The organism is [Bacteroides] pectinophilus, assembly GCA_025146925.1.
Taxonomy (GTDB): domain Bacteria; phylum Bacillota; class Clostridia; order Lachnospirales; family Lachnospiraceae; genus Bacteroides_F; species Bacteroides_F pectinophilus.
Window position 1 is genome coordinate 15,001 of the sequence record CP102260.1, and the last position, 115,343, is coordinate 130,343.

The window sequence follows — 115,343 nt, forward strand, 5'->3', positions numbered from 1 at the left end:
AGTATGGTTGGTAGAGGAGCATTGATGACGCGGCGAAGCGGTACCGGCAAGGAGCCGTGGAGTGTCATGAAGAGAGAATGCCGGAATGAGTAGCGAGATTAAAGTGAGAATCTTTAAGGCCGAATATCCAAGGTTTCCGGGGTAAAGCTGATCTGCCCCGGGTAAGTCGGGGCCTAAGGCGAGGCGGAGACGCGTAGCCGATGGACAACAGGTTGAGATTCCTGTACTGCAATGGATCAGAACTGTGGGGACACGGGAGGTAAAGGAAAGCCGGGAAAGGAAAGCCCGGTGAAAGCCGAGGAGGCGTATGCGAGGCAAAACCCGCATGCAAGCCAGAGCGGTGAGAGGAGCGAAACAAAAGTAGCGAAGTTCCGGAGCCTGCCGTCAAGAAAAGCCGCTATAGTGTCCATTGTACCCGTACCGTAAACCGACACAGGTAGATGAGGAGAGAATCCTAAGGCCGGCGGGAGAAGCATTGTCAAGGAACTCGGCAAAATGACCCCGTAACTTCGGGAGAAGGGGTGCCACAGCAATGTGGCCGCAGAGAATAGGCCCAAGCAACTGTTTAGCAAAAACACAGGTCTATGCAAAACCGAAAGGTGAAGTATATGGGCTGACGCCTGCCCGGTGCTGGAAGGTTAAGGGGAGATGTCAGGAAACGAAGCATCGAACTTAAGCCCCAGTAAACGGCGGCCGTAACTATAACGGTCCTAAGGTAGCGAAATTCCTTGTCGGGTAAGTTCCGACCCGCACGAAAGGCGTAATGATTTGGGCGCTGTCTCGACAATGCACCCGGTGAAATTGAAGTGCCAGTGAAGATGCTGGCTACCCGCGCCAGGACGGAAAGACCCCATGGAGCTTTACTCTAGTTTGGCACTGGGATCTGGCATTGCACGTACAGGATAGGTGGGAGGCTGAGAAATGATGACGCCAGTTGTCATGGAGCCGGCGTTGGGATACCACCCCTGCATTGCTAGGTTTCTAACCAGCCGCCGTGATCCGGCGGTGGGACAATGCCAGGCGGGGAGTTTGACTGGGGCGGTCGCCTCCGAAAGGGTATCGGAGGCGCTCAAAGGTTCACTCAGAATGGACGGAAACCATTCGCAGAGCGCAAAGGCAGAAGTGAGCTTGACTGTGACACCGACGGGTGGAACAGGTACGAAAGTAGGACTTAGTGATCCGGTGGCATAAAGTGGGATTGCCATCGCTCAACGGATAAAAGCTACCCTGGGGATAACAGGCTTATCACTCCCAAGAGTTCACATCGACGGAGTGGTTTGGCACCTCGATGTCGGCTCATCGCATCCTGGGGCTGGAGTAGGTCCCAAGGGTTGGGCTGTTCGCCCATTAAAGCGGTACGCGAGCTGGGTTCAGAACGTCGTGAGACAGTTCGGTCCCTATCCGGCGCGGGCGCAGGATATCTGAGAGGAGCCGTCCTTAGTACGAGAGGACCGGGACGGACTGACCTCTGGTGTACCGGCTGGCATGCCAATGCCACGGCCGGGTAGCCAAGTCGGGCAGGGATAAACGCTGAAGGCATCTAAGCGTGAAGCCCCCCTCAAGATGGGATATCCCACTGAGTAATCAGGTAAGACCCCTTGAAGACGACAAGGTTGATAGGCTGGAGATGTAAGTACAGCAATGTATTCAGTTGACCAGTACTAATAGGTCGAGGGCTTAACCGAAGAAAGAAACGGATAGAAAGAGAGTGCCTGAGGAGTTATCCGAAGGTAAGGGATGTAAGAGATAATTTAATGTGCAGTTTTGAAGGAACAATGATTAGCATGGCCTGGTGGCTCAGCTGGTTAGAGCGCCGCCCTGTCACGGCGGAGGTCGTGGGTTCGATCCCCATCCGGGTCGCTACACTGATGTGTTAATTGCATTATGATAAATAAATATGGGGTCTTAGCTCAGCTGGGAGAGCATCTGCCTTACAAGCAGAGGGTCATAGGTTCGAGCCCTATAGGCCCCACTTTTATACTTTCTAAAGATTATGCAGTTACGTTGCATTAATTGGTTGAAAGGTATGCCGACATGGCTCAATTGGCAGAGCAGCTGATTTGTAATCAGCAGGTTATCGGTTCAAGTCCGATTGTCGGCTCTATGGATGGATTCCCGAGTGGCCAAAGGGGGCAGACTGTAAATCTGTTGACTTCGTCTTCGAAGGTTCGAATCCTTCTCCATCCATTGCTTTTAGATAAAGCGTTATAAAAGATAATACTAATGCCGCGGGGTGGAGCAGCCCGGAAGCTCGTTGGGCTCATAACCCAAAGGTCGCAGGTTCAAATCCTGTCCCCGCTACTATGCCTGGATAGCTCAGATGGTAGAGCAGAGGACTGAAAATCCTCGTGTCACTGGTTCGATTCCTGTTCCAGGCACTTTTTATTAGCAGACACTACATAGTAGTGTCTTTTTTATTTGTAAATAAGTTTAATAATAAGCTGAATAATATGTAAAAGCGGGAGTCGGTTGTATAAAGGTATATAACATTTGTTAAATATGCACAATAAATACTGCAAAATAACCAGAATTAAAAAGCCAAAGATTATATAATATTATGAAATCACACAGTTTGTAGTGAATTTGCATAAAAAATATTAAAAATATGATTGCTATTTGTGAGAATTAATACTATACTTAAATTATTGCAAACTACAACAGTAGGGAGGTTGCACATTATAATAATAGGAGGGATTCTTACGATGAAGAACGGCTTAAAAAAGAAAGCTGGAAAAGTCGGAGCACTTATGCTTGCGTTATCGATGATAGTTGGATTAATGACATCGATTCCGGGAGGCGTATTTGCAATTCAGGCAAAAGCAGAATCGTACATTAGTGAAGATACAACAATTGTATATGGCACTAATGGCGGTGACACAACTGTACTGAAAGGCACATATGCTGCACAGGGTGATGCACTGACGGCTGAAGACAGTACAGCGGCTGATGGTGCTGTAAAGTGGACAAACGCACAATATCACAGTACCAATTATGGTGTGGTTGTGAAAAATGGTTCATCAGTAGCAATTAATGTTAAAGGCAATACAAAAATATCAATTGTAACTTCACAGTATAATACAGCGGGTAAGATGATTACGGCTGAGAGTACTGACAATAGTGGTAAATTGGAAGTACCGGATGAATGCAAGGTAGCAGCAGACAAGGATAAACTTACTGTTAATTATACGGCAGGAAGTGAGGAAACTGCGACAGTTACCTTAAATTTCGGTGGAACAGTTTATGTATCAGCACTTATAATTGAACCGGTTAAGGAGCCGACATATCTTGAAGCCGGAACTACAACAAAAGTAACATTTACAGGAAGTATTGATACTTCTAAGGCTGGAGATTATTCAGATGATTTAAATGATCTTACGGATTCAGCATATCAGCCACAGGCAAGTTACCTGAATGCAAAAGATCTTAAGCAGGCGAATGATGCAATTGTACTTTCAGGTGCAAAGTATCATGGAACCGGTTATGGAATTTATGTTTCTGCTAATACAACACTTGACGTTAATGTGGCAGGAAGTGCAACAGTAACGATGATTGGTTCTGTATACAGTGATGCTGCCGATATTACAGCTGTTTCGACAGACAGCAAAGGCAGATTTGAAAATAGCACTGTGTCAGGAAAGACAGATACAGACAAGACAGCTATAACATTCAAATACACAGGAAGAGATAATGCAACACTGACATTTACATTTGGTGGCAATACATATGTAGGTAATATAGTTGTAGCTGTAGATGAAGCAAAGGAGGAGCCATCAACCGGTCTTGATACATCTAAGATAGATGTATGGGATTTCGGTGCAGAAGCTCTTGATACGACTAAGTATAATAATAACTTTACTGCAGATGTAATTAATTCTTTTTATTCAGTACCTGGTGGTACGGCCAAAGTAAACATAGCATCATTTACTGCAAAGGATGCAGCAGGTAAGGATGCAGTTAAGTTCAATGATGGCGGTTTCAGTACAACGCACAGATGGAGAACAACTAACACAGCGCTTACAAGATATGATGCCAAATCACTTACAGATAAAAACGGCACTACATATACGGGATACCTTTACGCTAACAAGAGTTCAACAGATGCAGTTAACCTTCAGGTTTATCTGTATACCGGAGATATCTTTAAGGCATATCTTGGCTCAAATGGTAATGCAGCACTCTATAAGCTTTTAGCTCCAAGCGGTGATGCAGCAGAGTTCCAGTACACAGCAGCTAATAAGGCGGAAGAGGCTACATTCTACGCAGCAGAAGAGGGCTGGTATACATTATGGTGTACTAATGAGAAGCTTGTATGCGGACGTCTTACACGTGAACATGTTCCTACGGTAACTGTAAGTGGAAGTGTAACAGCGCCGGCATCAATTCCGTCAGGATACAAGCTTGTATTTACTAATACAACGACTAAAGGCGTAACTGAGGCAGATGTTAATGGCGGAAGTTATTCAGTAAGCCTTGCGGGTAAGTATTCATATGATGTGTCACTTAAGGATGCTAACGGATTTGTCGTAAGTGCGTCATGCAATAATATTGCTCTTGATGCATCAGATATGGCAAAGGATATTAATATCGAAGGTGTAAGTCTTGTTACAATATCAGGTAACGTAACAGGCATTGATGCAGATAAGCTTGGCAATATGAAGCTTACATTCAAGTCTGACAATGTATTTGTTCCTGAGTTAAATATTGACTCAACAGGTGCTTATACACTTAAGGTCGAGGGAGGAGTCACATATACTGTTTCAGCAGAAGGAGTTAATGATTTCACTCTGGATACAACATCAATATCAGCAACATCAGATACAACAAAGAATATTGAATTTACAAAGAAGCAGGTTTATCCTGTAACTGTTAAGGTTCAGGGTGTAGCAGATACAACAGGCGCTAACGTAACATTTACAAATATTAACGAGGACGGTTATTCATACACATTTGACATTAATTCTTCAATAGAATTAAGAGACGGACAGTATTCGGTTAAGATTGGCGGAATCGCAAGTGTACCTGTAGTTCAGGGCGCAACAGCCGATGTGGTTGTTAACGGAGCGGGCGCTGAAGTAACAATTCCAATGAATGAAGTATCAGCATGGGATTTTGCAAAGCTTAACAGTTCTAATGAAATAACAGCAATTAATGGAGTTAATTATTATGTAGGTCTTACACTTACATCTAATATTGTTGTTAATAAGACATATCTTCTTGCAAATGGTTCTTCATCAGATGCGGTTATAACAGTACCTAATGTAAAGAAGGGCAGTGAGGTAACAATCCAATATTGCTACAGTGCGTCATTTACAGCAGGTGATGTTACAGTTGATGAGAAGTCAGGAAGTACATCAAGAATTGATTCAGTTAAGATTACTGCACCTGAAGATGGTGATTTTGTTATTACAACAAAGACCGGAAGCAATGCAAGCCAGACATATTTCTGCTCTATAACAGTTAAGGAGCAGGCTGAGTATAAGTCAGTTCTCTATGTAGGTACTGATAAGGAATTTGCAACAGTTGGCGATGCTCTTGATGCAGCACGCAAGATGATAAGAACTCCTGATCAGGAAGTCACAATTATGATTGATCCGGGCAATTATGAGGAAATGCTTGTAATTGATATTCCTAATATTAAGCTGCAGAATGCAAGCAAGAACCCAAGTATAGCACTTAATAATAAGGGTGTTGGAATTGATGAGAATGCAGTTCGTATTACATGGTATTATGGACACGGATATACATACTACAGCATGGGAAGTGACTGTAAGTATGATGCAGCACTTCTTGCAGCTAACAAGGCCAACGGTTACGCAAGCTTTACAAATCCTGGCGCAGGAACAACTAACGGAAGCTATTGGAATGCAACAGTTGTAATTAATGCGGACGGATTCTCTGCAGACGGAATTATATTTGAGAATTCATTTAACCAGTATGTATCAGCTAAGTCTGTAGAGGATGTTATTGAGAAGCAGGCAGGTGCCAAGGAAGGTTCATCTGCACGTTCTACAATGAAGACTGTAGGTGATACAAAGGTTCAGGAGAAGGAGTATGTTGAGAGAGCTGCGGCTCTTGCAATCGGTAATGATGTAAGTCAGACGTACTTCAATAATTGTAAGTTCATCGGACGTCAGGATACACTTTATGGCGGAACAGGAGCTACAGCAGCATTTAATAAGTGTGATGTACTTGGTGGTACAGATTACATTTTCGGTGGAATGACAGCGGTATTTAAGTCATGCAACCTTGTATTCAATACTAATGACCAGACAGATAATGGTAAGAAGAATGATGTCGGATATATAACAGCACCTCAGCAGAAGTCAGGCAGAGGATACCTTATGTATGAATGCCGCGTAACTTCTACAACACCTGGTGTAGATACTGCCTCAACAAAGACATCTAAGCCGGGATACTTAGGAAGACCATGGCAGCCTGGTACAGGAGAAGCTGTATTTTATAAGACAACTGTTGATGCAGCAGACAGCTATTGGAATACAGATTACAGCTATGGCGAATCAATGATATCAGCAGCAGGATGGCTTACATCACTTGGAGGTGAGTCAGCACTCTGCGGTGAGTATGGTACAATTGAGACAGCAGGCGTTGATAACTCAGCTAAAAGAGCTTCATGGGCTAAGGTATTTACAAAGCCTGAGCTTGCAGATGGAAGCGCAATTTCGGTAGATACATTCCTTGGTTCATGGAATCCGTTTGGAGATGATAGTGGCGAAGAGCCTGAAAAGCCAACAAAGCCTGAGAAGCCTACGGAGAAGCCAACCGAAAAACCTACAAATCCGACACAGCCAACAACAGGCGGTCAGCAGCCATCAACACAGGCACCTACAACATCAGATAATGTAAAGGTTGTTCCTGATGAGAACGGCGAGGTTCCTGTTAAGGGTGTAGAGATATCATCAGATGTGAAGTTTACTGATAAGGACGGCAAGGAGATTGCATCAGGCACAGTAAGCATTAAGGCAGGTGCAATTGCAGATACAGACAAGTCAGAGCTTCAGAATAAGATTAACAATCTTATCAGTTCAGATGATGTTAAGGGAATGAAGTTTGTTGATATCAATGCACTTGTAAATAATGTTAAGGTTACTGTAAGTAACGGAACTCTTACAATTTCAATCAGAATTGATGACAGCATTGATTACAATTCAGGCAGTGATATCATAAGAGTATTCCATAAGACGGATGCAGGAATTGTTGAGCATGCAGTTACTAAGGGCGATGATAGAAATATCAGCTTCAAGGTTAATTCACTCAGCCCATTTGCTATCGTAGTAAGCAAGGGTGCTGAAGGTGGTAATAATGATGACTCTGACGATGGCAATGATGAGAAGGAGACAACAGCTCAGATAGTTGCAGTTAATCCGGCTCAGACAGTTACACAGCCTGCACAGACAGAGCAGACAACAGAAGCATCAGCTGAGGCAGCTTCAGACCAGAATGTAACATCTGCAAAGACAGGAGATACTGCTCCAATAGCACTTCTTGCAATTATTGCAGGTGTATGTGCATGCGCAATAGCATTCAGCACTAAAAAGAGAGCAAGATAATATCTGCTTATAAATGAGTTTTCAGGCTATGTTGCCGCATGGCAGGCATAGTCGTGGGAGACCCCGGAGAAATCATTAATCCGGGGTCTCTTTATTTCTTTACGGATAAACTTATTTGAGATATTCATAGTTGGTCTTGCGTTGACCTGTATCAGCATTCGTGATATTATTATTCAGACAAGGCTTAATAAAGTTAATTATATGATGCAGACAGATGCGGTATTAGACAGATATACGCAGGAATGGAGATAAATATGAGTCGTGGCAATATAAACAGAAAGTATCTTAGAAGACGTAAGAACTGGTTTCAGAGAAACTGGGGATATCTTGTGGCACTTCTTGTAATCGCGGCAGCAGTTACAGGCGGAATATTCGGAGTGAAGGCAACCATAAGCAGCCATAATGCCGGTGGAGCCGGGAATAATCAGAAGGATAAAGTGCAGGCTGAGCAGCAGACGCAGGAACAGACAAGACAGGTTACATGGATTGAGGCAACGGAGCCACAGAAAACTCAGGAAGTGGTATATACTCCACCGGCAGATGTAAGATATCCATATTTTGTAAAGGTAAACAGAGCGATGGGATGTGTAACCGTATACGGAATTGATTCTGAAGGAAAGTATACGATACCGGTAAAGGCATTTACATGCTCAGTGGGCCGTGAGGGCGAAGAGACCATAGTTGGTGAGGGTTACAGGACAAGCGATAAGTATGAGTGGAGACTTATGGTGGATTACACATATGGTATGTATGCATACAGAATAAGCGGAGGCTATCTGTTTCATTCAGTACCTTATTATACTGCCAACAACGGATCTCTTGAGACAGAAGAGTTTAATAAGCTCGGTTCTCCCGCATCACTTGGATGCGTAAGAATGTGCGTAAGAGATGTTAAGTGGATATTTGATAATTGTCCACAGGGAACACAGGTAACAATATATGATGACACAACAACACCGGGACCGCTCGGCAAGCCTGAGATGATTAAGATTCCGGTAAACAGTCCTAATGCAGGCTGGGACCCTACGGATCCTAATCCTCAGAACCCTTGGAAGAATTGTAAGGCTGAGATTAAGGGAGCTAAGGATATTACTGTCAAGGTTGGTGAAAAGGCGGATCTTATGAGCGGTGTTACGGCAGCCGATACATGCGGTAATGATATAACAGATGATATCGCACTTGTCGGAAGATATACGTTTGACCAGGCCGGAGATTATGACATAAAGTATGTTGTGACCGACCTGATTGACAGCAGGGCAGAGGTTTCGGTGAAGTTGCATGTTACCAACTAATAGCGGGCAGAAGTCTTTTGAAAAGACTTTTGATAATGAAGACGATTTATTTGACAGATTAGAGAATTATTGCAGCTCAGGGTATATTCCGATGCATATGCCGGGGCATAAGCGCAATACACAACTTATTGATACAGGCAATCCATATGGAATAGATATTACAGAGATAGACGGATTTGATAATCTGCACCATCCGGACGGATTTCTTAAAGAAGCGCAGGAAAGAGCTGCGCAATATTATGATGCAGCAAAGACATGGTATCTTGTAAGTGGCAGCAGTATAGGCCTTATGTCGGCAATACTTGGTGTGACATCAAGACATGATACGGTATTAGTTGCACGTAATTGTCATATCTCGGTTTATAATGCTATTTATGAAAATGAACTCAATCCGCAGTACATTTATCCAAAATTTGTGGATAACTTGTGGATAAGTAGTGGAATCCTGTCAAATGATGTGGAAAAAGCGCTTAAAAATTGTGTAAAAAATGAAAAAGGCAGTGGAAAAGTCGGTGCAGTTATAATCACTTCTCCTACATATGAGGGGAATGTATCTGATATAAGAGCAATTGCAGATGTTGTGCATAAGTATGGAGTGCCGCTTATTGTTGATGAGGCACATGGCGCGCATTTTAAATATTCCGAAAAGTTTCCGCAATCGGCACTTGGGCTTGGAGCGGATGTTGTTGTGCAGAGTCTGCATAAGACGCTTCCGTCACTCACACAGACCGCTCTGCTTCATGTAGGCAGAGAGGCAGTTAACAAAAAGAGGCTGATTGCTGATATAGACAGATATCTTAATATGTTCCAGAGTACAAGTCCGTCATATATACTTATGGGCTCGATTAACAGATGTATAAGGCTGATGAACAGTGAGCGTGGGCGTGCTGTCATGGATAATTATACGAAGGAGCTTGAGAAGCTGAGAAGAAGGCTTGAGAAGCTGCGTGTGATAAAGCTTGCAAAGTCAGACGATATATCAAAGCTTGTGATATATACGGAAGACGGCTGTTTGCAGGGAAAACAATTGTATGATATATTATTAAAAAGATACAGGATTCAGCTTGAGATGGCATCTCTTAGGTATGTTATCGCAATGACGGGACCGGGAGACACTAAAGAATATTATGACAGGTTCTATGATGCACTGTGTGAGATTGATAATGAGCTTGCAGGGCGCAGCGGTACTTCTGATATCGGCAGCAGTGAGACTGTGAATATATCAAGACCGGTAATTAAGATGAATCTGTACGATGCGGTTAACTGCGAAGACAAAGAGTCAGTAGAGTATCATGATGCCTGTGGAAGGGTAAGCGCTTCCACTGTATGTATATATCCGCCGGGAATACCGCTTGTGTGTCCGGGAGAAGTTATCAACAGGAATATGATTGACACAGTAGACAATGCGTTCAGGGACGGGCTTGATGTCATGGGACTTGAGGGGCTTGAGGCAGGACTGTGCGGGGCAGCACCGGATGAAAGGAAGATAGTGAAGATATTATGCCTGAGATAGCATTTATAATGGGGAAAAGTTCATCCGGCAAAGACAGCATTTTCCGCATGCTTGCAGATGATAAGGAGCTTGGGCTGTGTAAGGTTGTACCATATACGACAAGACCGATGAGAAGCGGTGAGACGCAGGGCGTTGAATATAATTTTGTTGATGATGCGCAGGCAGACAGGATGGCAGCAGAAGGCAGGATTATAGAACTGCGAAGCTACAATACGGTACATGGCATATGGCGCTATTTTACGGCTGATGACGGACAGATAGAGCTTGGCAATGGCAGCAGATATATTATAATAGGCACCCTTGAGGCATATAAGAAGTTTCTCAGGTACTTTGGAGAAGAGCATATTATGCCGATATATATAGAAGTGGATGACGGAATAAGGCTTGAGAGAGCGCTTGAGAGGGAGCGCCGGCAGCAGGCTCCTGATTATGAGGAGATGTGCAGAAGGTTTATTGCTGACTGCCATGATTTTTCAGAAGAGAATATTGCTGAGTGCAATATTAATAAGAGATATAGCAACAATGCAGCGATAGAGCAATGTCTGTCTGAGATAAGACGGGATATCGGTAATATGATGATTAACTGATGGGAGGTGTGATGCGGTGGATATAAGAGTTAATGAGACAACCAGGGCGCAGAGTGTTGATAATACTTCTAAGGTAAGCAGCGGTGATGATTCATTTAAGTTTACGCTTATAAGCAACATTGAGGAAAAGGACCTCCAGCAGAAGCTCAGAACCATGATGGAGGATATCAATGAGCAGGGTGAGAAGATAGCCAGACACATGGATATTAAGGATATGCGCAGGTACAGGGAGCTGGTTAAGGGCTTTCTTAATGAGGTAGTAAGCCGCTCACATGAATTTTCAAGGGAGAACTTCCTTGACAGACGCGGAAGGCACAGGGTGTACGGAATAGTAAAGCTCGTGGATAAGAATCTTGATGACCTTGCGGGTGAGCTGGTTAAGGATGAAAAGGATCATATTGCAATCGTGAGCAGGATAGATGACATAAGAGGTCTGCTGCTCGATGTTACAACGTAGCCGGACAGGCGTGACAGGCACTTTGTGCCTGCAGAATGGAGTTGATATGAACAGTTTTGATGAGATAATCGGACATGACAGGATTAAGGAACATCTGCAGAATGCAATCAGGCTGGATAAAATCTCACACGCATATATCATTAACGGTGAGCAGGGCAGCGGCAAGAATATGATTGCCAGTATATTTGCAAAGACTCTGCAATGTGAGAAACATGGAACAAGTCCATGTAATGAGTGTCATTCCTGTATTCAGGCAGATTCAGGCAATCAGCCTGATATTATAAGGGTTACGCATGAAAAGCCTGCGAGCATAGGAGTTGAGGATGTCAGGGGGCAGCTTGTAGGTGATATCCAGATAAGACCTTATTCGAGCAAATACAAGATTTATATTATAGATGATGCGGATAAGATGACGGTTCAGGCACAGAATGCGATACTTAAGACTATAGAGGAGCCGCCGGAATACGGAATAATCATGCTGCTCACAGAGAATGCCGACGGTCTGCTTCAGACAATTCTTTCAAGGTGCGTTAAGCTTGATCTCGGACCGGTTGAAGATTCACTTATTCAGAAGCATCTTATTGAGAAGTTCAGCATACCCGATTATGAGGCGAGATTTGCTGTGGCATTTGCACAGGGCTGCATCGGACGCGCAGAGTCGATAATCGTGTCAGATACATTTGTGCAGATGAAGGATAATGCAATGCATATTCTTAAGTATGTGCAGGATATGACGGTAAGTGAGCTTATTGATGCAGCAAAGAGCGTGTCGGGATATAAGAATGATATCAATGATTATCTTGATTTGCTTGCAATGTGGTATCGTGATGTGTTACTGTTTAAAAGTACGAATGATGCCAACCTTCTTATATTCAAGGAGGAGCTTAAGACGATACGCAGTCAGGCATCGGTTTCTTCTTATGAAGGTTTACAGAATATACTGAATGCGATAGATAAGGCGAAGAGAAGACTTCGTGCCAATGTTAATTTTGACCTTACAATGGAGCTTATGTTCCTTACGATGAAGGAGAATTAATGGCAGTAATAACAGCAGTACAGAAAGGTTTATATATATCATGACAAATGTAGTAGGAGTCAGATTCAGAAATGCCGGCAAGATATATTTTTTCTCACCGGGAAAGCTTGAGATCAGCACGGGACAGCATGTAATAGTTGAGACAGCAAGAGGCGTTGAGTACGGAAGTGTAGTGCTCGGACCGCGTGATGTCGAGGATGATAAGGTTGTAGCTCCGCTTAAGACGGTAATCAGAATCGCAACACCTGAGGATGATGAGACGGAAGCTAAGAACCGCGATAAGGAGAAGGAAGCATTCAGGATATGTCTTGAGAAGATTGCCAAGCATAATCTTGATATGAAGCTTATAGGAACAGAGTATACATTTGATAATAACAAGGTTCTGTTCTACTTCACGGCTGACGGAAGAATTGATTTCAGGGAGCTTGTAAAGGATCTTGCATCCGTATTCAAGACGAGAATTGAACTGCGCCAGATAGGTGTAAGGGATGAGACAAAGATTCTCGGAGGAATAGGTGTATGCGGACGTCCGCTGTGCTGCAGCTCATATATGGCTGATTTTATTCCGGTTTCAATTAAGATGGCAAAGGAACAGAATCTTTCACTTAATCCAAGCAAGATATCGGGAGTATGCGGGAGACTTATGTGCTGCCTTAAGTATGAGGAGGATACATATGAGTATCTTAACAGCAGACTGCCGAATGTAGGCGATTTTGTTACAACACCGGAAGGACTTAAAGGCGAGGTTCACAGCGTTAACGTACTCAGACAGCTTGTCAAGGTAATCGTTACGGTTGACGGCGATGACAAGGATGTAAGGGAATATGCCGTAAAAGAGCTTAAGTTCAAACCTAAGCGCAGGAATGAGAAGCTTAATATCAATGATGATGAGCTTAAGGCGCTTGAGGATATGGAAAAAAAGAGAGAAAACCATATCAATTAATTCAGGATTATGAGGCCGAAGGTGTTCAGAGATGATACCTCCGGCTTTTGTACAATATGGGATGGAGTTTAATGGAACTTAAAGAGAATGAGAGAATTGATGACCTTCAATGCCATGGGCGAATGCTGATACAGAACAAATCAATGTTCTGTTTTGGCATAGATGCAGTACTGCTTGCCAACTATGCGGTTGTGAACGAAGGCGATGTATGCATGGATCTGTGTACGGGTAACGGTATAATTCCGGTGCTGATGGAGGCGAAGACAAAAGGAAAGCATTATACGGGACTGGAGATACAGAAGGAGAGTGCAGAGCTTGCAAGGAAAAGCGTTGAACTTAATAATACCGCTGACAGAATCGATATTGTAAATGATGACCTTAAGAATGCGGTTGCACTCTATAAGCGCGGAAGATTTGATGTTGTTACGGTTAATCCGCCATATATGAATGAGAATCACGGAATTGTCAATCCGTCTTCACCTAAGGCAATCGCAAGGCATGAGATATGCTGTACGCTTGAGGATATTATCAGCACATCTTCAGCACTTCTAAGGGATAAGGGCAGATTCTACATGGTTCACAGACCGCAGAGGCTTGTACAGATATTTGAGCTGTGCCACAGCTACAGGCTTGAACCCAAAAGAATGCGGATGGTATATCCGTCATATGGGAAGAATGCCAATATGGTGCTTATTGAGGCTGTAAGGGGCGGCAATTCGCAGCTTACGACAGAACCACCGCTTATTGTGTATAATGAAGATGGCGGTTATACTGAGGATGTGCTCAGATACTACAGGGAAGGAGGAGAAGATGAGCGATAATATTACGGGACAGGGAATGCTTTATCTGTGTGCAACGCCGATAGGCAATCTTGAAGATATTACTTTCAGGGTTATAAGGACATTGAAGGAAGTGGATCTTATTGCTGCGGAGGATACGCGCAACAGTATAAAGCTTCTGAATCATTTTGAGATAAAGACACCGATGACGAGCTATCATGAGCATAATAAGGTTGAGAAGGCAAAGGTTCTTGTTGACAAAATGCGTGCAGGAACTAATATTGCACTTATAACTGACGCGGGAACTCCGGGAATCTCAGACCCCGGCGAGGAGCTTGTAAGACAGTGCCATGAAGCGGGTATACAGGTTACGTCACTTCCCGGGGCGGCAGCCTGCATCACAGCGCTCACCATGTCGGGACAGCCGACACGAAGATTCGTGTTTGAAGCATTTCTCCCATTCGACAAGAAAGAGAGGGCGGATGTTCTTGAAGAGCTTAAAAATGAGACAAGAACGATAATTATACATGAAGCGCCGCACCATCTTGCCGCACTTATAGACGAGCTTACAGGCGTGCTTGGCGGTGACAGGAGTGTAAGTATCTGCAAGGAGCTTACAAAACGCTATGAGAAGGTCTGGAAGACAACTCTTGAAGAGGCATCACAATTCTATAAGAGCCAGCAGCCGAGAGGCGAGTATGTGCTTGTGATAGCCGGAAGGGACAGACAGGAGCTTAAGCTTGAAAAGCAGAAGTCATGGGATGCAATGAGCATTCAGGAGCACGTGTCAATGTATGAAAATCAGGGTATTGACCGCAAGGAGGCTATGAGAATGGCAGCTAAGGACAGGGGAATATCCAAGAGGGATGTATATCAGCAGTTGTTATCATAAATGAAACGGAGGCAGAATATGTTTAAGATTGGGTGTCATTTGTCAACATCTAAGGGATATGCCAATATGGCAAAGGAGATACACAGGCTGGGCGGCAACACATTTCAGTTCTTTACACGTAATCCAAGAGGTGGAAGTGCCAAGGCGATTGACCCGGCAGATATAGCAGAATTTCACGAATTGTGTGGCGAATACGGGATTGATGTAATACTTGCACATGCCCCATATACGCTTAACGCATGCTCCAAGGATGAGTCTACGAGAGATTTTGCCAAAAGGACGATGGCGGATGACCTGGTAAGAATGGAGCAGACACCGGGCAATCTGTATAATTTTCATCCGGGAAGCCATGTGTCACAGGGCGTAGAGGCCGGAACGGAATATATTATACAAATGCTTAACGAGGTGCTCAGTGAGAACCAGTCAACAACAGTACTTCTGGAGACTATGGCGGGCAAGGGCAGTGAGATAGGAAGAACATTTGAGGAACTTAAGACGATACTTGACGGTGTAAAGCTTTCATCACATATGGGCGTGTGCCTTGACACATGTCATGTATATGATGCCGGATATGATATCGTGAATGACCTTGATGGTGTGCTTGCTGAGTTTGACAGGGTAATCGGGCTTGACAGACTTAAGGCGGTACACATTAATGATGATAAGAATCCGTTTGCAAGCCACAAGGACAGACATGAGAAGATTGGCGAGGGTTCAATAGGCACGGAGGCATTTGAAAGAATAATAAACCATCCTTCACTGAGGGAGCTTCCGTTCTATCTTGAGACACCGAATGAAGCGGAAGGATATGCAAAGGAGATTGCGCTGCTTAAGGGGCTTTACAGATAATTATGAAGATAACATATGTACATCACAGCTCATTTGCAATAGAATTCCCGGAATCAAAGAAGGTCCTTTTGTTTGATTATTTTAACGGGGAACTGCCGCAATGGGATAAAGACTACAGAATCTATGTGTTTGCAAGTCACAAGCACTATGACCATTTCAGCAAGAAAATATTCAACTTTGCATTGGAATATCCGGATATAACGTACATTCTTGCCAAAGAAACACGGATGAATGAAAAATACATGGACAGATGGAATATTCCCATTGTGGCGCGTGACAGAATTAATTATGTCGGCAAGGACCGGGAATATGATTTTGACGATATTCATGTGACAACGCTTACGTCAACCGATTCGGGTGTTGCATTCATTATACGGACGGAAGGTAAGACGCTTTACCACGCAGGGGATCTTAACTGGTGGTGGTGGGATCAGTATACACCGCAGCAGGCGCTGCAGATGGAGAAGGATTTTAAGGCACAGATAGACAAATTTGACAAAAACCTGCATATTGATGCTGCGTTCCTGCCGCTTGATATCAGGCTTAAGGAAGAGGGATTTTTCCGTGGCTTTGATTACTATATGCGACGCTGGGATATTAAGATGGCTTTTCCTATGCACTGCTGGGGAAGATTTGATGCGATAGAGAAGCTTAAGGCTATGCCGGTATCAGCTGAATACAGGGATCGTGTGGTGATGATCCATAACGATGGTGAGAGCTGGGAAGTTTGACAATATGTGGTGTTAGTGGTAATTTTATGGTATATATAAGTGAATGGAGGGCGTGCTATGAGAAGATTTGACAGAATATTAGGTATGGCGTTTGTGACACTGGCAGCAGCATTTTTCATAGGTATCAGTCCTGTAAGTGCAAAGGCTGAAGAAGTGGGGATAAGTTCAGACACAGAAGGTATGGCATATATTGACAGTGCCATTGCCAACATGGATAATGACGTTGAATTAGCATTCAGTCCGGAGGAAGTTAACGTATATGCGCTTATTACTTATCTGAATCTTTCGGTGCATCCGATAACAGGAATTAATACATATCAGCAGATGCAGTATGCAGGGTATGGATGCTGGTATTCAGACGATTATCTTAATATACAGTTTGACTGGAAGCTGACAATGGAGCAGGAGCAGATTTTTGACGCTACTGTAGGTATGCTTGCACCGTACCTTGTCGGACCGACTGAGTACGATACAATTAAAAATGTTCACGATTGGATATGTCTTACAACAGATTATGACGATGCTACGGTATATGGATTTGCGAGCAGACATTCGGGGTATAATGCACTGTTCGAGCATCTTGCGGTATGCGACGGTTACGCAACGCTCTTTCAGAAATTTATGGATAAATTAGGAATTCCGTGTTACTGTGCAACAGGCAATAATCATGCATGGAACATAGTCTGGTATAATGGGGCATGGTACAAGGTGGACTGCACATGGGATGACCAGGATTACGGAATCATTTACAAGTATTTTATGACAGGCATATAAGACTAGTTATTGAGGCATGGAACAGGTAACGGAATGAATCAGGATTATAATAAAGTTATAAACAGACATATAGATTTGGATGACAACGATATCGAAACACTCAGACAGAAGGTATCGCAGATAACGGTGCCTGAGACGGTTGCGGACGATATGCGGGAGATTATAGAAGGACCGCTTAACCGGTGCGGTATTTATCACAGAATTTTTTACCGCGTCAAGAGTGAAGACTCTATAGTAACAAAGCTTACGAATGTAAGTAAGAATTACAATGCATATCATAAAATGCAGGATCTTATAGGACTCAGAATAGTACTGTATTATGTGGATGATATCAAGATATGCAAGGATCTTATCGAGAGAGAGTTCCCTGAGTGCGAGTGGGCTGTAAGCAGCCAGACAACATCGGAATTCAAATCCATGAAGACTAATGGTGTAATGTCACTGCCGAAGTATATTGCTGACAGAATATCTCCGCAGACATGGGAACTTCCGATTGACAAGACATTTGAAGTGCAGATAAGAACAATGGCTTTCGAGGGATGGCATGAGATTGAGCATGACATGCGCTACAAATATACCAAGATGTGGGAGCATGACGAGTCACGTCATTATGCGCGTAAGCTGAACAGTGTTCTTGCAACTCTTGAGCTTTGTGATGACTCAATAATATCAATGCTTGAAGAGATGGGTCATACCTATTACAAGGAAAAAGACTGGAACTCTATGATAAGGTGTCATTATCATCTGAGAATTACTCCGGATGACCTGCATCCTCAGCTTCAGGAGATTCTTGACGGGAATATATCGATTGGTAAGTTTATATATAAGCTTGAGAGAGCGGATTTTATAATGACGCTTATGGATTGCTACAAGGATATTGAGCTTAGCTCCAACAGCATAATAGCAATAATCAATGAACATTTTCTCCATAATAAAGAGATATCTGAGGCAGTTTCAAAGCTTGGGCTTCTCAAGGAAAAGTCTTACGAGCAGCCGAATCGTGAAAAGGCACTTCCTACGCTTACAAGATTCAACGTGTTCAGATCTCTTACGTATCTTAAGGAAAGCGATATTGATTCAGAACTTATATTTATGGCGGCAAGTGAGATAATACATAAGTGGATTATTGAAAAGTATGAGAATATTTTTCCGGGTATTCCGCAGGCACCGGATACATTTGTCCTTGATACGGTGGGATATAAGGTAAGCGAAAGTATTGACTGGGATGAACAGCTCATGTCAATAGAGGTTACGCAGCCTGATTCCAAGGAAGCCTGCAAGATGTGGTCTACTAAAGCGAAGATATATCCGTCAGGCAACAGGCTTGCACTCTGGGTACAGAATGATTTTTATGAGATAAAGTCCAACCATGGGCTTATCAACAGTTCATCATTCTCAAGACCTTCATTTTATGGCCGGATTGCCGGTAAGATTGGTCTCGTGGACGGTGAAGAACTTCGTGGACAGGTGATTAAGAAGACTGAAAAGCATTTTGACAGTCTTATGAAGCTCATTAATAATAATCAGAGGCGGTTCCCTATTGTGCTTATATCAGCGGCTAATACGGAATGGCTCAAGGAATTCAAAGAAGAGCTTTTTTCAAAGAAGGTAAGTTACTATGCGCATGTATTCATGGCAGATGAACCGCTTGCAGAGCTTGTCTCACGCCAGTATTCGGAGAATTATGAGACTATGAAGGATTCGATAAGGGTATTCTGGCCTCATGATACAATTAGGAACTCAAGATATCAGGCATATCCGCTTGAATATATTGAACACTGTTCATTTGAGATGCACAGCCTTAAGGATAATGCAGATACGAGATACCGTAACATATCAGGAGCAGGAGCGTTCAGATTCCAGCTTGTGGCAGCAATAAGAGAGGAAAATGTGTCAGAATAGAATGCAGGATAATTATAATATACTCAATTCAATACTTGTTAATCTCTTTAACGATATAATGGGGATTGAGGAGAAGGCACTTATTGTTGGTGAGTTCTCCGATATTTCGGTTACGGATATGCATATTATAGAGGCAGTCGGAATCGGTGAACCGAGGACAATGTCCCAGATATCAAAGCTCCTTGATGTTACAATGGGAACGCTTACGATTGGAATTAACGGTCTTGTGAAAAAGGGCTATGTAGAGCGCAGGCGCGGCGAGAAGGATAAGAGAGTGGTATATGCCACACTTACTGATAAGGGGCACAGGGCGTATGCACACCATATGCATTTCCACAGGAACATGGTTGAAGCGGTGATGCGGGACTTGAGTGATGATGAGGCAGAGATTCTTGTAAGGACACTTAAGAAGCTGGATGGCTTCTTTGAAGAGATAAAAAGATGAAAAAGCAGCAGGCTGCGATTGCGGTTATCGTATAGATAATCATTTATAATCGTATTCTGCTGCTTTTTATCAGTACTTAAAGTTATTGCTTTATATTAATTGGCAACATTCTGTGTATCAGGGAAAATTACACTTCTATAGCGGCTGAGCGCAAACAGAAGAATCATTCCGAGAATTCCGCATGAAATTACTTCTCCTGCACCGACAGTAATCATAAGATACCATATGGTTCCGGGAGCTTCGTAAACAAGTCTTAATACCCATGGGACAATGATTGTGTTGGCAACAATCGGAGGAACAGGCGCGAGCCACTTAAAACGGCGGAGCAGGTATGTTCCGACAGCACCGATAAGTGTTGCGATTGTACCGAAGATGATGTCGTAGAGAGCACATCCTGTGAGTACATTGCTTAAGAAGCATCCGATTGCAAGACCCGGAATGGCAGCAGGTGTGAAGAACGGAAGGATTGTAAGTGCCTCCGAAAAACGGACCTGAATTGCTCCGTTAGCGAGTCCGAGCATGTTGGCAAACTGTGTCAGCACAACATAAAGAGCAGCTATAACGGCTGCCTGAGTGATGAAAAGTACCTTTTTGTTTCTCATATTTAGTTGTCTCCTTTAGTTTTGTTTTACGAGTGGAAGGTCTCGAACACTCGATTCATTTTACGCCGGGAATCGGCGGGAAGCCAAATCAGACCTTGGTTTTGCGGCTTCACATGAAAAACAGAGGTTAGTATATCATGGAAATGCGGGCGTGGCAAGAGGAAAGTGGGGGAAATTTTGATGAAATAGTTGATACAAAAATATGCATAGGTTATAATTAATATAAACGTAATATCAAGAACTTATTAAAGGTTATTTGTTGCGAGGTGACTTATATATGACAGTAAAATGTACTGAAAAAAATCAAAGTGTAAAAAATGTAATAGCCACTATGGCTGTTGAAGATATGTATCTTAGCAAAGAATTTGTATCAAAACTGATAGAGGTTGCAAGTGGCAAGAGGTCATCTGAGGAATTGCGGCAAGAGGTAATCAGAAAGTATGCAAGATAGCCAATATTGTTATCCTGCTTCAGAAGTGCTTATAAACAAATTGAATATTAAATATGAAAAAGATTTGTTTAATGCCGAAAAAGAGCTTACGGCCATACGGCTTCGTGAATTGCAGGAAAAGCCGATTAAAGGAAAATATGATTTCGCGCATTTAAAGGCAATTCACAAATATATCTTTCAGGATATATATTCGTGGGCTGGAAAAGTGCGCACAGTCGAAATAGGTAAAGGAAATCTTTTCTGCACCACTACATGCATTAACGATTATGCACAGTCGGTTTTTAACAAATATTTTCCACAATGCTTTGAAGCACGGGAATCATTTGATGATTTTGTAAAAGTGTTTGCTGATAATTACGGAGATTTAAATGCATTGCATCCATTTAGAGAAGGTAATGGAAGAGCGCAAAGAGAATTTGCAAGAATTGTATGCCTTAAATGTGGTTATGAATTCAGTCTGGCGTGTACCACGCATAGAGAAATGCTTGAAGCAAGTAAACTGTCATTTGATAAGGCAGACAGCACCCTGTTTATAAAGATTTTTTCACAAGCAATAACACCGTTGGAACATAATAGCAGCAACAATATGACAGAGCTTAACATACTTACGTCTGATGATCTTACCGTCAATACAAACAGCGGTTATGATTATTATGGGTATGGCGAATATGTTAATCTGGAAGGCTATAATGAAAAATATAGATTAAAGATAGTTAAAATGGAATCGGAATCAGGTGTGGACAGCTGACCTGATAAAAATCACTACAGGCAGGAATTTTAATTCCTGCCTGTAGTGATTCATTCATGCTTATCCTTCAAATCCCTGTAATACCTCACACTCTCGCCGGGGTCATATTCCATCTTATCACTTATCGAGTCATAGAACACATCAGCCTTGGTCAGTGTACCATTGGCAAGTGCAGTCTCGGTCTGCATGAACTGGCGCGTAAAGTTAGCGGCACCTGTATCATTAAGGTGCTCCTTGTCGGAATAATCGCTTATCTTCATCAGGCAGTACCGGCTTCTGGCGAGATTATAGTTGTGATATTCGATATTATTCTCATCAGCAAAAGCCTGAACTGCGTCTATATAGACCTGAACGTTATCCGTGCGGCGTACCATCTCAGATGCAACAGGCACGGTCATCAGAACAAGTCTTATGTTATTCTCGCGGCAAAGATCCGCAATCCGCTTAAGATTATACCTTGAGAATTCAGTCAGCGGTTCGGAAGGGTCTATATCCCATATTGACTCATAATTGTCATCATCTTTCATAACACCATCTTTAATAACGTATCCCAGACCGGCATACTCTTCATCATCAAGATTAACATAGCGGTAATTCCCCGGCTTATATCCGTCTGTCAGCTTTGCCTTGATAATTGGGATGAAATTAAGCTTTTTCCTTATAAGAAACGGAAATGCATTCTTCAAAAGTGCTTCACCGCCGCCGCTTTCATATACAAAGCGGTATTTGTCAAGGGAGGGTTTCATATATACTGAAATAATGGAATTAGCACCGTAATTGACAGATTTGAACTGCGACATGATTACATTGTTACAGTCTATATATACAGTGCTGACCTTGTGGTGCTTAATGATTTCCTTAAGCATATAATAAGAGCCGTCAGGTGCCTGAAGCTTAGTTGCAGCGTTGTATGTGTGTGCGCCTGAGACTTCATCTGCAATCTTGGGATTAAAGCCATGCACTACATATGAGGAGCCTAGCACAACGGTATCGATATTGCCATTATAGTTATACATCTCTGACATCGTAAGGCGTGAGAGGGCGTGGATATCATCCCAGAATATAAAGTTGATTGTGTACATTAATATAATGAACGTGAGGCAGAATGCTGCCGCACGCAGAATCTTTCTTATGAGCATCTTAGATATTATCCTGTTCTTTTTGTTATCGGGTTAAAAATTTTATCAATATGATGATTTTGTAAGAATTTTTCTTAATAAATGTATCTTATCATACAGTTATATATTAAAATTGCACAAAAAAACGGAGAGCATTTTGTCTATTTAGGCAAATTACACAAAACGGCTTGAAAATACTGTGAATTAGGGCTATTATGGGAATAAGTAGTCGATTGACTACAACTTTTTTAAAGTTTAGAGGAGGTTTTTATGAAAGGAAGAAGAAAGAAGGGCATTGCCGCAGTATTTATGGCAGCGCTCATGCTGATCGGATTAGTCCCATCAGACTTCACTCTTGTTGCTGCTAAGGCTGGTGACGGCGTACAGGTTACCAAGCATATTGATGCAGTACAGAGCGATGATGGACTCAAAGCCGGAACAAAGTACGGCGATGAGAAAGAAGTTTCCATAGAGGTTCTCTGTGATATGCCACAGAAGAGTCCAGCAGGAGACGAGGTGGAAGGAACAACCTATACAAAGGCTGTACAGGGCGGATCTAATGCATCACCTAAGGGTGGTCAGATTCCTACATCAGGTGCGGCAGTTAAGGTTACAGCAGCAATTAATGCCAAGGTATCATTTGTACTTAAGAAAGCAGCAAAGACATGGCATTTTGTACAGGATAAGAACGGAACAGCTAACGAGATTAAAACAGGTTCATCAGTGCCTACAGGCACAACATCATTTGATGTTGAGCAGGGTGGAACATATTATTTCTATCTTGATGGCTCTAAGGCATACATATATGATATTGCTTACTCATATGAGAAGGAGAGCGACTACAAGAAAGTATCCATAGATGCAATCCAGAGCGATGACGGTCTTAAGGCAGGGACTGTATATGGCGATGATACAGTAGCTAATCTCGAAGTTCTCTGTGATATGCCACAGAAGAATCCGGCAGGAGATGAAGTAGAAGGAACAACCTATACAAAGGCTGTACAGGGCGTATCTAACGCATCACCTAAGGGTGGTCAGATTCCTACATCAGGTGCTGCCTTCAAGCTTACAGCTAAGGAAGATTCAAGAGTATCATTCGTATGTAAGAAAGCGGCAAAGACATGGCATTTTGTGCAGGATAAGAGTGGAACGGCTAACGAGATTAAAACAGATTCGTCAGTGCCATCAGGAACAATGACATTCGAGATGGAGAAGGGTGGAACATACTACTTCTATCTGGACGGTTCTAAGGCATATGTATATGCAATTACTCTTGAGAAGGGTACACCTGCTCTTGACTGGTCAACAGTTAAGGCTCCTGAGCTTGCAACTCCAACAGTAGACGGAGATACAGTTAAGGTTCCATATACAGCAGTAATCGGTTCTAACGGCGGCGAGAAGCTTACAGTCGAGATGAAGGACGCAAGCGGCAAGGTCGTAGATACAAAGGTAACAAAGGTTGAGGGTACATCAGGAGCAGTTGAGTTCAAGCCTTCAGCTACAGGAGCTTACTCATTCTCAGCTACGTTATCAAGAGATGGTAAGGAAGATAAGGCAAGTAATTCAGTTAATGTTAACTTTACACTTCCACTTGCAAAGCCTGTTATTGAGACAGCAGCAAGTGCAGGCAACGGTTCAATCAAGGTTGAGTGGAAAGCAGTTCCTGAGGCTGAAAGCTATGAAGTATACTGCAATGGAGCACTTGCAGGAACAACAACCGGAGTAGAGTATACAGTATCAGGACTTGCAATTGGCACAGAGTATTCATTTACCGTTGTAGCTGTTAAGGGTGCAACAAAGAGTGAGACATCAGCAGCAGTTAAGGCAACAGCTACAGATAAGGCGGAGACAGCATGGCAGTTCTCAGCTTATGGTTCAAGCACAGGTTCAAAGAACAAGTACAGCGGAGATGCTAAGAATGGTTCAGTAACAGTATCTGCTATGGGCAATGCAGGTAAGATTGTTCCTAACTCAACAGATGGTGTATCATTCTATTATACAAAGATACCTACAACATCTAACTTCACACTCAGAGCTAAGGTTCATGTTAATCAGTGGACACTCAGTAACGGTCAGGAAGGTTATGGCTTAATGGTAGCTGACCGTGTAGGTGATAACGGAGATGCTACTGCATTCTGGAATAACCAGTATCAGGCTATTGCATCAAAGGTTGAGTATTATGTTGATGAAGAGACTGGCGAGATTAGTGATGCCGGCAAGAAGATTTCTATGAAGCTTGGTCTTGGTGTTATTGCTAAGACTGGCGTTAACAAGGGTAACCTTGATAAGTTTGTAGCAAGTGATACAGCTACAATCAACAGTGATTTCAAGACAGAGACAGTAACTCTTGAGACATCAGCAATGAATCTTGATGCAGGAACATACAATGTTATCGGCAACAGTAATAACACAGCAGTTTCTGAAGGACTTACAGCACTTACAGATTACTATCTTACAATTCAGAGAAATAACACAGGTTACTTTGTAACATATTCTGATGCAGACGGTAAGGAGATTAAGACTCAGAAGTATTATGACAGAGATGCACTCAGCCAGCTTGATGAAGATTATGTATATGCAGGCTTCTTTGCATCAAGAAATGCTGAGGCTACATTCTCAGACATCTCACTTGAGCTTACAGATCCTGCTACAGATGCACCGGCAGAGTCAAAGCCTCTTAAGCTTGTAACACCAAGCTACACAGTAACATCAGCAACAACAACCGGTGTTGAGGATTACGAGCTTCAGTTCGTATCAACTGCAGACGGTAAGATTTCAATCGAAGGATATGGAATTGATGATGTTCCTGTTAAGGCTAACGAGACATACAAGAAGACAATTAAGCTTCATGGTGGTGCAAACTACTTTGTAATTACATTTACACCGGATCCTAACTTTAAGCCACTTAAGGGTGATGCGTTAACATCATATGAGCCATATACATTTGAGCATGTGGTTACATATAAGGCAATAGGTGAGGCTGGAGAAGCAATCTGGGTAGCTCCTGACGGAACTTCACAGGGAAGCGGTTATGAGTCAAATCCTGTAGATATCTACACAGCTGTTAAGTATGCACAGCCTGGACAGCAGATTATTCTTAAGGGTGGTAAGTACAGCCTTTCATCAACAATCAAGACTGAGAGAGGTCATAGCGGAACAGCAGACAGCAATATCGTAATGATGGCTGATCCTAATGCAACAGAGCGTCCGGTACTTGATTTCAACTGGACATGTGCAGGTATGGTTCTTGCAGGTGATTACTGGTACTTCAAGGGCTTTGATGTAACACATTCAGCAGATGCCCTTAAGGGTGTTCAGGTGTCAGGAAGCCACAACGTACTTGATCAGATTAATACTTATCATAATGGTAACACAGGTATCCAGATAAGCAGATATCTCTCATCAGATACATGGGATAACTGGCCATCATATAACCTTATTCTTAATTGTACATCATATGGCAATGCAGATAAGGGTTACGAGGATGCAGATGGATTCGCTGCTAAGCTTACTGTAGCAGACGGTAATGTGTTCGATGGATGTATCTCATATAATAATGCCGATGATGGATGGGATCTTTTTGCTAAGGTAGAGACAGGATCAATTGGATCAGTAACGCTTCAGAATTGCGTAGCCTATGGAAATGGTTACCTTGAGGATGGAACTAATGCCGGTAACGGTAACGGATTTAAGATGGGTGGTGACAGCCTCTCAGGTTATCACAGACTTATTAACTCAGTAGCTTACAACAATAAGGCTAAGGGTATTGATTCAAACAGCTGCCCTGATATTCAGGTAACAAGCAGCACAACATTTAACAACGAGAGCTATAATGTAGCATTCTACACAAATACAGCAGCTAACACAGACTTTGGCGCTAATGGAATTCTTTCATACAGAAAGGATACTAATGTGTCAGAGCAGTTTAAGGCAAAGGGTACACAGGATGAGAGCAAGATTTATGGTGACAGTAACTATTACTGGGATACTACTGCTCAGAAGTCATCTAACAAGTCAGGTGCAACTGTAACAGATGACTGGTTTGTATCAACAGATACATCAATTGTTCCTACAAGAAATGCAGACGGAACAATCAACATGAATGGACTTCTTGTTCTTACTGATAAGGCACCTGCAGGTGTTGGTGCAAGACTTAATGGTACAGCATCATCAGTGATTACACCTATGCCATCAGTTGAACCTGATGCAGATGATTCTGAGGACGATACAACAACAGAGGAAACAGTTATCACAAATCCTGATGTTAAGGGCACAGTTAATGTGATCGGTCAGAATGTAGTTGTTGCTGCTTCAGCAGGAACAGTTATCAAGAATGCAGCAGGTGCAACTGTAACAGCAGGTGATGTATATGTTAAGGCAGTTCCTAAGGCAGCAGATGATTCAACAGCAGCATCAATTCTTGAGGCAGCTAAGAATCAGGGACTTAAGATTGCTGACAATGCAGGCGTAGCTTACTATGAAGTTGAGCTTGTTGATGCAGCAGGCAACCCACTTACATTCGAGGGAACTCTTACAATAGCATTTGCTTATCCTGACGGAACTAATGCGGATGGATATACATTCTCAGTACTTCATCTTCTTAAGAGCGGAACACTTGATGTTATTGATCCGGCAGTTAATCAGGCAGGACTTAGTGTTAACGTAACAGAGCTCAGCCCATTTGCAGTAGTATATCTGCAGAAGGCAGCTAACGGCGAGGCTGGTCAGACAATTGAATCAGCTAAGACAGGTGACAGCACACCAATCATGCCAATAGTAGTTATTCTTCTTGCAAGTGCAGCAGTTATCTGTGCAGGTATTGTTGTATCAAAGAAGAAGAGAGCTTAATTATAAGTTCATAACAACCTCTTAAATATAAAAGCTCCGGCGGTCAGAGATGACTGCCGGAGTTTTTTGTACTTTTTGCGCTAAAAGCCCTGTTTCGTTGACAAAGCAGAAGCAGTTTGCTATTATGTAGATAATAATGTACAAATATGGGTATCTCTGCCCTTTTGCAGAAGTACACAGGATAATGGAGGTTCAGAATGAAAGGAATAATATTGGCTGGAGGCAGCGGTACAAGACTGTATCCGCTTACGATGGTAACAAGCAAGCAGCTTCTTCCGGTGTATGATAAACCAATGATATATTATCCGATGTCAGTTCTTATGATGGCGGGAATCAGGGATATTCTTATTATATCTACACCTAACGATTTGCCTAATTTTGAAAGGCTGTTTGGCGATGGGAGCAGTCTTGGAATTAATCTGAGTTATAAGGTACAGCCGTCACCTGACGGACTTGCACAGGCATTCATACTTGGAGAGGAGTTTATTGATGGGGATTCATGTGCAATGGTTCTCGGAGATAACATCTTCTATGGAGACGGACTTGGAAAGCATCTTAAGGAAGCTGCAGCAAGACAGGATGGGGCAACTGTATTCGGATATTATGTTAATGATCCGGAGAGATTCGGAATTGTAGAATTTGATGGGAATGGCAAGGCAATATCTATTGAAGAGAAACCGGAACATCCAAAGTCTAATTATTGCGTGACCGGTCTGTATTTTTATGATAAGAATGTATGTGAATATGCCAAGTCAATTAAGCCGTCAGCAAGAGGTGAGCTTGAGATAACAGACCTTAACAGAATCTATCTTGAGAAAGGCAATCTCAATGTCGTAACACTTGGGCGCGGATATGCGTGGCTTGATACAGGAACAATGGATGCACTTTCAGAGGCCACAGAATTCATTAAGGTTGTCGAGAACCGCCAGGGAATCCAGATTTCGGCAATTGAAGAGATTGCATACCGTAATAAGTGGATAACAAAGGAGCAGCTTCTTGAGCATGCTGCAAGATATGGCAAGTCGCCATACGGAGCGCATCTTAAGCAGGTAGCGGATGGAAGGATTCTGTACTAAAGCATATAACGATAAAAGCGTTCTATGTTATATGAATGAATAATATATTTTTGAGAGGATACATAGATTATGAAGATTATTGTAACTGGTGGAGCCGGATTTATTGGTGGTAATTTTGTTCATTATATGTTAAAGGAGCATCCTGAATATCAGATTATATGTCTTGACAAGCTGACATATGCAGGTAATATGGAGACACTTGAGCCTGTTATGGACAACCCTAACTTTACATTTGTGAAGGCTGATATTGCGGACAGAGATGCGGTATATGCACTTTTTGAGAAGGAGAAGCCGGATGTAGTCGTTAACTTTGCGGCAGAAAGCCATGTTGACCGTTCAATCACTGACCCGGGAATATTCCTTCAGACTAATATTATCGGAACAGGCGTGCTTCTTGATGCATGTCGTATCTACGGAATTAAGAGATATCATCAGGTATCAACGGATGAGGTATATGGAGATCTTCCTCTTGACAGGCCGGATCTGTTCTTTACAGAAGAGACTCCGCTTCATACATCAAGTCCTTATTCAGCATCTAAGGCAAGTGCGGATCTGCTTGTAATGGCATATCACAGAACGTATGGACTGCCTACTACGATTTCAAGATGCTCTAACAATTACGGACCATACCATTTTCCGGAGAAGCTTATACCTCTTATGATTGCCAACGCACTTAACGATAAGCCACTTCCGGTATATGGCAAGGGTGAGAATGTAAGAGACTGGCTGTATGTTGAGGATCACTGCCGTGCAATAGATATGATTATTCACAAGGGACGCGTAGGAGAAGTATACAACATTGGCGGTCATAACGAGAGAACTAATCTTCAGGTTGTTAAGACTGTACTTAAGGAGCTTGGCAAGAGCGAAGACCTTATAACATATGTAACAGACAGACCGGGACATGACAGACGTTATGCAATCGACCCTGCAAAGATTCATGCAGAACTTGGCTGGGAGCCGCTTACACTGTTTGATGAAGGCATCAAGAAGACAGTTAAGTGGTATCTTGAGAACCGCGAGTGGTGGGAGCATATCATCAGCGGTGATTATCAGCAGTATTATGAGAAGATGTATAAGAACAGATAAGGAGCTGCTATGAAGGTATTGGTAACAGGTGCTGACGGACAGCTGGGACATGATCTTGTAATAGAGCTTGAGAAGAGAGGTCATACAGCTATTCCGACAGACAGGAATGAGATGGACATTACAGATGCAGAGGTGGTTGAGCGTGTTATCACGGATGCTGCGCCTGATGCAGTGATTCATTGCGCAGCATATACGGCAGTTGATAAGGCTGAAGAAGATGTTGAAGTGTGCAGAAACATTAACGCACAGGGAACACGCAACATTGCAGCAAGCTGCGACAGACTTGGCTGTAAGATGATGTATATAAGCACGGATTATGTATTTGACGGCGAGGGTACAAGACCGTGGGAGCCTGACGATGAAGTTACAACTCCGCTTAACGTATATGGTGAGACTAAGTATGAAGGAGAGCAGGCTGTAAGGGAGCTTGTTGAAAAGTTCTTTATTGTAAGAATTGCATGGGTATTCGGAGTCAACGGCAATAATTTTGTCAAGACAATGTTAAGGCTTGGAAAGCAGAATGGGGCGGTTAAGGTTGTTGATGACCAGATAGGTTCACCAACCTATACACCGGATCTTTCGGTACTTCTGTGCGACATGATTGAGAGTGACAGATACGGAACATACCATGCAACCAACGAAGGGCTTTGCAGCTGGTATGAATTTGCATGTGAGATATTCAGGGCAGCAGGCATGAATGATGTTAAGGTTACGCCTGTAAGTTCAGGTGAATTCCCGGTTAAGGCAAAGAGACCTCATAACAGCAGACTGAACAAGGATAAGCTTACAGCTAACGGATTCAACAGATTGCCTGCATGGCAGGATGCGGTTGCAAGATATGTAAAGATTCTTGAGTCACAGGAATAGAACAATATATATAATTAGCATATTGATTCATAAAAGGAGATATAATGGGTAAAATTAAAGTTACAACATGCGGAATAGAAGGTCTTAAGGTTATTGAGCCGGCAGTGTTCGGTGATAACCGCGGATATTTTATGGAGACATATAATTACAATGATTTTGCAGAGGCAGGAATTGACTGTAAGTTCGTTCAGGATAACCAGTCAGCATCTAAGAAGGGCGTATTGCGCGGACTGCATTTTCAGATTAATTATCCGCAGGACAAGCTTGTAAGAGTTGTAAATGGCGAGGTATTTGATGTAGCGGTAGATATCAGAAAGGGTTCTCCGACATATGGACAGTGGTTTGGTGTTGTTCTGTCAGCTGAGAATAAGAAGCAGTTCTTTATTCCGAAGGATTTTGCCCATGGGTTCCTTGTATTATCAGATTATGCAGAATTCTGTTATAAGGTAACGGATTTTTACCATCCTAACGATGAGGGCGGAATTATATGGGATGATAAGGATATAGGAATTGAGTGGCCTGTTCCTGAAGGAATGGAACTGATATTCTCAGAGAAGGATACTAAGTGGCCGGGTATCAAATCACTTAACAGATAATTGTGAAGAATTGGAGTAGGCAGTGAAGATAGCAATAGATGCAAGGTCGATGGGCAGCAGACCCAGCGGCGTGGGGATGTATCTTTTTGATTTTTTAAAACAACTGATACAGTATGATGAATTGGAATTTGTCCTCTTATCGGATGTGGCGACAAGTGAATATATAAAGTATTTTCAGGAAAAAGGAATAGAGGTGAGAACGTCTGACCGGCACGTATACAAGAGCGCAGGGGTGTATGCGTATTTTGCATTTATTAAGAAGCAGCTGGAAGACATTAAGCCGGATGTATTCTGGGAAGTTAATTCGCTTATTCCGGTGAATCTTAAAGGCTCGTTCAGGACAATGATAACAATACATGACATGTTCCCGATAACACATGTAAAGTATTTCGGAAGAGTGTACAGTATTTACTTCAGGCACAGCCTTTCAAAGACCCTTAAGAATACAGACATGATTCTCTATAATTCGCATCAGACGAAGCTTACAACAGAGGCAATATTCCCTGAAGCGAAGAATATTAAGAATGAGACGGCGTATATTATCACGAATCCGCTCACAAAGGAATATGAGAACACAGATGACGGGTATTTTCTGTATATAGGCAATATGGAGAAACGCAAGGGGGTTGACATACTCCTTAACGGATACAGGGAATACCGTTACCGCAAAGGAACAAAGAAGCTTGTTGTGGCAGGCAAGATGCTTGAAGATGATATTGAGCAGCTTCTGCATGAGGTTCAGGCTGAATGTGGCGGTGTCGAATATCTTGATTATGTCACGGATGATAAGAAGCACGAATTATATGCACACTGTTCATGCTTTTTATTCCCATCAAGGGCTGAGGGCTTTGGAATGCCTATACTTGAGGCTATGAAGCATGGTAAGCCTGTTATTACCGGTGACCTCGATATTTATAAGGAGATTGCCGGCGACTGTCTCAATACATTTGAGATGCAGGGATTCAACAAGGTTAATTTCCAGATTGACAGTTTCGTTAAGAAAATGTTTGATTATAATACACAGATAGATGAAAAGGCATATCGGGATGCTATTAACAAATATTCTCCGGAACATCTTGGAGGCATTGTAAGAAAGTTTATTGAGGACAACTAATGGGACTATCCAAATTAGCGCTGGACACAGCAGAAAAGTTAAGGCCGGTTCTTCTGAAAATTGTTCCGCAGAGTGTGCTGAGCTCTGTCAAAGAATCAATAGTAAGACGTAATACGGACAGGTTAAAGAATGCCAATATAATACCGTATGACAGAACATACCGGGAAGGGATTAATCTTATCGGTAATATCCGCGCAGAGACCGGGCTGGGACAGAGTACAAGACTGATTGCCGATATACTTGAGGCAAGCGGAGAGGAATATGTACTGCATGATTTCTTCGTGCCGCCGGGACCAAGCATGAATGACCATACGCATGATGATAAGATAACGGATGAATTACCGTATGATATCAACATTTTTCATATTAATGCAAGTGAATTCACTCTTGCATTCATGAATATGGGACAGAATGTGTGGGATCACAGGTATAATATAGCTTACTGGCTGTGGGAACTTGAAGAATTTCCGGAAGAATGGCTTGGATGCATAGATCTTGTTGACGAGATATGGACACCGGCCGATTTTATTACCAATACACTCAAAAAGTATACGGATAAGCCGGTAATGACTCTTCCGTACTGCGTTGAAGCACCAGTGTCAGAAGAATTTGACAGGGCATACTTCGGCCTGCCGGATGATAAGTTTCTGTTCCTTATGATGTTCGCAAGCGGAAGCATAATGGAGCGCAAGAATCCTGACAGTGTATTTGAAGCGTATAAGAGGGCGTTCGGAACCGATAATGACAATGTTGGAATCGTTGTCAAGATTAACGAATATTCAGATGAGGATATAACTTATGTAAGAAAGGCTCTTTCGGGATACAGGAATGTGTATATCCTTTCAGATACACTTACAAAAGTACAGGTTAACAGTCTTATCAAAGCGGTCGATGTGTTTGTGTCGCTTCACAGGGCAGAAGGCTTCGGACTTGTACTTGCAGAGGCGATGCTCAACGGCACGCCTACAATTGCAACCAACTGGTCTGCCAACACAGAATTCGCATGTTCCGAAGCAGCTTGCATGGTAGGCTATAAGATGATTGAGATAGAAAAAGACATTCCTCCGTACAAGAAGGGATACCACTGGGCTGACGCTGATGTTGATGAGGCGGCAGGCTTCATGGAACGTCTATATAGCGACAGGGATTTTTATGACAGCATAGCAGAGAATGGTGCCCGTTATGTCAGAGAATCGCTGAATATGGAGCGTTCTACAAAGATAGTGAAGGAGAGGGTGGAAAACATCCGCAGGAAGTTATGTTAAAAGAATTTAAAGAAATCTATGCTTACAGGCAGATGATATTCAGCCTGGTAAAAAAGGATTTGAGAGGACGTTATAAAGGTTCTGTGCTTGGATTCATGTGGACATTTGTCAATCCGCTGCTCCAGCTGTGTGTATACACGCTTGTATTCTCGATAATCATGAGACAGGATATAGAGAAATATTATCTTTTCCTGTTTGTTGCGCTTATACCGTGGATGTTTTTCTCTGCGGCACTTACAAGTGGTTCAATAAGTATTCTGAATCAGAAGGATATGGTTAAAAAGATATACTTCCCAAGAGAGGTAATGCCGATAGCAGATACGACAAGTAACTTCGTGAATATGCTGTTCTGTTTTATAGTTATATTTGCAGTGCTTCTTGTATCAGGATGGGGAATAAGCCTCTATGCGTGTCTTGCACTGCCTGTGATAATGGTAGTTGAATATATAATATGTCTTGGAATAGCACTGCTTACGTCAGCGCTTACAGTCTATTTCAGGGATCTGCAGTACATACTCGGGATTATTGCAATGGCATGGCAGTATATTACTCCGGTAATGTACTCATCAGAACGTGTGCCGGAAGAGCTTCTTCCCCTTTGGAATCTTAACCCTATGACACCTGTAATTGAAGCATACCGTTCGGTGCTTTATTATAAGACATTTCCTGAACTTGACACTCTTCTCTCAGCATTTGTTCTGGGAGTTATAGTACTGGTTCTTGGTATCTTTGTATTTAACAGGCTCGAGAAGGGCTTTGCGGAGGAATTTTAAGCAATGATGGATAGTAATAATGCAATTGAAGTAAGGAATGTGTCAAAGCATTTTAAGGTCTATTATGACAAGGGAAGCCAGCTCAAGGAGCGTGTGCTTTTCCGCAAACGTAATGCCTATGAGAACAGGGTTGTTCTTGATAATATTTCATTTTCAATTAAAAAAGGTGAGGCAGTCGGTCTTGTTGGTAAGAATGGCTGTGGTAAGAGTACAACGCTTAAGCTTCTTACGAAGATAATTTATCCTAATTCGGGAACAATAGAGATGTGCGGAAGAGTATCAAGCCTTATCGAGCTTGGGGCAGGCTTCCACCCTGATATGAGCGGCAGGGAGAATATCTATACTAATGCTGCGATATTTGGACTTACCAAGAAAGAGATAGATGAAAGACTTAATGATATTATTGCATTTTCAGAGCTGGAACAGTTTATAGATAATCCGGTGCGTACATATTCATCGGGTATGTATATGAGACTTGCATTTTCGGTAGCAATTAATGTTAATGCTGATATTCTGCTTATTGATGAGATTCTTGCAGTCGGCGATGCGAATTTTCAGGCCAAATGTTTTAATAAGTTAAGAGAGATTAAAGCTGAAGGAACAACGATTGTTATTGTGTCGCATTCTCTCGGACAGATAGAACAGATATGTGACCGTTCAATCTGGATTAAGAATGGAAAGATTCAGATGGAAGGTTCACCTAAGGATGTGCATCTTGAGTATCTCGATTACATGAATACAGAACGTATGGAGATGGCCGAGAAGGAACGCGCCCGTCAGGAGGCCGAGGAACAGGCTAATCCGGAGAAGGCAGACGGGAAGGAAGCAGCCAAAAAGAAGAAACGTTACGGTTCAATGGACTGTATGTTCACAAAGATTAATATTCTTGATGCTGACGGTAATCCTCAGAAGACTTTCAGGACAGGTGAGGAGATGGTTCTTGACCTTCATTATGAATGCAAGAAGAAGGTTACGGATGCCGTATTCGGCTTTGGTATATTCAGAAGTGACGGACTGTGGTGCTACGGCACTAATACAAGGATAGACCACAAGGATAATTTTGATATAGAGCGTGATGGAAGTTACAGAGTTGACCTTAAGGAGCTCATGCTTATTCCTGCCGAGTACTGGGTTGATGTAACGATAGAATACGGCGAGGGTAATCCGGTTGATTATTATAAAGAGGCCCTGAGATTTGAAGTAGTTTCCAAGGTGTCTGACGTAGGTGTTCTCAGAATACCGCATGAATGGACGCTGAATATATAGGAGGATGCAGGTAATGGAGAACATTAATATCGAGGATATCATGGCTGAAATCCGTGAGGATATACGTAATAAAGGCTATAAGGACGATGAGATCCAGTTCAGTGACATAATACTTTCATCTGTAGCAACACCTTATAATATGCAGGCATACAAGGAAGAGCTTGAGAAGATGGCAGGCGACAGAATGGTGCTTTCATATAGGGATATTGCATCAGACCGTCCGGGAATCGGACCTGTAGTCACATTCTTTAAGAAAATCTTTAGAAGAATGACTGCATTTTATGTTGAGCCTATCGTTGATGACCAGAATAAGTTCAATGAAGAAGCAACCAATCTCTTTGCTCAGGCACTTAACAAATTCGCAGAAGACGATGAGAGAATATCTGAACTTGAGAGAGAGCTTTATGATTGTAAGAAGCGCTGTATGGCATTGGAAGAAATGTTAAAGGAGAAAAAATAGTCAGTGGTCGTATATCAGCTTTTGGCAACAATTTCATTCGGTGATGCGGTAAGTAATGATACGCTTGCATTGCAGGAAATCATTAAAAAGATGGGGTATAAAACTGCAATTTTCGCTGAGAATATCGATTCGAGAATACCGAAAGGTACAGCGAAGAATTACTCCAAGCTTGGAAGAGTCGATAAGAATGATATAATAATATATCATCTTTCGACCGGAAGTAAGATAAGCCGTGATTTTGATAAGTTCAAATGCCGCAAGATAATAATATATCACAATATAACACCTCCGGATTATTTTAAGGATTACAATGACGGCTCATACCGTATCTGCAAGAAAGGGTATGAAGAGGTGAAGTCGCTTGCGGATAAGACAGATTACTGCATTGCAGTTTCTGAATATAACAAGCAGAATCTTCGTGAGATGGGATTTACATGTCCGATAGATGTGCTTCCGATTCTCATACCTTTTGAAGATTACGATAAGAAACCTAATGAAGAGGTCATCAGAAAGTATTCGGACGATGGCTGGGTTAATGTGCTTTTTACGGGAAGAATTGCACCTAATAAGAAGCAGGAGGATGTAATAAGGGCGTTTGCTTACTACAAAAAATATTACAATCCAAAGTCAAGACTGTTTCTTGTGGGTTCGTCAGGAGGAATGGAACGTTATCACAGAAGGCTGATAAGTTATATTAATGCACTTGGCGTAAGAGATGTAATATTCCCCGGACATATAAAGTTTGATGAGATACTTGCCTACTACAGAGTAGCGGACGTATTCCTCTGCCAGAGCGAGCATGAGGGATTCTGTGTACCGCTTGTGGAGGCCATGAAGTTCGCAGTTCCGATAGTTGCTTATGACAGCTCTGCAATAGCAGGCACACTTGGCGGCAGCGGAATACTTATGAAAGAGAAGAATCCTGTACTTACGGCAGGAGTTATAGACAGAGTTGTTAAGGATGAAGAACTTCGTAACAGCATAATTGCGGGCGAGAAGAAGAGACTTGAAGATTTTGATAATGAAAAAATAGCCGGCAGATTCGAGAAACTGCTTGCTGATTTTATTGCTAAGAGGTAGAACAATGGAGACAGTGTCACAAAAACGTAAAATTGCGCTTGTGGTGCAAAGATACGGGCTTGAAGTCAATGGTGGTGCAGAGATGCTTGCAAGAACTATGGCAGAGCATCTGAAAGACAGATATGATATCGAGGTCCTTACAAGTAAGGCTGTTGATTATGTAACGTGGAAAGATGAGTACACGGCAGATGAAGAAGTAATCAATGGAATAAAGGTTCGCAGATTTGGTGTAACTCAGCCGCGTAATCCTAAAAAGTTTGATGCATTTTCCGGTAAGGTAATCGGAAGACCGCATTCAATGGAGGATGAGGAGCAGTGGTTCGACCTGCAGGGACCGCTTGTTTCGGGACTGATAGATTATATAAGAGACCACGCAGATGACTATGATGCATTTGTGTTTATGACATATCTTTATTATACGACGGTTAAGGGACTTCCGCTTGTTAAGGATAAGGCGGTTCTTATATCGACAGCGCATGATGAGCCTCCTATATATCTTCAGACATTTGAAAAGCTGTTCCTTATGCCGAAGGGGATGTTCTATCTTACATTTGAAGAAAAAAAGTTTGTTGAAAGAAAGTTCGGCAACGGACATATAATTAATAATGACGGCTACGGCGGCTCAGGAGTCGAGATTCCGGGCGAGGTGGATAAGACAAGGCTTAAGAGGGAAAAAGGCGTTGAACACTATATGCTTTATGCCGGAAGAATAGATGAAGCCAAGGGATGTAAGGAGTTATTTGAATTCTTCAGAAGGTATAAGAAGAACAATCCGTCAGACCTTAAGCTTGTTATGATTGGTAAGCCGGCTATGCCTATTCCGAAAGATGATGACATAATGGCACTCGGATTTGTAAGCGAGCAGGAAAAGTATGATTACATGGCAGGAGCAGATTTCCTTATAATGTCGTCACCATTTGAGAGCCTTTCGATTGTTGTACTTGAGTCAATGACACTTAACAGACCGGTCCTCTGCAACGGAAGATGCGATGTCCTTAAGGGACATTGTGTTAGAAGCAATGGTGGTCTGTATTACAAGGATTATTATGAATTTGAAGGCTGTGTCAACTATCTTCTCAGTCATCCCGATATTGCAGATGGCATGGGACGTAACGGACATGAATATGTTGAGCAGAACTTCAGGTGGGATAAGATTTGTGACCGATTTGAGGATGTTGTTGAGCGCGTGTGCGCTTCCGGTTCAGGTGAACAGAGGTAGGATATGAAGACGATAGCATTTGTTTGCCCATGGTATGGGGATAATATTCCGGGTGGAGCTGAGGCTGCACTGAGAGGAATTACAAGCCATCTGCATGATGCGGGGCTTCCGGTTGAGATTCTTACAACGACAGTTGAGCAGTTTACGGCAGACTGGAACAAAGATTTTTATCCGGAGGGTGTTACGAAGAATGCTTTTGGCGTTGACGTAAGACGTTTTAAGATCCGTAAGCGTGACGTTAAGGCATTTGACTCAGTTAATTACAAGCTTATGAATGGCATACGCCTTACGGATAAGGATGAAGAAGTATTTAACCGTGAGATGATAAACAGCCCGGCTATGTATGATTATATCCGTGATAATAAGGATAACTACCAGTGCTTTGTATATATTCCGTATCTTTTCGGAACAACATATAACGGAGTTGCAGCATGTCCTGAGAAGTCGGTACTTATACCATGCTTCCATGATGAGGGGTATGCACATATGCACAGCTTTGCCAGGATGTATTCCAGGGCAGCCGGAATGCTGTTCAACGCACAGCCGGAGCTTATACTTACCAAGTCACTTATGGATCTCAGCAATGTGAGAACGGAAGTCATGGGACTTGGCGTGGACACTGCAATTAGGGGCAGTGCGGAAGATTTTCATAAGAAGTTTGGTATTAGTGAACCATTTATCCTGTATGCCGGACGCAAGGATGCAGGCAAGAATGTGGACACACTGCTTGATTATTTTGCAAGATATAAAGCTAACGCCAAAGAATATGTTAATGTGTATGGCGTGCATGTTGAGGATTACCTCAAAGAAAGACAGGAATCTGAACCGGAAGTACGTTACGTTGACGATGTTGATTACAAAGAACACAACAATGAAGGCGGACGCTATGATATCGACAATATACTGGGAATACCGGTAGAAACAGCAAAAGCGGATGCTAACTATTATGTATTCTTCCCTAAATATCGCAATGAAGATAATCTTAAGCTTGTGCTTATCGGTGGCGGCAGCATAGATATACCGGAATCGGTTAAGGACGATGTATATGACCTCGGATTTGTCGACATACAGGACAAGTACAATGCCTATGCGGCAGCACAGCTTCTGTGCCAGCCGTCGAAGAATGAGAGTTTTTCATTTGTTATTATGGAGAGCTGGCTCTGCCGCAGACCGGTGCTTGTGCATAACGGCTGCGAGGTAACCAGACACTTTGTACAGGAGTCCAATGGCGGTCTTTACTTTGATAATTATTATGAATTCCAGGAGACCATAAATTTCATACTCCATAATGAAGATGCAGCAGAAGCAATGGCTGAGAATGGCAACAGATATGTCATGGAGCATTTTGCCTGGGATGTTATTGTTAAGAAGTATACGGAATTTTTCAAAATGTTTGACTGATTATAAGGAGAAACAATTGAAGGGGAACAAAATATTTCTGATAGACGGACGGTTCCTTGAATCAATGGCAACCGGCGTTGACAGATATGCGTTTGAGACAATTAAAGAACTCGACAGGATATGTGGTGATGCCGGATTTGAGGTGCGGCTTCTTGTTCCGGATACGGTTAAGTCTGAACATGCCGATACGGCAGCAGTTGTTGATGCATTCAGCAATATCAGAGTGTACTACGTAAAGCGTGGCAGCAGATGGACGCAGGTTACATTTGCACTGCATGCATGGAAGATGGGAGCTGTTCCGGTTAATCTGTGCAATGAAGTATCAGTTATGGCACCAAAGGGAATTGTGTGCCTGCACGATACATGTTATGCTGATTGCCCTGAATTCTTCCCTGAAGACGAAGTTAAGTGGTTCCTTGGTATATACAGGAGAATTGCCAAAAAAGCGGCGGTTATTCTGACGGTATCTGAGTTCTCAAAAAAGAGAATAGAGGAGGTGCTTGGAGTATCCGCAGACCGTATTGTGGTAGCCGGTAACGGCTGGCAGCATTTTGAAAAGATTCAGCCTAATGAATATATATTTGACAGGTTAAAAGGTGTTGAGAAGGGGAATTATTATTTTACCCTGTCATCGGCCAATAAAAATAAAAATGCCGAATGGATTATATCGGCGTCACAGTGTAACCCGGATGCGGAGTTCGTTATGGCGGGCAGAAAGCTTGACCGGGTAATTGAGTTCAGCAAGTATCCGAACGTGCATTATGCGGGGGCGGTAACTGATGAGGAGGCCAAAGCACTGATGATGCATTGCAGGGCATTTGTATTTCCATCATGGTATGAGGGATTCGGAATACCACCTCTTGAGGCCATGAGTGCCGGAGCGAGAGTGATTGTGTCAGACAGGGCAAGTCTTCCGGAGGTGTTTGGCAGATCGGCACATTATATACAGCCGGATAATCCGGTGGTGCATTTTGAAAGTCTTCTCAATGAACCGGTACAGAGTTCAGATGAGATTTTGAAGAAATACAGCTGGGTCAGAACTGCGCAGACAGTTATGCAGACACTGGCGTCATTTTAAAAATATGTTGGAGGGTACCTGAAATGTCATTTATTAATCTGGAGTATTTCCTGTTTGTGGCTGTGGGACTTGTGGTGTATTACATAATGCCTAAGAAGATTCAGTGGGTTGTTCTTCTGCTTATGAGTTATGTATACTATCTGTCATTCAAGGTAGAGGCAGTTGTGTACATTATATTTACAACACTTGTTACATTTGCGGCAGGACTGCTTATCGAGAAGGCAGAGACAAAGGGCAAGGAATGGCTTGCGGCTAACAAGGAGACAATTGACCGCGACCAGAAGAAAGCTTTTAAGGCAAAGCTTAAGAAAAAGAAGAAGGCACTTATGCTTGCAGCAGTTGTTCTTGATTTTGGACTGCTTGCATTTGTAAAGTATACGAATTTCTTTATCGAGAATATCAATGGTATAATCGGTAACAGAATTAATGCAATTGACATACTTGTTCCGCTGGGAATATCATTCTACACATTCCAGTCAGTAAGCTATGTTATAGACGTGTACTGGGGCAAAGTAAAGGCTGAGCGCAATCCGTTTAAGTTTGCACTGTTTGTATCGTTCTTCCCACAGATAATGCAGGGACCTATCGGACGATTTGATAAGCTTGCACCACAGTTCTTTGCACCGCATAAGTTTGACCTTACAAGAATTGAGTACGGACTTCAGCGTATATTCTGGGGATTTTTCAAGAAGCTGATTCTTGCAGACAGGACAGCGGGATATGTTAATAATGTATTTGTTAATAACTACCAGGCATTCAACGGATTCTATGTAATAGTTGCAGTGCTTATGTATTGCGTTGAGCTTTATGCGGATTTCTCAGGTGGAATGGATATCGTAATCGGTACTGCTGAGATGTTCGGAATTACGATGGATGAGAACTTCAAACGTCCATTCTTCTCCAAGTCGATTGGTGAGTTCTGGCGCAGATGGCATGTTACGCTCGGAGAGTGGATGAAGGATTATATATTCTACCCATTCTCACTGTCCAAGGCATTCAATAAGATTGGCAAATTTACAAAAAAACACTTTAAGAATAAGCATGTTGCGCAGACAATACCTATATGTATATCAAACCTTCTGATATTCTTTATTGTTGGTGTATGGCATGGAGCTGCATGGAAATATATCATGTACGGTATGTATAATGGTGTTATCATTGCATTCAGTAATCTGTGCAAGCCGCTTTACAAGAAGGGACTGGAGAAATGCCATATCAATGCGGATGGCAGGGTTTGGACAGTTGTACAGATACTCAGGACATTTATACTTGTTAATATAGGCTGGTATTTTGATATGGCGCTTTCGTTCAGGGCGGCAATCGAGATGATGATTAATACTGTATATCAGATAAGTTTCAAACCATTTACGGACGGATCAATATTCACACTCGGAATGGCAAGGAGCGATTTCCTGATTGTTGCCATTGGCTGTGTTATATGGTTTGTTGTAAGCTATATGCAGGAGAAGGGCATCAGGATAAGGGATGCCGTATCAAAGCAGATACTTCCGGTAAGATGGGCACTGTATCTTGCACTCGTATTCTCAATAATAATATTCGGATACATAGGACAGACACAGGGATTTATCTATGCACAATTCTAGGATTGTGCTATGCGCAGGAGCTAAATTGCTGATTTGACATTATCAGATGTAGCTTGTATAATTCAATTTGTGCGAGCAGACGCACGAGAATAGAAATGAGGTAGAATAATGAAAAGAACAGCGCTTATCATGGCAGGTGGCAAAGGAGAGAGATTCTGGCCGAAGAGCAGAGTCACACTTCCAAAGCAGTTTTTATCATTTACAGATGACGGCAGAACAATGATTCAGCTTACGGTTGAGAGAATCAGCCCGCTTGTTGATATTAAGGACGTCTATATCGCAACTAACAGGAATTATAAGGAACTCGTTATGCAGCAGCTTCCGGGAATACCTGAGAAGAATATTCTGTGTGAGCCTGTAGGACGTAACACAGCTCCATGTATAGGACTTGGCGCCGTGCATGTCATGAAGCAGTGCGAAGCAGATGGAGAGCAGGATGCACTCATGATAGTACTCGCTTCAGATCATCTGATTAAGCATAATGACATTTTTATAGATACTCTGAAAGCAGGATGCGATGTTGCTGCCAAGCAGGAGAACCTTGTAACGATAGGTATAACACCTAATTATCCTGAGACAGGATATGGTTACATTAAGTATAACAGGGATGCAAAGAACGGTGAGAGTTATGCCGTAGACGCGTTCGTTGAGAAACCTGACCTTGATACAGCAAGGAAGTACCTTGCATCAGGCGATTATCTGTGGAATAGCGGCATGTTCATATGGAAGGTGTCAACAATTCTTGATAATTTTAAGAAGTTTATGCCATCAACATATGATGGTCTTATGAAGATTAAGGCATCAGTCGGAACGGCTGAAGAGGACAAGGTTCTTGCAGATGAATTTCCTAATCTTGAATCACAGTCAGTTGATTACGGAATTATGGAGAAAGCATCTGATATATATATACTTCCGGGCACATTCGGATGGGATGATGTAGGTTCATGGCTTGCAGTCGGAAGAATTAAGAAGAACGATGAGAACGGTAATGTTGTCAATGGCAATGTTGTGACAGTCAATACACAGAACTGTGTACTTGAAGGCCGTGACAAGCTTATTGCAACAGTTGGCTTAAGAGATATGGTTGTAGTTGATACAGAGGATGCCATACTTATAAGCACCAAGGAGAATGCCGGCGAGATTAAGCAGGTACTTGCGAAGCTGCGTGAGCAGAATAAGAATGAATATTTATAAAGATTTATAAAGGAGAATAACTATGAAGAACGCGTTAATTACAGGTATTACAGGACAGGATGGATCATACCTTGCAGAGCTTCTGCTTGAGAAGGGATATAATGTATACGGAATTATGAGAAGAAAGAGCGTTGTAGATTACGGCAACGTGGATCATATTAAGGATAAGATTAACTTTATCTACGCAGATATGACAGACGTAGTATCACTTATCCAGGCTATGAAGATATCACAGGCTGATGAAGTTTACAACCTTGCAGCGCAGTCATTTGTTGCTACTTCATGGGATACACCGCTCGGAACAGCAGATATCGATGCCCTTGGTGTTACTAACATGCTTGAAGCAATCCGCACAGTTAAGCCTGAGGCACATTTCTATCAGGCATCAACATCAGAGATGTTCGGTAAGGTTCAGGCAATTCCACAGGATGAGACAACTCCATTCTACCCAAGAAGCCCATATGGTGTTGCAAAGCTCTACGGACACTGGATTACAAAGAACTATCGTGAGAGCTACAATATGTTTGCCTGCAGCGGTATCCTTTTCAATCATGAGAGTGAGAGACGTGGTAAGGAGTTCGTTACACGTAAGATTACAGATGCAGTAGCAAGAATCAAGCTTGGCGTTCAGGATCATGTTGAACTTGGCAACATGGATGCAAAGCGTGACTGGGGTCACTCAAAGGATTATGTTAAGGCTATGTGGCTTATGCTTCAGCAGGATGCTCCTGATGATTATGTAATTGCTACTAATGAGACAAGAACAGTAAGAGAGTTCGTTGAGACTGCTTTCAGGGTAGCGGGAATTGATGTTGTATGGGAAGGCACAGGAGTTGACGAAGTAGGTAAGGATAAGGCTACAGGTAAGGTTATCGTTAAGGTTAATCCTAAGTTCTTCCGTCCTGCAGAGGTTGAGCTTCTTATCGGTAATCCTGCAAAGGCTGATTCAAAGCTTGGATGGGAGAGACAGATTAAGTTCCCGGAACTCGTAGAGAGAATGGTTAAGAATGACCTTGCTCTTGTAGAAAAAGAGATTAAGGCGGCTAATATCTAATAGTGATTGTGAAACGGGGATTGACATGAAGGCACTTGTAATAGGTGGAGGCGGCTTCGTAGGCACATATCTTGTTAATCATCTCCATGATGATCTGGGATATGAGGTTGCAGTAACTAAGACGTCCAAAGAAAATCTTAAAATGGCTGATGCGCAGACATATAATCTCGATGTCCTTAATAAGGATCAGATAAGAGAAGTTCTCACTGAGGTGCATCCTGATTATATAATTCATCTTGCTGCACAAAGTTCTGTTGCATTTGCGTGGAAGAATCCTACGCTGACAATTGATGTTAACATTAAGGGAAGTGTAAATGTACTTGATGTGGTAAGAGAGCTTGACTATAAGCCGAGAGTCCTTCTTATAGGGTCCGGAGAAGAGTACGGACATATAAGAGAAGGTGAGACACCTATTGTAGAGGATAATAATACAAGACCCGGCAATATATATGCGGCGACAAAAGCATGTCAGAATATGATAGGTAAGATATATGCTGATGCTTATGAGATGGATGTAATGATGGTAAGGGCATTCAATCACATCGGACCTAATCAGGCACCTATGTTTGTCGTTGCGGATTTTTGCAGACAGGTTGCACAGATAGAAGCCGGACTCCAAAAACCGGTCATATATGTTGGTAACTTAAGCGCACGCCGTGATTTCACGGATGTAAGAGATGTTGTAAAGGCATATGCGCTCCTTGTCAGACTTGGCAAGAGAGGCGAGACATATAATGTCGGCAGCGGCAGGGCAGTATCGATTCAGGAGATTCTTGAAGAGATACTCGAACTGTCGGATGTTGATATAGAGGTAGCTATTGACCAGGATAAGATTCGTCCTGTTGATGTCCCGATAATTGAAGCAGATATACAGAAGATATATAACTGTACCGGTTGGGAGCCTCAGATAAGTCTTAAACAGACTTTAAAAGAAACACTTGATTATTGGAGATGTAACAGCAATGCTTGAGTCAGTGTTATTCCTTAGCACCGGAATAGTATTTATAATGATTGCAGTGGCCTTTATGGGTAAAAAGGTAGATGCCGTACGCTGTTTTGCAATAGCGGCATCTGTCTTTTTAGTCATGTATACTATTGTGGCATCAGGGCTTATAATGCTGAATATGTTCTCGGTAAACCGCAGCCTTATGCTGATAGTGGGAATTACAGCTATAGGTGCGGCAGTAATCGTATTTAAAAACAGAAAATCAAAGCCGTCATGGATATTCCGTCTTAAGAGGCATATGATACCGTTTATTATTTGTGCGGTATTTGCCGTAGCAGGGGCAGGAGTGACCAATGATGGCTTTTTTGGCATGGATACAACAATAGGCGTCAGCCAGGCAAAGGCAATGAACCTTGCTTCAAAGAATGAGACAAGTCCGTTTGAAGCGGATTATCTTGCGCAGGTGGAAGATGGAAGCGACAGGATAGCGGCTGTCAATACGCCTCTTCAGGAAAAGTATGAGCATTACAATGTACCGCTTACGGCGCTTCTGGCGCTGGGGGTATATTTCCTTGGATATAGCAATATGTCATTTATATTTATAGTAATCGGAATGATTATTCTGTATGTATTCTGGGCGTTTCTTGGCAATGTTCCATTCTCTACGGTAAGGCGCAGACGTATAATTAAGCTGGGGGCTGAATCCGCTGCCGCGCTTGTGATGATATTCATATCAATGGCAATGTTTGGACGTGGAAATGACAGGGTAAAGCTTGAATGGAATGAACTTAAGGAAATCAGCAATATTGTGTCAGATTATGACATAGTTGTACTTGATGAAGACATTATGGATAAGTACTATGTTCCGGTTGCAAGTGTTACCGGTGCAAAGGTATATCCGGAATATGCCCAGATTGATGAGGTAATACCCGCCGTGTCTGATAAGGGCGAGAGACTTTACTATATGAGCAGCGGTGTGATGTCATCGGATAAGATAGATTCCATGGGGCTGTATCTTAAGAATGTACATCGTAACGGCAATGATGTGCTTTACCGCAATCTTAACTTTTATAAGACACACAGCAGTGTTGATTATAACGTGATAAAGTCCCGCATTATGACAGGTGCAATGGCTGCAATGGCAATATTTGCACTTATGATGTTCTTTGCGGGCGTGTTCAGAAAGTTTGATGCAGGGCTTAATCTGCTGTTTTCAACGTCAGTGTTCCTTGGCATGTATTCGGTTGTATCATGGATTATGATTGCATGTGGAATATATACGATAGAATATGCAGTTGCGGTGACGATGGCGTTTGCGTTTATTGCGTGGGCTGTCATGATATATACGGGAGCGCGAATGGAATTTACATTTACCGCACGTAAGAATATAGTGCTGATTGTTCTTTGTGTGGCAGTTATAATGATTGCAGGAAGCAGGATAGACTGCAATCTTTATGCTCTTTACAGGACGCTTGGAAGAAGCCAGACATGGGCGCTTAAATATATATATGGGAGTGATATTGCACTTGTGGCTGTTAAACAGCTTCCGTGGCTGACTGCGCTTATGGCGCTGTTCGGCAGGCTGTTCGGCGTGCAAAGTATGATGCTGGTGCTTCCGGCTGGAATTGCAGGGGCGGCATCGGTTATATTCGTACTTGCGGAAAGAATTGCAATCGCATTTGGCGTGAGTGAGACTCCCGGACGCAGGAATGTTCTGACATATGCCGTAATTAATCTGACAGTGGCAGTTGTTACTTTGGTATCAACGGCAGCCATTGTTAAAAATATGGACTCCAAAGAATGTGTCGCACAATGGAAGAATATAAGCAGCTATGCAGAGCAGATAGAGCCGGATGATTCAATAGCAATCCAACGCTCAATGTATGAAAAATACAGATATCCGCTTCAGATAATGACCGGTGTAAGCACATGCCTAAGCGGTCTTGAATATGAGGATTCAATGACTAAGCTTGGCAATACGGGCAAGAATACATACTATCTGACAACAGAGGTTAAAGATCCTTCATTTGAGAGAGTGAGAATAGTGGCACACAAAGATTCGGCGTTTCTTTATGAGACGTTTGAATATCTTACGGACAGAGGGATATACAGTGTTGCAGACAGCGTTACACAGGGCTTTTATGATACGGATCTTTCTGGAATGGCATGGACAAAGGATCAGAATGCATTTATCCAGTGCGACATACCATATCAGAAATATGATACTGTAAGACTGTATCTTGGCAGTAAGATTAAGCTGGATGAAATCAACCTTGAATATATCGACCTTGAGTTCAGAGAGAACTGGTATTATGTAGGCAAAGCGAAGATTAATGCTGATAATAACGGTGCGTATATTGATTTCAGGCTTAACTGGTCATATATGATAGACGGATATAATGTAATATATTTTCATAGCGGTGCCATGTGGAGTCCGCTTATATACGGGGATAAGGATACACGTACGATGGGATTCCCGTTCCATTATATACAGTTTTTGACACTTGGCGATGATGCACCGCCGCTTGTTAACGAAGATGATACACTGGAAAGTCCTGAAGATGAGGCGGCAGTGGATGATTCAGATGAGACAGATGAAGGTGTGGATTACACTGATGACACAGATGGTTCGGAATCAGGACAATCAGAAAATACTCAGAATGGAGCAGATTATTAGATTATGACAGCAGTACTTGTAATTGCGGGAATAGCCGTAATGATGGCAGCCTTCTCAATTGCATATTATAAGCGTGACATTGTTGAGCTTTTTGTTATGGGGCTTACGGGATTTTTCTGCGCATATGTTCTCGCTTCAGGAATATTATTCTGGATGGATAAGTTTGGGATACATGCGGCTCTTAAGATAACGCTTGTTGCGGGAATAGTATTCATGGCACTTGTGACTGCGGTGATAAAGAGACGGCCGACAGCAGTATTTCACTATAAAGAGAGTATGATACCGCTGGCAGTATTTGTACTTATGCTGATAGTAATGCACTCGAAGTTCGGATATTTCGGAATGGGGCAGGATCAGGGCGTGTATCAGGTAAAAGCACTTGCCCTGATATATGATGAAAACAGCAATATATATTCATTTGATGAGTATGGCAGGCTGGAAGAAAAGACCGATATAGAATCATATGAGTATGAAGCAGTTCACTCTCTTGTAGGCTTCTACGGATATGACTCCAAAGTGCCTGTGCTTGACAAGGCTGATTTTCCTGATAAGCTGACGGGAGTGCTGCATGGCATACCTACATACTCTGCGATGCTTGCGCTTTACGGAAGCCTGTTTGGGTATGCCAATATGGCGGATCTTCAGACGGTTCTTATGTTCATGGGGCTGTTTCTTATGTATTATGTGATGCGTAATCTGAGGGTTAATAAAAAGCTGAGGCTTGCCGGACTTCTTATATTCGGATGTTCACCGATTGTCCTGTGGACAGCCAAGGCAACACTTACAGAGATATTTATATTTGTGCTTATAATGCTGTATCTGTATCTTATGGCAGACAGGAAATATCCCCAGTATGCATGTATGTCATTTGTTCCGATTGTTGTATTTGCATTTTTCCATGCCACGATATATACGATTATGCCCATGATAGTAATTGCGTATTTTATACTTTACTATATGACAAGGGACAAGCAGTATATGTGGGCTGATGTGGGCGCACTTGCCGGATATCTTGCAGGGTTTTATATGATGCGGGCATGTGCATCGGTATACACATATGGCAACTATAAGAAAATATTTATTCTCGGAATAAATGCAGATAATCTTGCAGCAGTTGTAACGGCTGTAGTAGTTGTATGTATGGCGCTTGCTTTTGCACTTTTATATGTGCCTATGGAAAAGCAGGAGAAGTTCAGGGAATTCTTCACGCGCGGTATAAGAAAGCATATGAGACTTGTGGTTAGGATACTGCTTGTGGCATCAATTGCGGTTCTTATTCTTACCTTTATGCATACAAAAATGAGATTCAGTTATTCGACATTCTATGCATATGTGATAAGCTCGGGAATTGTGCCGGTGATATTTCTGTTTGCGGCATTTATATACAGACCACAGTTCATTACGGCACATAAAGATCATCTGCTGCTTACTATAATGTTTGTGTATATGGTAATTATGTATTCATGCGTATTTAAACCGAGCATTGCATATTATTACTATTACGCACGGTATATAGTTCCATATCTGCCTGTTATAATAATTCTTACGATGTTAAGGATAAGCAGGATAGATGCAAAAGCCGGTGCAAAAAAATTCGTGATAACTCTGGCTGTTGCCGGGATATATGCAGTGCTTATGCTGCCTAATAATATAGCGCTTGCAACACAGAAGGACATAACCAATATGAGCTGGGATATAGTTGAGGATCTTTCAGCTAAGTTCTCTGAGGGGGATGCGGTGATTATAGACTCAGCACTTGCATCAACGCTCAAATTTCCGGTCAAAATAATGACACATGCGGATGTGTACCCGGTTACAGACAACTTAAAAGAGCAGATAGGAAGACTTGAGCAGGACCATAACAGGGTATACTACATAACAACAACTGACTGGTTCTTATTCAAAGATTACGGTATAGATAATATTTATTCCAATGTAAATGATATATGTTATGATGAGTCTGAGACTCAGAGTTCAGTTAAAAAGTCAGGAATTAATCCGTTTCCGACTAAGTTCAGCGTGCAAAAGCAGCTTGTTAATGTATATCGCTGCAGTTATACGCTGGAATAGCGTGATGCAGGAAATACTCGTTTGGAGGGTGCAATGAAGTTTGATGGAAAATTGTCCGTGGTTATGCCGGCTTACAATGAAGGCGAACGGATATATAACAATATATTGGCGACAGAAAAGATTATTGCCCCATTTGCGCCTGATTATGAGATAGTTGTGGTTAATGACGGGAGCCGTGACAACACCCGTCAGGAGATAGAACGTGCAAAGGCACATGATGACAGGATTGTTATGGTATCCTCTGAGACAAATCATGGTAAGGGGAGTGCCATACTCGCAGGTATAGCAGAGTCAGCCGGAGAGTATATAGCTTTTCTTGATGCAGATCTTGAACTCAATCCGTCGCAGCTTGAGGGGTATTATGATAAAATGACAGAGACAGGCTGCGACGCAGTCATAGGCTGCAAACTCCATAAAGATTCGCAGCTTGTATATCCGCTCAGGAGAAAGATAATGAGTGTTGGATATTATATGATGCTGAGGCTTTTGTTTCATCTGAAGATAAGAGACACGCAGACAGGACTCAAGCTTTTTCGTGCGAAGGCTGTAAAACCGGTGGCACATCTTGTCAGGACATCGGGCTTTGCATATGATATAGAGCTTCTCGTTGCCGTAAGCAGACGGGGAGGAAGAATAGAAGAAATGCCGGTTAAGGTCGTGTATGTGCGCGAACGTAACTGCAGAAGAATAAAATTTGATGACGTGTGGAAAGCATTCAGGGATACTCTTGCAATATGGAAAAGAGCGAATGTGCTTCACTATTATGATGATGGGGAAAAGGTATAATTTATGTACACGCTTGCGCTCGGATAAAAGCGCAGCGGTACTAAATTCGCACGCCCGGCATGTGCCTGCACATGCCGGGCGTACTCATTAAGTGCCGGCGCTTTTATACGGTACAAAAATTATACCTTCCCCCACTGTAGGGACGGCACGGCTTCTTTGAAGCGTGCCGGGGAAGTGGAAAAAGGAGTAAAAAATGAAACGTGAATTTACGACACTGTGTTATCTGCAAAAAGATGGCAAATGGCTTATGTTATACAGAAATAAGAAAAAGAATGACATTAATGCCGGCAAGTACATTGGGGTTGGCGGGCATGTTGAGGATGGCGAGTCACCGGATGAATGTATTGTAAGAGAGGTTTTTGAGGAGACCGGGTACAGGCTTACGGACTACAGGGCACGTGGGCTGATTACATTTGTTATGAATGACGTTGTTGAATATACGGTGCTGTATACAGCTGATGACTTTGAGGGTGAGGAGAAGATATGTGATGAAGGAGACCTGGTGTGGGTAGAGGCTGACCGTGTGTTGGAGCTCCCTTTGTGGGAAGGGGACAGAGCGTTCCTTTGCAGGCTGCGCAATGCAACGGATTTTTTTACTTTAAAGCTTATATACAAAAATGATAAATTGATAGAAATTGTGTAAACGAAGATTGTGTAAACAGAGATTGACTTGCGCCACTTGTATAATCCGGCATGGAATGCTATAATCTACTTACATATGCATACATGTAACGCATGCAGACAAGGGGATACAGGTCATAATGAAACTTATTATACAGATACCATGTTACAACGAGGCTGAGACACTTGAGGTAACACTTAATGATTTGCCAAAACACATTGATGGCATAGACGAGATAGAATATCTCATAATTGATGATGGAAGTACGGATAATACAGCTGAAGTAGCTAAGAAGTGGGGCGTGCATTATGTCGTAAGATTCCGCCGCAACAAGGGACTTGCCAAGGGCTTTATGGCAGGACTTGATGCATGTCTTCGTAATGGTGCAGACATTATTGTTAACACTGATGCGGACAACCAGTATTGCGGAGCGGATATCGAGCGTCTTGTGCGCCCTATTTTGGATGGAGAAGCACATGTGGTCATCGGTGAGCGTCCTATTGATGAGACAGAGCATTTTTCGCCGCTTAAGAAGAAGCTGCAGCATCTTGGAAGCTGGGTCGTAAGAGTTGCGTCTAAGACGGATATACCTGACGCTCCCAGTGGATTCAGGGCATACAGCCGTGATGCGGCATTGAGAATTAATGTTATCAATGATTACACATATACTCTTGAGACTATCGTTCAGGCAGGACGTGACAAGATGGCTATTAAGTCGGTTCCTATAAGAACCAATCCTGAACTTCGTAAATCAAGGCTTTTCCACAGCATGTGGGGATACGTTAAGAAGTCCGTGCTTACAATAATGAGAGCATATCTTATGTACAGACCGTTGTATTTCTTTATGCTGCTTGGGGGAATTATATCAGCGGTCGGAGCTGCATTTTTTATAAGATTCTTTGTATTCGTGCTGATGGGTGACAGCAGCGGACATGTGCAGTCACTTATCTTTGCAAGTATGATGATGATTATAGGTTTCCAGACAATAGTTGTAGGTCTGCTGGGAGACATTATCTCAGCTAACCGTAAGATACTTCAGGATGTGCAGTATCATCTGCGCAAGATGGATTATGACCATGACAGCAACAAGGAGCCTGTGTACGAGACATCAGATCTGATGGCTGTTACAGAGGAAGATGAGAAGGCAGATTATGAAATTATTCATAACAACAAAAAATCTTGACTATATCCGTAACACTCAGGAGATAGAACTTCTTACAAAAGAATGCGGCGGGTGCAGGCCTGATATTATCGCAAGCAGCGCCGGGAAGTATCCTGCAAGAATGGCACATGTCATAAGGAAGCTTATAACATGCAGGTTCAGTGATTATGATGAGATATTTGTAGGATTTGCGCCACAGCTTATAATCCCGTTTTTTGAAGGAAAGTTCAGACGATACCGCAATGACGGCGGCAAGGTAACGATTGATTTCTTTATATCGGTATATGACACTCTTGTTAATGACCGTAAGAAGATAAAAAAAGGTTCCGTTCCGGCATCAGTGGCTGCGTGGCTTGATAAAAGGACCATCAGCCTGGCAGATAATGTTGTAGTTGATACAAAGGCACATGGGGAATATTTTACAGAGAACTTCGGACTTAGCAGGGATAAGATGCAGGTATTGTATCTTGAAGCGGACAAGTCCGTATATTATCCTCACACTGTTAAGCGCGCAGAGGAAGATGCAGATAAGAGAATAATCCTTTATTTTGCATCAATGCTTCCGCTGCAGGGAGTTGAGACTGTGCTTGAAGCTGCTAAGCTTATGAAAGACGATAAGAATATAATTTTTAAGATAATCGGACCGGTTAAGAACAAAGTTATACAGGATAATATCAGATATATTGACTGGCTGCCGCAGGACAGGCTTTCAGATGCAATAGCAGATGCCAATCTGTGCCTTGCAGGGCATTTTAACGGGGAGATAGGCAAGGCCTGCAGGACAATTCCCGGCAAGGCATATATATACCGTGCCATGCATAAGCCTGTGATACTGGGTGATAATCCGGCTAACAGAGAACTTTTCGATGAATCAATGGATGGCATAGGCTTCTGCAGGATGTCTGATGCAAAGAGCCTTAAGGCTGCCATAGAAGATATGCTTGCAAAACAGGCTGTATGAGAAGGCAGACATAATGATAAGACAGTGGCCTGAAGAATCAGGTCAGCATCTTAGTGAATTGAGGATTGGAGCAGATATGAACAGTGATACCATCGGAGCAGGGATTGTTACTTTTAACCCTGATATTGGGAGGCTGAAAGAGAATATAGACGCGATTCTTCCACAGGTTTCGGAGCTTGTTATTGTTGATAACGGCTCGGCCAATGTTGATGAAGTGTGTGATATGATAGAGAGCTACGGCAGCATCTATATGGTCTGGAATGAGGAGAATCAGGGGATTGCAAAGGCGCTCAACCAGATAGTTGAGTTCGCTGACAGCCATAAGTGGCAGTGGGTTCTCACGCTTGACCAGGATTCGGTTGTCATGGCGGGGCTTATTGATAATTACAGAAAATACATGGACTTCGACAAAACAGCAATGATAACGTGCCTGTTTCTTGACCGTAATTACGGAATACAGCAGGAATACGAGTTTTCGGAAGAATACAGATATGCGGAGCGCTGCATAACGTCGGGATGCCTTACCAAGGTTGCTGCATGCCTTGAGACGGGCGGTTTTGATGAAAACATGTTTATCGATTATGTTGATTTTGACATGTGCTACATGCTTAAGGAGAGAGGCTATAAGATACTGCAGAGCAGTTTCCGCGGAGTACTGCATGAGCTGGGCAATTCAGAGCGTAAGGTATTCTTAGGAAGAGAAGTTATAGTTACCAATCATTCGCCGGCGAGAAGGTATTATTATTCACGCAATCTCGTGTATTTTATCAGAAAGCACAGAGGGCATGTGAATGCACTAAGGTATTACATAAAGCTTTACGGAAGGCTTGGAGTTGTGCTTCTGTATGAGAAGAACAAATGGCAGAAGTTAAAATACGGTTTTAAGGGAATAGCGGACGGATATAAGATGCCGCTTCCAAAGGAGAGTAATGAGTAACCACACCTTTGTTGTATGTGCATACAAGGAAAGTGAATATCTTAAGGAATGCATAGAATCACTGCTTGCGCAGACAGTAAAGAGCAGGATAGTAATTGCAACATCGACGCCTAATGAGCATATCCGCAGTATTGCCGGCAGATACGGACTTGATGTCTGTGTTAATTACGGAGAGACCGGAATTGCAGGGGACTGGAACTTTGCACTGAGCTGTGCGGATACAAAGTATGTGACAATTGCGCATCAGGATGACATATATCTTAAGGATTATACAAAGACAGTCGTACATGCAATGGAATCACAGAAGAAGCCTGTTATTGCATTTACGGATTACTGCGAGATACGTGGCGCTAATAAGGTTACGGACACGAAGCTTCTCAGGATAAAGAGGATAATGCTGTTTCCGCTCAGAAGCAGGCTGCTGCAGAGGTCGATATGGGTAAGACGCAGAAGTCTGTCACTTGGAAGTGCAATATGCTGTCCCTCGGTGTGCTACTGTATGCCTGCCATGCCATCACCTGTGTTTTATAAGCATTTCAGGGCGTCGATAGACTGGGAGACATGGGAAAGGCTGTCACGTATCAGAGGCAGCTTCGTATATTGTCCGCGCGTACTTATGGGGCACAGGATTCATGAAGGATCTGAGACAAGTGCCGCAATACATGACCATGTAAGGACAAAGGAAGATTATGAGATGTTCTGCAAATTCTGGCCGGTGCCGATAGCACGTCTGATAGCCGGACAATATGCAAAAAGTGAGGATTCTAATGAAACTGATTAAAAATCTGTTATCGAGCAGAAAGTTAATATGGAGCCTGTCAAAGAACGATTTTAAGACAAAGTATGCGGGCTCGTATCTTGGAATTATATGGGCGTTTGTACAGCCGGTAATTACAATACTTGTATACTGGTTTGTATTCCAGGTGGGCTTCCGTTCGTCACAGCCTGCACAGTATCCGTATGTGCTTGTGCTTGTCTGCGGAATCATACCATGGTTTTTCTTCGCAGATGCCCTTAACGGGGGAAGCAATGCACTGCTTGAGTACAACTATCTTGTTAAGAAAATCGTATTTAACATAGACATACTTCCGGTTATCAAAGTATTGTCAGCTATGTTTGTGCATGTGTTCTTCGTTGTATTTACGCTTATACTGGCGGCATGCTACGGATATTATCCGACTATCTATACGCTGCAGATAATTTATTATTCATTCTGCACATTTGCATTTGTGCTGGGGCTTGTATATCTTACAAGTGCGGTTACGGTATTCTTCAGGGATATAACGCAGATAATAAGCATAATACTTCAGGTCGGTATCTGGATGACGCCTATCATGTGGGATATAGCGATTATACCGGCAAGGCTTCAGTGGATATTCAGGATTAATCCGATATATTACATTGTCAACGGCTACAGGGAAGCTATTCTTGTCGGAAGAGGCTTCTGGCATAACGGGCTGTGGACGCTGTATTTCTGGGCTGTTACAATTATCATGTTTGCACTCGGAAGCGGAGTGTTCAGACGCCTGAAGATACATTTTGCAGACGTTTTATAATGATTCTGTGAGGCAGAGCCGGACCGCAAAAGCATTGGGAGAATGGAGATTCTATGTCAGATATAGCAATTAATGTAGAAAATGTTACCAAGATTTATAAAATATATGACAATAAGACGGACCGCATGAAGGATGCGCTCGGAATGTCACGTGGGAAGAAGCTTTACAAGGAGCATTATGCGCTGCGGGATGTGTCGATGCAGATTAAGAAAGGCGAGACGCTCGGCATCATAGGAACCAACGGCTCGGGAAAGTCTACAATTCTTAAGATAATTACAGGGCTTCTTAATCCAACGTCAGGAAGTGTGGCAATTGACGGAAGAATCTCAGCCCTGCTTGAACTGGGTGCGGGATTCAATATGGAATATACGGGAATTGAGAATGTATACCTTAACGGAACAATGATGGGTTTCACTAAGGAAGAGGTTGATGAGAGACTCCGGAATATTCTTGATTTTGCAGATATCGGCGACTTTGTTAATCAGCCGGTTAAGACATATTCAAGCGGTATGTTTGTAAGACTTGCATTTGCGGTTGCAATAAATATTGACCCTGAGATACTTATTGTTGATGAAGCACTTTCCGTAGGCGACGTATTTTTCCAGGCCAAGTGTTATCACAAGTTTGAGGAGTTCAAGAAGCTCGGTAAGACAATTCTGTTTGTAAGCCATGACCTGAGCAGCATAGCACAGTACTGCGATAAGGTAGTGCTTCTTAACAGAGGTGTCAAGGTTGACGAGGGTACACCAAGGGATATGATTAATCTCTATAAGAAGATTCTTGTCGGACAGACACCGGCACTTCCGTCAGAGCTTAAGGACGGCGGCAGTGATGCCGCTACAGCCCCGGAGCAGGTGCAGACGGAAGCTGGTGACAATGCATCATGGAGTTCACATTTTGAACTTAACCCTGATGTCAATGAATATGGCAATAAGAAGGCAGAGATAGTTGATTTTGGCATACTTGATGAGAATGGAATGTGGTCAGGCAACATAGAGAAGGGAACGAACTTTACAATTAAGTACAAAGTACATTTCAATGAAAATGTTTCCGATCCGATACTTACATATACGATTAAGGATCTCAAGGGTAATTCCATAACAGGAAGCAACACCATGTACGAGAAGGTCAATTTTGGAAATGTTATGGCGGGAGAAGAGCGCACTGTTGCATTTACACAGCTCATGAATCTGCAGGGTGGGGAATATCTGCTGTCGATAAGCTGCACGGGCTACAGCGGCGGAGATTTTGTTGTTTATCACAGGTTATATGATGTGCTTAATTTTACTGTTGTTTCAGATAAGAATACAGTCGGATATTACGATATGTTTTCAAAGGTGACTGTAAGCTAGGATAATATGGTGTTATCTGTGGTAACGTATAAATTGTTTGAATTCAGAGGAAATGGCAGGTAGCGGTATGTCTGTTGAGGATTATAGGGACAATTTCAGATATATGCATGGTAATCTTACGGAATGGCTTCCTGACGGCTGCAGAGCTGTTGCGGCTGATAACAGATATTCTCTTGCAAGATGGGCAGGAGCATATTGGAAGGTGTCTGCCGGGATGCTGCTGAGAGCATATGCGGAAGAATATGCAGCACCGGGAGAAGAGGATGGTGAGGTATCACGAATCCACATATCTTATGAGGAACCATGCACAAAAAGGCAGCTTATTGAAAAAGCAGCACGCGGTGCAGACGAATCAGGTCTTAATCCTGAAGACGGTGATATACATATGTATTATCCGTATCCTGATATGCACCTGCCACTTGCAATATATTCAGATAAGTGGCTTCCCCGCAGAGGTGAGCTTACCAATAACTACCGGAATTTTGCCACAGACAGGCTTGAGATGTTTGATGAAGCACAGACATGGGATGAATTAATTGCAGACGGAATGTTTGCGGAATATTCCAATTCGTATCTTGCGGTAATGTCACCCGGAACATCCGATAAGCTTCCGGTATTCATAAAATACTCTAATGACAGGGCACCTCAGTACAGAATATGTACAGAGATATATGATGATGCAGACGGCAGAAGGATTGTAAAGCGTCCGATGACTGATGCGGCCGCAGAGCATATAGCAGCACTTGCCGGAAACGGCAGTAAGCTGGATGAAAGATATAAAAATTATTTTGCTGAAAAAGGTGTAAAGGTCAGTGCCAATTCATGCCATATGGAAGGCAGCAATGCAGTGATTGAATTCCTTGAATATGGCACGCTTGAATCAAAACTTGCTGATTTCCTGGCAAAAGGTAATATTCAGGCGGCAATGGATACTGTCAGGACATTTGCAGATATAGTAAGATATAATTCATCATACAATGTATGGGATATCGACATGATATTCAAGAATATATTTGTAAATGATAATCTTGACGAGTGGATAATCACTGACTATGAATGGACATGGCAGATTGACAATGCCGATGTACGGGATATAGCTGATTATATTATACAGCGCGCAGTGTATTATTTTATTGCGGATAATCAGGGAATACAAGACGGCACAGATGAACTGTATGAGGCGGCAGGAGTAACAAAGCCTCAGCTTGCGTCGCACTGCTATGAAAGAGATAATGAATTTGAGAGAAAGTTCCAGGAGCATGTTAAGAGCGGTCATATCGGACTTAATGATATATATTCAAGAGAACACGGAATAGTGTTCAATGCGGGAGGTCTTGCCGAAGAGAAGATTCACAGGATTAAGCAGGACAGTATTGATGCGGGAGCAGACCCGTGTGATATCAGAATTACCGGCGAGCTTAAGGAACTTAATATAAAGACAGAAGGCAGAAAGGCTGTCACGGTACACCCGGCGCATTGCTGCTGCTTTGTATATATAAAGGGTACATCGGTACCATGCAGGATAAGTACAAACGGAATGAAGATAAACAACCGTCTGTATGCTTTTACAGGAACACAGCCTGAGATTACATTTACAATGAAAGACAGGACGGATGAGCTTGACATACAGATGTATGTAAGCAATCAGGGAAGCGGTGACAGTCCGGCGTTTGTGGCGGCAGTCAGGGCATATACCTGGAAGAGATTATTTGTATAAATGCATTATGCAGGACTATGTGTCATATTCCTGCTTCTGCGGAATGGAGATTGAGATGAGCAGACATGTTTTTCGTAAAGGAATGGCGTATTTTCGTAAAAACGGATTCAAAAAGGCGGTAAAGCGTACAATATATTTCTTTACAGAAAAAAGATCATATGAGAAGCTTCTTGCGTATACGAATCCTACACCGGAGGAACTTAACAGGCAGCGCGAAGAAAAGTTTATACATGAACCGAAGGTAAGTATTCTGATTCCAATGTACAATACACCGCTGCAGTTCTTCAAGGAACTTATTGACTGCGTTCAGGCACAGACGTATTCTAACTGGGAATTATGCCTCGCAGACGGTACGGGCAGTGTAAGTGAGGCTGGTGAGTATGCCGTACAGTGCATGGCAAAGGATTCAAGAATTGTATACAAAATGCTTGATTCTAATGACGGAATATCAGAGAATACAAACAGGGCACTTGAGATGGCAACAGGTGAATTCATTGCACTTATGGATCATGATGACGTAATAACTCCGGATGCGCTGTATCATCTTGTTAAGGCGGTTAATGAAGATGCAATGGCTGACAGTGTCTACTCAGATGAGGATAAGATGGATATGGATGGCCGGAAGCTCTTTGAGCCACATTTTAAGCCGGATTTTAATATTGATTATCTCAGAAGCTGTAATTACATATGTCATATGTTCATGACGAGAACATCAATAGCCAGAGAGGTCGGAGGATTCAGGAAACCTTTTGACGGAGCACAGGATTTTGACTTTATATTCAGATGCACAGAGAAATCACGCCATGTTGCGCATGTGCCAAGAGTAATATATCATTGGAGATGCCATGTTAATTCAACGGCGGCCGTTCCGGAGAGTAAGATGTATGCATATCATGCAGGCGTGAAATCAATTAATGAGCATTGTCAGAGAGCAGGAATCCCGATGACAGGAGAACTCGGTACGTCATACGGTTATTACAGGGATGTTCCGGTACTTGACCGTAAGCCGTCAGTTGATATAATAATTCATGGTGATGCGGCTAAGGCTGAACAGTGCATTCAGTGTACAAAGAAACTTACATATAGCAATCTCAGTGTGATGATGTGTGGCGGCGATGCGGCGTCAGTTAACAGGGCTGTGGCATCAGCGGCAGCGGATTATGTTCTGCTTCTTGATTCAAGAATTACATCACTGAGCGAAGACCTTGTTGAACAGCTTATGGGATATGTACAGAGAAAAGATGTTGCAATGGCAGCGGCACGTACAAGCAATCTTGAAGATAAGATATATCACGCATTTCTTGTGATGGGAATTGACAAGTCGTTCGGATATGCATTCCATCAGCTAGATAAGGGCAACAATGGTTATTTCATGCGCATTAATGCACCTCAGGATGTAAGCGGTGTTGATATTACATGTACGCTTATCAGGAGAGCTGACTATATGGCGGCAGGACAGCTTGATGAGAGCATGCCGGCAGAATATGCAGCGGCAGACCTGTGTCTTAAGGTTGCGCAGCTTAACGATGAAGGCAGCAGGGATTCCCGGGCTGATGAGGAGGAAGATGCGAAGACACCTCAGATGTGGCGTGACATGCATAAGATTGTATATGTGCCATATGCAGAGGCTGTAATCAATGCTTCGGTAGAGCCTGAGTGGCATATAGATGAAGAAGATGAGAAGTTTAATAAAAAATGGAGCTCAGTACTCAGACAGACGGACAGATACTATAACAGAAATCTTACAAAAAGAGATACCAACTTCACAATACTCAGTTCAATGGAACTGAAAAATGAAGATTTGTAGTGGAATAGATATGCGCAGCAGCGCAGGAATGGAGAAGACAATGAGCAGTATACTTTATGTAGTAGTACCATGTTATAACGAGGAGGAGGTACTTCCGGAGACATCTAAACGTCTTAAAGAGAAGATGACATCACTTATAGCCGGTAATGTTATATCAGACCGAAGCCGTGTTATATTTGTAAATGATGGTTCAAAGGATTCAACGTGGAGTATCATACAGAAGCTTCATCAGGAGAATGCGCTTTTTGGCGGAATTAATCTCAGCCGTAACAGAGGGCATCAGAATGCACTGCTTGCAGGTCTTATGACTGTAAAGGACTGTGCTGATGTGGCTATATCAATGGATGCAGATCTTCAGGATGACATTAATGCAATGGATGAGATGCTTCAGAAGTTCCACAACGGATGTGATATTGTATATGGTGTAAGAAGTAAGCGTGCAACAGACACACCGTTTAAGAGAATAACTGCAGAAGGCTTCTACAAAGTTATGAACTGGATGGGGGCCAATACGGTATATAATCATGCAGACTACCGTCTTATGAGTAAGAGGGCGCTTGAAGGGCTCGCACAGTTTAAGGAAGTCAACCTGTTCTTAAGAGGTATTGTCCCAATGATAGGCTATCCTACAGATGTTGTTTACTATGAGAGAAGCGAAAGATTCGCGGGGGAGAGTAAGTATCCTCTCAAGAAGATGCTCGCATTTGCAATGGAGGGAATTACATCATTAAGCAACAAACCGATTAAGATGATAACTAACCTCGGCATATTTGTATTTCTTATGAGCTTTGTGATTCTTATCTACAGCCTTGTAAGACATTTTATGGGAGCAACGATAACGGGATGGACAACAATTATTGCGTCAATCTGGGCGATAGGCGGACTTATCCTGCTGTCACTCGGAGTTATCGGTGAATATATAGGTAAGATATACATGGAGACAAAGGAACGTCCGCGTTATATAATAGAGCAGTTCCTTAATGAGAAGTAATCTGTTAAGACAATTAAGATATAAGAGTGGAAGGGAACAATGAATCAGTCCAGAGAAAAGATACAGAATATTTGTATAATGGCAATAGATCTTATATGCCTGCTTCTCAGTTATGTGATGGCGGGATATCTGTGGCTCGGGATTATCAAAGGCGCGGCGTATGAGGCACTCAGAAGGGACCTTTATGGGGATATAAGTGCCATGATAATTGCATATGCCGTCACGGTACTCCTGTTTAATTTTAATCAGGAATTCATCAAAAGGGGAAAGCTGATTGAGATTATCCAGGTGATTAAGTCCAATATTATCATTGCGGCAGTTATGGCAGTTGTAATATTCCTGAAGCATGAGAATTCAGACCTGTCACGTGGCGTGTATATGGTGATGATATGTCTTAATGTAGTAGTTACATATGGCGTGCACAGACTGTTTAAGACATATCTTCTTAAGTATTATAAGAACAGCCGTGCCAATACACAGCTTTTTGTTGTCACGACATTGGACAGGGCCTCAAAGGTCATCAAAGAGATGGACAGCAATTCAGTGTGGGGCAACAGGATATGCAGCATTGCCATAATAGACCGGGACATGGTTGGACAGAAGATAGACGGAGTTGAAGTCACAGCTACATTTGACAGCATGGTAACATATGCCAAGGAGCAGATTGTAGATGAGGTTTTTATAGATGTTCCGTATGATTCAGGCAAGTCACTTACGGATATAGTAACCAAGTTCGAGGGCATGGGCGCGACAGTGCATCTTAATATAGAGGTGCTTGAGCAGTTCTCGAACTTCTCTAAGTCAGTTAACCAGCTTGGAAGTATTCCTGTCATAACATTTGCCAATAATGTGTATGATTACAGACAGCTTTTTATAAAGCGCCTGATGGACATTGTGGGTTCGATAGTAGGACTTGCAATAACAGGAGTTATCATGATATTCCTCGCACCAATACTTAAGCTTGAATCTCCGGGGCCTCTGTTTTTCAAGCAGAAGAGAGTCGGCAAGAACGGAAGATATTTTTATATATATAAGTTCCGTTCGATGTATGTTGATGCAGAAGAGCGCAAGAAAGAGCTCATGGATAAAAATAAGATGGACGGGCTTATGTTCAAGATGGACAATGATCCGAGAATAACAAAGGTTGGCCGGTTCATCCGTAAGACAAGCATAGACGAACTTCCACAGTTTTTTAATGTACTTAAGGGTGATATGAGCCTCGTCGGAACAAGACCGCCTACAGTGGACGAGTTCAAGCAGTATGAGACTTATCATAAGAGAAGATTAAGCGTTAAGCCAGGAATCACCGGATTATGGCAGGTCAGCGGAAGAAACCGCATAACCAACTTTGAAGACGTAGTAAAACTTGATCTCAAATATATAGACAACTGGAGCATAGCTCTGGATATCAAGATTTTATTTAAAACAGTCGCCGTAGTATTTAAGGGCGAGTAATTGTGAAAGGAGCTTTATGTCAGAGCAGGAATATGTTAGAAAATATATGCTTAAAGATATATTTAAGCGCAATATGAGATTCTGGTGGCTGATAGTTATATGCGTTGCAGTATTTGCAGGCGGTCTTGGTTATAAAAAATACAATGAGTATCAGAAGAGATTTGCCAAGATAGAGTTGAAGGGCACTGTAAAGCAGTACTCGGTGGATTACTATTCGGGCAATGTTAAGGGCGAGTCACTTCTTATGCGTACACAGACGCTTATTGCCGTTATGACAAGCCGCGAGACATATTCGGAACTTGTTAAGCTGTCAGGATATCCTCTGACATATGATACATTTGTAGAGCTTGTCATATGTGATAATGACGGAACTAAGGACAGTGTTACGGCAAGAATGCAGTATCCGTTTGGCAGCGACGAATATTCAATAGTTGAAGATTCCGATGCTGAGAGTTTTATGGGGTATTATGTACAGGCGGTTAAGAATACATGTGACAGAATACTCGGAGAGAATGTTGTGTATGAACTTGGAAGAAGCGACCGTTCATCAGTGACATATACTGCAAGCGACGAGCAGAAGCAGGCAGCCAATAAGGCGGTAATTAAGAATGCGTTTATCGGTGGAGTAATAGGACTTATCATACCTGTTGTAATCATAACGCTTATATATCTTCTTGGCGGTAAGTTAAGGACTGCGGCGGAGATAGCATTCTGTGCAGGGCTTAAGCTTCTTGCGGATGTTAAGGAGGATGACTGTTCACAGCTTGAGCAGGCGGAACTGTATCTGGAGCACAGATACGGATTGAACGGAATAAATATCAATCTCATACACATAGGTGATGGTGGGGAATATATATCGGATAAGCTGAAGGAAAGCTTTAAGAATGCCGGATACAAGGCAGACGTAACGCTGACGGATACCAATGCTGCAGACGTTAATGCAGGTGCGTACAGAGCAGCAATGAAGGCTGATGCCAGCATACTTGTTGCAGGCGCAGGCAGACTGCGTGAGCAGGATATAGAAAATGTAGTCAGAACAATGGCACTTTATGATATTGAAGGCAGCGGAGTGATTGTATATGAGCCTCACAGGTAAGATATTAACCGGGATTTTATTTGTAGTGCTTCCCGTAATTGCGGGAGGCATATACAGCCCGTTCCTTGTAAAAAGAATAAAACTGCATTTTGCGGATATATGTAAGCTGCTAATACAGACATGGATATACGGTATTATAACCATGTTTGCTGTTATGCAGCTTATTGCCGTTCCTATGATTGCCGTAAGGACTACATTTACGATGCTTGTAAATGTATGGTGCGCACTGCTGGCTGTTCTTGCAGCTGCCGGAATTGTGGGATATATCGCAGCTGTTTTGCGTATAAAGAAGCATGGAGGCCCCGCAGTGGATAATGCCGGTACGGACAATGACAGGATGCGGGAGCTTAATAAGCCGGAGACGGTGCCGGGACGCAGAAGCTGTGTATGCTGGATTGCGCTGCTGGCGGCGGTATTTGTCATACTTACAGGCTATCAGGCAAGAATTGCATCAAAGTACCAGCATACGGATGATGACGATGCGCGGTTTGTTGCGCTTGAACTTCTGGCAGTTGATGAGGACAGAATGCTTACGCATAATCCGATTGACGGATACCCGATGTACTGGAATACCGGAGAGGTTAAGAAAGATTACACGTCTCCATGGACAATGTATGTTGCAGCATGCAGCAGAATAAGCGGTGTCCATCCTGCAATACTTTCACACAGGCTGATGCCGATGTACCTTGTAACATTGTGCTGTCTTGCATACCTGCTTCTTGGACTTAACCTGTTCAGGGATGACTGGGAGAAGACACTGATATTTGCAATTATAGTATCGGCTGTTAATATATTTGGGTACACTTCAACGCATACGGTGCCGTCATTGCTGCTGTTAAGGATATGGCAGGGAAAGGCTGTGTTTGCAGGCCTGATGGTGCCTGTAATCCTCGACCTGCTCTACAGGCTTTATGAGGATTGCACACTGGTTCCTGAAAAGGTACTGCTGTTTGTCTCATGTATGGCGTCATCACTTATGTCAGGCGGCGGAATTGTTATAGCCGCACTTGCTGTTGGGTTCTATGGACTTGTTGTGCTGGCAAAATACAGGAATATTAAGAATACGCTGTATATATGGCTGACATGCTCGCCATGTGTTGTATACGCATTATGCAATGTATTCTGGTATCAGGTGTTCAGATTATCTTAGGATATATTATCATAGGAGTACGGATTTTATGGTTGGATGGTTTACTGATATCTGTGATATGTTTATAAAATTTGTCGGTACGGGATGGTTTCACTGGCTTATTGCAGCAATAATACTTGTGGCAGGAAGTGTTAAAAACACTCATTTCCGTCATAAGTTCCTGTATCCTGCCGCCATGATACTTATAGTATTTTTCTGCCCTTTGGTCTATGGAACGATAGGCATACGGTTCCTTAACGGAATGTACTGGAGGATACTCTGGCTGGTTCCCGTTTCTGTTATAATTGCCATTGGCGGTACATGGCTTGTAATGAGATTTAATAATTATATTCTGAAGGCCGTTACGCTTGCTCTGACAGTCTGCGTAATTGCAATGTCAGGCAGACCGATGTTTTCAAAAGATAACTATGTGCCGGCACAGAATGAATATCAGCTTCCACAGGTAACAATAGATATTGCTGACGCAATAATATCTGACAGTCTTGCGGCAGACACCGGCGCATATCCGACGGTTGTTGTTCCTGATGAGATGCTGTGTTCAATGAGACAGTATACAACTAAGATACGGCTTCTGTACGGACGTGATGCATATGCATATATTTTTAATGAACTTGAAGAAATGAAGGCTGTGGTGCATAATGAGATGATACGGCAGACACCGGATATCGGGAAGCTGGCGGTATATGCCAAGGCAAAGAATGTTGACTATATCGTTTTCTCAAGTGTGAATCATAAGGGGTATCAGGATATAAATATGCATGGATATGAATTCGTTAAAAATGTTGACGGATATGATATATACATGAGGCAGGAGGACTAGTGTGAAAAATAAGATTTTTCACACGCAAGATTTGTGCTTTCGCACAAACTTGATATGCGCAAAAGGCAGCGCAGGAATGGAGGACTAGTGTGAAAAATAACAGAGTATGTAACATCCTTGGTGTTAATATAAATATTATGAGCATGCAGCAGGTTAAAGATTATATATGCAATAACATAGATGCGCTGAGGGGCAGATATATATGTGTGTCCAATGTGCACACAACAGTGATGTCACATGATGATGAAAGCTACTGCAATGTTCAGAACTCGGCGGCGTTGAGACTGCCTGACGGCAAGCCGTTGTCAATAGTTGCAAAACATAGAGGCTTTGAGGATGCGGTAAGGGTTACCGGTCCGGACCTTATGGGAGAGCTTTTTGCAGATGCGGGTAAGAATAAGCTCAGACATTACTTTTACGGAAGTACACAGGAGACTCTTGATACGCTTGAGAAAAAGCTGAAAGAAAAGTATCCGGACATTATTATTGCAGGCATGTTCTCACCTCCGTTTGGTGCGGTAAGTGACGAAGATGATGCAGAATTTGTTAAGATGATTAATGATGCCGGCCCGGATGTGGTATGGGTGGGTCTTGGCGCTCCTAAGCAGGAACGCTGGATGTACTATCACAGAGACAGGGTAAATGCGGTTATGATAGGCGTAGGGGCAGGCTTTGACTACTATGCGGATAATATAAAGAGAGCACCGAAGTGGATGCAGAAATGTTCGCTTGAGTGGCTGTACAGACTTATGCAGGATCCTAAGAGGCTTGCCAGAAGATATATGGATACGAATTACAGATTTATCAGACTTGTTAAGAAAGAGAACAGCAGACAGTGACAGAGAATATATTGCATGACGGTAAAAACAGAATAACGGCAGGTCAGTACGGAGTTATAAGCATGACTATGTATTATGGAGTTATGACGGCATCCAAGGCACTTGGAATGGACAGCTCCAATTCGCTGTATTACGTGATGTTTGGGATTGCCTGCATAATGCTTTTATTCAAATACTGCGTAACTCAGTATACAGTGCGCCAGATTGCGCTGGATGTACTGCTGGGATGCATTGGCATTGTCTGCTTTGTAATATCGCATGACATGACACTGCTTCTGCTCGCAATGACAGTTGCGGGGCTTAAAGACTGTGATTTCAGGGAGCTTGCATGCACGGCGTTCTATGTGAGGCTTGCAATAACTTCGTTCATGGTAGTTGCGTCATTCCTGGGAATATTTGATCAGGGTGAGACAGCGCAGACTACAACAAGCTTTCAGGATATAACCGTATATAACTTCGGTTACTCAACTGCCAATAATGCATATATAAATATATTTGTACTTATGGCACTTTTCCTCTATATCAGATATGACAGGATTAATTGGAAATATTTTATCGGTACATCAGTTATTGCAATGCTGATGTATACATTTACAAACAGCAGGACAGGAACACTTCTGTTCTTTGCAGTCTGGTTCTTCATATTCTGCGAGAAGTTTCTTCTCGCACGAAAGGGAAGATATGTGTTCTTTTGGCTGATGGCGGCATCCACATTGATATGTGCCGTATTCAGTTATGCTGCGACTTCAATGTTTAATCCAGACGGCGGTTACTGGTCGGAATATATTAACAGGATATTCAGCGGAAGACTTAACATTACACACAAATATCATGAAGCGCTGTCTGTGTCACTGATTCCTAGGACAAGTGCCGTAATGGATGCACACAGGGGCTTCGGCTTTATTGATAATTCATATATGAGTGTGTATTTTCACGATGGACTTATAGTTGCGCTTATAGTGCTGGTGCTTATATGCATATCCAATTACAGTCTGTTTAAAAAGCACTGTTATAAGGAGCTTGTGTTTATAGCGTCATTTTCAGTGTATGCGATGATGGAAGAATTCCCGCTTAATCCGGTAGTCAATCCGTTTATCATGCTGACTGCCGTTGTTATATACAAAGCTTCATTCAGCATAGAGAGGCCGGGAAACGGTACAGAAAAGACAAAGGTTCCACAGACAAAGGTTCCACAGACAAAGGTTCCGCAGACAGTGCTTATCATCCATAATGAATACAGGATTGCCGGTGGGGAAGACACGGTAGCTGCCAATGAAGAGAAGCTTCTTGCGGAACATGGCCACAGGGTAATTGTATATAAGAGAAGCAATAAGGAGCTTGATAATTATACAGGTATTAAAAAGCTTCTGCTTCCGTTTACAAGTGTATTTTCACTGCGCTCATACCGTGAAGTTAAGAAACTTATAGAGGATAATTATGTTGACGTTGTGCATGTGCATAACACGCTGACGCTTGTAAGCCCTTCAGTATATTATGCGGCGTTCAGATGCAATGTTCCGGTTGTCCAGACTATGCATAATTTTCGGCTGCTTTGTCCCGGAGGCTCATTCTTCATGGAGGATGAGGGTAACGGACATATATGCGAACAGTGTGTGAGCAAAGGACTTTCCTGCGCTGTGCGCAATTCGTGCTACAGGCACAGCAAAGCACAGACAATAGTCAGTGCGGCTGTTCTTAAGATTCACAGAATGCTGGGAACATATAAGAAAATCAATTTTATCTGCCTGACTGAGTTCAACAGATATAAGCTTCTGATGCTTAACAACGGAAGGAAGAAGATAATAAATCCTGCCAGGGTATATGTGAAGCCTAACTTTACATATGATCTGGCTGAGACGATGGGGAAATTGTCTGATACGCATGGCAGCATATCAGGCCGGTATTACGTATATGTCGGAAGACTTGAGAAGCTTAAGGGTACAGAGCTGCTTGTTGATGCATTTGCAAAGCTTCCGGACAGAAAGCTTGTCATCATGGGAAACGGCCCGCTTGAGGAGATACTGAAAAAGCGCATTGCAGACAACGGCTATAAAAATATAGTCATGGCGGGCAGAGTAACGGGTGAGGATTACGTTAAGTTCCTTGGCGGTGCGCAGGCGGTTATCTCGTCATCACAGTGCTATGAGACATTTGGAATGAGCATAGCGGAGAGTTATTCTCTTTCGGTTCCTGCGATTGCGGGGGATATAGGCAATATTGGAGACATTGTAAAAGAGGGAGTTACAGGAATACATTTCCAATATGATTCCCCGGATGCATTAATCGGGGCGGTTAAGCGCTTTGAGACAATGAACCGTGACGGGCTTGCAGCCAATGCACGTCGTTATTATGAGGATAATCTTACTCCACAGAGTAATTATGGCAGATTAAAAGAGATTTATGATGATATATGCGCCGGATATGGTGCGGAAAAGAGGCAGTGATGGAAGAAAAAAGCGTACAGGCATCAGTTGATAAAGTATATAAAAAGATACCGGCTTATGTGAAGCTTGCGATTGCTGCAACATTTATAATGGGTATACTTTTTAACCTGTTTATATTTACCAACAAAGCTGTCAATCATGACGACATAATGGCAGAGTTCATATATAACAAGCAGCTCGATATTGTGTCGGGACGTTACATGTGGCTGCTTATAAGAAGGATTACATCTTATTATGACATGCCGATGCTGTTCGGAATTATCGGAATGGCGGGACTTGCAGTCTCGGCAGGAATCATAGTATACATGCTTAAGATTAAGGACAGATTCTTCGTAATTCTTCTCAGTGCGATTATGGCTTCATTTCCGATAAATGCATGTTACTATTCATACCTCAGCATCTCGCCGGTATACTATTTTGCTATACTTACGGCGGTGCTTGGTGTATTTTTTGTTGAACGGTTCGGCAGATGGGCAGGAATAATACCTGCGGGTGTGTGCATTATGATGTCACTCGGCACATACCAGTCATTTCTTGCACTTACCATAGGACTGGCATTTACGATGGCATTTCTCGACCTGTTCCGCAATGATTATGATATTAAGAAATGGTTCCGCAGATATATAAAATATGTCTTTGCAGCAGGACTTGGATTTGTTCTGTACTTTATATGTACAAAGATATCACTTGCAATTACGGGTGAGGAGCTCAGGCAGTACGCAGGGACGGATAAGATGTTCAGCCTTGAGCTGGGGGAGATTCTCAGAAGCCTTAAGACAACGTGGAATAACCAGAAGGATTTTTATTTTTCAACACAGGCAATATCTTCAAGAGGCTTTATATGGATTAACAGAGTTGTGCTTGCGGTCATTGTGATTATGACAGCCGTACAGCTTATAAAGCTTATTAAAAAGCGCAGATATGCCCAGACGGCGGCACTTGCGGTTATGCTTACGGCATCACCGTTTTTCCTTAACTTTATCTATATTATGATGAATGGTAAGTCATCCGTCCACATGCTTATGAAGTATGCGCTTATCGTTCCGTATTTTCTTGTAATTGGACTTGTGTGTGCGACGGATATACGGATAAAGCTTAAGAAGCTGGATATAGGCTACATCCTCTCATGGGCTGCGGCACTTGGATGCGTGGGAGTTATATATTACGGCGTGCTTACCTCCAATCAGTTATATCAGAGGATGTATTACAATACGCAGGCGATAGATTCCCTTTGTACACAGATACTTGCAGACCTCAATGTAAATGAGGATTTTGCCGTAAGCAAGCCGGTATATTTTGCTAATTTTTCTACATTTTTTGATGAGAATTATGTGACAACGGCAACATTTACACAGGATCTTAATCCATATGTATGGATGGGAACCGATGTGTATCTTGACTGGTATTCAAGCAACCATCTGATAAGATACATGGATTTCAATCATCATATAAGGCTGATTGCAAGCAACAACAAGTCAAAAGAGGATGCGGTTAAGGCAACGGAAGAATTTAAAAATATGCCTTGTTATCCTGACGGAGGTTCGATTAAGACAATAAACGGACTGGTGACAATTAAGTTCGCACAATAATGAGGTCTGCCATGAAAAATACCATCAGTAATGTGATAAATGCAATAATTAAAAAAGAAAAACTCATAGCAGTAATTGTGCTTGTTGTTATGGCAGCTGCCGGGCTTGCGGTGACGGATGGATATGGGGTACATCTTGACGAGGCTATAGAGCTGAGTATCCTTAACTCCAATATCAAAGAGTATTCGTGCTACATTCCCGGTAAGCTTGGAGATAAGATAGCCAATGCAGCCAGAGGAGTTGAGCGGATCTCGGAGAGTGATGAGAAGGATCACGGTATAGCTGCGTATTATGGATATGTTTTCGTAAGAAAATTAGCTCAAAGAGAGCCGTATCAGACATTGGCATTCCATATGTACACATTCTGTATATTCATGCTCGGAGTACTGGCTTTATATGGAATAGTTAAGCTGCTTACCAATTCTGTGTGGCAGTCGCTGTTTGCATCATTAATGCTCTATCTGTCGCCGAGGATGTTTGGGGAAGGTCATTATAATAACAAGGATATCGTTGTCATGGCGTTTGTGCTGATAACGATATATTTCGGACTTAAGATGGCTCTGGAACGCAGATACAGATATGCGATTCTGTTTGCGATGGCAGCAGCGGTTGCAACCAATACCAAGATAGCCGGAGCGTGGTTTTACGGAATTATAGGAATTGGCTATCTTATTACACTTATCAGGAAAAAAGAACTTACAAAAAGGAATGTCAGTATAGGACTTGTGGCAATAGTTGTGTATGTGATATCCTATGTACTGGTTACACCGGCGATGTGGCGGGACCCATTTGGATTTATCATGTATCTGGTTAAGTATGCCAATGATTTTGACAGATGGGACAATAATCTTTTATTTGAAGGCGTATTATACAGATATTCAGTCAATCCGCCGCCGGCATATTATCTTCCTAAGATGATTCTTATAACGACACCATTATACATACTTGTACTCATAATATATGGCGTTGTAATGACTGCCGCCAATGCATTAAAAGATTGCAGGTCAGATGGCGTACAGAATCATAAAATGACACGGAATACAATCTTATCCGCAGTTAATATTTTATTGTGGATGTTCCCTCTGGTATTTGCGGTGGTATGCAGAACGAGGGTATATAACGGCTGGAGACATTTTTATTTTATATATGGTCCTATGGTGATTACCGCAGCATATGGCTGTAACTGCCTTTGTAAAAATACGGCACCACAGCTTAAGAAGCTTCTGGTTGTTACCGGATGTGCAATTACGTTAATAAGCCAGGCAGGTATTTTGATTAATAATCCATATCAGTATGCTTATTTTAATGTACTTGCAGGAAAAGATGCACAGAACCGTTATGAGATGGATTACTGGATGGTTTCTACTAAGCAGGCATTACTTGATCTGTACAGGCTTCATGGCAATGACGGCAGTGATGCGGGAAAGATAAAACTGGCATCCAGAGGGCGGATGAGTGCCAATGCAGTTAACAAAGCAATGCGTGTACTGCCTGAGGATGTTGCGGGCAGATTTGAAATATGCGGACAGGCTGAGGCGGATTATCTGTTTGTCAACAGTTACGGTTTTGTGCTGGAGCCGGATGAGCGTTTTGATGGAAGCGGTTATGTAAAAGAAGTGGAATTAAAATCATATGGACATGAAGTCTGCTGTATATACAGACTGAACTGACCGATACAGGAAATGAGGCAATATGAAGAAAAAAGAACTCCGTTTTAACTTAATACTGATGCTGATACTGGCAGCTGAGATTGCGCTGTCCATGTACTTTACATATAAGTATGGCATGAATAATGTTGATGCGGACAATTCTTCTGAGATGGTTCTGTCAAGGCTTCTGGCTGACGAAGGAACTTTCTTCAGCAGAAACTGGTTCTATTCTACAGAACTGAGAGTGCTGAATACACAGATTGTATTATCACTGCTGTTCAGACTTACGGATAACTGGCTTCTGGTGAGAACGCTTGGCAGCGGAATACTCATGGCAATAATGGTCTGTGCGTACCTGTATATGATTCGTGAGACAGGGCTTGGAAGGTGCGGCAAAGCGGCGGCCTGTGTGCTTGTGCTTCCGTTCTGCCAGTGTTATCAGCAGTTTGCGTTATTCGGGCTTTACTATATTCCGCATGTGACAATTTCCTTTGTTACGGCAGGGCTTTTTGCCGGAATAATAAAGCGGCACAAGGGCTGGCAGATAAAGGCAGTTCTCGCTGTGGCTCTTGCAGCTGCGGCAGGACTTGGCGGCATAAGGATGCTTGTGGTTCTGTACTGTCCGCTTGTTATTGCTGCATTTCTTCTGAATTACAGGATGCCGGCGTGTATACAGGATATATGGAGGAACATCCCGGCAGCGGTTAAGACAAGGGCGTTTGTGTATTCCTTTATACTTGCAGCAGCATCGGGAATAGGTTTTATTATTAATACGGCAGTGCTTTCGGATATATTTACATTCAAGAGCTTCAATGGAACAGAGTTCTCGGATGCAGATATCTTTGGCAGAAGTGATGCAATACTGAATGGACTGATGCAGTTCTTTGGTTATAAGGCAGGACGCCGTGTCATGGGACCGGGACTTGTTGCAAATATGCTCGCGGTTGCAGGAATTGTCATTGCTGTATATGTTATGTGGACGCTCATAAAAAAGGCGGAACTTACATCTGTATATGACAGATTTATAGTGCTTTTCTTTGCGGCAGACTTTTGTGTGAATATGTTTACATTCTATTTTGCCGATATGTGGGAGGCAAACGGTAACTATCTTATTCCTTTTATGATGTGGCTGATTCCCGTGTTTGTCATATATATAAATTATAAGGGAATCATGACGGCATGCGGACGGGTTGTTGCAGGACTTCTTGCCGCAATGGTTGTCATTAATTCCGGTATGGAGTATTATGAATGGAAGAACACAGATATTAATCCGGGGAAAGAAGGAATTGTAAAATTCCTTGTAAATAATGGTTACGAAAGAGGGTATGCTGACTTCTGGGATGCCAACGTATTCACGGAGTACTCACAGGGACAGCTCAAAATGTGCAATATCAGGACATTTGATGAGTCATTTGCGGCACTTGAATGGCTGATGGATAAGAGTTATACTGAATGGAATGGGGACAGTAAGGTATTTATAGTGGTTGATAATGCATTTTCATGGGAGAACAGAGATACATTATCATATCTTGACCGCAGGTATATGGTAGCATCTAACAACGAATATTGTGTATTCGCATTTGATAACGATGCACAGCTTGCGCAGATTGTGGAGAGAGGTAAGCATAGGCAATGAAGATTTCGGTAATAACATTGGGAATGATGCAGCCGCATCAGGGGCAATTCTACAATGCACAGGATATCGGCCTGGGGAGAGCACTTGCAGCGATTGGCAACGATGTCGATGTGTTTAACTTTGTTCCGCTCGGTTCTGGGGAAGATACAGAAGACCTTGGAGATAATCTGAGATTTCATCAGATACCGACTAAGGCAACAGGAATACATTCTATGTATAAGAAGGATTTTATACCGCAGGGTACGGAAGGGGTAGTATGCTTTTCGGATAACCAGATGAATTTTGAGAGAATCCTTAATTACTGTAAGAAAAATGGAATCAAGTGCATTCCATATGTAGGAGTGCTTGGAAGTAATAATGATAATAAGCTCAAAGGCATGTTAATGAACATGCTTTCAGACAATATGAAGCACTATAAGATGATGACGGTGCTTGCCAAGACGCCGGAGGTAATGAAAGAGATGAAGGAACAGGGAGTTAATTCTGTAATCCTTGCACCGGTATGTCTTGATGAGACACTCCTTAACAAAGATTATAAGTCGTCAGATGTGCAGGAACTTAAGACAACACTTGGCAGGCTTCACGGAAGAGACCTGTCGGGGCATGTTGTACTCTTTGTGGGCAGGCTTCAGGAAGAGAAACACCCGGTAGAGATGGTTGATGTATTTGCTGACATTAAGAAGATGATTCACTCAAGCCAGATGATAATGATAGGCAAGGGACATCTTGAGGGAAGTGTCAAGGCTGAGATTGGACGTAAGGGGCTGTTTGACAGTGTTACACTTGTTGAGAGGGTAGAGAACAGCCAGATGTGGAAATATTACAGCATTGCGGATGTGGTTGTTAATCTTAATGACCATGAGATATTTGGAATGTCTATACTTGAAGCAATGTATTATGGCAAACATGTTGTTGCGGTCAGCGCACCGGGACCTGACTATATAATCCAGAACAAAGCACAGGGAACATTATGCGAGAGCGAAGAGGATGTTGCGCAGGCTGTTTATAAGCCGGGAAAAGAATTTGACAGTGAGGCGGCGCATGAGCGCGTTGAGAATAACTTTTTGTGGAATGTCACTGCAAGGACAATAATGCAGCAGCTGACGTAATGTAACTTGTAATGTAACTTATATACGGAGGAGCATATGAGAGCACCGGTAGTAGTATTTGCATATAACAGAAAAGAGCATCTTAAGAGAACGCTTGAAGCACTTGCAGCTAATGAGGGAGCAGATGAGACTTCCCTGTATATATATATTGATGCACCAAAGGAGGGCCTGCCAAAGGATAGTGAGCAGGTTAAGGCTAATGAGGCAGTGAAGAAGTACGTTGAGGAGTTCACTGCATCCGGCTGCGGAAAAGTATTTGCAGACATCACAACTGAAGCTGCACAGATCCACAAAGGTCTCGCTGATGCTGTTATAGGTGGCGTGTCGGACGTTATAGACAGACATGGAACGGCTATAGTTGTTGAGGATGATATTGTTACATCACCGTATTTCCTTAATTATATGAATGATGCGCTCGAATACTACAAAGATAATGATAAAGTATGGTCAATAAGCGGATATACACTTCCGCTTCCGGCGCTTAAAGGCTATGATAAAGATGTGTACGCTTTCTACAGATGCTGCAGCTGGGGCTGGGCAACGTGGAAAGACAGATGGGTTATGAATGACTGGAATGTAAGAAGCTTTAAGTCATTTGACAGGAATTATTTTAAGAGAAGACGCTTCAACCGGGGAGGTCGTGACCTGTCATTCCAGCTTGACAGACAGATGCTGGACCTCATAGATTCGTGGGCGATACGCTGGGGATATAATGAGAGCATTCATGATATGGTTACGATATATCCATCGGCTTCTTATGTCGATAATGAAGGGTTTGACGGATCAGGAACCCATTTTGGAAGCGTAAGCACTAACTACAACACTACAATACAGGGAAAGAAGAATTATACATTTACGGAACCCTTTGTGGACAGGAAGATTGCAAAGCAGTTCCGTGACAGGTATTCGGAGAATGCACTTAAGGCATTTATCAAGGAAGTGCTGTATTGCCTGCATCTTTACGAGGTAAAATAACAGGCAGAAATGGAGATAAATATGAACAAGAAAGAGATGATTATTCAGAATATCAGTGACAGCATTGATACAAAGAAAAAGATTCTTCAGGATGAGGAGTTTATAGAGAAAATCGAAAAGGTGGCGGATGTGTGTGTTGACGCATATCTTTCGGGCAATAAGCTTCTTATGTGCGGCAACGGAGGAAGTGCATCCGATGCGCAGCACATGGCAGGTGAGCTTGTCGGCAGGTATATGATGGAGCGTAAAGGAATTCCGGCAGTTGCGCTCAATGCCAACACTACGATACTTACGGCACTTGGTAATGATTACGATTATGATTCTGTATATGAGAAGCAGGTGACAGCGCTTGGAAGAGAAGGGGATGTAATTTTTGCAATATCAACAAGCGGCAATTCGGCTAATTGTGTAAAAGCCTGCGAGAGAGCGAAGAATATGGGGATAACTACTGTAGCGCTTACGGGAGAGTCCGGAGGGAAGCTCAGAAAAGTATGTGATTATACTTTTAACGTGCCATGCACAATGACGCCGCATATACAGGAAGCGCATATCATGCTGATTCATATAATCTGTGGCATAATTGAGGAACGCCTTATGGAGGCAGGTTACTTTGAAGATTAAGGATTTGTGAGGGCTTGCATATAAATGTGTGGAATATTTGGAACGATTAATTACAGAATAAGTGAAGAAAAAGCACTGGACTGCCTTAACAGGATGATACACCGCGGACCTGACGGATATGGGATATGGCAGGAAGATGGTGTTACACTTGGGCACAGAAGACTTTCGATTCTTGATCTGTCAGAGAATGGCAGGCAGCCGATGTCATATGCTGATGGGAGATATGAGATAACATTCAACGGAGAAGTATATAATTTTATAGAAATCCGCAGGGAACTCATGTCAAAGGGTTATACATTTAAGAGTGACACGGACACAGAGGTCATTATTGCTGCGTTTATCGAGTGGGGTGAGAAGTGCCTCGATATGTTTAACGGAATGTGGACATTTGCAATATGGGACAGGCTTGAGAAGAAGATGTTCATAAGCCGTGACCGGTTTGGAATTAAGCCTTTGTATATTGCCAATCAGGGTGGAAGAATAGCATTTGCATCAGAGATGAAGGCAATAATGCCACTGCTTGATAAGACCGATATTAATCGTTCTCTTATTGAAAGATATCTTAAGAACCCACATTATGAGATGCAGGATGAATGTCTCGTTGAGGAGATTAAGAGATTTCCTGCAGGCTTCTGCGCATGGATTGATGCGTCCGGTAATATTGAGATGAAGCGCTGGTGGAATACTCTTGATCATATAGTTGATGTCCCTGCAGCTTATGAGGAGCAGGTTGAAAAGTTCCGTGAACTGTTCCTTGATTCATGCAGAATAAGAATGAGAAGTGATGTTACATTGGGAACAGCACTTTCAGGAGGGCTTGATTCAAGTGCAACCATATGCGCAATGGCGCACATTATGAACGGTGCGGATAATGACAGGGTTAACAATGACTGGCAGCATGCATTTGTTGCAACATTTGCAGGAACGCCGTTTGACGAGACAAGATATGCCAGGCAGGTAACAGACCATCTTGGAATAAACAGTACATTTCTCAATATAGATGAGAGCGTGTCATATGACGAGCTGCTCAATAAGACTTATCTGTTTGAAGACCTGTGGGTGAATACACAGATTCCGATGATGAAGATATATGAGCAGGAGAGGAAGCACGGCACACTGGTTTCTCTTGACGGACATGGTGCTGATGAGCTTTACTGCGGTTATAATTTTGACGCCTTAAGAGCGCTTCCGGATGCACATTTTAAGATGCACGATGTTGATAATATCATAAGGGCCTATGTTGATCAGTTAAGCGATAAGGAAGCGGATGTTAATTCATCTGAGTTTAAGAAAAAGCGTAACAGAATATATGTGGATAATCTTATACACTACTATGGACGCAGGATTCTAGGAAAGCCTGCAGTGGACAGCTCATATACCGGACATCCGGCATGGAAGGAGCTTGATAATCTTAATAAGGCACTGTTTGTGTCTACGCATGAGACAGTACTTCCGACACTGCTCCGTAATTATGACAGGGACAGCATGGCAGCGAGTGTTGAGATAAGAATGCCATTTATGGATTACAGACTTGTACAGTATGCATTCTCTATCGGATGGAAGTCAAAGCTTCATGACGGATACACCAAGTCGATAATCCGTGATGCAATGGCACCGTTTATGCCAAAAGATATAGCTTACAGAAGAACAAAAGTAGGATTCAACGCACCTATCAATAACTGGATGAAGACCTGCTACAGAGAGATGTTTGCTGATATCATGAACTCGGCAGATTTTATGAACTGTGACCTTATAGATAATCCGGCACAGGTTAAGGCTGACTTTGAAAAGGTGCTTAATGATGACAGTGTATCTTTCAGCTTTGCATGTTACCATGTATGGAATAAGCTGCAGCTGTTTTTGTGGGAGCAGGCATTCATCAAGGAGAAAGGAAGACGCTGATGAATATTCTTGTGGCAATGAATGATGCATTTGTCAAATGTTATCAGGTTATGCTGACATCACTGATTAAGAATAATCCGGATGAGAATATAACAGTGCATGTACCATACACTGACGGACTAAGCCGCAAAGGACTTGATTCAATTAAGGAATTGGTCAGGAACCAGAGCCATGGCAGTGCATCGGTAAGAGAATATTATTTTGGAAAAGACAGACTTGGCAGTCTGGATAAGCTGCCTCTCGGTATGTGGTCGGTTGAGATGTTTTTCCGGATATTTGCACAGGAATTCATACCTGAGAGTGAGGACAGAATACTGTGGCTTGATGGCGATATAATTGTTAACGGCAGTATAAAGGATTTTTATAATACGGATTTTGACAGCATGTATTATGCAGCATGTGAAGATATTGCAATAAGCCACGGCAAGATAAAGGAAGAATACGATAATCTTGGATGGAGCAGCGAAGAGATATATGTTAATTCAGGAGTGCTTCTGATTAATCTTAAAGCATTGCGCAATAATGGCATTACAAGAGATGCGGCTGTGGAATATGCGCTTGAGAATATGGATAAGCTGCATTATCCCGACCAGTATATGCTCAATGCAATGTTTCACGATAAGATAAAGTTCGCTGATGCATTCAGGTACAACTGTCAGGTGTCCGGATATTCATATAAGCTTGCAGACATGATATTATCAGAATCGGCAATACTGCATTTTCCGGGATACAGGCCATGGCAGACTGATTATCAGAAACATTATTCTTCTGCAATACCGGGGGATATATGGTGGCATTATGCAAAACTGTGCGGACAGGCTGATGGGTACATGAGGTGGAAGATACTTAATACGCTTAAGGTAAAACCGTGGCAGATATTATATAGATTGAAGAAGCGCACTTAAAAGGAGGCAATATGGGAACGTTTGTATCTAAAGAGGAGATGAAGGAACTCCGTGCAAAGTTTAAAAGAGAGGGAAAGACGGTTGTTCTGTGTCATGGCGTATTTGACCTTGTTCATCCGGGACATATCATATATTTCCAGCAGGCCAAGGCTATGGGAGATGTCCTTGTTGTTTCGTATACGGCAGCCAGGTATGTAAGAAAAGGCCCGGGACGTCCGTATTTTGATGATGAGATGCGTAAGACAATGCTTTCGGCAATCGGATGCATAGATTATGTTATGATGTCAGACGGATATACGGCTGATGATATGATAGAGACTGTGGAGCCTGACTTGTATGTAAAGGGTCAGGAATATGCCAAGGCTGAGGATGATATAACAGGCAAGATTGGAGAGGAAGTCGCACTTGTCCGTAAGCACGGCGGTGATGTGCGTTACACCTCAGGTCAGGTATTCAGCTCAACAAAACTTATTAATACTGCATTTCCGGCACTTACAGAGGAAGTAAAGGAGTATATGCAGGATTTCAAGCAGCGTTACACAATGGATGATATTAAGGCATATACTGAGAAGATGCAGGATCTCAAGGTTCTGGTTGTCGGTGATGTAATCATTGATGAGTATGTATTCTGCGAGGTTCAGGGCCTTATGTCTAAGAATGTTGCATATTCTGCAAGACTTCACAGAGACGAGAAGTATCTCGGAGGTTCAATCGCAATCGCAAGACATATCGCATCATTCTGCAATAATGTAAAGCTTATGGCAGTTGTAGGCAAGGAGCCGGAGTTCGAGCCGACCTTCAAGAGAGTTCTCCCTGAGGAGATAGCGGTTGATTTTGTATATTCAGATGAATACCCGACTATAGTAAAGAAGCGTTATGTATCTGAGGATGTCAAGAAGGATGAGGTAGACAAGGTATTTGTTATCAATAACATTCCGCTTGATATGTCGATTGATAAGCCTGCCAAGACTGCATTCAGAGAGAAGCTTGAGCGCAATCTCAAGGAATATGACCTTGTGGTTCTGTGTGATTTCGGACACGGGCTTATTGACAGAAAGACAAGAGAGATAATTGAAAAGCAGGCTAAGACGCTTGTAATTAACTGTCAGACTAATTCTTCCAATTACGGAACTAATCTTATAACAAAATATACACGTGCTGATGCATTTTCACTTGATGACAAGGAGCTTAAGCTCGCATTCTCCGATTATAACAGCGCAAGCCATCAGGAGAAGCTTGCAATGCTGTCTAATCATCTTCACAGCTGCGGCTGGCATACTATGGGTGGTCAGGGTGCAGAGGTCATTGATGAGAATGAGAACATAATGAGATGTCCTGCGCTTACTAATAAGACAAAGGATACAATAGGCGCGGGAGATGCATTTTTCTCACTTGCTGCTCTCTGCACAGGAGTTGAGGCACCATGGGAGATCGGAACTTTCATGGGTAATATTGCGGCAGCGCTTGCGGCTAACATTGTTGGTAACAAGAAGCCTGTTGAGAAGGTTAATGTCCTCAAATATGCGAGCACACTTATGAATGTGTAGAACGCACAGGGTGCAGGCTGAATAACGGATAGGATTATAATCAGATGATAGAGAAAAGGAAAACCGTAATTAAAAACAGAATAAAGAAGGCACTGATACCCGGTGCAATACGTGAAAAAAAAGCAGCACAGCGTCTGCTCGTCAGTGTTAAGGCACAGATTGCCGATACGGGAGTGCTTGACAGGGAGACTCTTTTTGTAAATTGTGCTGATACAGATAGGGAGATACAGGCGCTTGAGCAGCAGTATCAGGAGCTTATGGAGGGAAAAGACGGCATTCAGGTGCATTTTCTCTTTAATCTTGCGCTGGGGGCGTTTGTGCAGACATTTCTTATTGCAAAGCATAATAAGGCAGACTGTGACAATAAGCTGCATATTATGGTGCCGGCAAAGATTGACCCTGAGACGGGGGATGTGAAGCTTCCCAACCCGGAGGTGCCGAAGTTCTTTGATTTCCTGTTTGTGCCGGATAAGAGCAACATAAGACTTTATCTGTATATACTGAATTATCATTTTGATGAGATAGATCTGACAACATGGAGCAGCTTTGCACCGGGAAGCCTTGAGGCGGACGGCTCTAAGGACGCGTATGCGGATTACCGTGGTTTTAAGGCAATTGAATACAGTGAAGAAGAGAAGCGTCATGGTGATGAATACCTTAAGAAAATCGGTGTAACGGGGCGTTATGTAAGCTTCAGGAACCGTGTTGCCAAGGGGGGAAGTCTCGGAGGAGTGCGTAACGGTGATACCTCAACGTATTACAAGGCCGTGGATTATCTTCAGAATAACGGAATTCAATGTGTATATGTCGGACTCAATGAGAATGCAGATGAACTCGGCAACGGAATTATAGACGCATCCAAGCAGTACGATGCAATGATGGATCTGTATATCCACTCCAAAGCAGATTTCTTCATGGGTGACCATTCGGGAATAATATCATTTGCACAGCTTTTTGACAGACCGATGATTCTGCTCAATCTGCCGTACTTTACAATGAGCGGAGATGCGTATGGTCCGACATTTGTTGAGCGTGACCTGCTTCTTCCCGAGAAGATATTTGACACTAAGAATAAAAAGTATCTCACAATCAGGCAGATGCTTGAGTATGAGATGACATATCCTGAATATAAAGATCTTGTTGAATACTATGTTAATAATGGTTTTGTATTTGAAAAAAATACCGAAGACGAGATATTATCTGTTGTAAAAGAGATGCTTGCAAGAATTGAAGGTACATTTGCATACAGCGCTGAAGAGCAGAAGCTTATGGACAGATATTTTGGAATTATGCAGAATAATGCTGACAGATACGAAGCAAAGTGGTGCCGTGCATCTATAGGAATAGAATTCCTTAAGAATAATCAGTGGCTTCTTGATTAATCCGGCTGATAGGTTGATGAATTATATATATGAATTACATATATGGTGGAATGGAGAACAATGGGAAAGTTAAATCAGATTGCGGGAGATATCCTTGGCAGGGTTAATCCTGAAGCTGCACAGCAGCTTATTACCGCAAGGCATATTAAGAGAGAGCTTGGCAATAAAAAGCTTATACTGTGCGGAAGTGACGATACGGCAGTTAATCTTGATAAAAGGCTTGTATCAATGGGATGTGCCGGCGCAGCATATTATATTGATACGGAGAATTCTGGCGTTAAGGTTAACGGCAGGGATGTAAGGACTGTTGAGAGTGTTATGTATGAGAATACTGATGATATATACATTGCACTTATTGCGTCTAACCGAATGCACAGAATTCTTGGTGCGCTTCTTGAACTGGGATTTGAGCCGGAACAGCTTCATGTGTTCTGCAATGCCAATATCCCGGGCGGCAGCAGGCTGCTCGACGTGTATGATGTTAATCTTGGATTTACAAGAATAGATGACATACCGGGATTCACAATATTTGACAGTAATACGGATGATTCCAGACCGAAGAAGATTATTGTTACACTTGGTGGAAGTACGACGGATGCAACATTTGCCAATGTTATGAGCTGGTCGGAGATTATGCAGCACAGACTTACGGACCGCGGAATTAATGCTGTTGTGTATTGTGGAGGAATTGCTGCGGCTAATTCAACGCAGGAGCTTATAAAGTGCATAAGGGATGTTATTCCGATGAATCCGGATGCAGTTATATCATACAGCGGGATTAATGATATTAAGATGCTGGAGAGCAGCACGCCATTTGTTCTTGACTACCAGAAAGAGATAGCGGACAGGAGCGTTGATGCCGGGCTTGTTGTGAATAATAAGGCTTACCGCAATACCGGCAGTGACTCAAAGCTGACACTTAAAGCGGTTACGGCCGGTCTTGAGAATAAAAAGCCATATTCCCGTTACTGGGTTGACAATATAAGAATGATGCATGCAGTATGTGAAGAGTTCGGAATACCGTTTCATGCATTTCTGCAGCCTAACGCGTATGCAGGTAAGGGCGGGCAGATATCATTTCACAGGGAGCTTCTGGAAGATGCTGCGGCACAGCATTACAGACAGCTTACGGAAGAGATGAAAGAACTCATAAAAGATATTGATTATATTACTGATATCACAGATGCCATGGATGGCAATATGAAGTGGTACATGGATGACTGCCATCTTCTTGAACCGGGCAATCGTATTATAGCAGACAGGATTCTGCCGGTGACGATTGAACTTGTAGGATGAGTATGTTATAATAAAACGTGGTTTTTACATCAAGAAAGGATTAAGAGAACATGCATATTTTAGGAATTTCCGCTTTATATCATGATTCTGCGGCGGCGATAATTGAAGACGGCAGAATTATTGCGGCTGTTCAGGAAGAGCGTTTCAGCCGTAAGAAGCATGACAACCGAGTACCTGAGAATGCTATAATATATTGCCTTAAGGCAGCAGGTAAGAAGATGGAGGAGCTTGATGCGGTTGTATATTACGATAATCCGCTGCTTACTCTTGACCGCTTTGTTAAGAATGCAGAAGCACTCGGAAGTGAGTCTGATGGTCTTATAGAGCGTACACATGACGGAATGTTTGCTGAGAGACTCTGGATAGCAGAGCATCTTCGTAAGCGTTTTGGCAGACTTGGTAAGGAAGACAGGCTTCAGGTATGTGAGCATCATATGTCGCACGCAGCGTCAGCTTTCTACCCTTCGCCATTCGAGAGTGCCGCAATACTTACAATTGACGGTGTCGGTGAGTGGGCTACAACAACAATAGCTCATGGCAGGGGCGGACACATTGAGATGCTTGAGGAATTAAGATATCCTCATTCACTTGGACTTATATACAGTGCATTTACAGCATTCTGCGGTTTCAAGGTTAACTCAGGCGATTATAAGTTTATGGGACTTGCACCATATGGTGAGCCTGTATACTATGACATAATCAAGGAGAAGCTGATTGACCTTAAGGAAGACGGTTCTTTCAGAATTAATCTTGAATATTTTGACTATTACAAGAATGAATATATGACTAATGATAAGTTTGCTGAGTTATTCGGCGGGCCTAAGCGTGAGATGGAGAGTACGATAACAAAGCGCGAGATGGATATCGCAGCCTCAGCACAGAAGGTTACAGAGGAGATAGTTATTGCACTTGCAAAGCATGCACAGAAGATTACGGGAGAGAAGAATCTGTGTATGGCAGGTGGTGTTGCACTTAACTGCGTTGCTAACGGCAAGGTGCTTAACACAGGTGTGTTTGATAACATCTGGATCCAGCCGGCAGCAGGCGATGCAGGCGGAGCACTTGGATGCGCACTCTATGCAGCATATGAAAAGTATGGAGTAAAGAGAACTGCTGACCCTGACGACTCACAGCAGGGAAGCTACCTCGGACCTGAATATTCACATGATTATATCAAGAAGTTCCTTGATGACAACGGATATAAGTATCATGATTATGGTGCAGATGTTAACAGGGAGGTCGCAAAGCTTCTCGCAGACGAGAACATAATCGGAAGATGCTCAGGAAGAATGGAGTTCGGACCGAGAGCACTCGGCAACAGAAGTATCATTGCAGACCCGAGAAGCGAAAAGATGCAGTCCAAGCTTAATCTTAAGATTAAGTACAGAGAGTCATTTAGACCATTTGCACCTTCAGTACTTGAAGAGGATATATCAGACTATTTTGAGATTGACTGCCCAAGTCCTTACATGCTTCTTGTTGAGAATGTAAGAAAAGAGCGTCAGATACCGTTTGACAGGGATGCAATGCTTAAGGCTACGGATTTTGATATGCTTCCGATAGTTAATTCAAAGCGTTCAGACATTCCTGCGGTTACACATATTGATTACAGTGCGAGAATCCAGTCAGTTAATGAGAAGCGCAATCCGGGCTACTATGACCTTATAAAGGAATTTAAGAAGCTTACGGGATGCAGTGTTATCGTTAATACTTCATTCAATGTTCGTGGTGAGCCTATTGTGTGCACACCTCAGGACGCATATAAGTGTTTTATGAGAACTGAGATGGATGTCCTTGTACTTGATGATTTTGTTCTCCTTAAGGATGAGCAGCCTAAGTTCGAGGATAAGCAGGACTGGAGGTCAGAATATGAGCTTGATTAATAAACTGTTCAAGGGAAAGAATACTGAGAACAATGCCGGTACACAGGCACAGCAGGTCCCTGAGGCTTCATCACAGGCTGCTGCGGATGCCGGATGTACAACGACAGAAGAATCGGCAAGAATTTATGCATTTGCTAAGGCCAATGCATCACAGGCTAACACCGAGAAGATATTCGGAACTAAGGAAGCTGATTCATACTATACTGATTCAGCCAGGGTTCAGGTATTCCCTGAGAGAATCATGGACTTCGGATTTGATAATCCGGTACAGCTGGAGGCATATCTTAAGGAGCTCTGGAAGGATGATCTTAAGATGCAGGAGCTTATTCCTGTAATTAAGGTTGCAACATTTGCCAACCGTGATAAGTATGACAGTAAGTATCAGGATTTAAGCCTTTATAACTACACTCTGTAAAAGAGTGCTGATAATACAAAATATTTTTCAAAAGGAGAAATGTTATGGTTTCATTAGTAACAGGCGGATGCGGCTTCATCGGTTCGCATATTGTAGACAGACTGCTGGCAGAAGGTCATACAGTCCGTGTTATTGATAACTTTTCAACAGGACGTCCTGCTAATCTGGATCATCAGAAGGGCAACCCTAATCTGACAATCTACGAGATGGACATTCGTAATAAGGAGCAGATTGAGCCGGTATTTGAAGGCGTTGACTATATTTTCCATATGGCAGCTCTTGCTGATATTGTTCCATCAATCCAGAGACCTTGGGATTACTTTTCATCTAACGTACTCGGTACTTACAATGTATGTGAGTGCGCAAGAGCAGCAGGCATCAGGAAGCTTGTATATGCAGCTTCATCATCATGCTATGGTATTCCTGATGAGTATCCTACCAAGGAGACGGCAGAGATCCGTCCTCAGTACCCATATGCTCTTACTAAGAGACTTGGCGAGGAGACAGTTCTCCATTGGGGCCAGTGCTACGGTCTTCCTGTAGTTACTCTCAGACTTTTCAATGTATATGGCACACGTTCAAGAACATCGGGAACATATGGTGCGGTATTCGGAGTATTCCTTGCACAGAAGCTTGCAGGTGAACCTTTCACGGTAGTAGGTACAGGCGAGCAGACAAGAGACTTTACATATGTAACTGACGTAGCTGATGCATTCTATACAGCAGCAATGTCAGATATCGTTAACGATACATTTAACGTAGGAAGCGGCGGAACATATTCAGTAAACAGGCTCTGCGAGCTTCTTGGCGGTGAGATTATCCATATACCTAAGAGACCGGGCGAGCCGGACTGCACATTTGCAGACACAACTAAGATTGAGAAGGCTCTTAACTGGCATGCACATGTTACACTTGAGGAAGGCGTACAGAAGATTCTTGATAACATCGATTACTGGCGTGAAGCTCCTGTATGGAGACCTGACACAATTAGTGAGGCAACTAAGGACTGGTTCAAGTACCTTGGAAAGGAAAACAACTAGATGCACACCGAATACCTTAATCAGTTCATAGACGCATTAAAGAACTGTGAATTCTATAAAGGCAGTGAGCAGCTTAACGGATACAGCGAGGGCATTCAGGCTATGCTTGATGCCTTCACTGAAGTTAAGAAATCAGGCAGAACGGCATATTTTGTCGGCAACGGCGGAAGTGCTGCCATTGCAAGCCATATGACAAGTGATTTCAAGAAGAACGGTAATATGAAGACGGGAGCCCTTCTTGATGCATCGGTTGTCACATGTTTTGGCAATGACTTTGGATATGAATATATGTATTCCAAGCAGCTTGAGCAGATAGGCAGCGAAGGAGATCTCCTGATTGCAATAAGTTCATCCGGCAATTCAATGAATATTGTCAATGCAATAGCTGAGGCACGTAATAAGAAGATGAACGTAATAACATTATCAGGCTTTAAGCCGGATAACAAGATAAAAGGCATGGGCGATATTAATGTTTATGTCGCTCTTGAGCAATATGGAATTGTTGAGTCAGTTCATGTCACTATTCTACAGCAGGTAGTTGACGCAATTCTTGAAAGGGACGGCGCATTTAGATAAATGCGCCTTATTATCTACTATGGAAAATAAAAAACCGGCAATATTTCTTGACAGGGACGGCTGTGTAACAGTTGAAAAAAGCTATGTGAAGACAGCAGAGGATATGGAGATATATCCCTTTGCAAAGAAATGCGTGGACAGAATACATGAACTCGGTTACTGGGCAATCGTTATTACCAACCAGTCCGGAGTAGGCAGGGGCATGTTCACGGAAGAAGAGCTTGGAAGAATGAATGACCGCCTCATAAGAGAGACCGGAGTGGATGCAGTGTACTACTGCCCTCACTGGCATAATGAGAATAGTACGCTGCCGCAGTATAATATTGAATGTGACTGCAGAAAGCCTAATACGGGGATGATAGAAAAGGCTAAAAAAGATTTTGATATAGATATTGAAGATTCATATTTTGTGGGCGATAGGGCAACAGACCTTCTTACGGGGAAGAAGGCAGGAACAAAGGCTATACTTGTCCGGACGGGATATGGTTCGGGGCCGCTTGAAAAGCCGGTTACACCGGACGGAATATATGACAGCCTTGAGGCTTTTGTCAGGGACCTTACTTGAAAGGAAAAGGATTTATCGGATGAATTTATATAAGAAAGCTATACATGTTCTCGGAAAAGAAAAGGCGTGGGGGCTTCTGGGAATACTGATATTAACGATACTTGGAGCAGGTGCGGAGCTGTGCGGCGTATCAATGATACTTCCGTTTGTCAATGCGATTATGGATCCTGAGTTTATAAGCGGCAGCTCACTGCTGTCATCATTCCAGAATGCAACGGGAATGTCAACAAACGGCATGATATCACTTCTGGCAATGTCACTTGTTGTTGTATATCTTGTAAAAAATATATATCTTGTTGCAATGAATAACCAGATATATAAGTACACGTACAGAAGCCAGAGAGACCTCGCATGCAGAATGATGCAGTACTACATGGGACTTCCGTATATAAGGCTGCGTGAGCAGAACAGCTCAGACCTTATCCGTAACATTACGGCAGATTCCAACAGGTGCTTTGTTGTAATCCTTAATCTTCTGCAGATGACATCAGAACTGCTTATAAGCGGTGTACTGGTTGTATATCTTGTAATAACTGACCCTGTCATAACAATACTTGTTGTTGTGATTATGTGCATAAGTATGTTCCTTGTGCTTAAGTTTGTTAAGAAAAAGGTATCAGTGCTTGGACAGAAGGACAGATATTTTGAGGCACAGATGAACAAATGTGTTCTTGAGGCATTTGGCGGTGTTAAGGAAGTAAAGATAACGCACAGCGAGAAGTTCTTTATGGATGATTATTATTATAAGAGCACGAGATATGCTGAGCTTCACCGCAAGTGTGACGTGCTTGGAATTATTCCTAAGCAGGTAATGGAGGTTGTGACAATCGGAAGCCTTATGGTCAGTCTCACAATAAGACTGCTTATGGGAGCTGACCCAAGTACATTTATTCCAATTGTATCTGTGTTTGCCGTTGCAGCATTCAGACTGCTTCCTTCAGTTAATAAGATTGCAAGCTATATCAACTCAATAGCATTTCACCTTGCTTCATTTAATGCTATATATGAGAGCATTGACGAGATGCGTGAAGGTAATGAGGAATATATTGAGAATACGGAGAATAAGCCGGCAGTTACGCTTAATGACAGATTTGAACTTAAGAACCTGTCGTTCCATTATCCTGATTCGGACAAGAATGTAATAGACGGAATTGATCTTATACTTAAGAAGAATGAGTCAATAGCATTTATCGGTCCATCAGGAGCAGGTAAGACTACTCTTGCAGATATAATCCTTGGAGTGCTTGCACCGCAGGGAGGACAGATGCTTGTTGACGGAGAGAGTATCAACGACAATATATATAACTGGCAGAAGCGGCTTGGATATATTCCACAGAGTATATTCCTGTTTGATGATAATATCAGAAAGAATATTGCATTTGGTATTCCTGAGGATGAGATTGATGACGGGATGGTATGGAAGGCACTTGAGGAAGCACAGTTAAAGAGCTTTGTAGAGGAACTTCCCGAAGGCCTTGAGACAAGAATCGGTGAACGCGGAGCAAGACTGTCAGGTGGTCAGAAGCAGCGTATTGGAATTGCGAGAGCACTTTACTATAATCCGGATATTCTTGTATTGGACGAGGCAACATCAGCCCTCGATAATGAGACAGAGAAGGCTGTTATGGAATCTATAGAGAAGCTTCAGGGAAGCAAGACCATGATTATAATCGCACACAGACTTACAACCGTACAGCACTGCGATAATATCTATGAGGTTAAGGATGGCAAGGTCATCCACAAGGATAAGGAAGAGATATTCGGTAAGAAGGCATAATTTTGAATTGAGGATTAGTCATATGTCACAGAAAGTAATATATTCGGAGCCTACAGGCGGCTTGTGTAACAGAATGGGTGCACTTAATTATGCATACCTGTTTGCAAAAGAATATAATTGCAGACTCGTTATCCTGTGGAAGGATAATTTTGAGGCTGCATGCCATTATGAGGATATATTTAAGCCATTTGAGGATGATAATGTAAAGGTAGTCAATCTGGATTATTATAAGGAGACACCAAAGGAGCTTCTTAAGTCAGGACGCATATTCAGTCTTGTTGCAAGAGGAATAAAACATTGTGCATTTAATCTTTATTTCAGATACAGGCGAAGTAATGAAACAGAACTGACATATGAGACAGATGGCGTTTCACGCGTTGAAGCGGATGCAGTTAACCACAATCTTATTGAAAAGTTTATCAACTCCGATAAGAGATGGTGTCTGATAAGCTCATACCAATGTGCGGATCTTGCACATGATTATTCGGCACTTCAGTTTCAGGACAGATTTGAAGATGCTGTAAGAGAACTTTATGAGAAGCAGTTCGGAGCATTTGCAACAGAGGAAGAGTACAAATCGTATATCAGATGTAATGTAATCGGTGTACATGTGCGCCGGGGCGACCATAAGTATGCGATTGCCAATAATCCTCTTGATATGTTTGTCGGAAAGATGCAAAAGAGGATTGATGCGAATCCGGAGGTTAAGTTCTACCTTGCATCTGATGGCGCTGATGTAATTGAATATATGCAGAAGCATTTTCCGGGAAGAGTTATAATTAATGAAGGCGCAGAGCTTTCAAGAAAGTCCAAATCAGGAATGGAGAATGCAATAATAGATCTGCTTGCATTATCAAAGACAGGCGGAATTATCGGAAGCTTCGGCAGCACATTCAGCGATATGGCCTCATATATAGGCAGAACAGACCTGGAATATTCCAATTCAAAGGGAAAGGATTGATAGACAGTTATGAAGATAGCAGTAGCAGGAACAGGATATGTTGGACTTTCCAACGCAATATTACTTGCACAGCACAACGAAGTACATGCTGTAGACATTATTCAGGAAAAAGTGGACCTTATTAACCGGAAGAAGTCTCCTATCGTTGACAAGGAGATTGAGGAATATCTTTCAACTAAGGCTCTTAATCTTACGGCGACAACAGATGCAAAATCTGCTTATGCTGACGCTGATTTTGTAATTATATCTACACCTACCAATTATGATTCAAAGAAGAATTATTTTGACACATCATCAGTAGAAGCAGTCATTAAGCTTGTCATGGAATATAATCCGGATGCTGTAATGGTAATAAAATCAACTGTTCCGGTCGGCTATACACAGTCGGTAAGCGAGCGCATGAACTGTCACAATATTATATTTTCACCGGAGTTTTTGCGTGAGGGACGTGCTCTTTACGACAATCTTTATCCTTCAAGAATTATTGTAGGAGCGCCTAAGGATGATGAGAGACTTAACAAGGCTGCGCATACATTTGCAGGCCTTCTTGCAGAGGGTGCGATTAAGGAAGATATTCCTGTATTATACACGGGATTTACTGAGGCAGAGGCCGTAAAACTTTTTGCCAACACATATCTTGCACTCCGTGTTGCATATTTCAATGAGCTTGATACATATGCGGACATGAAGGGACTTAACACAAAGGATATTATAGAGGGTGTATGTCTTGACCCAAGAATAGGCAATCACTACAATAACCCGTCATTCGGATATGGCGGATACTGTCTGCCAAAGGATACCAAGCAGCTGAGAGCCAATTACAGTGATGTCCCTAATGAACTTATGGGGGCAATTGTAGAATCCAACAGAACACGTAAAGACTTTATTGCAGAGCAGATACTTGAGCTTAATCCTAAGATTGTCGGACTGTACAGACTTGCAATGAAGGCTAATTCGGATAATTTCAGACAGAGTGCAATCCTTGGAATAATGGAAAGAATAAAGGCTAAGGGTGTTGAGGTTGTAATATATGATCCGGCACTTAAGGATGACAGTTTCTGTAACTCCAGGGTAATTAAGGACTTTGACGAGTTCAAGAAAACTTCGGATGTTATTGTGGCAAACAGACTTGACGATATGCTTAAGGATGTTAAGGACAAGGTATATACGAGAGATATATACTTCAGAGATTAAAGAGGTTGTTGCATGTCAGATTTTATACGCACGCACAAAAGAATATTGTACATATTGGGGCTGGTTTTTCTTTCAGCCCTTTTTGTGGTATTAGGGAAGAAAAGTATTAAGACTGATAAGATAGAGAACCGGGTATATTCCATCCATGCACACAATGATAAAGAGACCGACAATATTTATTATCAGAAGCTTGTAAAAGGTGACAGAGTGAGCCAGACGTTTACTCCCGATACAAAAGTTGACGGAGTGTCATTTGAATTCCACCGCGGACAGGGTTCGGAGCTTTCAGGTAGAACATATATGACAATCACCGACAAAAAGAGCGGAGCCGTCGTGTATGAGGATGCATATGATAACAATGCATTTCCGATGGATACACTTGTCGATTTTAAGCTGTATGATACTAATCTGACGGTTGGTCATGAATATGAGATAGCATTTACAAGTGATGTTGAAAATGAATCCAATGCACCGATGCTGTATCTGCAGGATGCAGGGCGATACAAGGGGACATTTACAGTCAACGGACAGGAGGATACATCCAGGGCGTTATGCCTTGGGGTGTTCAGACATTCGCAGCTTCCGTCAAAAATATTCGATGCGATGATGATGCTTGTCATATTAGTTGTCATGTTAATACTTATAGCGATGTTTGTTAAAAGTATGCCTGTACACAGAATATGCATGCTTTCCTGCATAGGACTTGGAATTATATATATGCTTATTGTTGCACCGGGTAAGGGCTGCGATTCGGCATATCATTATGAGGTTGCATATTCATATGCAAATAATGTCCTTTTTAAAGGCAATCCGGGAGGAAAGCTTGCAATGAGGGCGGATGATTATGAATTTTATAAAAAGAATTTCAGGATAAATGACAGCTACTATGGACTTATGTCTGCAGATGCATATATGGATCTCAACGATACGGCATCACTTTTTGTAAAAGACAGTTCAATGGTAATGACACTTATTGAAACGGGCAATGAGAATTTTGTCCCGTATATTCCTTATATAGCGGGAATTGCTATAGGACGGCTGCTCCACCTCGGGGCGCTGCCTACGGTATATCTTGCCAGACTGTTTGGAATTATTGTATTTGCACTGATCATAGGACTTGCGGTTAAGATTATTCCGGCTGGAAAAGAAGCGCTCATGCTTCTGGCGCTTATGCCAATGACACTTCAGGAGTATTCGGCATTCTCATACGACGGCATGTGTATTGCGGCTGCATTTCTGTTCGTCGCATGCTGGCTTGCATTCATGCATGACAGGGCAGACAGACGTACCCTTATAATGTGGATTGTGGCTGCGGTGCTGCTTGGTGCATGCAAGAAGGGCACATATATATTCTTCCTGCTTCTGCTTGTGCCTGTTACGCGTGCACATATGACACGGAAGGAAAAGGCTGCTGTTGGTGGAAGCATGATTGCGTCGGCAGTTGTGTTTAACATAATTTCATATGCAGTTGTTGCAGCTGAGGCATTTGGACTTAGGATAATGGCAGCTGACGGAGGTTATCTGCCGGGAAGCAGTTATACGCTGTCTTATGCGGTAGAGCATCCGTTTAAGTTTATCCTTATGTGCATAGGTTCGATAATTGAAAAAGCCGACTATTATTTTGGAAGCATTATCGGTACACATCTTAGTGCCAACATACAGACAGTTCCGATTGCAGTAGTTGTGCCATTCTTCGTATTGATAATAATTGCGGCGATGGAGACTTTTGAAGATAGAACTTCTGATAACCGCATTATAATAAATACATCGGAAAGACTTGCAATGCTTGTATCTTTCTTTATGTCAAGCCTTGTGATGTTCTTCATGATGCAGGTTTCAACACCTGTAGGGTGGAACATAGACGGAGTGACAGGAAGATATTTCCTTCCGGTACTTCCGCTGGTTGTCCTGTGTCTGTATAATTGTGGTGTTACAGTAACAAAGAACACCAAAGAAAAGGTTGTTGCGGCATTTGTCTGCTGGCATATTGCAGAGGTGTTTTATGCGGTGTGGGCCGAGCTGGTGCGGTGAGGTGCGGTGATGCATGCTTTTACGGAGCCGCTTGCGCTGCATGCACCTCGCAGCGGTGCGTAAGCGGCTAAAGGACAGCCGCTAAGCACCGGCGGCTGCATAAGCCTCCGAAAAAGCATACATCACCGCGCGGAGGGATGCGCGGGGGACGCCGTGGGGTTCCCCCACGAGCTGTGCTTTTGCGGATGGCTCATACGAATGATTTTATTGCGAGTTTGTGAGTTTATGTTAGCAATGTTTGGCAGATGTAAGTGGTATAAGTGTGTGGAGGTGGGAGAGTCAGCCTGCATGGATGGTGCAGGGAATAAGCAGGCGTTTTAGAGCGGCCGGTGCTTTGGCGGCGTCTTGTGCCGCCTTACGCACCGCTGCCAGCTCTAACAAGCGCAAGCGCGCCTGTGTTGCCCTGTATCATCCATGCAGGTGCCCTGTCCCCAAACACTGTACAATTACTTTAGGTAAAGGAGCAAAAGGAGCAATCCCATGAAGAAGCTGATTATCATACCGGCATATAATGAGGCGGAGAGCATTGAAGCTACTGTCCGCGGAATACAGTCTAAGATGCATGGATTTGACTATGTTGTGATTAATGACTGTTCAACGGATGAGACGCCGGACATATGCAGGAAGAATAATTTTAATATGGTAAGTCTGCCGGTTAATCTCGGAATAGGCGGTGCGGTACAGACCGGATATATATATGCACGCGATAACGGATATGAGATTGCAGTCCAGATGGATGGTGACGGCCAGCATGATGTTGAATTTGTGCAGCGCATGGCAGAGCATCTTGAAAAGAATAAGCTTGATATGGTGATAGGCTCAAGATTTATTACACATGAGGGGTTTCAGTCATCCAGGCTCAGGCGTGTAGGAATATCGTATTTTACATGGCTGATAAAGCTGTGCACCGGCAAGACGATAACAGACCCGACATCGGGCTACAGAATGGCTGGGAGAAGAGTTATAGAGCTGTTTGCACAGGACTATCCAAAGGATTATCCGGAGCCTGAGACGGCCGTGAAGATTCTCCGGCGCGGCATGAATGTTGAAGAAATTCCGGTAGTGATGAGAGAGCGACAGGGCGGCGTATCCTCAATATCAATGACAAAATCCATCTATTATATGATAAAAGTAACCCTCGCAATACTGATAGAGCGCCTGCGATAATATATTTTTATTGTATGATGCCAGGGTCACAAGGTCAAACCCACATGAGCTCGCTCATAGGTGGGTGAAAGACCTTGGGATCCGCCCCGATATGAGCATAAAAGTGGGATGATAATCCCACGATATGCGAATATTGGGTAGGATTGTGGGAGTGCAAAGCACGGAGCAGTCCGTAGGCATCAAAGTCGGGGCTTTTGACCCCGACGTCATTGTATTGATGAATAAATAATAAATGTATATAATCCGACACACAGCAGCTTCAACCGGCAAAAGCATAAGCAGGCATTTTAGAGCGGCCGGTACTTAGGCGGTGTCTTGTGCCGCCTTATGTACCGCTGCCAGCTCTAATCAAGCGCAAGCGAGCCTGCGTTGATTTGCCGGTTAAAGCTGCGTCAATGGTGATAATAATATAAAATGGGAGATCAAATGTATGATGACCTTAAAGTTCCGCCTGATAATGGCAGCCATCCTTCTGATAGGATTTGTTATAATAATAAATATGGTCCGCAAGAAAAGCCTGGACCTGAGATACGCCCTTATATGGCTTGCGCTTATAGCAATGATTCTGGTTATTGTTATTGTGCCGGGACTTTTGGGAGTTATAACACATTTTCTTGGTATATATGACGCAATGAACATGGTTTTCTTCATGGGATTTGTGTTCCTTATAGTAGTAACATTTTTTCTTACGGCGGCGCTGTCGCGCAATTCAAACAGGATTAAAGCGCTTACACAGCAGGTAGCGCTGCTTGAGAAGCAGGTAAGGGATGAATCTGTAAAAGTATCTTTAAAAGATGAAGCATCTTCAGAAGATGCAGAGAGGAGACTGTAATGGCAGCTGTATCAATTATTATTCCGGTTTACAATGTTGAAAAATACTTAAGAAGATGTCTTCGCAGTGTATTTGCACAGACATATCAGGATTTTGAAGTAATATGTGTCGAGGATGCGGGAGTTGACAGTTCGCTTGACATACTGGAAGAATTCGCTGATAAGTATCCGGACAGAATGCATGTTATATGTAATGAGGAGAATATCGGTCCGGGCAGAAGCCGTGATAAGGCGCTTGCTAATGCAAAGGGAACGTACATCTGTTATGTGGATGCGGATGACTATATCCTGCCGGATTTCCTTGCACAGTATGTAAAAAAGATTGAAGAGACAGCTGCGGATGTTGTTATCGGAGGTTATCGTCAGGATAGCGGCAATGCCGGATCAGAGCTTATAACACACCTCGTAAAGGATAACGAATGGGCGTGCGTGACATATGTTACTGCATGGGCAAGGCTTTACAGAAAAGAATTTGTAGTTAATAACCATATGAGATTTGAGAGATTTACATGCCTTGAGGATATGTATTTTAATCTCATGGGATATGTAAATAAGATAAAATATGTTGTTATATCTGACTATGCAGGCTATATCCATTCTGTGAATGATCAGTCAGTTACGGCAAGAAGCCGTGATGATAAGACGGAAGATGCAACCGGATATGTGATTGACGTATTCGATAAGCTTGGCCAGGTCAAGGATTTCAGAAAATTAAGCCAGAATATGCGCTGGATGCTTCAGTATGCATATGTGGCTAATATGGTTAATGCGCTTGCGGTATATTCCAAAGGAATAAGTGAGGCAGAGATGAAGTCAAGGCTGGATGCAGCAATGGATGATTTTGAAAAGAGATTTCCGGATTACAGACGCAATCCATATCTCGGCGTGGCGGGACCTAAGGGACAGACAGCAAAGATAAGACTTGGTGTAAGTGCATTTATGAGCCTCAGAAAGCTTGGACTTGATAAGAAAATATTTGCCCTGCTTGCACGTCTTAATGATATAGACAGTGATAAAAACAGAAATAATGATAATTATAGTGATGGGGAGCAGGAATGATTTCAATAATCACAGTTGCGTATAATGATGCGGATGGACTTGCGAGAACACTCAATTCGGTGCTTTCCCAAAAGAACATATCTCAGACGGAATATGAGAGTATCGTTGTCGACGGCGGTTCAACAGACGGAACTGATAAGGTACTTGAGGAATACAGGGCTAAGTTTGAAGAAGCCGGAATCAGGCTTGATGCGGGAAGTGAGAAGGACGGCGGAATATATGACGGCATGAACAAAGGTATCGGAAGGGCATCAGGCGGATGGGTGTATTTCCTTAATGCCGGAGATGTCTTTTATGATGAAAATGTGCTTGCCAAAGTAAATGATATTCTTAACAAAGAAAAGAGCGATGTTGTATATGGTGATGTGTGCAGTGTCGAGAATGCAGGTGTGAAGCACATCATGAAGTCAGGCGATGATATCAATGTGATAAGAACGAACCTTCCGTTCTGCCATCAGGCGGTATTCACAAGGCGCGGGCTTCACGACAGGTATATGTATTCTACAGAGTACCGGCTTGCAGCAGATTATGAGCTGTTTCTGCATGCATATCTTGACGGGGCCGCATTTGTACATGTTCCGTTAGTTATTGCATCATTTATGCTTGACGGGGCATCAAACCGCAACAGGAAGAAGCTTTTTCTTGAGTATGAGAAGATTCACAAGCAATATGGTCTTGCTGCGACAGGCATTAAGGGCGCACTTGCACATGCATGGGGGCTTTTCAAGATAAATGCAGCCAATGTAATGCCACAGAGACTTGTATACTGGATTATGGAGAAGAGGATTAATGGGTAAGGAGCAGGGAATGAATACGCCATACAAAGATCTTATTTCAGTAATAGTTCCTGTATATAAGGTTGAAAGATATCTTTGCCGCTGCGTGGATTCCATTATTGCGCAGACATATACCAATCTTCAGATAATACTTGTGGATGATGGTTCGCCGGACGGAAGCGGTGCAATATGTGATGATTATGCTGCCAAAGATTCAAGAATAACAGTAATACATAAGAAGAACGGAGGCCTCTCAGACGCACGTAATGCAGGACTTGTGGCTGCATGCGGCAGCTACATAGGTTTTGTGGACAGTGATGACTATATAGCGGTGGATATGTATGAAAAGCTGTATAAGGCAATTGTGGCATGTAATGCTGATATGTCGGTCTGCAATTTCAGATATGTTGATGAGAATGGCAATAACATAGAAGAACGTAACAATGCACTGCCTGTTAAGGATGAAGTGATTGATGGAATAACGGCACTTACACGGACTCTTGATGATAAGGGCTGGTACTATGTCACGGCGTGGAACAGGTTATATAGCAGAAAGCTGCTGCAGAGTATATATTTTCCTGACGGAAAGCTCCATGAGGACGAATTCACAGTGCACAGAATATATTCAAAGGCAGATAAGGTTGCATGTGTCGCGGACGCCTGCTATATGTATGTGCAGCGTGGTGGAAGTATAATGCAGACCGGGTACGGAATACGCAATCTTGATGCAGTGGAAGCACTTGAGCAGAGATTTGAATTCTGCGTGAATCTGCCGGAGATGAGTGATTATATATTAAGGCTGTCACAGAGAATATACTCAATGCTTGTTGAGGCGGGCATTAAGCTTGATATGCATAATGCCGGATGCAGGCAGAGATATAAAGAGCTTAAAAAGACATATATAAAGCAGTGCAGGCAGATTAAGAAGCTTTTTACGCTAAGGCAGTGGATTATAGATGTGGCGGTGTTTGAGATATTTCCTGCCATTAATATGGCAGTATTTAAAAGATTATAAGGTGAAGGACAGTGAGTAATAAGGCAAACAGACAGCTTGCGGTTAACTTAATAGCGCAGATAGCATCATTTCTTGTATCATTCGGGATAAGCTTCTTTGTAACTCCGTATGTGACCAATAAGCTTGGAAGTGATGCGTATGGGTTCATAACTCTGGCGGATAATTTTGTAAATTATGCATCGCTTATTACGATAGCGCTTAACTCAATGGCAAGCCGTTTTATTACGATTAAGATATACGAGAATAAGATGGATGAGGCCAATGTGTATTTTAATTCAGTACTTATCGGCAATACGATACTTACAATAATTGCAGGAATATTGTCGGTAGTATGCGTTATCAATCTTGAGAAATGGATTAATATACCTGATGGGCTTGTTACAGATGTCAAACTGACATTCCTTATCGTGTTCCTTAATTTCATGGTCGGAATAATGACATCCGTATTCTCGATAGCATTTTTCTCGACAAACAGACTTGATATAAGTTCAAGAAGGTCTATAGAGGCCAATCTGATAAGGGCCGGAATAGTGCTCGGCGGATATGTATTCTTTTCACCGAGAATAATTTATGTTGCAATAGCTTCCATAACTGCAAGCATATTTATACTTGTGGCAGATATACATTACAGCAGAAAGCTGCTGCCTGAGATAAAGATTAACTTTCATATATTTGAGATACGCAAAGTTATCGAACTTATCGAAGCCGGAATATGGAATGTTGTTATCAAATTAAGCCAGATTCTTACCAATGGTCTGGATCTGCTTATAAGCAATCTGTTCATAAGCAGCAGCGCAATGGGTATTCTTGCCATAGCGCAGACAGTCCCGAATGTCATGTCTAATCTTATAGGGAGCATAGCTAATGTATTCTCGCCGGAGATGACGATATATTATGCACAGAAAGATAAGGAAATGCTTGTAAAGTCTATCAGCCGCGGAATGAGGATGATGACGGTGTTTACCATTATACCCGATGCGCTGCTTATAGCATTTGGAACGCAGTTCTTCAGGCTGTGGATGCCGGGACAGAATGCACAGCAGTTATGCGTGCTTGCGGTTATGTGTGTGATTAATACGGTTGTGTCAGGACCTATACAGCCGCTATATCAGGTATTTACAATAACCAATAAGGTAAGGCAGAATGCGGTGGCAATGATAATATACGGAATTATATCATTCCTGCTTACACTTGCCGTCCTCGAAGTGACGGATCTCGGAATATATGCGATTGTGGGGGTAAGTACGATATGTTCGCTGCTTGTTAATTTTATATTTACGATTCCGTTCTCAGCAAGGTATCTTGATCTGAGGTGGAATATATTTTTTAAAGATGTATTCAAAAGTATTCTGCTGACTGTAATACTTGTAGCTGTTAACGCAATTGTAAGCCATATGATTCTGTGCGATACATGGCTGAAGCTTATATTGACCGGCGGGGTATGCGCAGTTATTGACTTTATAATAAATATATATATCCTGCTCGAAAAGACAGAACGGGTAAGGCTTATAAATATGATGCTAAGAAGAAAATCATAATAATAAAAGATATAAAGAAAAGGAGATTATGTATGAAAAAGTATGACATTTTACTTGTGGGAGGCGGACTTTACAACGGGGTTATTGCGTATTATGCGGCTAAGGCAGGAAAAAAGTGCCTTGTAGTTGAGAAGAGGGAGCACCTTGGCGGCAATATCTACTGTGAGGATATGGAGGGCATACATGTACATAAGTACGGCGCACACATTTTCCATACAAGCAATAAGGAAGTATGGGATTTTGTAAATGCGCTCGTTGAATTTAACAGATATACGAACAGCCCGGTTGCCAATTATAAAGGCGAGATGTATAACATGCCGTTCAATATGAACACATTCAATAAGATGTGGGGAGTAAGAACTCCGGCAGAGGCTAAGGCTAAGATAGATGAGCAGAAGAGCGCCATAATAGGCGAGCCGCAGAATCTCGAGGAGCAGGCAATAAGCCTTGTGGGAAAAGATATCTACGAGAAGCTTGTAAAGGGTTATACAGAGAAGCAGTGGGGAAGAGACTGTAAGGAGCTTCCTGCATTTATCATTAAGAGGCTTCCGGTAAGATACACATATGATAACAACTACTTTAATGACAGATACCAGGGTATTCCGATAGGCGGTTACAATGAGCTTACGGACAGGCTGTATGCCGATTGTGACGTGGAGCTTGGCAGAGATTATCTTGCAGATAAGGAATATTATGACGGACTTGCAGACCTGGTAGTGTATACGGGTACTATTGATGAGTACTACGGATATAAATTTGGCAAGCTTGAGTACAGAAGCCTTAAGTTTGAAACAGAGGTACTTGACGAGGAGAATCATCAGGGCGTTGCAGTTGTCAATTACACGGACAGAGAGACTCCGTATACAAGAATTATCGAGCATAAGCATTTTGAATATGGAACGCAGCCTAAGACTGTAATTACAAAAGAGTATCCTGTGACATGGACAGAAGGCATGGAGCCGTATTACCCTGTCAACAATGAAGACAACCAGGAGCTTTACAGAAAGTATGCAGAGCTTGCAAAGGCTGAGAGCAGCGTGGTATTTGGCGGAAGACTCGGAGAGTACAAATACTATGATATGGACAAGGTTATTGAGTCAGCGATGAATAAGGCAGGAGAGCTTGGCTTAAGATAGTGACTGTGGATTGGAGAGTAGTTATGAAGGTTCTGTATCTGAACAACATATATCAGGGCGGCGGTGCAGAGAAGGTCACAAGGCAGTTGTATTACGGAATGAAGAATATCGGCGTGGAGTCATATCTTCTTACCGGATATGATGACGGTATCGAGACCGCAGCCGGGGACAGTAACATAGAGGCTTTGTACAGCGGCAGATATGCTAAAGAATGTGCCGTACTCAGAGGCTGCCTTCATAACAATGCACTCCCGGTCAACAAAAGATTAAGAAAAAAGCTCTGCGCAATGATTGAAGAGAATGATATAGATGTACTTCATATCAACAATGCCCATGGCAACTATATTGGAATCGAGGATATAGCATATCTGTCTGAGTATGTTAAAGTAGTGTGGACACTCCATGATATGTGGGCTGTAACAGGGCACTGCGCACATGCTTTTGATTGTACCGGCTGGAAGACAATGGAGTGTGGCAGATGTGAAAATAAGCGTACATATCCGGCATTTTATTATAATAATATTAAGGCAGTCCATAAGAAGAAAAAAGACAGCTTTACCGGACATGGGATAACATTTGTAACGCCGTCCGACTGGCTTGCAGGAATATGCAGGCAGTCATATCTTAAGAATGAGCATATCATAACGATAAACAACGGTGTTGATATGTCAGAGTTTGGCATATGTGACAGGCAGGAGTTAAAGAAGAGATATAATGTGCCTGCCGGTAAGAAAGTAATTCTGTTTGCAGCAGCCAATCTTAATAATGAATACAAAGGTTTTTCTTATCTGGCGCAGGCATTGGATAAGCTTGATAACAAGAGTGATTATTATCTGCTTGTGATAGGCCAGGGACTTGGGGATAGTGTCATATCACAGGAGTTCGGAATAAAGGAATTCGGTTATGTAAGTACAACAGCAATGATGAATGAGATATATGCAATGGCTGATGTATTTATAATACCGAGTGTTGCCGAGAATTTCCCGTGTGTAGCGCTTGAGGCGCTTGCGTCGGGTACACCGGTCATTGGTTCAGATGCAGGAGGAATACCTGAGATTGTAAGCAAAGATGTAGGCTGGATATTCCCAAGCAGGGACAGTGCCGCGCTGGCACAGACTATCAGCAGTGCATTCAGTAATACTAAGCAGCTTGATATGATGCGTCCGGCATGTAGGCACAGGGCAGAGAAGCTGTATACGCTTGATGGAATGCTTGAAAAGTATAAATGCCTGTATGAAGAGCTGTGCCGGAACAATGCATAGAAAATATATGAGGGCATAAAGTATTATCGGAGGATTGACATGGAACTGCATGGATGGGTTAAAAAGGCTGTAGATACATTTATGGATGGAGAATATCATATCGTATACAGGAATGACGGAAGCAGTCATGTAAAGCAGTTACGCCCTACATATTCCGAATGGTACGCTGATCCGCTGTTATATACGGAGAACGGGAAGAGCTGTGTATTCATGGAGGTGTATGACAGATTCGCGGATAAGGGGTATATAGGCGTGTCCGAATTTGACGGTAACGGCGTGCTTCAAAGACCTAAGAAGGTTATTGAGGAACCATTCCACATGTCATTTCCGCTTACTTTCAGATATGGCAACAGTGTATATATGATTCCTGAGACAGTTGGAGGGGGTGCGCTGCGTATATATGAGAAAGGCAGCAGCATATATGAATGGCGGCAGATACGGGCGATAGAAGAGATAACGGGCTGTGTGGATTCCGTAGTATATATAAGGGAAGGCAGCAGCGATATTAATATATTTACATGTAAAGAGAACGCAGACAATAAGCTTATGACGGGCTTAAGGTGGTACATATTAAGAGGCGGCATTGACGGAGAGTGTGTGGATAACAGCAGAAAGCTTCCGGATGAATGCCGTGAATATGGATACGGAGTGCGTAATGGCGGACCGGTATTTGAAAAAGACGGCTCCTTATACCGGATAATACAAAAAAGCACGGAACGCATATATGGCGAGAGCATAGAGATACGAAGACTCAGTATAGATTCTGACGGAAGATATTCCGAGCATAAGGTAAGAGAGCTGTCACTTGATGATTTTGACGTATCGACACTGCCGCTTACAACTCACAGGGTCGGCATACATACATATGGCTGTGAGAATGGAATTGAGATAACGGATATGTTTGTTGCAAGGGCTTCGCTTCGTAATATGATAAGAAAACAGATAAAAAAGCGTATGTGAACAACGATACGAGAAGCCCGGATATGTAAGACCATGAGAGGGAGAAATGGAGCTTGGATATGGATAATGATAATTTTGTGCTGACAACACCTGTGGTATTTATTACATTTAACAGGCTTGATACTGCACAGGAAGTGTTTGAACAGATAAAAAAGGCGGCGCCGCGTAAGCTTTATCTCATATCAGACGGCGCAAGGCAGAACAGGCAGGGCGAAGCTAAGAAGGTTGCAGAGGTCAGAGGTTATATTGAGGCAGGGATAGATTGGGACTGCGAGGTTCACAGAATATATGCTGACAGTAATATGGGCTGTCGTGGAAGAATTGCGAGCGGTCTTGATGAGGTGTTTGAACATGAAGACACGGCTATTATTATTGAGGATGACATTAAGCCGCATAACACATTTTTCAGATACTGCCAGACTATGCTTGAGTGGTATAAGGATGATGAGAGAATAGGGATGATAACGGGATGTAATCTGTGCCCTGATTATGACTGTGGCAGGGATTACATTTTTTCAAAAATTACGGAGATATGGGGATGGGCTACCTGGCGCCGTGTATGGAAGAATTACAGGATAAGCATTACTGACGAAGAAATGAAGGAGCTTGCAGACACGCGGTATCTTCGCAATTACTGGGGGAGATGGTACGGTGACACTATTATGAAGGGGCTTATTGATGTAAAGCTTGAAAGATGCAGCGCATGGAGTTACAGTCTTTCGTATCTTATTGCAACGAATAACCAGCTTGTGATAGTGCCGGGACATAACCTTATTACCAATATCGGATTTGAACGTGAGGATGCAACTAATACGGCGGGGAAGAGCAGATACGTATTCCCGGATGGAGAACTTGAGTTCCCGATTGCCAGAAGAAGCGGCTGCAGTGTTGACTATGAGTATGACAAGCAGTATGTAGATGCTTATCACAAAGAGAATCCGGTTCAGTTTGTGTATTCATTTGTTGTGAGCCATTATCTTGACTGGAAGAAGGACAGGCAGAGGAGGAAGAAGGGGTGTCAGAAGTAAAGATATCGGTCATAGTTCCGGTATATAATACAGAGGAATATCTGCCAAGATGCCTTGACAGTATAATCGGCCAGACATTTGATAATATTGAGGTAATCGTTGTTGATGACGGTTCTACAGATAACAGCTATTCGGTGTGCAGGGAGTATGCCGGCCGTGACACAAGAATCCGTCTGTTTCATAAGGAGAATGGAGGTGCAAGCTCGGCGCGCAATCTTGCCCTTGATAAAGTGCAGGGAGAGTATATAGTATTTGTAGACAGCGATGATTACATTCTTAAAGATGCATTGCAGACAGCATATGATGCAATTACTGCCAACAGCGCACAGATGGCTGTGTATGGAATAGATTATGCATATGGCCTTAAGCCGGATGCGGTGCGTGATGGGGATACCTTGCAGGAGCATGACGGCGGCAGACAGCAGGCATTAATTGCCGGACAGACGGATGCTGACAAGACTGTAAGATATGATAATTACAGACTTATGCGCAATTACCTGTCAGATAGGGAATTTTATATAGGGACGATTATCTGGAATAAGATATATGCTGCGGCACTCTGGGAGAACAGACGTGAAAAGGAAGGCATAATGAATGAGGATGCCGATATAATGTACCGGATAATCGGGGATGTTGAGAATGCAGTGTGTATAAAGCAGCAGCTGTATATCCAGTGTGTACGTGAAGGAAGCGTGACCAACAGAAGGTTTCACACAGGAAGGATGAACCGTCTTAATATAGCTTCCGATACCAAAAAATACATAAAAGAAAATTATGATGACAGCATGTATGGCTATGCGGTTATAGAAGCCGGTAACGTCTGTAAGGATATGCTCAAGGAGCTTATAGCTGCCGGAGCTGACAGATGTGACGGGGATGACGGCGAAGTGATGCGCGAATGCTATAACAGACTGCTTGAGTACTACAAAAACAATAATTCCGAGATGAGAAAATACAGATTCCGGGATTACAAAAAGTATCTTAGAATAATTGCATGCTATGTTATGCGAAAGCATGAATGGTTTACAAAATATCTGTAAATGAAAGGCGGAGCAGCAGATGCCGTTAGTATTGAGCTTCATATGTAATGCAGTATTGTATGCGGCAATTGCATATGAGTACGTTAAGACATGTAAAAAAGGAAAGAACACTTATTATAATATAGTTCTGGGTGTTTTGGTTATTCTGCTTATGGCTTTTTATGTATACAGCATACACGTAAGAAGAATGATATATACATGGGATTTTGCCAACTATTACAGGATACAGCTAAGATACAGAGATTATTTTGATGGAACAGTAATTAGCGGAATCAAAGCGACAGCGGCATCGTTGCTGCTGGATGATTATAACTGCTTTATAAGCATTTTCTGTGAAATGTATTGCAGGCTGTTTAATATAAAATCAGTTAACGGATATATAATGTCATATTTTGTGGCATGTATAATTCCGGTTATAGCTGCATTTTCGATTATGATAAGAAGCTTTATGAACAGATTCTGTAACAAAACGGAGGTGCGAAAGCGTGCATTCTATGTGATAATTATGGCGGCGTTTGTGTCCATGCCGCTTGTCAATTATTCGGCACTGCTCGGACAGCCTGACATATTCGGACTTGTTTTTATAATGCTTCTTACAAATGAAGCACTGTCTTATGACTTTACATCCTTGGATATTATGCGGTGTATTGTAATATTCGGATTTACAATTGCACTTATTCTTACAAGAAGATGGTATATGTACTGGGTTGTCAGCTTTTTTGTAATATGGTTTGTAACACTTGCATTTGTAAGTGATGACAGGAAAAAGGCTTTAAAAAATATGGCCGCATTTGCCGCAATCAGTCTTGTTGCAGGCGGCGCGGCCTTGTTTGTTATGTTCAGAAGAATACTTACCTACAATTACGGAGACAGATATTCCTTCTATAATATTGGAGGAATCAGATATGAGATAAGTAACCAGATTAGTTATCTCGGCATTGCCCTGACATTTTTGCTTGGTGCCGCCGTGATTACCGGTCTTGCCGTGCGCAGGCTCCGTGCTGTAACGGCAGGTGCGGTTCTGTCAGTGGCAATGTGCATGCTGATGATAACAAGAGTGCAGAATTCGGCAGAGCATCAGAGCCTGATATATGTAATGTCATATATGATTCTTATTATGGTTCTGTTGTGTGTGTGTATGAATGCAGACATGTATACGGCAGGACGCACGGGTATGCTGCCAGGGGCAGTTGAAATGGTGGCAGTTGCAGCGGTTGCGGCAGTTATGGCGGTTAATTCCGTAGTTTCTGTATCAGGAATGGCATCCGGGACGCAATTCCGGGATACATCCAATGCCGCATCCGGTTTTACCAAGAGTCAGATCCGGCTGTTTACAACAATAGATACGAAGCCGGTTGTGCGTGATGACTGGGCTGATATAGGAACTGTATATGATTATCTTACGGAACTGATATCCGGTGGAGAGAACATATACATAGTGCCTCACGGCAGGAAATATAATCCGGATACATTCCGTAACTACAAGGCACCGGCAACGCTGGATGATTACATACCTTATGGCGCATGTGTGACCGGTACGCACATATTTCCTGTAGAGTTCCTTACGTATGATTATATTATGACATGCTCACCGATAGATGATCTTGATACGGCAGACAATACAATAGTTAAGAATCTTAATGAAGCTGTAAAACATCTTGCCATGACAGGTGTGCTTGAACAGAGCAGAGAGTTTGAGTTTGCCAACGGATATGTATTTACAATCTATAGAAGAATATCCGCTGCTGATGCTGCTGAGATCGATTATCTGAAAGATCTTTTCAGTTATCAGTCGCAAAAATACCCTGAGGATTTTGAAGGAGTGCTTGAGGCATATGAAAAAAATTTTATTCGTAAATGATATTGCATATGGCGGGGGCACGGAGAAGGTGCTTCAGGATATTACGGCAAATCTGCCTGAGGATAAGTTTGATATAACTGTGCTTACATTTATAAAAGATGAGGATTTTTACAGCCATTATAAGAAGAATATCAGATATATATATCTTTATGAAAAATGCATGATGCCGGAAGAAAATCAGAGTCTGCCGTTAAAGTGTATTAACCGGCTGAAGAGAGTGCAACGTGACAGAATTATAAATCGTATTATTAATAATGCATCATTTGACATTGCGGTGTCGATTAAGGAAGGCGGTGCAATGAAGTACGTTGCGGGTCTTAAGGCGGCAAGAAGGGTTGCGTGGGTTCATACTGATTATTCGGTGCTGCACTGGTCGGCGGGCTGTTTTTCATGTGATGCTGATGAACTGGAATGTATGAAATGTTTCGATAAAGTGGTGTGTGTTTCGCACAATGTCATGAATAATGTAAAGAAATACGTCGGGGATTCAGGTAATATGTGCGTACTGGAGAATCCTATCGATGAAAGGGATATTATGCGTAAGGCACAGGAAAAGCAGAATATTGCTGCCAGACCTGACGGGAGACTTTTGTTCGTGACTGTCGGACGGTTATGTAAGGAAAAGGGATATGACATGCTCATAGATGCATGCGCGCGTCTTAATGCAATGCACATGGCTGATATGTACGAATTGTGGATAGTCGGCGGCGGAGAACTTGAACAGGAGCTTAAGTCGCAGCTTGATAGATGTAATGTCAAGAATGTAAGGATGCTTGGAAAGCAGGATAATCCGTATAAATTTCTCAAAGAAGCAGACTGGTTTGTATCATCATCAAGGGCCGAGGGGTATGCAATAGCACCACAGGAAGCTGCAATTCTTGGAATTCCCATAATAGCAACAGACTGCTCCGGAGTAAGGGAACTGCTTGGAGACAGTGAGTATGGAATCGTAATTGAGAGCAGTACTGACGCAATCTGCAATGCAATGAAAAAGGTGCTGGATGAACCGGAATATCATGAAGAATATGCAGCACTTATCGGTGAGAGGTCAAAAGCAATAAAATTGGAAGTAAGAATGAAGGCGATAGAAAAATGCCTTGTGTAATATTATTTTAAACTGTTGCAATTGTGGCCGCAGGTTGACATGTATTTAAAACTGATTTATAATTCTACTTATTTGAGGTTTTTTACACCTGAATTGTAAAATACGGCATTGAATACCGATATTATAATAAATATTGCCGGTAAGAGGATGGAGCAGACAAAGGAGAGTTTTAATGATACATAAAAATCAGAAAAAGAATTTTGCACTGTTTATGATAAAGGTACTTATAGTATTAGCGAATACATGTATATTTGCAGCTGCCTGGTATATGTATTACAGAGAAAAGATGTGGGTAAACACATTTTACAATAAGGGTGATTATGCTGTAATCGCATTATATCTTATTATATATGCAATTATGGCAAAGATATATGACGGATTGGCACTGAGAATCAGCAGAATTTCGGAGCTGATTTATTCACAGGTTATAGCAGTACTTATAACGACAGGAATAATGTACATTGTAATTCTGCTCCTTACAAGACAGTGGGTCAATATCATGCCTTTGCTGCTCGAAGCGGCAATAAGCTGTACAGTATGCGTTGTATGGTCATTTGTAGCTAATAAGCTGACCAATATAATATATAAGCCTGCCAGGATATTTGTTGTTTATGATAACGATTCCGCATACAAAAACGGCAAATATATAATCGAAAAGCTTGTGTGGAGATTTGAGGCTGTCGGCGAGTATCACATACCTGATATTGTAGCGTGGTATGCTGATCAGGCTGCAGAACTTGACAGATTTTCCCAAGCATTAGAAAAAAGCGGCGCTGACTGCGTGATGCTATGCGGGCTGGCATCAAGCCAGAGAAATGATATTCTTAAATATTGCATAGAGAACGATGTAAAAGTTTTTGTAAGACCTAATATCGGAGATTTCATAATGAGCAACGCACAGATTGTGCAGATGGCTAACCTTCCGGTACTTGTCTGCGAGAAATCAGCACCAAGCCTGTTCTATACAGTGACAAAAAGAGTGATGGATATAGTGATATCGGTTATCGGAATTGTGATAACAAGCCCGATACTTCTTATTACGGCAATTGCAATAAAGCTGTATGATGGCGGACCTGTATTCTACAAGCAGGTCAGACTTACACATAACGGAAAGAAGTTCAATATATTAAAGTTCAGAAGCATGAAAGTTGATGCTGAGAAGGATGGTGTCGCAAGATTATCCTCACAGGGAGATTCAAGAATAACTCCTGTTGGCCGTTTTATAAGGGCATGCAGAATAGATGAACTTCCGCAGCTCTTCAATATAATCGGAGGCTCGCTCAGTATTGTAGGGCCAAGACCTGAGAGACCGGAGATTGCAGAGGAATACGCAAAGGAGATGCCGGAGTTCTCACTAAGGCTTCAGGTGAAGGCCGGACTTACCGGATATGCACAGGTATATGGCAAATATAACACAGAACCATATGACAAGCTTCAGATGGATTTGCTATACATATCAAGACTTGGAATAGCAACTGACTTTAAGATTATACTTGCAACCATAAAGGTACTGTTTATGCCGGAGAGCACTGAAGGAATTGCGAGCGGTCAGACTACAGCAAAAAAATAATATAAGAAAAATGGTGCGTGTGATAACATAATGGATAATAATAAGATAGCAATAATAACATTTTCGGACAATGTGGATCATCAGAATATTGTCTATAGTATGTATAACTCCATAAAAGATAAAGAGGATGTTATTACTATAGGAAGATCCAATCCCAAAAGTCTTATAGCAGGCAGTTCTGAGAATAATTTCTATTTTGACGGACCGGCAAGACCGGGAATAGAATTAAAGACATTCAGACTTGATATACTTTTTAAGATTGCCCGATTGATAAAAAAGAAGGATATTAAGTATCTGTATTTTGAAAGCGTACATGTATGGAATATAGCAATAATGCTGTTATGCCGCAAGTGTACAAGGATACAGGTAGTACATGACGTAATACCTCATGATCTGAGTAAGGCTGTCATAATGTGTACAAAGTTATTATGCAGGCTTTCAGACCACATTGTTATACATAATAACAAATATATGGATACGCTCAGTGAAGAATACAAAGTCCCGAAAGACAAGATAACAAGCCTTGACCTGTGGAGAGATTTCCCTTCGGAGAGCAGGCCGGCTCATACAGGAAGATTTCTGTATTTTGGACGTATAAGGAAGTACAAAGGCCTGGATACGCTTGAAAAAATTATAAGAGAAACTCCGGAGATATCATATTATGTTGTCGGAAGCCCCGATGATGAGAGCAGGGAGATAGCGGAAAAGATTGCCGGATACGATAATGTCGATGCAAATCTTACGGAAGTGCCGGAAAAAGAGATGAGATGGTACTTTGAGAATTCTGACTGGATAATACTTCCGTATGAATCGGCTACCCAGAGTGGTGTCATTATTGATGCATATAAGTTCTCACGCCCGGTTATAGCTTTTGATGTTGGAGCAATCAGTGAACAGGTACGGGATGGAAAGACAGGATTTTTGATAGAACATGGCAATTACAGGCAGTTTATTGAGAAGATAAGGCTGGCTTCAGGGATGGATGACAGGCTGGATGAATTCTCACATGCGGCGTATGAAGTCGGTTTTAATAAGTATTCAAGCGATGCTGTATCGGTTCAGTTTATCGAAATGTTGAAGGGACTATAACAGACATAATGAAAGTATTATATTTTGTGCAGTATTTTATACCCGAAAAATGCTCCAGCCCATACCTTGTGACAGATCTGATAGAGGCTATGGCACAGCAGGGATGGAAGGTTGATGTATATACGTCTACACCGACAAGAGGCGTGGACAGGGATACAATCCGATACTATCGCAGGCACAGAGTCGAAACGATGTTCAGTGATAATGTCCATATTCACAGAATGCCGCTTTTTCAGGAGAAGACAAAGGTTATCCAGCGTACACTCAGGTTCCTTTTGTTCAGCCTTGAATGTCTGTGGATAGGGCTCACCAAGGATGCAGATGTTGTTTTCTGCGGTAGCGGACCTCCGACGCAGGGAGTGATATTAGGGCTTATACATAAGCTTACACATAAGAAGGTTGTATATAACCTTCAGGATGCCTTCCCTGAATCACTGGTTACGACGGGGATAACATCAGAAGGCTCGGCTGTATATAATGTCGGACTCAAGATGGAGCGCTTTACTTACAACAATGTTGACAGGATAATAACTATATCGGAGTCAATGTTCGGCAATATGATATCCAAGGTAGATAATCCCGATAAAGTAAGCATGGTGTATAACTGGCTGGATGATACCGTTCATCATGTAGAGCGGCAGGATAATGACCTGTTTGAGAGGTTTGACCTGAGCAGAGACAGGTTCATTGTTACATATGCAGGCAATGTAGGAAAGGCACAGGGAATAGAGACGCTGATTGAGGCTGCGGATATATTAAAGAGTGACAGAGATATAGAGTTCTGTATATTCGGGGCAGGAGCAAGTCTTGAGGATATAAAGGCATATGCTGCCGGCAAAGGACTTGATAACGTCAGATTTCTTCCGCTTCTTGGCAAGGATGACATATCGAAGGTATACAGCCTCGGAGATGTTTCGCTTGTCATGTGCCGTAAAGGTGTAGGAACGTCTGGAATGCCAAGTAAGACGTGGAGCATTATTGCTGCACAGACAGCACTTATTGTATCCTTTGATGCCGGAAGCGAGTTGTATAATATGGTAAGCAGCGGGAATTGCGGAATCGCAGTTGATGCAGAGAGACCGGCTGAGCTTGCAGATGCTATATTGAAGATGAAGTCGGATAAGGCTGTAAAAGAGTCCTGCATTGCCAATGCTTACAGGGTTATGCTGGACAAAGCATCAAGAAAATCGTCAGTTGGAAAGTATATTGACCAGATAAAGTCATGTATAAAAGATAATTAATCAAGGAGAAATATTTCATGAAAGATAAGTTCCTGTCTGTATGTATAACGTCATACAATCGTGTTAATGAGCTTAGAAGATGTCTTAATTCGATAAAGACAAGATACAGTGATGAAGTAGAGATTATTGTAAGCGAGGATAATTCACCGCAGAGAGATGCAATTGCTGATATGGTTAAGCAGTTTGCCGGTGAGAGCAGTATAGATGTTATATTTAATACGAATGAGGTCAATCAGGGCTATGACAGAAATCTCGGAAGATTAAAGAGCCTTGCATCAGGCAAATATATATTCTACCTTAGCGACGATGACTGCATCATGGACGGAGCTCTTGATAAGGTTATTGACGCACTTAAGGAGCAGAAGCCGGCGCTTATGTTTGAACCGTTTTACTACGGACCGGTTGATGCGGTAAAAAGAAAATATAACAAAAGTTTCAGAATTGATGCCGGGGAGGAAGCTGCTTCAACATATCTGTATGATGCAATACTGTTTTCAGGTCTTATCTTTGAGAAGGACAAGATAGCGGAGTATGATGCAGAGCGTTTTCTTAACTGTAATTATTTTCAGGTATATATGTTCCTTATGACAATTAAAAAGTACGGAGCATATTATCTTGATGTCATGACCATAGACAGTGTCTCCGATGGTGAAAATGCATACGGAACAGTAAAGTCTACAAAGAAGAACGAGCTCCTTGCAGACAGGAATTCAATCTATTCCAATATTGAATTCAATAAGGGTCTCATAAAGGTAATAAGATTCTTTGATGAAGACAGTAATTCAGATGTAATAACAAAATTTGCAAAAGAATATTCAATGCGTTCTTACGGAGGCCTTAGCAGAGCAAGGGCGTATGGAAGGGCAGAATTCAGAAATTACTGGAAAAAGCTGAATGAGCTTGATATTCCGATAAGCGGGACAGCAAAGACATATTATGCAACATTACTTATATTTGGAAATAAGGTCTGTGATGTTATATATGGAATACCGAAGAAGCTGCTGCTCATGAGAAGAAGCAATAAGCAGTGACAGAAGCATGAAAGGCAGAGTTATCTAATGATTTGCGCAGGAATAGTTACATATAATCCGGATATCTCACTTTTTAAGGAGTGTCTGGGAAGAGTTGCAGCTCAGGTCGATAAAGTATACATAGCGGACAACGGCTCCGGCAATGTATCAGACGTTATAAGGTGTGCCGGGGAAGCGGGCTGCTGTCACAATGATATAATATGCAATGAAGACAATCTGGGAATAGCGCGCGCACTTAATCAGGTATGTGAGGCAGCTTATAATGACGGATATCAGTGGATACTGACAATGGACCAGGATTCGGTATGTGATTATGAGATGGTTGCCGGAATGATTCCGTATACGGATCAGGACAATATAGGAATACTGGCACCCGAGGTTGAATTCAGGACAGATAAAGAGCTTATAGCATCCACAAAGAAATTTGATACGGCAACACAGAATATCAGGGCGTGTATAACAAGCGGAAGTCTCATGAACCTTAAGGCATGGAAGCAGATTGGTGGATTTGATGAATGGCTG

General features: G+C 42.5%; 94 protein-coding genes, 6 tRNA genes and 1 rRNA gene (2 of these 101 only partly in view). 98 read left to right on the forward strand and 3 right to left on the reverse strand.

The features are described from left to right. From NQ488_00065 to NQ488_00165, 21 genes are all read left to right on the forward strand, one after another. Positions 1-1,685: ribosomal RNA gene (locus NQ488_00065) — 23S ribosomal RNA — on the forward strand (it extends 1,205 nt beyond the left edge of the window). Positions 1,686-1,786: 101 nt separating this feature from the next. Next, positions 1,787-1,860, forward strand: a tRNA-Asp gene (locus NQ488_00070). A 39-nt stretch (positions 1,861-1,899) separates the two neighbouring features. Continuing rightward, positions 1,900-1,972 (forward strand) — tRNA-Val (locus NQ488_00075). A gap of 56 nt (positions 1,973-2,028) precedes the next feature. After that, a tRNA-Thr gene (locus tag NQ488_00080) sits at positions 2,029-2,101 on the forward strand. 4 nt (positions 2,102-2,105) lie between these two features. Next, a tRNA-Tyr gene (locus NQ488_00085) sits at positions 2,106-2,187 on the forward strand. Between the two features lie 40 nt (positions 2,188-2,227). Then, positions 2,228-2,301 (forward strand) — tRNA-Met (locus NQ488_00090). Between the two features lie 4 nt (positions 2,302-2,305). After that, positions 2,306-2,378 (forward strand) — tRNA-Phe (locus NQ488_00095). Between the two features lie 324 nt (positions 2,379-2,702). Beyond that, a complete protein-coding gene (locus NQ488_00100) occupies positions 2,703-7,568 on the forward strand; it encodes a pectinesterase family protein (GenBank protein UWN95749.1) in 4,866 nt (1,621 codons plus the stop codon). A gap of 254 nt (positions 7,569-7,822) precedes the next feature. Beyond that, on the forward strand, positions 7,823-8,860 hold the full coding sequence (locus NQ488_00105) for a L,D-transpeptidase family protein (protein UWN95750.1): 1,038 nt from the start codon (positions 7,823-7,825) through the stop codon (positions 8,858-8,860). Then, complete coding sequence (locus NQ488_00110; GenBank protein ID UWN95751.1) at positions 8,847-10,373, forward strand: aminotransferase class I/II-fold pyridoxal phosphate-dependent enzyme; 1,527 nt, start codon at positions 8,847-8,849, stop codon at positions 10,371-10,373. The genes NQ488_00105 and NQ488_00110 overlap by 14 nt, the downstream gene beginning before the upstream one ends. Beyond that, positions 10,361-10,960, forward strand: coding sequence for a guanylate kinase (locus tag NQ488_00115; GenBank protein ID UWN95752.1), 600 nt, complete (start codon positions 10,361-10,363; stop codon positions 10,958-10,960). Before NQ488_00110 ends, NQ488_00115 begins: the two co-directional genes overlap by 13 nt. A 22-nt stretch (positions 10,961-10,982) precedes the next feature. Further along, positions 10,983-11,417: a YaaR family protein gene (locus NQ488_00120; protein ID UWN97067.1), complete on the forward strand. Its 435-nt coding sequence runs from the start codon at positions 10,983-10,985 to the stop codon at positions 11,415-11,417. A 46-nt stretch (positions 11,418-11,463) separates the two neighbouring features. Further along, a complete protein-coding gene (locus NQ488_00125) occupies positions 11,464-12,453 on the forward strand; it encodes a DNA polymerase III subunit (protein ID UWN95753.1) in 990 nt (329 codons plus the stop codon). 40 nt (positions 12,454-12,493) lie between these two features. After that, positions 12,494-13,396 carry a stage 0 sporulation family protein gene (locus tag NQ488_00130; GenBank protein ID UWN95754.1) on the forward strand — a complete coding sequence of 301 codons (903 nt, stop codon included), beginning with the start codon at positions 12,494-12,496 and terminating at the stop codon, positions 13,394-13,396. A gap of 71 nt (positions 13,397-13,467) precedes the next feature. Then, positions 13,468-14,217 carry a tRNA1(Val) (adenine(37)-N6)-methyltransferase gene (locus NQ488_00135; GenBank protein UWN95755.1) on the forward strand — a complete coding sequence of 250 codons (750 nt, stop codon included), beginning with the start codon at positions 13,468-13,470 and terminating at the stop codon, positions 14,215-14,217. Next, positions 14,207-15,067, forward strand: a complete 861-nt coding sequence (rsmI, locus tag NQ488_00140; GenBank protein UWN95756.1) for a 16S rRNA (cytidine(1402)-2'-O)-methyltransferase — start codon at positions 14,207-14,209, stop codon at positions 15,065-15,067. Before NQ488_00135 ends, rsmI begins: the two co-directional genes overlap by 11 nt. An 18-nt stretch (positions 15,068-15,085) precedes the next feature. After that, positions 15,086-15,916, forward strand: coding sequence for a deoxyribonuclease IV (locus tag NQ488_00145; GenBank protein ID UWN95757.1), 831 nt, complete (start codon positions 15,086-15,088; stop codon positions 15,914-15,916). 2 nt (positions 15,917-15,918) lie between these two features. Next, positions 15,919-16,647 (forward strand): MBL fold metallo-hydrolase, encoded by a 729-nt coding sequence (locus NQ488_00150; GenBank protein ID UWN95758.1) that lies wholly within the window; start codon positions 15,919-15,921, stop codon positions 16,645-16,647. 57 nt (positions 16,648-16,704) lie between these two features. Next, the gene (locus NQ488_00155; protein UWN95759.1) at positions 16,705-17,421 is read left to right on the forward strand and encodes a hypothetical protein; all 717 of its coding nucleotides are present in this window, start codon (positions 16,705-16,707) and stop codon (positions 17,419-17,421) included. Positions 17,422-17,454: 33 nt separating this feature from the next. Beyond that, a complete protein-coding gene (locus tag NQ488_00160; GenBank protein ID UWN95760.1) occupies positions 17,455-19,323 on the forward strand; it encodes a hypothetical protein in 1,869 nt (622 codons plus the stop codon). After that, positions 19,310-19,768: a MarR family transcriptional regulator gene (locus tag NQ488_00165; GenBank protein ID UWN95761.1), complete on the forward strand. Its 459-nt coding sequence runs from the start codon at positions 19,310-19,312 to the stop codon at positions 19,766-19,768. Before NQ488_00160 ends, NQ488_00165 begins: the two co-directional genes overlap by 14 nt. 95 nt (positions 19,769-19,863) lie before the next feature. Here NQ488_00165 and NQ488_00170 read toward each other — a convergent pair whose 3' ends face one another. Then, positions 19,864-20,370, reverse strand: a complete 507-nt coding sequence (locus NQ488_00170) for a QueT transporter family protein (protein ID UWN95762.1) — start codon at positions 20,368-20,370, stop codon at positions 19,864-19,866. 277 nt (positions 20,371-20,647) lie between these two features. Between NQ488_00170 and NQ488_00175 the strand changes: the two genes are divergently transcribed. Further along, positions 20,648-20,821 (forward strand): antitoxin VbhA family protein, encoded by a 174-nt coding sequence (locus NQ488_00175; protein ID UWN95763.1) that lies wholly within the window; start codon positions 20,648-20,650, stop codon positions 20,819-20,821. Continuing rightward, entirely contained in the window at positions 20,811-21,569 is a 759-nt protein-coding gene (locus NQ488_00180; GenBank protein UWN95764.1) for a Fic family protein, read from the forward strand. The genes NQ488_00175 and NQ488_00180 overlap by 11 nt, the downstream gene beginning before the upstream one ends. 50 nt (positions 21,570-21,619) lie before the next feature. On the opposite strand, the gene NQ488_00185 is transcribed toward NQ488_00180, so the two are convergent. Next, the gene (locus NQ488_00185) at positions 21,620-22,708 is read right to left on the reverse strand and encodes a hypothetical protein (protein ID UWN95765.1); all 1,089 of its coding nucleotides are present in this window, start codon (positions 22,706-22,708) and stop codon (positions 21,620-21,622) included. A 249-nt stretch (positions 22,709-22,957) separates the two neighbouring features. On the opposite strand from NQ488_00185, the gene NQ488_00190 reads away from it, so the two are divergent. The 58 genes from NQ488_00190 (at position 22,958) to NQ488_00475 (ending at position 96,279) form a co-directional block, all read left to right on the forward strand. Then, entirely contained in the window at positions 22,958-27,535 is a 4,578-nt protein-coding gene (locus NQ488_00190; protein UWN95766.1) for a fibronectin type III domain-containing protein, read from the forward strand. 197 nt (positions 27,536-27,732) lie between these two features. Continuing rightward, on the forward strand, positions 27,733-28,611 hold the full coding sequence (gene rfbA, locus NQ488_00195; GenBank protein UWN95767.1) for a glucose-1-phosphate thymidylyltransferase RfbA: 879 nt from the start codon (positions 27,733-27,735) through the stop codon (positions 28,609-28,611). Positions 28,612-28,680: 69 nt separating this feature from the next. Beyond that, complete coding sequence (gene rfbB, locus NQ488_00200; protein ID UWN95768.1) at positions 28,681-29,700, forward strand: dTDP-glucose 4,6-dehydratase; 1,020 nt, start codon at positions 28,681-28,683, stop codon at positions 29,698-29,700. Positions 29,701-29,709: 9 nt separating this feature from the next. Then, positions 29,710-30,567, forward strand: coding sequence for a dTDP-4-dehydrorhamnose reductase (rfbD, locus tag NQ488_00205; protein ID UWN95769.1), 858 nt, complete (start codon positions 29,710-29,712; stop codon positions 30,565-30,567). A gap of 44 nt (positions 30,568-30,611) precedes the next feature. Then, positions 30,612-31,163, forward strand: a complete 552-nt coding sequence (gene rfbC, locus NQ488_00210) for a dTDP-4-dehydrorhamnose 3,5-epimerase (protein ID UWN95770.1) — start codon at positions 30,612-30,614, stop codon at positions 31,161-31,163. Positions 31,164-31,185: 22 nt separating this feature from the next. Then, positions 31,186-32,277 carry a glycosyltransferase gene (locus NQ488_00215; protein UWN95771.1) on the forward strand — a complete coding sequence of 364 codons (1,092 nt, stop codon included), beginning with the start codon at positions 31,186-31,188 and terminating at the stop codon, positions 32,275-32,277. Further along, positions 32,277-33,542 (forward strand): glycosyltransferase, encoded by a 1,266-nt coding sequence (locus NQ488_00220; GenBank protein UWN95772.1) that lies wholly within the window; start codon positions 32,277-32,279, stop codon positions 33,540-33,542. The genes NQ488_00215 and NQ488_00220 overlap by 1 nt, the downstream gene beginning before the upstream one ends. After that, positions 33,536-34,315, forward strand: coding sequence for an ABC transporter permease (locus NQ488_00225; GenBank protein ID UWN95773.1), 780 nt, complete (start codon positions 33,536-33,538; stop codon positions 34,313-34,315). Before NQ488_00220 ends, NQ488_00225 begins: the two co-directional genes overlap by 7 nt. A gap of 6 nt (positions 34,316-34,321) precedes the next feature. Next, on the forward strand, positions 34,322-35,581 hold the full coding sequence (locus NQ488_00230; protein UWN97068.1) for an ABC transporter ATP-binding protein: 1,260 nt from the start codon (positions 34,322-34,324) through the stop codon (positions 35,579-35,581). Positions 35,582-35,594: 13 nt separating this feature from the next. After that, positions 35,595-36,041, forward strand: a complete 447-nt coding sequence (locus NQ488_00235) for a hypothetical protein (GenBank protein UWN95774.1) — start codon at positions 35,595-35,597, stop codon at positions 36,039-36,041. Positions 36,042-36,044: 3 nt separating this feature from the next. Next, positions 36,045-37,121, forward strand: coding sequence for a glycosyltransferase family 4 protein (locus tag NQ488_00240; GenBank protein ID UWN95775.1), 1,077 nt, complete (start codon positions 36,045-36,047; stop codon positions 37,119-37,121). Positions 37,122-37,125: 4 nt separating this feature from the next. After that, positions 37,126-38,340, forward strand: coding sequence for a glycosyltransferase family 4 protein (locus NQ488_00245; protein ID UWN95776.1), 1,215 nt, complete (start codon positions 37,126-37,128; stop codon positions 38,338-38,340). Between the two features lie 3 nt (positions 38,341-38,343). Next, on the forward strand, positions 38,344-39,741 hold the full coding sequence (locus NQ488_00250) for a glycosyltransferase family 4 protein (GenBank protein UWN95777.1): 1,398 nt from the start codon (positions 38,344-38,346) through the stop codon (positions 39,739-39,741). A gap of 16 nt (positions 39,742-39,757) precedes the next feature. After that, a complete protein-coding gene (locus NQ488_00255; protein UWN95778.1) occupies positions 39,758-40,819 on the forward strand; it encodes a glycosyltransferase family 4 protein in 1,062 nt (353 codons plus the stop codon). Positions 40,820-40,842: 23 nt separating this feature from the next. Further along, positions 40,843-42,423 carry an MBOAT family protein gene (locus NQ488_00260; GenBank protein UWN95779.1) on the forward strand — a complete coding sequence of 527 codons (1,581 nt, stop codon included), beginning with the start codon at positions 40,843-40,845 and terminating at the stop codon, positions 42,421-42,423. Positions 42,424-42,531: 108 nt separating this feature from the next. Next, entirely contained in the window at positions 42,532-43,617 is a 1,086-nt protein-coding gene (locus tag NQ488_00265) for a sugar phosphate nucleotidyltransferase (protein UWN95780.1), read from the forward strand. A gap of 22 nt (positions 43,618-43,639) precedes the next feature. Beyond that, on the forward strand, positions 43,640-44,671 hold the full coding sequence (gene gmd, locus NQ488_00270; protein UWN95781.1) for a GDP-mannose 4,6-dehydratase: 1,032 nt from the start codon (positions 43,640-43,642) through the stop codon (positions 44,669-44,671). A gap of 25 nt (positions 44,672-44,696) precedes the next feature. Next, positions 44,697-45,641, forward strand: coding sequence for a GDP-mannose 4,6-dehydratase (locus tag NQ488_00275; GenBank protein ID UWN95782.1), 945 nt, complete (start codon positions 44,697-44,699; stop codon positions 45,639-45,641). Beyond that, on the forward strand, positions 45,634-48,294 hold the full coding sequence (locus NQ488_00280; protein UWN95783.1) for a hypothetical protein: 2,661 nt from the start codon (positions 45,634-45,636) through the stop codon (positions 48,292-48,294). The genes NQ488_00275 and NQ488_00280 overlap by 8 nt, the downstream gene beginning before the upstream one ends. Before the next feature lie 3 nt (positions 48,295-48,297). Next, entirely contained in the window at positions 48,298-50,364 is a 2,067-nt protein-coding gene (locus NQ488_00285) for a hypothetical protein (protein UWN95784.1), read from the forward strand. 33 nt (positions 50,365-50,397) lie between these two features. Continuing rightward, positions 50,398-51,150 (forward strand): glycosyltransferase family 2 protein, encoded by a 753-nt coding sequence (locus NQ488_00290; protein ID UWN95785.1) that lies wholly within the window; start codon positions 50,398-50,400, stop codon positions 51,148-51,150. A 193-nt stretch (positions 51,151-51,343) separates the two neighbouring features. Continuing rightward, entirely contained in the window at positions 51,344-51,793 is a 450-nt protein-coding gene (locus NQ488_00295) for an 8-oxo-dGTP diphosphatase (GenBank protein UWN95786.1), read from the forward strand. 118 nt (positions 51,794-51,911) lie between these two features. Beyond that, positions 51,912-52,955, forward strand: a complete 1,044-nt coding sequence (locus NQ488_00300; GenBank protein ID UWN95787.1) for a glycosyltransferase family 2 protein — start codon at positions 51,912-51,914, stop codon at positions 52,953-52,955. After that, positions 52,924-53,895, forward strand: a complete 972-nt coding sequence (locus NQ488_00305; GenBank protein UWN95788.1) for a glycosyltransferase — start codon at positions 52,924-52,926, stop codon at positions 53,893-53,895. Before NQ488_00300 ends, NQ488_00305 begins: the two co-directional genes overlap by 32 nt. A gap of 13 nt (positions 53,896-53,908) precedes the next feature. After that, complete coding sequence (locus NQ488_00310; protein UWN95789.1) at positions 53,909-54,832, forward strand: glycosyltransferase family 2 protein; 924 nt, start codon at positions 53,909-53,911, stop codon at positions 54,830-54,832. Continuing rightward, on the forward strand, positions 54,825-55,613 hold the full coding sequence (locus NQ488_00315) for a glycosyltransferase (GenBank protein UWN95790.1): 789 nt from the start codon (positions 54,825-54,827) through the stop codon (positions 55,611-55,613). Before NQ488_00310 ends, NQ488_00315 begins: the two co-directional genes overlap by 8 nt. After that, a complete protein-coding gene (locus tag NQ488_00320; protein UWN95791.1) occupies positions 55,600-56,388 on the forward strand; it encodes an ABC transporter permease in 789 nt (262 codons plus the stop codon). The genes NQ488_00315 and NQ488_00320 overlap by 14 nt, the downstream gene beginning before the upstream one ends. Before the next feature lie 53 nt (positions 56,389-56,441). Continuing rightward, complete coding sequence (locus NQ488_00325; GenBank protein ID UWN95792.1) at positions 56,442-57,740, forward strand: ABC transporter ATP-binding protein; 1,299 nt, start codon at positions 56,442-56,444, stop codon at positions 57,738-57,740. A gap of 52 nt (positions 57,741-57,792) precedes the next feature. Then, positions 57,793-59,457: a hypothetical protein gene (locus tag NQ488_00330; protein UWN95793.1), complete on the forward strand. Its 1,665-nt coding sequence runs from the start codon at positions 57,793-57,795 to the stop codon at positions 59,455-59,457. Between the two features lie 55 nt (positions 59,458-59,512). Beyond that, positions 59,513-61,264: a glycosyltransferase gene (locus NQ488_00335; protein UWN95794.1), complete on the forward strand. Its 1,752-nt coding sequence runs from the start codon at positions 59,513-59,515 to the stop codon at positions 61,262-61,264. 40 nt (positions 61,265-61,304) lie between these two features. Further along, positions 61,305-62,255 (forward strand): glycosyltransferase family 2 protein, encoded by a 951-nt coding sequence (locus NQ488_00340; GenBank protein ID UWN97069.1) that lies wholly within the window; start codon positions 61,305-61,307, stop codon positions 62,253-62,255. Between the two features lie 39 nt (positions 62,256-62,294). Then, a complete protein-coding gene (locus tag NQ488_00345) occupies positions 62,295-63,710 on the forward strand; it encodes a sugar transferase (GenBank protein ID UWN95795.1) in 1,416 nt (471 codons plus the stop codon). A gap of 16 nt (positions 63,711-63,726) precedes the next feature. Further along, positions 63,727-64,806 (forward strand): hypothetical protein, encoded by a 1,080-nt coding sequence (locus NQ488_00350; GenBank protein ID UWN95796.1) that lies wholly within the window; start codon positions 63,727-63,729, stop codon positions 64,804-64,806. Further along, positions 64,790-65,956 (forward strand): DUF6077 domain-containing protein, encoded by a 1,167-nt coding sequence (locus NQ488_00355; protein UWN95797.1) that lies wholly within the window; start codon positions 64,790-64,792, stop codon positions 65,954-65,956. The genes NQ488_00350 and NQ488_00355 overlap by 17 nt, the downstream gene beginning before the upstream one ends. Before the next feature lie 28 nt (positions 65,957-65,984). Beyond that, complete coding sequence (locus tag NQ488_00360) at positions 65,985-66,776, forward strand: hypothetical protein (GenBank protein UWN95798.1); 792 nt, start codon at positions 65,985-65,987, stop codon at positions 66,774-66,776. An 89-nt stretch (positions 66,777-66,865) separates the two neighbouring features. Further along, on the forward strand, positions 66,866-67,615 hold the full coding sequence (locus tag NQ488_00365) for a WecB/TagA/CpsF family glycosyltransferase (protein UWN95799.1): 750 nt from the start codon (positions 66,866-66,868) through the stop codon (positions 67,613-67,615). After that, positions 67,612-70,059, forward strand: coding sequence for a glycosyltransferase (locus NQ488_00370; protein ID UWN95800.1), 2,448 nt, complete (start codon positions 67,612-67,614; stop codon positions 70,057-70,059). Before NQ488_00365 ends, NQ488_00370 begins: the two co-directional genes overlap by 4 nt. Next, positions 70,059-71,648, forward strand: a complete 1,590-nt coding sequence (locus NQ488_00375) for a glucosyltransferase domain-containing protein (GenBank protein ID UWN95801.1) — start codon at positions 70,059-70,061, stop codon at positions 71,646-71,648. The genes NQ488_00370 and NQ488_00375 overlap by 1 nt, the downstream gene beginning before the upstream one ends. 11 nt (positions 71,649-71,659) lie before the next feature. Then, positions 71,660-73,318 carry a glycosyltransferase family 39 protein gene (locus NQ488_00380; protein UWN95802.1) on the forward strand — a complete coding sequence of 553 codons (1,659 nt, stop codon included), beginning with the start codon at positions 71,660-71,662 and terminating at the stop codon, positions 73,316-73,318. 22 nt (positions 73,319-73,340) lie between these two features. Then, complete coding sequence (locus tag NQ488_00385; GenBank protein UWN95803.1) at positions 73,341-74,933, forward strand: hypothetical protein; 1,593 nt, start codon at positions 73,341-73,343, stop codon at positions 74,931-74,933. Then, positions 74,930-76,042: a glycosyltransferase gene (locus tag NQ488_00390; protein UWN95804.1), complete on the forward strand. Its 1,113-nt coding sequence runs from the start codon at positions 74,930-74,932 to the stop codon at positions 76,040-76,042. The genes NQ488_00385 and NQ488_00390 overlap by 4 nt, the downstream gene beginning before the upstream one ends. Positions 76,043-76,078: 36 nt before the next feature. Beyond that, positions 76,079-77,017 (forward strand): sugar transferase, encoded by a 939-nt coding sequence (locus NQ488_00395; protein UWN95805.1) that lies wholly within the window; start codon positions 76,079-76,081, stop codon positions 77,015-77,017. A gap of 21 nt (positions 77,018-77,038) precedes the next feature. Beyond that, positions 77,039-77,638 (forward strand): D-sedoheptulose 7-phosphate isomerase, encoded by a 600-nt coding sequence (locus tag NQ488_00400; protein UWN95806.1) that lies wholly within the window; start codon positions 77,039-77,041, stop codon positions 77,636-77,638. A 24-nt stretch (positions 77,639-77,662) separates the two neighbouring features. Beyond that, complete coding sequence (gene asnB, locus NQ488_00405; protein ID UWN95807.1) at positions 77,663-79,540, forward strand: asparagine synthase (glutamine-hydrolyzing); 1,878 nt, start codon at positions 77,663-77,665, stop codon at positions 79,538-79,540. Further along, positions 79,540-80,445, forward strand: coding sequence for a glycosyltransferase family 8 protein (locus NQ488_00410; GenBank protein ID UWN95808.1), 906 nt, complete (start codon positions 79,540-79,542; stop codon positions 80,443-80,445). The genes asnB and NQ488_00410 overlap by 1 nt, the downstream gene beginning before the upstream one ends. Positions 80,446-80,456: 11 nt before the next feature. Next, complete coding sequence (locus NQ488_00415) at positions 80,457-81,992, forward strand: PfkB family carbohydrate kinase (GenBank protein UWN95809.1); 1,536 nt, start codon at positions 80,457-80,459, stop codon at positions 81,990-81,992. A 44-nt stretch (positions 81,993-82,036) separates the two neighbouring features. Continuing rightward, complete coding sequence (locus tag NQ488_00420; GenBank protein UWN95810.1) at positions 82,037-83,374, forward strand: TIGR04372 family glycosyltransferase; 1,338 nt, start codon at positions 82,037-82,039, stop codon at positions 83,372-83,374. 60 nt (positions 83,375-83,434) lie between these two features. Continuing rightward, a complete protein-coding gene (locus tag NQ488_00425) occupies positions 83,435-84,670 on the forward strand; it encodes an SGNH/GDSL hydrolase family protein (protein ID UWN95811.1) in 1,236 nt (411 codons plus the stop codon). Between the two features lie 50 nt (positions 84,671-84,720). Continuing rightward, positions 84,721-86,553: a carbamoyltransferase gene (locus NQ488_00430; GenBank protein UWN95812.1), complete on the forward strand. Its 1,833-nt coding sequence runs from the start codon at positions 84,721-84,723 to the stop codon at positions 86,551-86,553. Beyond that, on the forward strand, positions 86,540-86,968 hold the full coding sequence (locus NQ488_00435) for a hypothetical protein (GenBank protein UWN95813.1): 429 nt from the start codon (positions 86,540-86,542) through the stop codon (positions 86,966-86,968). Before NQ488_00430 ends, NQ488_00435 begins: the two co-directional genes overlap by 14 nt. 44 nt (positions 86,969-87,012) lie before the next feature. Continuing rightward, positions 87,013-88,008 carry an SDR family oxidoreductase gene (locus tag NQ488_00440; GenBank protein ID UWN95814.1) on the forward strand — a complete coding sequence of 332 codons (996 nt, stop codon included), beginning with the start codon at positions 87,013-87,015 and terminating at the stop codon, positions 88,006-88,008. Continuing rightward, a complete protein-coding gene (locus NQ488_00445; protein ID UWN95815.1) occupies positions 88,009-88,584 on the forward strand; it encodes an SIS domain-containing protein in 576 nt (191 codons plus the stop codon). A gap of 19 nt (positions 88,585-88,603) precedes the next feature. Then, positions 88,604-89,149 (forward strand): HAD family hydrolase, encoded by a 546-nt coding sequence (locus tag NQ488_00450; GenBank protein ID UWN95816.1) that lies wholly within the window; start codon positions 88,604-88,606, stop codon positions 89,147-89,149. A 19-nt stretch (positions 89,150-89,168) separates the two neighbouring features. Beyond that, positions 89,169-90,926, forward strand: a complete 1,758-nt coding sequence (locus NQ488_00455) for an ABC transporter ATP-binding protein/permease (protein ID UWN95817.1) — start codon at positions 89,169-89,171, stop codon at positions 90,924-90,926. Positions 90,927-90,948: 22 nt separating this feature from the next. Further along, the gene (locus tag NQ488_00460; GenBank protein ID UWN95818.1) at positions 90,949-91,887 is read left to right on the forward strand and encodes a hypothetical protein; all 939 of its coding nucleotides are present in this window, start codon (positions 90,949-90,951) and stop codon (positions 91,885-91,887) included. A gap of 9 nt (positions 91,888-91,896) precedes the next feature. Next, the gene (locus tag NQ488_00465; GenBank protein UWN95819.1) at positions 91,897-93,081 is read left to right on the forward strand and encodes a nucleotide sugar dehydrogenase; all 1,185 of its coding nucleotides are present in this window, start codon (positions 91,897-91,899) and stop codon (positions 93,079-93,081) included. Between the two features lie 12 nt (positions 93,082-93,093). Then, the gene (locus NQ488_00470; protein ID UWN95820.1) at positions 93,094-95,112 is read left to right on the forward strand and encodes a DUF2142 domain-containing protein; all 2,019 of its coding nucleotides are present in this window, start codon (positions 93,094-93,096) and stop codon (positions 95,110-95,112) included. A gap of 480 nt (positions 95,113-95,592) precedes the next feature. After that, a complete protein-coding gene (locus NQ488_00475) occupies positions 95,593-96,279 on the forward strand; it encodes a glycosyltransferase family 2 protein (GenBank protein ID UWN95821.1) in 687 nt (228 codons plus the stop codon). Between the two features lie 34 nt (positions 96,280-96,313). On the opposite strand, the gene NQ488_00480 is transcribed toward NQ488_00475, so the two are convergent. Then, a complete protein-coding gene (locus tag NQ488_00480; protein ID UWN97070.1) occupies positions 96,314-96,502 on the reverse strand; it encodes a hypothetical protein in 189 nt (62 codons plus the stop codon). Between the two features lie 207 nt (positions 96,503-96,709). On the opposite strand from NQ488_00480, the gene NQ488_00485 reads away from it, so the two are divergent. The 17 genes from NQ488_00485 to NQ488_00565 form a co-directional block, all read left to right on the forward strand. Further along, complete coding sequence (locus tag NQ488_00485) at positions 96,710-97,111, forward strand: DUF2304 domain-containing protein (GenBank protein ID UWN95822.1); 402 nt, start codon at positions 96,710-96,712, stop codon at positions 97,109-97,111. Continuing rightward, complete coding sequence (locus NQ488_00490) at positions 97,111-98,169, forward strand: glycosyltransferase (GenBank protein ID UWN95823.1); 1,059 nt, start codon at positions 97,111-97,113, stop codon at positions 98,167-98,169. The genes NQ488_00485 and NQ488_00490 overlap by 1 nt, the downstream gene beginning before the upstream one ends. Next, a complete protein-coding gene (locus NQ488_00495; protein UWN95824.1) occupies positions 98,166-98,966 on the forward strand; it encodes a glycosyltransferase in 801 nt (266 codons plus the stop codon). Before NQ488_00490 ends, NQ488_00495 begins: the two co-directional genes overlap by 4 nt. Next, positions 98,959-99,960: a glycosyltransferase gene (locus tag NQ488_00500; protein UWN95825.1), complete on the forward strand. Its 1,002-nt coding sequence runs from the start codon at positions 98,959-98,961 to the stop codon at positions 99,958-99,960. Before NQ488_00495 ends, NQ488_00500 begins: the two co-directional genes overlap by 8 nt. Before the next feature lie 11 nt (positions 99,961-99,971). Beyond that, the gene (locus NQ488_00505) at positions 99,972-101,498 is read left to right on the forward strand and encodes an oligosaccharide flippase family protein (GenBank protein ID UWN95826.1); all 1,527 of its coding nucleotides are present in this window, start codon (positions 99,972-99,974) and stop codon (positions 101,496-101,498) included. 32 nt (positions 101,499-101,530) lie between these two features. Beyond that, positions 101,531-102,634 carry a UDP-galactopyranose mutase gene (gene glf, locus NQ488_00510; GenBank protein UWN95827.1) on the forward strand — a complete coding sequence of 368 codons (1,104 nt, stop codon included), beginning with the start codon at positions 101,531-101,533 and terminating at the stop codon, positions 102,632-102,634. Positions 102,635-102,657: 23 nt separating this feature from the next. Further along, complete coding sequence (locus NQ488_00515) at positions 102,658-103,896, forward strand: glycosyltransferase (protein UWN95828.1); 1,239 nt, start codon at positions 102,658-102,660, stop codon at positions 103,894-103,896. A 39-nt stretch (positions 103,897-103,935) separates the two neighbouring features. Continuing rightward, a complete protein-coding gene (locus NQ488_00520) occupies positions 103,936-104,856 on the forward strand; it encodes a hypothetical protein (GenBank protein UWN95829.1) in 921 nt (306 codons plus the stop codon). Between the two features lie 59 nt (positions 104,857-104,915). Beyond that, the gene (locus NQ488_00525) at positions 104,916-105,884 is read left to right on the forward strand and encodes a hypothetical protein (protein UWN95830.1); all 969 of its coding nucleotides are present in this window, start codon (positions 104,916-104,918) and stop codon (positions 105,882-105,884) included. Next, the gene (locus NQ488_00530) at positions 105,872-106,924 is read left to right on the forward strand and encodes a glycosyltransferase (GenBank protein UWN95831.1); all 1,053 of its coding nucleotides are present in this window, start codon (positions 105,872-105,874) and stop codon (positions 106,922-106,924) included. The genes NQ488_00525 and NQ488_00530 overlap by 13 nt, the downstream gene beginning before the upstream one ends. Positions 106,925-106,943: 19 nt before the next feature. Further along, positions 106,944-108,785 (forward strand): hypothetical protein, encoded by a 1,842-nt coding sequence (locus tag NQ488_00535; GenBank protein UWN95832.1) that lies wholly within the window; start codon positions 106,944-106,946, stop codon positions 108,783-108,785. Next, the gene (locus NQ488_00540) at positions 108,760-109,890 is read left to right on the forward strand and encodes a glycosyltransferase (GenBank protein ID UWN95833.1); all 1,131 of its coding nucleotides are present in this window, start codon (positions 108,760-108,762) and stop codon (positions 109,888-109,890) included. The genes NQ488_00535 and NQ488_00540 overlap by 26 nt, the downstream gene beginning before the upstream one ends. Before the next feature lie 172 nt (positions 109,891-110,062). After that, positions 110,063-111,460, forward strand: coding sequence for an exopolysaccharide biosynthesis polyprenyl glycosylphosphotransferase (locus NQ488_00545; protein ID UWN95834.1), 1,398 nt, complete (start codon positions 110,063-110,065; stop codon positions 111,458-111,460). A gap of 30 nt (positions 111,461-111,490) precedes the next feature. Further along, positions 111,491-112,549: a glycosyltransferase family 4 protein gene (locus tag NQ488_00550; GenBank protein ID UWN95835.1), complete on the forward strand. Its 1,059-nt coding sequence runs from the start codon at positions 111,491-111,493 to the stop codon at positions 112,547-112,549. 8 nt (positions 112,550-112,557) lie between these two features. Further along, positions 112,558-113,790: a glycosyltransferase family 4 protein gene (locus tag NQ488_00555; GenBank protein ID UWN95836.1), complete on the forward strand. Its 1,233-nt coding sequence runs from the start codon at positions 112,558-112,560 to the stop codon at positions 113,788-113,790. A gap of 17 nt (positions 113,791-113,807) precedes the next feature. Then, on the forward strand, positions 113,808-114,821 hold the full coding sequence (locus NQ488_00560) for a glycosyltransferase family 2 protein (GenBank protein UWN95837.1): 1,014 nt from the start codon (positions 113,808-113,810) through the stop codon (positions 114,819-114,821). Positions 114,822-114,848: 27 nt separating this feature from the next. After that, on the forward strand, positions 114,849-115,343 hold the 5' portion of the coding sequence (locus NQ488_00565) for a glycosyltransferase family 2 protein (protein UWN95838.1). Its footprint extends 372 nt past the window's final position; only the first 495 of its 867 coding nucleotides appear in the window; it begins with the start codon at positions 114,849-114,851; the stop codon falls past the right edge of the window.

Bases quoted from the DNA above. Each gene is read 5' to 3' on its own strand.
- NQ488_00330 (UWN95793.1), top strand. From the start codon at position 57,793: ATGGCAGGTAGCGGTATGTCTGTTGAGGATTATAGGGACAATTTCAGA.
- NQ488_00475 (UWN95821.1), top strand. From the start codon at position 95,593: ATGAAGAAGCTGATTATCATACCGGCATATAATGAGGCGGAGAGCATT.
- rfbC (UWN95770.1), top strand. From the start codon at position 30,612: ATGGGTAAAATTAAAGTTACAACATGCGGAATAGAAGGTCTTAAGGTT.
- NQ488_00385 (UWN95803.1), top strand. From the start codon at position 73,341: ATGAAGAAAAAAGAACTCCGTTTTAACTTAATACTGATGCTGATACTG.
- NQ488_00395 (UWN95805.1), top strand. From the start codon at position 76,079: ATGAGAGCACCGGTAGTAGTATTTGCATATAACAGAAAAGAGCATCTT.
- NQ488_00425 (UWN95811.1), top strand. From the start codon at position 83,435: ATGGGAAAGTTAAATCAGATTGCGGGAGATATCCTTGGCAGGGTTAAT.
- NQ488_00420 (UWN95810.1), top strand. From the start codon at position 82,037: ATGATAGAGAAAAGGAAAACCGTAATTAAAAACAGAATAAAGAAGGCA.
- NQ488_00560 (UWN95837.1), top strand. From the start codon at position 113,808: ATGAAAGATAAGTTCCTGTCTGTATGTATAACGTCATACAATCGTGTT.
- NQ488_00125 (UWN95753.1), top strand. From the start codon at position 11,464: ATGAACAGTTTTGATGAGATAATCGGACATGACAGGATTAAGGAACAT.
- NQ488_00500 (UWN95825.1), top strand. From the start codon at position 98,959: ATGGGTAAGGAGCAGGGAATGAATACGCCATACAAAGATCTTATTTCA.
- NQ488_00350 (UWN95796.1), top strand. From the start codon at position 63,727: ATGTCAGAGCAGGAATATGTTAGAAAATATATGCTTAAAGATATATTT.
- rsmI (UWN95756.1), top strand. From the start codon at position 14,207: ATGAGCGATAATATTACGGGACAGGGAATGCTTTATCTGTGTGCAACG.
- NQ488_00400 (UWN95806.1), top strand. From the start codon at position 77,039: ATGAACAAGAAAGAGATGATTATTCAGAATATCAGTGACAGCATTGAT.
- NQ488_00290 (UWN95785.1), top strand. From the start codon at position 50,398: ATGAAGTTTGATGGAAAATTGTCCGTGGTTATGCCGGCTTACAATGAA.
- NQ488_00320 (UWN95791.1), top strand. From the start codon at position 55,600: ATGAAACTGATTAAAAATCTGTTATCGAGCAGAAAGTTAATATGGAGC.
- NQ488_00435 (UWN95813.1), top strand. From the start codon at position 86,540: ATGAGCTTGATTAATAAACTGTTCAAGGGAAAGAATACTGAGAACAAT.
- NQ488_00555 (UWN95836.1), top strand. From the start codon at position 112,558: ATGAAAGTATTATATTTTGTGCAGTATTTTATACCCGAAAAATGCTCC.
- NQ488_00445 (UWN95815.1), top strand. From the start codon at position 88,009: ATGCACACCGAATACCTTAATCAGTTCATAGACGCATTAAAGAACTGT.
- NQ488_00250 (UWN95777.1), top strand. From the start codon at position 38,344: ATGAAGACGATAGCATTTGTTTGCCCATGGTATGGGGATAATATTCCG.
- NQ488_00305 (UWN95788.1), top strand. From the start codon at position 52,924: ATGAAATTATTCATAACAACAAAAAATCTTGACTATATCCGTAACACT.
- NQ488_00495 (UWN95824.1), top strand. From the start codon at position 98,166: ATGATTTCAATAATCACAGTTGCGTATAATGATGCGGATGGACTTGCG.
- NQ488_00325 (UWN95792.1), top strand. From the start codon at position 56,442: ATGTCAGATATAGCAATTAATGTAGAAAATGTTACCAAGATTTATAAA.
- NQ488_00145 (UWN95757.1), top strand. From the start codon at position 15,086: ATGTTTAAGATTGGGTGTCATTTGTCAACATCTAAGGGATATGCCAAT.
- NQ488_00280 (UWN95783.1), top strand. From the start codon at position 45,634: ATGCTTGAGTCAGTGTTATTCCTTAGCACCGGAATAGTATTTATAATG.
- NQ488_00490 (UWN95823.1), top strand. From the start codon at position 97,111: ATGGCAGCTGTATCAATTATTATTCCGGTTTACAATGTTGAAAAATAC.
- NQ488_00340 (UWN97069.1), top strand. From the start codon at position 61,305: ATGAGCAGTATACTTTATGTAGTAGTACCATGTTATAACGAGGAGGAG.
- NQ488_00185 (UWN95765.1), bottom strand. From the start codon at position 22,708: ATGCTCATAAGAAAGATTCTGCGTGCGGCAGCATTCTGCCTCACGTTC.
- NQ488_00415 (UWN95809.1), top strand. From the start codon at position 80,457: ATGGGAACGTTTGTATCTAAAGAGGAGATGAAGGAACTCCGTGCAAAG.
- NQ488_00515 (UWN95828.1), top strand. From the start codon at position 102,658: ATGAAGGTTCTGTATCTGAACAACATATATCAGGGCGGCGGTGCAGAG.
- NQ488_00235 (UWN95774.1), top strand. From the start codon at position 35,595: ATGGAGAACATTAATATCGAGGATATCATGGCTGAAATCCGTGAGGAT.
- NQ488_00150 (UWN95758.1), top strand. From the start codon at position 15,919: ATGAAGATAACATATGTACATCACAGCTCATTTGCAATAGAATTCCCG.
- NQ488_00360 (UWN95798.1), top strand. From the start codon at position 65,985: ATGGTTGGATGGTTTACTGATATCTGTGATATGTTTATAAAATTTGTC.
- NQ488_00135 (UWN95755.1), top strand. From the start codon at position 13,468: ATGGAACTTAAAGAGAATGAGAGAATTGATGACCTTCAATGCCATGGG.
- NQ488_00180 (UWN95764.1), top strand. From the start codon at position 20,811: ATGCAAGATAGCCAATATTGTTATCCTGCTTCAGAAGTGCTTATAAAC.
- asnB (UWN95807.1), top strand. From the start codon at position 77,663: ATGTGTGGAATATTTGGAACGATTAATTACAGAATAAGTGAAGAAAAA.
- NQ488_00550 (UWN95835.1), top strand. From the start codon at position 111,491: ATGGATAATAATAAGATAGCAATAATAACATTTTCGGACAATGTGGAT.
- NQ488_00105 (UWN95750.1), top strand. From the start codon at position 7,823: ATGAGTCGTGGCAATATAAACAGAAAGTATCTTAGAAGACGTAAGAAC.
- NQ488_00155 (UWN95759.1), top strand. From the start codon at position 16,705: ATGAGAAGATTTGACAGAATATTAGGTATGGCGTTTGTGACACTGGCA.
- NQ488_00450 (UWN95816.1), top strand. From the start codon at position 88,604: ATGGAAAATAAAAAACCGGCAATATTTCTTGACAGGGACGGCTGTGTA.
- rfbB (UWN95768.1), top strand. From the start codon at position 28,681: ATGAAGATTATTGTAACTGGTGGAGCCGGATTTATTGGTGGTAATTTT.
- NQ488_00410 (UWN95808.1), top strand. From the start codon at position 79,540: ATGAATATTCTTGTGGCAATGAATGATGCATTTGTCAAATGTTATCAG.
- NQ488_00160 (UWN95760.1), top strand. From the start codon at position 17,455: ATGAATCAGGATTATAATAAAGTTATAAACAGACATATAGATTTGGAT.
- NQ488_00245 (UWN95776.1), top strand. From the start codon at position 37,126: ATGGAGACAGTGTCACAAAAACGTAAAATTGCGCTTGTGGTGCAAAGA.
- NQ488_00520 (UWN95829.1), top strand. From the start codon at position 103,936: ATGGAACTGCATGGATGGGTTAAAAAGGCTGTAGATACATTTATGGAT.
- NQ488_00190 (UWN95766.1), top strand. From the start codon at position 22,958: ATGAAAGGAAGAAGAAAGAAGGGCATTGCCGCAGTATTTATGGCAGCG.
- NQ488_00545 (UWN95834.1), top strand. From the start codon at position 110,063: ATGATACATAAAAATCAGAAAAAGAATTTTGCACTGTTTATGATAAAG.
- NQ488_00525 (UWN95830.1), top strand. From the start codon at position 104,916: ATGGATAATGATAATTTTGTGCTGACAACACCTGTGGTATTTATTACA.
- NQ488_00165 (UWN95761.1), top strand. From the start codon at position 19,310: ATGTGTCAGAATAGAATGCAGGATAATTATAATATACTCAATTCAATA.
- NQ488_00465 (UWN95819.1), top strand. From the start codon at position 91,897: ATGAAGATAGCAGTAGCAGGAACAGGATATGTTGGACTTTCCAACGCA.
- NQ488_00535 (UWN95832.1), top strand. From the start codon at position 106,944: ATGCCGTTAGTATTGAGCTTCATATGTAATGCAGTATTGTATGCGGCA.
- NQ488_00375 (UWN95801.1), top strand. From the start codon at position 70,059: ATGGAAGAAAAAAGCGTACAGGCATCAGTTGATAAAGTATATAAAAAG.
- NQ488_00455 (UWN95817.1), top strand. From the start codon at position 89,169: ATGAATTTATATAAGAAAGCTATACATGTTCTCGGAAAAGAAAAGGCG.
- NQ488_00470 (UWN95820.1), top strand. From the start codon at position 93,094: ATGTCAGATTTTATACGCACGCACAAAAGAATATTGTACATATTGGGG.
- NQ488_00115 (UWN95752.1), top strand. From the start codon at position 10,361: ATGCCTGAGATAGCATTTATAATGGGGAAAAGTTCATCCGGCAAAGAC.
- NQ488_00295 (UWN95786.1), top strand. From the start codon at position 51,344: ATGAAACGTGAATTTACGACACTGTGTTATCTGCAAAAAGATGGCAAA.
- NQ488_00390 (UWN95804.1), top strand. From the start codon at position 74,930: ATGAAGATTTCGGTAATAACATTGGGAATGATGCAGCCGCATCAGGGG.
- gmd (UWN95781.1), top strand. From the start codon at position 43,640: ATGAAGAACGCGTTAATTACAGGTATTACAGGACAGGATGGATCATAC.
- NQ488_00440 (UWN95814.1), top strand. From the start codon at position 87,013: ATGGTTTCATTAGTAACAGGCGGATGCGGCTTCATCGGTTCGCATATT.
- NQ488_00460 (UWN95818.1), top strand. From the start codon at position 90,949: ATGTCACAGAAAGTAATATATTCGGAGCCTACAGGCGGCTTGTGTAAC.
- NQ488_00380 (UWN95802.1), top strand. From the start codon at position 71,660: ATGAAAAATACCATCAGTAATGTGATAAATGCAATAATTAAAAAAGAA.
- NQ488_00110 (UWN95751.1), top strand. From the start codon at position 8,847: ATGTTACCAACTAATAGCGGGCAGAAGTCTTTTGAAAAGACTTTTGAT.
- NQ488_00130 (UWN95754.1), top strand. From the start codon at position 12,494: ATGACAAATGTAGTAGGAGTCAGATTCAGAAATGCCGGCAAGATATAT.
- NQ488_00285 (UWN95784.1), top strand. From the start codon at position 48,298: ATGACAGCAGTACTTGTAATTGCGGGAATAGCCGTAATGATGGCAGCC.
- NQ488_00300 (UWN95787.1), top strand. From the start codon at position 51,912: ATGAAACTTATTATACAGATACCATGTTACAACGAGGCTGAGACACTT.
- NQ488_00100 (UWN95749.1), top strand. From the start codon at position 2,703: ATGAAGAACGGCTTAAAAAAGAAAGCTGGAAAAGTCGGAGCACTTATG.
- NQ488_00265 (UWN95780.1), top strand. From the start codon at position 42,532: ATGAAAAGAACAGCGCTTATCATGGCAGGTGGCAAAGGAGAGAGATTC.
- NQ488_00315 (UWN95790.1), top strand. From the start codon at position 54,825: ATGAGTAACCACACCTTTGTTGTATGTGCATACAAGGAAAGTGAATAT.
- rfbA (UWN95767.1), top strand. From the start codon at position 27,733: ATGAAAGGAATAATATTGGCTGGAGGCAGCGGTACAAGACTGTATCCG.
- NQ488_00540 (UWN95833.1), top strand. From the start codon at position 108,760: ATGAAAAAAATTTTATTCGTAAATGATATTGCATATGGCGGGGGCACG.
- glf (UWN95827.1), top strand. From the start codon at position 101,531: ATGAAAAAGTATGACATTTTACTTGTGGGAGGCGGACTTTACAACGGG.
- NQ488_00310 (UWN95789.1), top strand. From the start codon at position 53,909: ATGATAAGACAGTGGCCTGAAGAATCAGGTCAGCATCTTAGTGAATTG.
- NQ488_00430 (UWN95812.1), top strand. From the start codon at position 84,721: ATGCATATTTTAGGAATTTCCGCTTTATATCATGATTCTGCGGCGGCG.
- NQ488_00335 (UWN95794.1), top strand. From the start codon at position 59,513: ATGAGCAGACATGTTTTTCGTAAAGGAATGGCGTATTTTCGTAAAAAC.
- rfbD (UWN95769.1), top strand. From the start codon at position 29,710: ATGAAGGTATTGGTAACAGGTGCTGACGGACAGCTGGGACATGATCTT.
- NQ488_00355 (UWN95797.1), top strand. From the start codon at position 64,790: ATGAGCCTCACAGGTAAGATATTAACCGGGATTTTATTTGTAGTGCTT.
- NQ488_00175 (UWN95763.1), top strand. From the start codon at position 20,648: ATGACAGTAAAATGTACTGAAAAAAATCAAAGTGTAAAAAATGTAATA.
- NQ488_00220 (UWN95772.1), top strand. From the start codon at position 32,277: ATGGGACTATCCAAATTAGCGCTGGACACAGCAGAAAAGTTAAGGCCG.
- NQ488_00170 (UWN95762.1), bottom strand. From the start codon at position 20,370: ATGAGAAACAAAAAGGTACTTTTCATCACTCAGGCAGCCGTTATAGCT.
- NQ488_00225 (UWN95773.1), top strand. From the start codon at position 33,536: ATGTTAAAAGAATTTAAAGAAATCTATGCTTACAGGCAGATGATATTC.
- NQ488_00485 (UWN95822.1), top strand. From the start codon at position 96,710: ATGATGACCTTAAAGTTCCGCCTGATAATGGCAGCCATCCTTCTGATA.
- NQ488_00345 (UWN95795.1), top strand. From the start codon at position 62,295: ATGAATCAGTCCAGAGAAAAGATACAGAATATTTGTATAATGGCAATA.
- NQ488_00260 (UWN95779.1), top strand. From the start codon at position 40,843: ATGTCATTTATTAATCTGGAGTATTTCCTGTTTGTGGCTGTGGGACTT.
- NQ488_00275 (UWN95782.1), top strand. From the start codon at position 44,697: ATGAAGGCACTTGTAATAGGTGGAGGCGGCTTCGTAGGCACATATCTT.
- NQ488_00230 (UWN97068.1), top strand. From the start codon at position 34,322: ATGGATAGTAATAATGCAATTGAAGTAAGGAATGTGTCAAAGCATTTT.